This is a genomic window from Sorangium sp. So ce321 (assembly GCF_051530195.1).
In the GTDB taxonomy this organism is placed as follows: domain Bacteria; phylum Myxococcota_A; class Polyangia; order Polyangiales; family Polyangiaceae; genus Sorangium.
This window is the reverse complement of sequence record NZ_CP150329.1, coordinates 978,941-1,094,283: the sequence shown is the minus strand read 5'-3', so window position 1 is coordinate 1,094,283 and position 115,343 is coordinate 978,941. Positions and strand designations below refer to the sequence as shown.

Annotated in this window: 90 protein-coding genes and 1 tRNA gene (1 of these 91 cut by a window edge); 39 read left to right on the top strand and 52 right to left on the bottom strand. The window is 72.0% G+C overall.

The window, feature by feature from the left end; translation table 11 throughout:
• Window positions 1-111 precede the first annotated feature (111 nt).
• Both WME89_RS04230 and WME89_RS04225 read right to left on the bottom strand, forming a co-directional pair.
• Window positions 112-1,128 carry a hypothetical protein gene (locus WME89_RS04230; RefSeq protein ID WP_438007977.1) on the bottom strand — a complete coding sequence of 339 codons (1,017 nt, stop codon included), beginning with the start codon at window positions 1,126-1,128 and terminating at the stop codon, window positions 112-114.
• A gap of 87 nt (window positions 1,129-1,215) precedes the next feature.
• Window positions 1,216-1,815, bottom strand: coding sequence for a GNAT family N-acetyltransferase (locus WME89_RS04225; RefSeq protein ID WP_438007976.1), 600 nt, complete (start codon window positions 1,813-1,815; stop codon window positions 1,216-1,218).
• A 749-nt stretch (window positions 1,816-2,564) separates the two neighbouring features.
• Here WME89_RS04225 and WME89_RS04220 point away from each other — a divergent pair.
• From WME89_RS04220 to WME89_RS04195, 6 genes are all read left to right on the top strand, one after another.
• A complete protein-coding gene (locus tag WME89_RS04220; RefSeq protein WP_438007975.1) occupies window positions 2,565-3,395 on the top strand; it encodes an ABC transporter permease in 831 nt (276 codons plus the stop codon).
• Between the two features lie 28 nt (window positions 3,396-3,423).
• On the top strand, window positions 3,424-4,257 hold the full coding sequence (locus WME89_RS04215) for an ABC transporter ATP-binding protein (RefSeq protein WP_438007974.1): 834 nt from the start codon (window positions 3,424-3,426) through the stop codon (window positions 4,255-4,257).
• Between the two features lie 11 nt (window positions 4,258-4,268).
• Window positions 4,269-5,300, top strand: a complete 1,032-nt coding sequence (locus tag WME89_RS04210) for an ABC transporter substrate-binding protein (RefSeq protein ID WP_438007973.1) — start codon at window positions 4,269-4,271, stop codon at window positions 5,298-5,300.
• 64 nt (window positions 5,301-5,364) lie between these two features.
• Window positions 5,365-6,036, top strand: a complete 672-nt coding sequence (locus tag WME89_RS04205) for a glutathione S-transferase family protein (protein WP_438007972.1) — start codon at window positions 5,365-5,367, stop codon at window positions 6,034-6,036.
• Window positions 6,037-6,061: 25 nt separating this feature from the next.
• Window positions 6,062-6,682, top strand: a complete 621-nt coding sequence (locus tag WME89_RS04200; RefSeq protein WP_438007971.1) for a glutathione S-transferase family protein — start codon at window positions 6,062-6,064, stop codon at window positions 6,680-6,682.
• Window positions 6,683-6,988: 306 nt separating this feature from the next.
• On the top strand, window positions 6,989-7,525 hold the full coding sequence (locus tag WME89_RS04195) for a hypothetical protein (protein ID WP_438007970.1): 537 nt from the start codon (window positions 6,989-6,991) through the stop codon (window positions 7,523-7,525).
• Window positions 7,526-7,570: 45 nt separating this feature from the next.
• Here WME89_RS04195 and WME89_RS04190 read toward each other — a convergent pair whose 3' ends face one another.
• Complete coding sequence (locus tag WME89_RS04190) at window positions 7,571-8,746, bottom strand: acyl-CoA dehydrogenase family protein (protein WP_438007969.1); 1,176 nt, start codon at window positions 8,744-8,746, stop codon at window positions 7,571-7,573.
• 220 nt (window positions 8,747-8,966) lie between these two features.
• Window positions 8,967-9,839 carry an isocitrate lyase/PEP mutase family protein gene (locus WME89_RS04185; protein WP_438007968.1) on the bottom strand — a complete coding sequence of 291 codons (873 nt, stop codon included), beginning with the start codon at window positions 9,837-9,839 and terminating at the stop codon, window positions 8,967-8,969.
• A gap of 177 nt (window positions 9,840-10,016) precedes the next feature.
• Between WME89_RS04185 and WME89_RS04180 the strand changes: the two genes are divergently transcribed.
• A complete protein-coding gene (locus tag WME89_RS04180; protein WP_438007967.1) occupies window positions 10,017-10,859 on the top strand; it encodes an alpha/beta fold hydrolase in 843 nt (280 codons plus the stop codon).
• Window positions 10,860-10,960: 101 nt separating this feature from the next.
• Here WME89_RS04180 and WME89_RS04175 read toward each other — a convergent pair whose 3' ends face one another.
• From WME89_RS04175 to WME89_RS04165, 3 genes are all read right to left on the bottom strand, one after another.
• Window positions 10,961-12,319, bottom strand: a complete 1,359-nt coding sequence (locus WME89_RS04175; protein WP_438007966.1) for an erythromycin esterase family protein — start codon at window positions 12,317-12,319, stop codon at window positions 10,961-10,963.
• Window positions 12,320-12,615: 296 nt separating this feature from the next.
• Entirely contained in the window at window positions 12,616-12,855 is a 240-nt protein-coding gene (locus WME89_RS04170; protein ID WP_438007965.1) for a DUF378 domain-containing protein, read from the bottom strand.
• Window positions 12,856-13,043: 188 nt separating this feature from the next.
• The gene (locus WME89_RS04165; protein WP_438007964.1) at window positions 13,044-13,862 is read right to left on the bottom strand and encodes an SIR2 family NAD-dependent protein deacylase; all 819 of its coding nucleotides are present in this window, start codon (window positions 13,860-13,862) and stop codon (window positions 13,044-13,046) included.
• Window positions 13,863-14,273: 411 nt separating this feature from the next.
• Between WME89_RS04165 and WME89_RS04160 the strand changes: the two genes are divergently transcribed.
• From WME89_RS04160 to WME89_RS04150, 3 genes are all read left to right on the top strand, one after another.
• Window positions 14,274-16,136: a vWA domain-containing protein gene (locus tag WME89_RS04160; protein WP_438007963.1), complete on the top strand. Its 1,863-nt coding sequence runs from the start codon at window positions 14,274-14,276 to the stop codon at window positions 16,134-16,136.
• A 385-nt stretch (window positions 16,137-16,521) separates the two neighbouring features.
• Complete coding sequence (locus WME89_RS04155) at window positions 16,522-19,629, top strand: TonB-dependent receptor (protein WP_438007962.1); 3,108 nt, start codon at window positions 16,522-16,524, stop codon at window positions 19,627-19,629.
• Window positions 19,630-19,656: 27 nt separating this feature from the next.
• Window positions 19,657-20,412: a hypothetical protein gene (locus tag WME89_RS04150; protein ID WP_438007961.1), complete on the top strand. Its 756-nt coding sequence runs from the start codon at window positions 19,657-19,659 to the stop codon at window positions 20,410-20,412.
• A gap of 25 nt (window positions 20,413-20,437) precedes the next feature.
• Here the strand turns inward: WME89_RS04150 and WME89_RS04145 are convergent, their stop codons facing one another.
• Window positions 20,438-21,658 carry an acyl-CoA dehydrogenase family protein gene (locus tag WME89_RS04145; protein ID WP_438007960.1) on the bottom strand — a complete coding sequence of 407 codons (1,221 nt, stop codon included), beginning with the start codon at window positions 21,656-21,658 and terminating at the stop codon, window positions 20,438-20,440.
• Window positions 21,659-22,168: 510 nt separating this feature from the next.
• Between WME89_RS04145 and WME89_RS04140 the strand changes: the two genes are divergently transcribed.
• The 4 genes from WME89_RS04140 to WME89_RS04125 all read left to right on the top strand — a co-directional run bounded on the left by WME89_RS04140 (window position 22,169) and on the right by WME89_RS04125 (window position 26,286).
• Window positions 22,169-23,845: a hypothetical protein gene (locus WME89_RS04140; RefSeq protein ID WP_438007959.1), complete on the top strand. Its 1,677-nt coding sequence runs from the start codon at window positions 22,169-22,171 to the stop codon at window positions 23,843-23,845.
• Between the two features lie 73 nt (window positions 23,846-23,918).
• Window positions 23,919-24,764, top strand: a complete 846-nt coding sequence (locus tag WME89_RS04135; RefSeq protein ID WP_437623676.1) for a PfkB family carbohydrate kinase — start codon at window positions 23,919-23,921, stop codon at window positions 24,762-24,764.
• Window positions 24,765-24,904: 140 nt separating this feature from the next.
• The gene (locus WME89_RS04130) at window positions 24,905-25,237 is read left to right on the top strand and encodes a hypothetical protein (RefSeq protein ID WP_438007958.1); all 333 of its coding nucleotides are present in this window, start codon (window positions 24,905-24,907) and stop codon (window positions 25,235-25,237) included.
• Window positions 25,234-26,286, top strand: coding sequence for a hypothetical protein (locus WME89_RS04125; RefSeq protein WP_438007957.1), 1,053 nt, complete (start codon window positions 25,234-25,236; stop codon window positions 26,284-26,286). The genes WME89_RS04130 and WME89_RS04125 overlap by 4 nt, the downstream gene beginning before the upstream one ends.
• 172 nt (window positions 26,287-26,458) lie before the next feature.
• Here WME89_RS04125 and WME89_RS04120 read toward each other — a convergent pair whose 3' ends face one another.
• Window positions 26,459-26,980 (bottom strand): DUF2505 family protein, encoded by a 522-nt coding sequence (locus tag WME89_RS04120; protein ID WP_438007956.1) that lies wholly within the window; start codon window positions 26,978-26,980, stop codon window positions 26,459-26,461.
• Between the two features lie 606 nt (window positions 26,981-27,586).
• On the opposite strand from WME89_RS04120, the gene WME89_RS04115 reads away from it, so the two are divergent.
• The gene (locus WME89_RS04115; protein WP_438007955.1) at window positions 27,587-28,651 is read left to right on the top strand and encodes a retropepsin-like aspartic protease; all 1,065 of its coding nucleotides are present in this window, start codon (window positions 27,587-27,589) and stop codon (window positions 28,649-28,651) included.
• A 229-nt stretch (window positions 28,652-28,880) separates the two neighbouring features.
• Window positions 28,881-30,338, top strand: coding sequence for a cyclic nucleotide-binding domain-containing protein (locus WME89_RS04110; protein ID WP_438007954.1), 1,458 nt, complete (start codon window positions 28,881-28,883; stop codon window positions 30,336-30,338).
• A 33-nt stretch (window positions 30,339-30,371) separates the two neighbouring features.
• On the opposite strand, the gene WME89_RS04105 is transcribed toward WME89_RS04110, so the two are convergent.
• From WME89_RS04105 to WME89_RS04085, 5 genes are all read right to left on the bottom strand, one after another.
• The gene (locus WME89_RS04105; protein ID WP_438007953.1) at window positions 30,372-30,941 is read right to left on the bottom strand and encodes a hypothetical protein; all 570 of its coding nucleotides are present in this window, start codon (window positions 30,939-30,941) and stop codon (window positions 30,372-30,374) included.
• Window positions 30,942-31,107: 166 nt separating this feature from the next.
• On the bottom strand, window positions 31,108-33,231 hold the full coding sequence (locus WME89_RS04100; RefSeq protein ID WP_438007952.1) for an ATP-binding protein: 2,124 nt from the start codon (window positions 33,229-33,231) through the stop codon (window positions 31,108-31,110).
• Between the two features lie 136 nt (window positions 33,232-33,367).
• Window positions 33,368-34,456 carry a MaoC family dehydratase gene (locus WME89_RS04095; protein ID WP_438007951.1) on the bottom strand — a complete coding sequence of 363 codons (1,089 nt, stop codon included), beginning with the start codon at window positions 34,454-34,456 and terminating at the stop codon, window positions 33,368-33,370.
• Between the two features lie 74 nt (window positions 34,457-34,530).
• Window positions 34,531-36,303, bottom strand: coding sequence for an acyl-CoA dehydrogenase family protein (locus tag WME89_RS04090; RefSeq protein WP_438007950.1), 1,773 nt, complete (start codon window positions 36,301-36,303; stop codon window positions 34,531-34,533).
• A 474-nt stretch (window positions 36,304-36,777) separates the two neighbouring features.
• Window positions 36,778-37,686: a polyprenyl synthetase family protein gene (locus tag WME89_RS04085; protein ID WP_438007949.1), complete on the bottom strand. Its 909-nt coding sequence runs from the start codon at window positions 37,684-37,686 to the stop codon at window positions 36,778-36,780.
• 100 nt (window positions 37,687-37,786) lie between these two features.
• On the opposite strand from WME89_RS04085, the gene crtD reads away from it, so the two are divergent.
• Genes crtD through WME89_RS04070 form a run of 3 tightly spaced genes read left to right on the top strand, consistent with a single transcriptional unit; the run spans window position 37,787 to window position 41,528 of the window.
• Window positions 37,787-39,373, top strand: coding sequence for a 1-hydroxycarotenoid 3,4-desaturase CrtD (gene crtD / locus WME89_RS04080; protein ID WP_438007948.1), 1,587 nt, complete (start codon window positions 37,787-37,789; stop codon window positions 39,371-39,373).
• A complete protein-coding gene (locus WME89_RS04075; RefSeq protein ID WP_438007947.1) occupies window positions 39,370-40,263 on the top strand; it encodes a carotenoid 1,2-hydratase in 894 nt (297 codons plus the stop codon). The genes crtD and WME89_RS04075 overlap by 4 nt, the downstream gene beginning before the upstream one ends.
• On the top strand, window positions 40,260-41,528 hold the full coding sequence (locus WME89_RS04070) for a glycosyltransferase (protein WP_438007946.1): 1,269 nt from the start codon (window positions 40,260-40,262) through the stop codon (window positions 41,526-41,528). Before WME89_RS04075 ends, WME89_RS04070 begins: the two co-directional genes overlap by 4 nt.
• On the opposite strand, the gene WME89_RS04065 is transcribed toward WME89_RS04070, so the two are convergent.
• Window positions 41,485-42,351: a lysophospholipid acyltransferase family protein gene (locus WME89_RS04065; protein WP_438007945.1), complete on the bottom strand. Its 867-nt coding sequence runs from the start codon at window positions 42,349-42,351 to the stop codon at window positions 41,485-41,487. The genes WME89_RS04070 and WME89_RS04065 overlap by 44 nt on opposite strands.
• A 63-nt stretch (window positions 42,352-42,414) precedes the next feature.
• On the opposite strand from WME89_RS04065, the gene WME89_RS04060 reads away from it, so the two are divergent.
• Entirely contained in the window at window positions 42,415-42,981 is a 567-nt protein-coding gene (locus WME89_RS04060) for a sterol desaturase family protein (protein ID WP_438007944.1), read from the top strand.
• On the opposite strand, the gene WME89_RS04055 is transcribed toward WME89_RS04060, so the two are convergent.
• Genes WME89_RS04055 through WME89_RS04040 form a run of 4 tightly spaced genes read right to left on the bottom strand, consistent with a single transcriptional unit; the run spans window position 42,966 to window position 47,154 of the window.
• Window positions 42,966-44,453 (bottom strand): lycopene cyclase, encoded by a 1,488-nt coding sequence (locus tag WME89_RS04055; RefSeq protein WP_438007943.1) that lies wholly within the window; start codon window positions 44,451-44,453, stop codon window positions 42,966-42,968. The genes WME89_RS04060 and WME89_RS04055 overlap by 16 nt on opposite strands.
• The gene (locus WME89_RS04050) at window positions 44,450-45,403 is read right to left on the bottom strand and encodes a phytoene/squalene synthase family protein (protein WP_438007942.1); all 954 of its coding nucleotides are present in this window, start codon (window positions 45,401-45,403) and stop codon (window positions 44,450-44,452) included. The genes WME89_RS04055 and WME89_RS04050 overlap by 4 nt, the downstream gene beginning before the upstream one ends.
• Complete coding sequence (crtI, locus tag WME89_RS04045) at window positions 45,384-46,985, bottom strand: phytoene desaturase family protein (protein ID WP_438007941.1); 1,602 nt, start codon at window positions 46,983-46,985, stop codon at window positions 45,384-45,386. The genes WME89_RS04050 and crtI overlap by 20 nt, the downstream gene beginning before the upstream one ends.
• Window positions 46,954-47,154 carry a hypothetical protein gene (locus WME89_RS04040; protein WP_438012100.1) on the bottom strand — a complete coding sequence of 67 codons (201 nt, stop codon included), beginning with the start codon at window positions 47,152-47,154 and terminating at the stop codon, window positions 46,954-46,956. The genes crtI and WME89_RS04040 overlap by 32 nt, the downstream gene beginning before the upstream one ends.
• A 12-nt stretch (window positions 47,155-47,166) precedes the next feature.
• On the opposite strand from WME89_RS04040, the gene WME89_RS04035 reads away from it, so the two are divergent.
• Window positions 47,167-48,048, top strand: coding sequence for a MerR family transcriptional regulator (locus WME89_RS04035; RefSeq protein WP_438011885.1), 882 nt, complete (start codon window positions 47,167-47,169; stop codon window positions 48,046-48,048).
• 37 nt (window positions 48,049-48,085) lie between these two features.
• On the opposite strand, the gene WME89_RS04030 is transcribed toward WME89_RS04035, so the two are convergent.
• On the bottom strand, window positions 48,086-48,667 hold the full coding sequence (locus WME89_RS04030; protein ID WP_438007940.1) for a YtfJ family protein: 582 nt from the start codon (window positions 48,665-48,667) through the stop codon (window positions 48,086-48,088).
• Window positions 48,668-49,072: 405 nt separating this feature from the next.
• On the opposite strand from WME89_RS04030, the gene WME89_RS04025 reads away from it, so the two are divergent.
• Together WME89_RS04025 and WME89_RS04020 are read left to right on the top strand one after the other, a co-directional pair.
• Window positions 49,073-49,537: an Hsp20/alpha crystallin family protein gene (locus WME89_RS04025; protein ID WP_438007939.1), complete on the top strand. Its 465-nt coding sequence runs from the start codon at window positions 49,073-49,075 to the stop codon at window positions 49,535-49,537.
• Window positions 49,538-49,622: 85 nt separating this feature from the next.
• Window positions 49,623-50,009, top strand: coding sequence for an Hsp20/alpha crystallin family protein (locus tag WME89_RS04020; protein WP_438007938.1), 387 nt, complete (start codon window positions 49,623-49,625; stop codon window positions 50,007-50,009).
• A gap of 481 nt (window positions 50,010-50,490) precedes the next feature.
• Here WME89_RS04020 and WME89_RS04015 read toward each other — a convergent pair whose 3' ends face one another.
• A complete protein-coding gene (locus WME89_RS04015) occupies window positions 50,491-51,216 on the bottom strand; it encodes a hypothetical protein (protein ID WP_438007937.1) in 726 nt (241 codons plus the stop codon).
• Window positions 51,217-51,820: 604 nt separating this feature from the next.
• Here WME89_RS04015 and WME89_RS04010 point away from each other — a divergent pair.
• From WME89_RS04010 to WME89_RS03985, 6 genes are all read left to right on the top strand, one after another.
• Window positions 51,821-53,620 (top strand): adenylate/guanylate cyclase domain-containing protein, encoded by a 1,800-nt coding sequence (locus WME89_RS04010; protein WP_438007936.1) that lies wholly within the window; start codon window positions 51,821-51,823, stop codon window positions 53,618-53,620.
• A gap of 112 nt (window positions 53,621-53,732) precedes the next feature.
• A complete protein-coding gene (locus WME89_RS04005) occupies window positions 53,733-55,532 on the top strand; it encodes a glutamate--tRNA ligase (RefSeq protein ID WP_438007935.1) in 1,800 nt (599 codons plus the stop codon).
• 87 nt (window positions 55,533-55,619) lie between these two features.
• Window positions 55,620-56,543, top strand: a complete 924-nt coding sequence (locus WME89_RS04000) for a glutamate--tRNA ligase family protein (RefSeq protein WP_438007934.1) — start codon at window positions 55,620-55,622, stop codon at window positions 56,541-56,543.
• A 454-nt stretch (window positions 56,544-56,997) separates the two neighbouring features.
• Complete coding sequence (locus WME89_RS03995) at window positions 56,998-58,281, top strand: MFS transporter (RefSeq protein WP_438007933.1); 1,284 nt, start codon at window positions 56,998-57,000, stop codon at window positions 58,279-58,281.
• Between the two features lie 314 nt (window positions 58,282-58,595).
• Entirely contained in the window at window positions 58,596-59,231 is a 636-nt protein-coding gene (locus tag WME89_RS03990; protein WP_438007932.1) for a hypothetical protein, read from the top strand.
• 291 nt (window positions 59,232-59,522) lie between these two features.
• A complete protein-coding gene (locus WME89_RS03985) occupies window positions 59,523-60,200 on the top strand; it encodes a glutathione S-transferase family protein (protein ID WP_438007931.1) in 678 nt (225 codons plus the stop codon).
• A 110-nt stretch (window positions 60,201-60,310) separates the two neighbouring features.
• Here WME89_RS03985 and WME89_RS03980 read toward each other — a convergent pair whose 3' ends face one another.
• The 4 genes from WME89_RS03980 to WME89_RS03965 all read right to left on the bottom strand — a co-directional run bounded on the left by WME89_RS03980 (window position 60,311) and on the right by WME89_RS03965 (window position 68,075).
• Window positions 60,311-62,194 carry a protein kinase domain-containing protein gene (locus tag WME89_RS03980; RefSeq protein WP_438007930.1) on the bottom strand — a complete coding sequence of 628 codons (1,884 nt, stop codon included), beginning with the start codon at window positions 62,192-62,194 and terminating at the stop codon, window positions 60,311-60,313.
• Between the two features lie 88 nt (window positions 62,195-62,282).
• The gene (locus WME89_RS03975; protein ID WP_438007929.1) at window positions 62,283-64,256 is read right to left on the bottom strand and encodes a globin family protein; all 1,974 of its coding nucleotides are present in this window, start codon (window positions 64,254-64,256) and stop codon (window positions 62,283-62,285) included.
• Between the two features lie 1,227 nt (window positions 64,257-65,483).
• A tRNA-Met gene (locus WME89_RS03970) sits at window positions 65,484-65,560 on the bottom strand.
• Between the two features lie 154 nt (window positions 65,561-65,714).
• On the bottom strand, window positions 65,715-68,075 hold the full coding sequence (locus WME89_RS03965; RefSeq protein ID WP_438007928.1) for an ATP-binding domain-containing protein: 2,361 nt from the start codon (window positions 68,073-68,075) through the stop codon (window positions 65,715-65,717).
• A 281-nt stretch (window positions 68,076-68,356) separates the two neighbouring features.
• On the opposite strand from WME89_RS03965, the gene WME89_RS03960 reads away from it, so the two are divergent.
• Both WME89_RS03960 and WME89_RS03955 read left to right on the top strand, forming a co-directional pair.
• Entirely contained in the window at window positions 68,357-68,851 is a 495-nt protein-coding gene (locus tag WME89_RS03960) for a hypothetical protein (protein WP_438007927.1), read from the top strand.
• A gap of 270 nt (window positions 68,852-69,121) precedes the next feature.
• Window positions 69,122-70,246: a GHMP family kinase ATP-binding protein gene (locus tag WME89_RS03955; protein WP_438007926.1), complete on the top strand. Its 1,125-nt coding sequence runs from the start codon at window positions 69,122-69,124 to the stop codon at window positions 70,244-70,246.
• A 216-nt stretch (window positions 70,247-70,462) separates the two neighbouring features.
• Here WME89_RS03955 and WME89_RS03950 read toward each other — a convergent pair whose 3' ends face one another.
• Both WME89_RS03950 and WME89_RS03945 read right to left on the bottom strand, forming a co-directional pair.
• The gene (locus WME89_RS03950) at window positions 70,463-71,605 is read right to left on the bottom strand and encodes a D-alanine--D-alanine ligase family protein (protein ID WP_438007925.1); all 1,143 of its coding nucleotides are present in this window, start codon (window positions 71,603-71,605) and stop codon (window positions 70,463-70,465) included.
• Between the two features lie 130 nt (window positions 71,606-71,735).
• Entirely contained in the window at window positions 71,736-72,068 is a 333-nt protein-coding gene (locus WME89_RS03945) for a hypothetical protein (RefSeq protein ID WP_438007924.1), read from the bottom strand.
• Window positions 72,069-72,344: 276 nt separating this feature from the next.
• Here WME89_RS03945 and WME89_RS03940 point away from each other — a divergent pair, with 276 nt between their 5' ends.
• A complete protein-coding gene (locus WME89_RS03940) occupies window positions 72,345-72,605 on the top strand; it encodes a hypothetical protein (RefSeq protein WP_438007923.1) in 261 nt (86 codons plus the stop codon).
• 204 nt (window positions 72,606-72,809) lie between these two features.
• On the opposite strand, the gene WME89_RS03935 is transcribed toward WME89_RS03940, so the two are convergent.
• Entirely contained in the window at window positions 72,810-73,751 is a 942-nt protein-coding gene (locus tag WME89_RS03935) for a hypothetical protein (protein ID WP_438007922.1), read from the bottom strand.
• Window positions 73,752-74,012: 261 nt separating this feature from the next.
• Here WME89_RS03935 and WME89_RS03930 point away from each other — a divergent pair, with 261 nt between their 5' ends.
• The 5 genes from WME89_RS03930 (at window position 74,013) to WME89_RS03910 (ending at window position 79,287) form a co-directional block, all read left to right on the top strand.
• Window positions 74,013-74,558, top strand: coding sequence for an RNA polymerase sigma factor (locus WME89_RS03930; protein ID WP_437756762.1), 546 nt, complete (start codon window positions 74,013-74,015; stop codon window positions 74,556-74,558).
• The gene (locus tag WME89_RS03925; protein WP_438007921.1) at window positions 74,558-75,301 is read left to right on the top strand and encodes a tetratricopeptide repeat protein; all 744 of its coding nucleotides are present in this window, start codon (window positions 74,558-74,560) and stop codon (window positions 75,299-75,301) included. The genes WME89_RS03930 and WME89_RS03925 overlap by 1 nt, the downstream gene beginning before the upstream one ends.
• Window positions 75,298-76,005 (top strand): hypothetical protein, encoded by a 708-nt coding sequence (locus tag WME89_RS03920; RefSeq protein ID WP_438007920.1) that lies wholly within the window; start codon window positions 75,298-75,300, stop codon window positions 76,003-76,005. The genes WME89_RS03925 and WME89_RS03920 overlap by 4 nt, the downstream gene beginning before the upstream one ends.
• A gap of 202 nt (window positions 76,006-76,207) precedes the next feature.
• Window positions 76,208-77,899 (top strand): DUF1592 domain-containing protein, encoded by a 1,692-nt coding sequence (locus tag WME89_RS03915; RefSeq protein ID WP_438007919.1) that lies wholly within the window; start codon window positions 76,208-76,210, stop codon window positions 77,897-77,899.
• Window positions 77,896-79,287 carry a DUF1552 domain-containing protein gene (locus tag WME89_RS03910; protein ID WP_438007918.1) on the top strand — a complete coding sequence of 464 codons (1,392 nt, stop codon included), beginning with the start codon at window positions 77,896-77,898 and terminating at the stop codon, window positions 79,285-79,287. The genes WME89_RS03915 and WME89_RS03910 overlap by 4 nt, the downstream gene beginning before the upstream one ends.
• Window positions 79,288-79,372: 85 nt before the next feature.
• Here WME89_RS03910 and WME89_RS03905 read toward each other — a convergent pair whose 3' ends face one another.
• From WME89_RS03905 to WME89_RS03875, 7 genes are all read right to left on the bottom strand, one after another.
• Window positions 79,373-79,804, bottom strand: a complete 432-nt coding sequence (locus WME89_RS03905) for a DUF6968 family protein (RefSeq protein WP_437928396.1) — start codon at window positions 79,802-79,804, stop codon at window positions 79,373-79,375.
• A 1,419-nt stretch (window positions 79,805-81,223) separates the two neighbouring features.
• Entirely contained in the window at window positions 81,224-81,820 is a 597-nt protein-coding gene (locus tag WME89_RS03900) for a hypothetical protein (protein ID WP_438007917.1), read from the bottom strand.
• A 301-nt stretch (window positions 81,821-82,121) separates the two neighbouring features.
• Window positions 82,122-82,790, bottom strand: coding sequence for a hypothetical protein (locus WME89_RS03895; protein ID WP_438007916.1), 669 nt, complete (start codon window positions 82,788-82,790; stop codon window positions 82,122-82,124).
• Window positions 82,787-84,157, bottom strand: a complete 1,371-nt coding sequence (locus WME89_RS03890; RefSeq protein WP_438007915.1) for an AAA family ATPase — start codon at window positions 84,155-84,157, stop codon at window positions 82,787-82,789. The genes WME89_RS03895 and WME89_RS03890 overlap by 4 nt, the downstream gene beginning before the upstream one ends.
• Window positions 84,158-84,253: 96 nt before the next feature.
• Window positions 84,254-85,312 (bottom strand): hypothetical protein, encoded by a 1,059-nt coding sequence (locus WME89_RS03885; protein WP_438007914.1) that lies wholly within the window; start codon window positions 85,310-85,312, stop codon window positions 84,254-84,256.
• Window positions 85,309-86,409 (bottom strand): hypothetical protein, encoded by a 1,101-nt coding sequence (locus WME89_RS03880; protein ID WP_438007913.1) that lies wholly within the window; start codon window positions 86,407-86,409, stop codon window positions 85,309-85,311. The genes WME89_RS03885 and WME89_RS03880 overlap by 4 nt, the downstream gene beginning before the upstream one ends.
• A gap of 29 nt (window positions 86,410-86,438) precedes the next feature.
• The gene (locus WME89_RS03875; protein ID WP_438007912.1) at window positions 86,439-87,563 is read right to left on the bottom strand and encodes a hypothetical protein; all 1,125 of its coding nucleotides are present in this window, start codon (window positions 87,561-87,563) and stop codon (window positions 86,439-86,441) included.
• A 250-nt stretch (window positions 87,564-87,813) separates the two neighbouring features.
• On the opposite strand from WME89_RS03875, the gene WME89_RS03870 reads away from it, so the two are divergent.
• Window positions 87,814-88,992 carry a sigma-70 family RNA polymerase sigma factor gene (locus WME89_RS03870; RefSeq protein WP_438007911.1) on the top strand — a complete coding sequence of 393 codons (1,179 nt, stop codon included), beginning with the start codon at window positions 87,814-87,816 and terminating at the stop codon, window positions 88,990-88,992.
• Window positions 88,993-89,166: 174 nt separating this feature from the next.
• Window positions 89,167-89,766, top strand: coding sequence for an RNA polymerase sigma factor (locus tag WME89_RS03865; RefSeq protein WP_438007910.1), 600 nt, complete (start codon window positions 89,167-89,169; stop codon window positions 89,764-89,766).
• 77 nt (window positions 89,767-89,843) lie between these two features.
• Here the strand turns inward: WME89_RS03865 and WME89_RS03860 are convergent, their stop codons facing one another.
• From WME89_RS03860 to WME89_RS03780, 17 genes are all read right to left on the bottom strand, one after another.
• Window positions 89,844-90,155 (bottom strand): hypothetical protein, encoded by a 312-nt coding sequence (locus tag WME89_RS03860; RefSeq protein ID WP_438011884.1) that lies wholly within the window; start codon window positions 90,153-90,155, stop codon window positions 89,844-89,846.
• Between the two features lie 430 nt (window positions 90,156-90,585).
• Complete coding sequence (locus WME89_RS03855) at window positions 90,586-94,014, bottom strand: GAF domain-containing protein (RefSeq protein WP_438007909.1); 3,429 nt, start codon at window positions 94,012-94,014, stop codon at window positions 90,586-90,588.
• An 81-nt stretch (window positions 94,015-94,095) separates the two neighbouring features.
• Entirely contained in the window at window positions 94,096-94,932 is an 837-nt protein-coding gene (locus WME89_RS03850; protein ID WP_438007908.1) for a lysophospholipid acyltransferase family protein, read from the bottom strand.
• A 28-nt stretch (window positions 94,933-94,960) separates the two neighbouring features.
• Complete coding sequence (locus tag WME89_RS03845) at window positions 94,961-95,773, bottom strand: hypothetical protein (protein ID WP_438007907.1); 813 nt, start codon at window positions 95,771-95,773, stop codon at window positions 94,961-94,963.
• A 142-nt stretch (window positions 95,774-95,915) separates the two neighbouring features.
• Window positions 95,916-97,373: an Asp-tRNA(Asn)/Glu-tRNA(Gln) amidotransferase subunit GatB gene (gene gatB, locus WME89_RS03840; RefSeq protein WP_438007906.1), complete on the bottom strand. Its 1,458-nt coding sequence runs from the start codon at window positions 97,371-97,373 to the stop codon at window positions 95,916-95,918.
• A gap of 170 nt (window positions 97,374-97,543) precedes the next feature.
• Window positions 97,544-98,218, bottom strand: coding sequence for a NuoI/complex I 23 kDa subunit family protein (locus WME89_RS03835; RefSeq protein WP_438007905.1), 675 nt, complete (start codon window positions 98,216-98,218; stop codon window positions 97,544-97,546).
• Between the two features lie 11 nt (window positions 98,219-98,229).
• A complete protein-coding gene (locus WME89_RS03830) occupies window positions 98,230-99,996 on the bottom strand; it encodes a complex I subunit 1/NuoH family protein (protein WP_438007904.1) in 1,767 nt (588 codons plus the stop codon).
• Window positions 99,993-101,690 carry a 2Fe-2S iron-sulfur cluster-binding protein gene (locus WME89_RS03825; RefSeq protein WP_438007903.1) on the bottom strand — a complete coding sequence of 566 codons (1,698 nt, stop codon included), beginning with the start codon at window positions 101,688-101,690 and terminating at the stop codon, window positions 99,993-99,995. Before WME89_RS03825 ends, WME89_RS03830 begins: the two co-directional genes overlap by 4 nt.
• Before the next feature lie 87 nt (window positions 101,691-101,777).
• On the bottom strand, window positions 101,778-102,992 hold the full coding sequence (locus WME89_RS03820) for an NADH-quinone oxidoreductase subunit D (RefSeq protein WP_436625002.1): 1,215 nt from the start codon (window positions 102,990-102,992) through the stop codon (window positions 101,778-101,780).
• 3 nt (window positions 102,993-102,995) lie between these two features.
• Window positions 102,996-103,676, bottom strand: coding sequence for an NADH-quinone oxidoreductase subunit C (locus WME89_RS03815; RefSeq protein ID WP_438007902.1), 681 nt, complete (start codon window positions 103,674-103,676; stop codon window positions 102,996-102,998).
• Window positions 103,673-104,257: an NADH-quinone oxidoreductase subunit B gene (locus tag WME89_RS03810; RefSeq protein WP_436625000.1), complete on the bottom strand. Its 585-nt coding sequence runs from the start codon at window positions 104,255-104,257 to the stop codon at window positions 103,673-103,675. Before WME89_RS03810 ends, WME89_RS03815 begins: the two co-directional genes overlap by 4 nt.
• Window positions 104,245-104,601, bottom strand: a complete 357-nt coding sequence (locus tag WME89_RS03805; RefSeq protein WP_436624999.1) for an NADH-quinone oxidoreductase subunit A — start codon at window positions 104,599-104,601, stop codon at window positions 104,245-104,247. The genes WME89_RS03810 and WME89_RS03805 overlap by 13 nt, the downstream gene beginning before the upstream one ends.
• A 253-nt stretch (window positions 104,602-104,854) precedes the next feature.
• Window positions 104,855-105,961: a hypothetical protein gene (locus WME89_RS03800; protein ID WP_438007901.1), complete on the bottom strand. Its 1,107-nt coding sequence runs from the start codon at window positions 105,959-105,961 to the stop codon at window positions 104,855-104,857.
• Window positions 105,962-106,582: 621 nt separating this feature from the next.
• Entirely contained in the window at window positions 106,583-109,117 is a 2,535-nt protein-coding gene (locus tag WME89_RS03795; RefSeq protein WP_438007900.1) for an MXAN_6577-like cysteine-rich protein, read from the bottom strand.
• A 280-nt stretch (window positions 109,118-109,397) separates the two neighbouring features.
• On the bottom strand, window positions 109,398-112,322 hold the full coding sequence (locus WME89_RS03790; protein WP_438007899.1) for an MXAN_6577-like cysteine-rich protein: 2,925 nt from the start codon (window positions 112,320-112,322) through the stop codon (window positions 109,398-109,400).
• 253 nt (window positions 112,323-112,575) lie between these two features.
• Complete coding sequence (locus tag WME89_RS03785) at window positions 112,576-113,775, bottom strand: alpha/beta fold hydrolase (RefSeq protein WP_438007898.1); 1,200 nt, start codon at window positions 113,773-113,775, stop codon at window positions 112,576-112,578.
• An 820-nt stretch (window positions 113,776-114,595) separates the two neighbouring features.
• Window positions 114,596-115,343 carry the 3' portion of a TIGR02757 family protein gene (locus tag WME89_RS03780; RefSeq protein WP_438007897.1) on the bottom strand. Its footprint extends 242 nt past the window's final position, so 748 of the gene's 990 nt are visible here — the last part of the coding sequence; the start codon falls outside the window, past its right edge — the gene reads right to left on this strand; the stop codon is at window positions 114,596-114,598.

The following is a 115,343-nucleotide window of genomic DNA, read 5'->3' as shown; positions in this document are numbered from 1 at the left end:
TAACTGTCCGCCCCCGTCCGGATCCGTGACGAAAAAACGAGGGGGAGGGAAACATCGTTCGGGCTTCTCGTGCTGTCGCAAGAATGCAGCGAGCGTGAGAGGCTGTTCGGCTCAGAAGGAAAGTTCCAGTCCCACGCTCGCGCGCCCTGCGACCGCCGAGGGTTGGTGCACGAGGCCCACGTCATCGACGCCGAAGCGCTCTCGCCGCGTCGGGATCAGGAGCGCGGCGTGGGCGGCCGCGCCGAGCGGGCCGATGATCGAGAAGCGCGCGTCGAGCCCCGCGGAGAAGGACAGCCACGTCGCCGATGCGCTCGCGGGGAAGCGCACGCCGAGCCCGGTGCCGGTGAGGTGATCGAGCTCGAGGCCGCCGCAGAGCGCGACGGGGAGCGCTGCTGGCTCGCCGCAGCCTTCGACGCCGACGACGGCGAGCCCGAAGGAGCCCCCGATGGGCGTGCCCTCGGGGCCCGACGCGATCGTCGTCGAACGACCCGGCCAGAGCGCTCCATGGAGGCCGAGGCGCACGCGGCGATGACCGAGCGCGACGCGGGCGCCCACGCCGAGCGACGCGCCGGGCAACGTGCCCAGGTCGCCGGCGGCCGCGAGGCGCGCCGTGAGGGTGACGCGATCGCCCGGGTCCACCTCGCTCGGCTTCCTGGAAGGCGCCGGGACGGTAGCAGGCGAGGCGCTGGCCGCGGCTGCGTCGGGGGCTCGGGGCGGAGGAGGTGATGCGGGCGTCGCAGGGCCGGCGCCCGTCGCGCTCTCGCGAGCGGCCATGGCTTCGGGGTCGATCATCCACGCGAGGATCACCACGGTCGCCTCGGCCATCGCGCGGCACGATCGCTCCTCGATGACACGGACGCCCTGGGAGGAGCCCATCCAGGTGACGAGCTCGACACGCCAGCGCCCCTCCGCCTCGCGATGAACGTCGGCGCTCGCGCGGACAGGCGCTTGCTCACGCGTGGGGGCGGGCCCCACGAGGCGCTGCACCTGCTCGATCACCTCGTCCCTGGACGGGCAGTCGCTGCCCTCCGGCGTGCGCCAGACCAGCGACACGCGCGCGCCATCGTCGCCGGCGCTCGCCGCTGCGGGCGCGGCGAGCACGGCGAGGGCGATGCAGGGGTGCGCCACACGGCTCCACGAGCGGCTCATCGTGGCGGCCAGGCTCCGATCAGGGGCTCGGGCTCGTCCAGCGCATTCGTCAGCGAGCACCTCCGCTCATGGACGGGGCCGGCCTTCCCCGGCGCGCCCCGCAGTCTGCGCCCACACCATGGTGTCGCGCGGCTCGCCCGCGGGCGTGAGGGCATTGGCCTCGAGCGTCGTCACGTGTCGATATCCGAGCCGCCGGGGCACGGCGGCGCTCGCGCTGTTCCGCGGGTCGCAGCGGATCTCGACGCGGCTCAGCCCGAGCTCCTCGAGCGCGACCCGCGTCAAGCTCGACACGGCCTCGGTCGCGTAGCCGCGGCGCGTGGCCGCCTCGCGGAGCCAGTATCCGATCTCGATCGCATCCGGGCCGATCCGCGGGTGCAGGCCCGTACCCCCGAGCACCTCGCGCTCGTCGCGCGTGAAGATGCCGTAATGAAAGTCGAGCCCTGCCGCGAAGTCGTCCCGGAACCTCTCCAGGAGCGAGACCGTGGCCTCGAGAGGCAACGGCTCGCGCACGGCCCAAGGCATCCAGGGGCGCAGGTGCGCAAGGCTGGAGTCGATCGCCTCCCTGATCAACGGGGCGTCCCCGGGCTGCCACGCGCGCAGCGTCAGCCGCGCAGTCACGATCCGGGCCGGCGGGCGCTTCCCGGCGTCGAGGTGAGCCGTCGTCACGCCACGGAGCTTACAACGCAAGCCTCCCATGCACATCCATGCACATCCCGCGCGACGCCGATCCCCGGCAGCGGCCATCCCGTCCCGGGTCCGTCTGACCCGACCGGGACGTCATCGCTCCCTCGACGAGCGTCTTGACCTGTCCGCTATAACAGACTAACGTCCGCCATAGAAGAGTGAGGCAGAGAACAGCGGCGCTCCCATCCGGCGCGTCGGGGGGAGACCTGCGCCCACGCCCACTCTCGGATGACCCGCGCGAGCGGAGGCGCCACGCGATGGAGTGGCGCGGAGTGCGGCGCTCGCTGTCGCACCCGCGCGCAACAAGGCACGAGGAGGAAGGATGAAGATCTGAACATGCCCTCAGCCCGAGACGCTCGACGTCTCCCGGGCGCTTGACGTCATTCGCTCCCCGCTCCGCAACGGCGCCTCCCGGCGCCCCGCACGCCAGCGGAGCGCCGGTCGAGCAAGCCGGCCCCGCCAGGCCAGCGTGGCATGTGCGCCCAGCAGGCGGTCCAGGGAGCCGGCACGGCATCGCAGGACGCCGACACAACCGCCGACACACGCCGGCTCGACTGCTGCCCCAGCAACACATCACCAGCAAACCGTGCTCCTGTCGCAGCAAGTCCATGTCCGCCATGACGGATTGCGATCCGTTCCGGCGACAGCGCTCTGGCACGTTACCTGCTCCGACTTCCAACGTAGAACGACCAACGATTATCCACAACACGACGACAACGACGGTCCGTGAGATGACGCGTACTCGATCGACGATCGCTGCCGACGGCGCGCGCTCCGCGCCTGGGGCCGCGCGGCGCAGCTGGAAGGATGTCCGATGGCCCCGGGTCCTCGTCCTCCTGTTCCTGCTCTTCGCGTGGCAAGCCGTGACGTCGCTCGGGCTCGTGTCGCCGCGCGTGCTCGCGTCGCCGAGCACCGTCGCGCACACCGGGCTCACGCTCCTCGCCAGCGGGGAGCTGCCGCGCCACCTCTGGGTGTCGCTCGGCAGGGTCAGCCGCGGGCTCGCCCTCGGCGTGAGCGCCGGGGTCACGCTGGCGCTCGTCGCGGGGCTGTTCCGGCTCGGCGAGGACCTGCTCGACGCTCCCCTCCAGATGCTCAGGACCCTCCCCGTCCTCGCCCTCGTGCCGCTCTTCATCCTGTGGTTCGGCATCGGCGAGACGCCGAAGATCGCGCTCGTCTCGCTCGGCACGTTCTTCCCCGTCTACGTGAACACGTACGCCGGCATCCGCAGCGTCGATGACCGGCTCGTCGAGGCCGCGACGACGCTGGGGCTCGGCCGCCTCGACCTCGTCGCGCACGTGGTGCTCCCCGGCGCGCTCCCGTCCGCGCTCGTCGGGCTGCGCCACTCCATGGGCGTCGCCTGGCTCGTGCTCGTCATCAGCGAGCAGATCAACGCGACGGCAGGGATCGGCTACCTCATGACGAACGCGCGGGAGTTCCTGCGCACCGACATCATCGTCCTCGGTCTCGTGATCTACGCCCTGCTCGGGCTCAGCACCGATCTGTTCGTCCGATGGCTCGAGCGCAACGTGCTCAGCTGGCGCGCGGCGTTCGCCGGCCGGTGAGGCCGGTGAGCACCCTGTGGAGGCCCCTTTGATCGACTCGAAGCCTGGTCCCGCCGTGCGCCTCCGCGACGTCCGGCGGACGTTCGGAGCCCGCCCGGTGCTCGGCGGCGTCGACCTCACCCTCCGCTCCGGCGAGTTCGTCGCGCTGCTCGGCGCGAGCGGCTCCGGGAAGAGCACGCTGCTGCGGGTGCTCGCGGGGCTCGACGTCCACGCGACAGGCGACGTCGTCGTCCCGGCCAGGCGCGCCGTGGTCTTCCAGGAGCCGCGGCTCTTTCCGTGGAAGAGGGTATGGCGGAACGTCGCGCTGGGCCTCCCTTGCCCGCCGGGCGAGGCGAGGCGGCGCGCGCACGCCGCGCTCGCGGAGGTGGGGCTCTCGGACCACGCGGACGCCTGGCCGCTCACGCTCTCGGGCGGAGAGGCCCAGCGCGCGGCCCTGGCCCGCTCGCTCGTGCGCGAGCCGGAGCTCCTGCTCCTCGACGAGCCGTTCGGCGCGCTCGACGCGCTCACGCGGATCCGCATGCACGGCTTGCTGGCCGAGCTCTGCGCCCGCCACCGCCCCGCCGTGCTGCTCGTCACGCACGACGTCGACGAGGCGCTCCTGCTCGCCGACCGCGCGCTGGTCCTCGCCAGGCCGCCGTCGCCCGACGCCGGGAGCGCGATCACGGCGGAGCTCGCGATCGATCTCCCGGCGCCGCGTCGGCGCAGCGGCCACCGGTTCGCGGCGCTGCGCAGCGCCCTGCTGGCCCACCTCGGCGTCGACGGCGACGAGCCGGGCATCGAGCCGGCACCCCGCCCCTCCCGGGCGGCCTCGCCCGCCTTCGCCCCCGCCGAGGACCGCGCGCTGCCGGCTGTCGTCTCCTGAAAGGAAGGACCATGTCCACCGCCGCCCTCGTCGATCTCCGCGCCCTCCGCGCCTCGCTCCGTCGCGCCGCGGCGGCGCTGCTCGCCCTGTCCATCGCCGCCTGCTCCAGGTCGGGGGACCCGCCCGCGCCGCCCGGGAGCGGCGATCAGCCCGCGGTCGACCTCGGCGCCGTGACGCTCCGGATCGGCGAGCAGACTGGCATCGTGAAGAGCGGGCTCGAGGCCGCGGGCCAGCTCGAGGGCGTCCCCTACAAGATCGAGTGGGCGACGTTCACCGCCGGCCCGCCGCTGCTCGAGGCCATCAACGCCGACGCGGTGGACATCGGCGCCGTCGGGGACACGCCGCCGATCTTCGCGCAGGCCGCCGGGGCGCCGATCCGGATCGTCGCGGTCACCCGGAACCGCCCCGAATACAAGGCGATCCTGATCCCCCAGGGGTCGAGCATCAAGGCCTTCCGCGAGCTCAAGGGCAAGAAGGTGGCGGTGGCCAAGGGCTCCTCGGCCCATTACCTGCTGCTCGCGGCGCTCCGCCGGGACGGCCTCGGCATCGTGGACATCGTGCCCGTGTACATGAACCCGAACGACGCCCAGCCGGCCTTCGCCAACGGAGACGTCGACGCCTGGGCGGTCTGGGAGCCCTATGTGGCCAACAACGTGCGGCAAGGGGCGGTGAAGCTCCTCGACGGCAACGGGCTCACCGACGCGCTCGCGTTCCAGGTGAGCAGCGAGAAGGCGCTCGCCGACCCGGGCAAGGCCGCCGCGATCGCGGACTACCTGGTCCGCTCGCACAGGACCCAGGAGTGGTCGAACGACCACAAGGACGTGTGGGCGCGCAAGTTCGCCGAGGTCACCAAGCTGCCGCTCGAGGTGGCTCAGGACATGTTCGCGCACCACGAGCCGAGGTACGTCCCGCTCGACGGCGAGATCGCGGCGGCGCAGCAGAAGATGGCGGACGCCTTCGTCGAGGAGGGCTTGCTGCCGCAGAAGATCGAGGTCTCGAGGGTGTTCGACGAGCGCTTCAACCCCCGCGCCTCGGCCCGATGAGCGCGCCCATCGACTCCACGACAGGACAGCTTTTTGCGTGGCGGACGCCACGAAGGAGAACAGGATGACGAAGCTGCGACTCTACAGCGCGAAGGCGTGCCCCTTCGCCCACCGCACCCGGCTCGTGCTCCAGGAGAAGGCGATCGACTTCGAGCTCACGGAGGTCGATCTGCAGAACAAACCGCCGGCGTTCGTCGGCGCCTCGCTCTATGGCAAGGTCCCGGCGATCGAGCACGAGGGACACCGCATCTGGGAGTCGGCGATCGTCAACGAGTACCTCGAGGAGGTCTTCCCCGAGCCCGCGCTCCTGCCGAGGGAGCCCGGGCGGCGCGCCCTGGCGAGGATCTGGATCGATTACGCGAACACGCGCCTCGTGCCGGCGTTCGCCCAGCTGCTCAGGGCCGAGACGCCCGAGCAGGAGGCGGAGGGGCATAAGGCGCTCGGCGACGTGCTCGCGTTCATCGAGCGGGAGGCGCTGGCGAGGTCGTCGAACGGCGGGCCCTACTGGCTCGGCGCCGAGGTCAGCCTCGTCGATCTCTCCTTCTATCCATGGTTCGAGCGGCTGCCGGCGGTGGGCCGCCTCCGCGGGTTCTCCATCCCGGCGGAGCACACGAGGCTCCTCTCGTGGCTCGACGCCGTGCAGGCGCGCGACGCGGTCCGCGCCATCCAGAGCCCGGTCGAGTTCTACGTAGAGCGTTACGCGAAGTTCGTGAAGCCGGCGGCGACGGCTGCCTGAGCGGCGCCGAGGGACGAGGGACATCATGCTGAGACTCTGGGGTCACAAGAATTCTTCCAATGTGCAGAAGGTCCTCTGGGCGCTCGACGAGCTGAAGCTCGATTTCGAGCGCGTGGACGCCGGCGGTCCGTTCGGTCGCGTGAAGGAGGCCGACTACCTCACCCTCAACCCCAACGGGCTGGTCCCGACGCTCGAGGATGGGCCGCTGGTGGTCTGGGAGTCCCACGCGGTCGTGCGGTATCTGTTCGCGCGCTACGGCTCGCCGCCCCTCCAGCCGAGCGACCTCGCGGACAGGGCGCGCGCCGACGCGTGGACGGACTGGCAGTTCGGGACCCTGTGGCCCCCGGTCCGGACGCTCCTCGTGCAGCTGGTGCGCACGCCGGAGGAGCGCCGCGATCAGGGCGCGATCGACGCCGCGCGCAAGGCGGCGCTCTCCGCGCTGGGGATCCTGGACCGGGAGCTGTCGCGCCACCCGTGGGCCGCAGGAGAGTACTTCACGTTCGCCGATATCCCCCTCGGGGTGGCGGCGCAGCGGTGGTACAACCTCCCCATCGAGCGGCCCGCGCTCCAGCACGTCGACGCGTGGTACGGACGCATCAAGCGCCGGCCGGGCTTCGAGCGCTGGGTCGACCTGCCGCTCTCGTGACGCGCGCGGCTGCGACTGCGGCTGTGGCTGATAGCCTGACGCGGACTGACGCGGGCTGACGCGGGCTGACGCGGACTGATGCGGGCTGATGAGCGCCCTGACGCGCTCCTGCCAGCCCGCCTGCTCCTCGCTCATCCCTGCTTCCGCTTGCGCCCGCGGTGTCGTCGGGTATTCTAGCGGTCCGGGTGCGCAGGGGCGCCCGTCCCGCCGAAAAGAAGCCTTCACCCTGCGCGCTGTGATCGACGAATTTGCGGTTTTTCCTCGGGCCGGAGGGAGCGGGTGTCGGCCAGCGCTGAGGAGAACGCAATGGTCGATCCCATTCGAGAGCTCAAGGTCCGGGCGGAGATCCTTCACCGGCGCGTGCAGGCCCACGAGCCATCGGCGCTCCAGCGCCTGCGCGCGCTCCCCGAGCTCCGCGCGGCGAGCGACGAGGCGCTGCGGGACGCCGCGTCCACCGTGCAGCGCAAGCACTGCCTCGCGGTGGTCGGCCGCGAGGTCGGCTTCAGCGGCTGGCAGCACGCGTCGCGCGTCCTCCAGGGCGACGAGGGCGAGGTGGACTTCGGGACGGCGCTGTACGCCACGCGCTGCGCGGTCCACCTCAACCACTGGTGCGCGTCGTACGGCGAGGCCCGCGCCCTGCGCGCCGAGCGCGGCGGGTACCTCCTCGCCTACAAGCGCCATTTCCTCGTCGTGGACGGCGACTTCATCAGGACGCTGGGCCTCGACCCGGACGACCCGGACTGGGCCGCGCTCGGCTGGGACTGGGTCCGGCCCCGCGACGCGGGCGCGCGACAGCGGCTCTACGGCAAGCTGCTCGCGAGCCGCGCGGCCCTCACGGGCTGACGAGAGAGCTCCTTCCCCCGAGCTCCGCCGCGCGCGAACGGCCGTTCAGAACATGGACAGCTCGGTGTCGAGGCCGAGGAGCACGCGCCCCTGGACCTCGCGCGTGTGCGGGGCGACCATCGCGTGCTGCGTGACGGCGTGGACGTCGCGGAAGCAGCGCTGAAGAGGGCTCTTCGTGTAGAGCGCCGTGCCGCCGCCCGCCGAGAAGGCCAGATCGACCGCGCGGGCCGCGCCGAGGACGGCGTTCGTCGCTGCGAGCCGGACGCGAGCCCGCTCCTTTATCGTGATCGGCTCGCCGGCGTTCACGGCATTCCAGACGTCGCGCACCGACTCGAACAGATACGCCCTGGCCGCGCCCAGCGTGGCTTCGGCCTCGGCCGCGACGAGCGCTGTCGAGGGCCGCGTCGCGAGCGACGCCGTCATGCCGTAGGGGGTCTTGGTCGCCGCGAGGCGGACGAGCTCATCGAGGGCGGCGCGCGCGATGCCGAGCGAGGTCGCCGCGACAGCGCTCGCCAGCAAGCCGAAGAAGGGGAACGCGAAGAGAGGCGCCGGATAGCTCGGCGCCCTCATCGGGAGACGGATGCACCGGCTGCTCGGCACGAAGACGTCCACGACCTCGAAGTCGTGGCTCCCGGTGCCGACGAGGCCGGACACGCTCCACGTATCCAGGATCTTGCACTCGGAGGCGCGGAACAGCGGCACGACACACTCGGGTATTCCCACTGGCAACATGCGCGGCGCCGCCCCGTCGAAGACCACCGCGGTGCCGCCCAGCCAGTCGCAATGGTGACAGGCGCTCGCCATCGCCCACCTCCCGGTGATCCGATAGCCCCCCTCGACCTCGACGGCGCGCCCGGTCGGCGCGAAGACGCCAGCGGTGACGGCATCCGGGCTCGCGTACATCTCCTTGCCCCCCTCCACCGGGAGGTACGCGTCGAACGCGCCGGTGGCGCCGCAGATCATCGCGCACCACCCCGCCGCGCCGTCGGCGCGCGAGAGCTCCTCGATGACCTCCAGCGTCGTGATCGGGTCGGCCTCGACCCCGCCCAGCGCACGCGGGCGGCACAGGCGGAGGATCCCTGCCTCCCTGAACGCCTTCGCGACGGGATCGGGCAGGCGGCGCTCGCGCTCTCCCTGATCCGCGTGCTCCTTGACCAGCGGGACGAGGCTGCGCGCCGCGTCGAGGAGCGACGCGGATCCGGCGGAAGCGATAGAGGCCATGGTTCCCTTCGCGTCGCGCCCCGTGCGCGAACGCCGAAGACGATACAGGATTTCGCCCTTGTCGAGGGGGATACCTCTGCATCGACCCAGGCGGCGCTCGGCTCATGAACCGATGAACGCCGACGTCCTACACCGCGGCAAGACTCCCCTCTTCCCGCGCCGAGGAGCGCTCGAGGCCGCGCCGCGCGGCGGCCCTCCGCGCCGATGGCGGCTGCCCGACTCACCCCTTCCCGGGCGGCGGCTGCGCGTAACGCTCCTCTTCGGCGTAGTATGCAGGGAAGCCGACGATCTCCTGGAGCGCCCCGAAGCTCATCCTGGGGTCTGGGTGCTGGCCGGCGCGCAAGGCCGCGAGCGCCTCGCGCATGGCGGCGGCAGCGACGGAGAGCAGGGTGAGCGGATAGGCCGCGATCTTGTAGCCGAGCGCCTCGAGCTCGGCCGGCGGCAGCACCGGCGTCTTGCCGTGATCCACCATGTTCGCCATGGCCGGCGCCCGCACCTCCCGGCAGAACGTGCGCATCTCCTCGACGCTCTCGGGCGCCTCCAGGAACACGATGTCGGCGCCGAGGTCGGCGAACGCCCTCGCCCGCGCCAGGGCCTCGTCGAAGCCGTGGGTCTGCCGCGCGTCGGTGCGCGCCATGATGAGCACGCCCGCGCCCTCGTCGCGCGCGTCCACGGCGGCCCGCACCCGGGTGAGCGCCTCGTCGCGGGGCACGACCTGCTTGCCGCGCGTGTGGCCGCAGCGCTTGGGGGCGACCTGGTCCTCGATCATGACGCAGGCGAGCCCGGCCTGCGCATGGCCGCGCACCGTGCGCTTCACGTTCATCGCGTTGCCGTAGCCCGTATCGCCGTCGCCGATCACCGGGATCGACACAGCGCCGCAGATCGAGCGCGCCTGGTCGACCATCTCTCCATAGGAGATGAGCCCGGTGTCCGGGGCGCCGAGGCGCGCGGCGGAGACCGCGAAGCCGCTCATGAACGTCAGCGAGAAGCCGGCCTGCTCGATCAGGCGCGCTGAAAGCGCGTCGAAGCAGCAAGGCATGACGAGGAGGCCGGGCGTCGCGAGGAGCTCGCGGAGCTGCTGAGCTGAGGACACGGCGCGACGATACCAGGGCCGGCCGCCCTGCAGGCAAGCGCGAAGACGCGAGACGCGGCGCGCGCGACGGGCGCTCCGCGCGATCGCAGCGGGCGCGGCGCGCCTCGCGATCCTGTTGCCGACCCCCGCGCTCGAGAGGCAGGATGCGGCCGCGATGGATCCTCACAGGAGAGAGGCATGAGCACGGTTTCCTCGAGGGAGATCGCGATCGACGGCCGGCCCGCCAGCGTCCACGTGGGCGGCCAGGGCGAGCCGCTGCTGCTGGTGCACGGCGGCTGGGGCGGGGCGTCGATGTACTGGGCGCCCGTCTGGGACCAGCTCGCGGAGCGCTTCCAGGTGATCGCGCCCGATCTGCCGGGCATCGGCCGCACGGACACGCCGGGGCTCGGCCCGCTCGGCGCCTACGCGCGCTGGCTCGAGCGGCTCCTCGACGCCCTCGGCGTCTCCAGCGCGTGGTGCGTCGGCAACGCCTTCGGCGCAGCGGTCGTGTCGTGCTTCGCGACGCAGTGCGCGGCCTGCTGTCGAGGGCTCGTGCTCGTCAACGGGGCTCCCCTCCCCCCGCTGTCGCGGGCCGTCGGCTGGCTGGGAACGCAGCCGCTCCCCCGGAAGATGCTGCGCGCCCTGGCGGTCAAGCAGGCGTATAACCCGAGGATCCTGGGCCGCGCCTACGCCGATCCCGGCCGCGCCCCCGCCGCGCTGCGGGACGTCCTGAAGCAGGCCAGTCCGCCTCAGGTCGAGGCGGTGATCGACGCCTACATCCACGGAGGCCCCAGGGCTCCGCTCAGCCTGACCCCCCTCATCCTCTGGGGCGAGGCGGACCGGCTCGTGGGCAGCAGCGCGCGCGATGCGAAGAAGCTTCACGCCTCGCTGCCGGGCTCGCAGCTCACCTTCATCCCGGCGACAGGGCACATGCCGCAGGTGGAGAACCCCGAGGCGTTCGTCGACGCTGTGTCGCGGTTCATCGAGGCGCGCTCGGCCGCCGCCCGGCCGCGCGGCCTCGGCGGCCGGATGGACGCCTGAGCGCCGGCCGGGGCGCGCGGGCGGGCCGTTCCTTGTCTCTTCTCCGCCTCTTCTCCTTTCCTCGCTCCTGCTCTCCCCGCCAGAGCGCCTGATCCCGGCGCTCACACCCCGGTCGGGTACGTCTCCGCCTCTCGCTCGCGCGACTCGGCCCTCCACTCCAGCGGCCTCACCGCGCTCGTCTCGTCGATGTGGATCACCGCGTCGAACTGCTCGCTGAGCCTCGCGTGGAAGTAGTGGCTCGACCGCTCGGTCTCCGGCAGATAGAGCACGCCGATCGCCCGCTCGAGGGAGCGCTCGCGCAGCGCCTCCACGAGCTCGGGGCGCGCGCCCGCCTGCGGCCTCAGGTTGAGCCAGAAGCGCGGCAGGCCCGTGTCGTGGAAGAGCCGCTCGTAGCTGTTCGGCAGCGACGGCCGGACGCGCTTGATCTCCGCGGGCTCGCCCCACTCGGAGGCGGCCATCACGGTCCCTGTGTGCGTGGAGAAGCCGACGAGGAACGCCTCGTCGCCGAAGCGCTCGCGCATCAGCTGGCCGACGTTCCACTCGCCGCCCTCGCCCATCTGCGTCGCGCGCGCGTCGCCGAGGTGCGAGTTGTGCGCCCAGAGGACGGCCCTCGTCGGCGCGTGGAACCGGTCGAGGTGCGCGACGAGCGCCGCGACTGTATCGACCATGTACCTGTCGCGGAGGTTCCACGACGACACCGGGCCGCGGAACATGGTGCGGTAGTACTCCTCGGCGCTCTGCACGAGCCGCGCGTTCTGCTCGACCTGGAAGTACTCGTCCTCGGCGACGCGCCCGTCGAGCGTGGCGTACTCGGCCTGCTTCTTCATCAGCTCCGTCAGCTGCTCGACGACCTCGCGCTCGCACGAGCCGCTCAGCTCGAAGCCGGCCGCGTACCCGTACGCCTGCGGGTCGTCGCTGAACCGGTCGAAGCAGCCGTAGCGGCGCCGCGCCCGCCTGGCGGCCTCCGGGTCGACGCGATCGAGGTACTCGAGCACCGCCTCCATCGAGGCGTGCAGGCTGTACAGATCCATCCCGTAGAAGCCCGCCTTCGCGTGCCCGCGCGGGACGCCGGCGTTGTGCTCGCGGAGCCAGCTGACCAGGCCGAGGACATCCCGGTTGCGCCACATCCATTGCGGGAACCGCTTGAAGCCGCCGAGCGCTTCGTCGGCGCTGCCGTCGTCGTCCGTCCCGCGGACATAGCGGTTCACGCGGTACGCGTCTGGCCAGTCGGCCTCGACGATGACCGCGGTGAACCCCTTCTCGGCGATGAGCCGCCGCGTGATCTGCGCGCGGGCCTGGTAGAACTCGTGCGTGCCGTGGGTGGCCTCTCCGAGCAGGACGAACCGGCTGTCCCCGATCGCGTCGAGCAGGGCGTCCTGATCGCGATGGCGCGCGGCGCCGCGCAGCGGGTGGGCGGCGTCGCGGACGAGGGCGATCACGGGTTCTCGAGAGCTGGGCATGGTGTCACTCCTTCGTCGCTCGCGTCGCTCGCAGCTGCGGCCTCCTCACCGTGGCTGGAGCGTCGCGTCCGCCGGGCCGATGCGTCCGGCGAAGGGCGACTGCCAACCTCTGCTGCTGAGCTCGCTGTTCCATGGTTCCGGGACGTGTCTCTGGACAGGCGCAGAGTTGCAAGACCCGCGCCGGAACAGGCCACGATCTCGGGAGGGGCCCGAGGCTCGGTCGCCCTGGACCGCGCCCCGCATCGCGCCCCGGCGCGCCTGGTGTGCGCGCCGGATGTCGCGTCGAGCGGTGTCGATCACGGCATCGTGGAGACCCGCGTGCGCTTGTCGATCTGGACCGAGGCGTAGAGGAGGTAGAGCCCGGCGAGCCCGACGAGCACGTAGACGATACGGCTGATCGCGCTGTACGTGCCGAAGAGGGCGGCGACCACGTCGAACTCGAACAGCCCCACGAGCCCCCAGTTGATGGCGCCGATCACGACGAGCGCGATCGCGGCCCACGTTAGCCCTGAAATCCCACGGTTGACCTGTTCCATGCCCCGGCACAAGCACGCGCCGCGCCGCGCGATGCGTGCACCGCGCGCCCGCTGCGGCGCGCCGGCCGCCGCGCTGACGCCGCCGGCTCGCGCGGAGGAGGCCGCTCGCCGGCGCGGGCGCCGCGGGCCGGGTCAGGCTCGGAGCGGGTGGCCCTCGCGTCGCCGGCGCGCCGCTCGGGGCGCGGCGCTCAGCTCGGGTAATCCGGCGCGACGTCGAGCAGGAAGGGCAGGACCTCCCCCGCGCCGCCGGTGAACACGAAATCGCAGAGGCCGGTGACCGCGCTGGGCTCGACGTTGACCTCGGCGATGAGGGCGCCGTGGCGCTTGGCCAGGGGGACGAAGCCGGCGGCGGGGTACACGACGGCCGAGGTGCCGACCACGAGCAGCAGGTCGCAGCCGTCGACGCCGGCGGCCGCGGCGGTGAGGTCGCGCTGCTGGAGGGCCTCGCCGAACCAGACCACGTGCGGGCGCAGCACACCGCCGCAGCCGCAGTGGGGCAGCTCTGCAGCCGTGAAGCGGCGGGCGCGGGTGTCCGGGTCCGGGGAGCCGCTGCCCGCGAACGCGGGCGCGATGGGCACGTCGCGGTTCTCTGTCACGCTCCCGCACGAGAGGCAGCGCACCTGCCACAGCGAGCCGTGGAGCCGCACGACGTCCCGGGAGCCCGCCTGCTCGTGCAGGCCGTCGATGTTCTGGGTGATCAGGGTGAAGGCGCCGCCGGCGTCCCGCCACCGCGCCTCCAGCTGCGCCAGCGCGCGGTGGCCCGGGTTCGGGCTGCAGCCGAGCGCGCGCTCGCGGCGGTGGTTGTAGAACTCCCACACCAGGCCGGGATCGCGCTGCCACGCCTCGGGCGACGCGAGGCTCTTCGCGTCGTGGCGCCGCCACAGCCCGCCGGCGCCTCGGAACGTGGGGATCCCCGACTCGGCCGAGACGCCGGCGCCGGTCAGCACCGCGATCTTCCTGGAGCGGCGCAGGGTGGACTGGAAATGATCGCGGCTCGTTGCGCTCATCGCGGACCTCCCGAGGAGAGATGGAGCAGAAGGCGGGGAGCGGAGGACGGTCGTCGCGGCCCGTCCTCCCGGGTCGCTGCCCAGCGTAGCGCACCTCCCGGAGGCGCGGCGCCCGCGCATCGTCGATCGCGGGTGTAAGCCCGCCGAGGCGGCCGCGTTCTCCAGGCACTCGGACGCGCCGGGCCCCGCCACCGCGAGCCCGGCCGCGAGCGTCCCTTCGTCTGCGCGCCGGAGAGCCCGCGCCGCGCGGCTCTCGAGAGCGTCGAGGGGGCCTGTCTCGCCCTGGAACATGGAGCGGAGAGCCGCGCGTGCGGCGCTCCCGAGGACCTGCGTGGGGCCCGGCGATCACGGGCTCACGAGAACGTACTGCGGGGATCCGCGCTCGCGATCCCCTTCTAAGGAGGACACCTCATGCGCACCCTGCCGTTCGTCGTCGCCCCTGCTCTCCTGACCACGTTGCTCCTCGGCTGCGGCGGGTCCACGCCTGCCGCCATGGAGCCCTCCACGACGCTGCGCGCGCCGGAATCGCCGATGGGCGCCGCCGCGCCGCCCATGCAGCCGGAGTTCGACGCGAAAGAGGGCGAGGGCCGCGCGTCCACGGCAGCGCGCGAGAAGGCCGAGGAGGCCGCCCCGGGCGCCTCGCTGGCCGCGCCCGCGGACGCTGCCCCTGCCCCGCTCGCGCCGCCCCCGGCCGCCGCGCCGGCGCTCCCGTCGGCGCGCGCCGACGCGGCCAGCAAGCCGGAGGCGCGCGTCGCGACCGCGGGCGCGGCGCCGGCGCCCAAGAAGGCGCCCGCCCCGGCGCAGGTCGCGGCGGCGCGCCCCGCAGCGCCGCCCGCGCCGCCCGCGGCGGTCGCCGTCCCCGCGCCCGAGCCGCAGGGCAGCGAGTCGTACCGCGACTACGGCGTGAACCCCGTGGAGGACCCCGCGAAGGACCGGCTCTCGACGTTCGCCATCGACGTGGACACGGCCTCTTACGCGATCGCGCGCCGCAAGATCCTGGAGGGCTCGCTGCCGCCTTATCAGGCCGTCCGCGCCGAGGAGTTCCTCAACTACTTCGACTACGGCTATGCGTCCCCCGCGACAGGCCCGTTCGCCGTGCACCTCGCGGCCGCGCCCTCGCCGTTCACGGTGGGCCACCACCTCGTCCGCGTGGCGGTGCAGGGCAAGCGCGTGGCGGCCCGGGAGCGGACGCCGGTGCACCTCGTGTACCTCGTCGACACGAGCGGCTCGATGCAGGCGTCGGACCGCATCGAGCTCGCGAAGAAGAGCCTGCGGATGCTCACCGAGTCGCTGAAGCCGGGGGACACCGTCGCGCTCTGCACCTACGCGGGCAGCGTGCGGGAGGTGCTCGCGCCGACAGGCATCGAGAGCAAGGGGAAGATCCTCGCGGCGATCGCGGACCTCACCGCCGGCGGCTCCACGGCGATGGCGAGCGGCATCGACCTCGCTTATGGCCTGGCGGAGCGGACGCTGGTGAAGGGTCACGTCAACCGCGTCGTCGTGCTCTCCGACGGCGACGCGAACGTCGGCCCGACCTCTCACGACGAGATCCTGGAGACGATCAAGCGCGCGAAGGACAAGGGGATCACGCTGTCCACGGTCGGCTTCGGCCAGGGCAACTACAAGGATCTGATGATGGAGCAGCTCGCCAACCAGGGCGACGGCAACTACGCCTATATCGACAGCGAGGCGCAGGCGCGGCGGGTCTTCTCGGAGCAGGTCGGCGGGATGCTCCAGGTGATCGCCCGCGACGTGAAGATCCAGGTCGAGTTCGATCCGAGCTTCGTCAAGAGCTACCGTCTCATCGGCTACGAGAACCGCGACGTGGCCGACCGGGACTTCCGGAACGACAGGGTGGATGCGGGCGAGATCGGCGCCGGGCACAGCGTGACGGCCATCTACGACGTCGAGCTCAAGGCCTCCGCGCTGAAGGGCGATGGCGCGGCGCCGGTGGTCGTGCGCCTCCGCCACAAGGCGCCGCTCGGCGCGGACCGGGCCGAGGAGACGATGTTCCGGATGGCCGCGGGCGCCGTCGCCCCCACCTTCGACGCGGCGCCGGCCGACTTCCGCTTCGCGTCCGCGGTGGCTGGCTTCTCCGAGATCCTGCGCCGCAGCCCGCACGCGCGCTCCTGGAGGCTCTCCGACGTCGAGAAGATCGCGAGGGCCGCCGCGTCGAGCAAGGGCGATCAGCAGGAGTTCATCGGCATCGTCCGCCGCGCCGGCGCGCTCGCCGGCGGCAGGACCGACGCCGTGGCCGCGAAGGCCGCCGACTGACCCTCCCCTTCCAGCGCGGCTCGCGTGGAGCGCGGCCGGCGAGGCGGGACGTCACGGAAGCGGCGAGCGGTCAGGAGAGTAAGAGAGAGGAGAAGACCGCCAAGCCGCCAAGAGAGAGAGCAGGAGGGAACATAAAGTTCTTTCTCTCTCCCCTTGGCGGCCTGGCGGTTCAAATTCTCTTTCTTTGCATCGGTGCTCGGCCCCGTCTGGTGCATGGGACACAGAGCAGCGCCTGACCACACACACCGGCGCCCGGGGTGCTGGGCCAGAGGGTCGTGGCGCCGAGCCTCGCCACATGGATCTATGCTCGGCCAAAGACCGCGGGTATGCTCTGTCACGGCAGCTCGTCACCGAACGCCTTTCTTCGAGGAGCCCCGTCATTTCCATGCACATGATGCGCGGCCGCTGGGCCGCTTCGCTGCTCGCGCTCTCCAGCGCGCTCGTGTCCACCTCGGCGCTCGCGGCCGGCTCCGCCGTCCTCACGGGGACGGTCATCGACGCGGCGACGAACAGGCCGGCTCCGGACGTCGTGGTCACCGTCACGTCCCCCGCCCTCCAGGGGGAGCAGATCGTGGTGACCGATGGCGCCGGCCAATACCGTATCCCGAACCTCCCGCCAGGGACCTACACGCTGCGGCTCGACAAGGAGGCCTACAGGCCTTACAGTCGCGGCGGCGTCGAGCTGCGGCTCGACAGCACGATCCGGGTGAACAGCCAGCTCCTCCCGGAGGCGATCCAGGCCAAGGAGATCGTCGTCATCGGCGCCCCCCCGACGGTCGATGTCGGCTCGAGCGCGACAGGCGTCAACGTGAGCTCCGACTTCGTGAGCCGCATCCCGCTCAGCCCCCCGAGCACGAAGGGCGCGGCCACCCGGTCGTTCGAGTCCCTCGCCGAGGTCGCGCCGGGCGCCGTCGCCGACAGGTACGGCGTCTCGATCAGCGGGACGAGCTCGCCGGAGAACCAGTTCGTCATCGACGGCGTGTCGGTGAACAACCCGGGGTTCGGCATCCTCGGGACGCCGCTCTCGGTCGAGTTCGTCGACGAGGTGAACGTGATCACCGGCGGCTACATGCCGGAGTACGGCCGCTCGACCGGCGGCTACTACAACGTCGCCACCAAGTCCGGCTCCAACGAGTTCCACGGCTCGGTCTTCCTCAGCGTCACGCCCGGCATCTTCGAGGGGCCGCGGACCACCGTGGCCCAGCGCGAGAGCGCGGTCACCACCGACGTCCGGCTGTCCTCGCTGCGCGACTTCGGCGTCGAGATCGGCGGCCCGATCCTGAAGGACAGGCTGTGGTTCTACGCCGGCCTCTCGCCCTCGTTCGCGACCTACCGCCTGGAGCGCAACCTCAACATCTTCGCGCCCGCGGGCGACCAGGCCGCCGCGCCGAGCCGCCTGCCTGGCTCGACGGACGTCTACTACGCCACGCAGCAGAGCATCCAGTACCTCGGCAAGCTGACGCTGCTCCTCGATCCGGACAACACCGTCGCGCTCTCCGTCTACGGCACGCCGACCATGTCGGGCGGAGACGGCACCTTCGGGTTCAACCCGCGCGACGGCAGGATCGAGATCGACAATCCGTACAACGGCGGCATCATCAACGGCGGCTACGAGGCGATCGCGCACAGGTACGTCACCACCGCGACCGACGCCTCGCTCAAGTGGTCGTCTGCGTTCAAGAACAAGAGCCACCTGCTCGACGTGACGCTCGGCATCCACCACGAGCTCAACGCCGTCCGCGGCTCGGATGGCGAGAAGATCGGGAGCGGAAAGGGGCTGTCGGAGGTCGTCCAGGTGCTCTGGCAGCAGCCGCGCTCCATCGGCGAGTTCGAGCCGGGCGACGCGACGGGGCGGTGCGCGAAGGCGAGCCCCGACGACCCCGAGCCGTGCCCGGTGCCCGGCTATTACTACACGGGGGGCCCTGGCGTGCTGAGCGAGTCCGTCTTCGACCGCTACCAGGCCAAGGCCATGCTGACGAGCCTCTTCTCGGCCCTCGGCCACCACGTCGTCAAGGGCGGCGTCGACCTCGAGGTGATGCGCTATCACAGCGAGCGCGGGGAGTCGGGCGGCAAGATCCTGACCGAGTTCCCCGACGGCTCGGTGGTCTACGATTACCGCCGCCACGGGTTCCTGAACGGCCCCGACGACCCGGTCCTCCTCACGAACTACGAGGCGGACTCGACGTCGCTGACGGTCGGCGGCTTCGTGCAGGACAGCTGGAGCATCGTCGACCGCGTCACCCTGAACGTCGGCGTCCGCTACGACGCGCAGCTGCTCTATGGCTACGACGGCGCGCTCGGCATGAGCCTGCCGAACCAGTGGTCGCCGCGGGCCGGCGTCATCTACGACATCACGCAGTCCGGCAGGTCCAAGCTGTACGCGAACTACGGACGCTATTACGAGAGCGTGCCGCTCAACATCGCCGATCGCCTGCTCCCCGGCGAGCGCATGCTCTACTCGTTCCGCGACGCGGCCACGTGCGACCCCAGGCAGCCCGAGGAGATCCGGGGCTCGTGCGAGGACGACGAGACGCGGCTCCCGGTCGACGGCCCCCACGCGCCGAACCAGAAGTGGGCGCTCATCGGGAGCGACAAGACGCCTGTCGATCCGGACCTCGAGCCGCAGTCGTCCGACGAGATCGTCCTCGGCGGCGAGTACGAGATCGCGCCGAAGGTGCGGGTCGGCGCCGAGTACACGAAGCGCTGGCAGAACCGGATCATCGAGGACCTGAGCCGCGACGAGGCGAAGTCCTACTTCATCGCCAACCCCGGCTACGGCGCGGCGAGGGACTTCCCGAAGGCGACGCGCGACTACGACGCGTTCACCCTGTACGCAGAGAAGGTGTTCTCCAGCGGCTGGCTCGCGCAGGTGAGCTACCGGCTCTCGTACCTCCGCGGCAACTGGTCCGGGCTGTTCAAGCCGGAGACCACGCAGATCGATCCGAACATGAACACGGATTTCGACCTGCAATCGCTGCTCCCGAACCGGGAGGGCTCCTTGCCGGGGGATCACCGGCACCAGATCAAGCTGTATGGCGCGAAGGACTTCGTCCTCAAGAACGGGCTCATCGTGAACCTGGGCGGCGCCTACCGCGCCCGCTCCGGCGCGCCGACATCGTACCTCGGGGCCCACCTCCTCTACGGCCCTGACGAGGTCTTCATCCTGCCGCGCGGGAGCGGCGACGGCCTGCCCTGGGTCCACGACGTCGACCTCCACGTCGGCGTCGGCATGCAGATCGCGAAGGAAAGCGCGCTGCTCGTCGCGGTCGACTCGTTCAACGTGTTCAACTTCCAGGCCGTGACGGCGGTCGACGAGCGGTACACGGCGGCGCAGGTGATGCCCATCGACGGGGGGACGAGGGCCAGCCTCGCCGGGCTGCGGAACGCCGACGGCAGCGCGTTCAACTCGGCGGACAAGAACCCGAACTTCGGCAATCCGGTGGCGTACCAGGCGCCGCGCACGTTCCGGATCAGCGCCAAGGTGACCTTCTAGAGCTGCGCCGCGCGCGGCAGAGACTCCATGAAACGAACCCACGGAACACAAGCCGGTCTGATGGTCGTCCTCGCGTCGCTGGTCGCCTCCTGCGAGCAGCCGAGGATCAACTGCACGACCGGGCACGGCGGCTTCGCCGCGACCTACACGCTGAAGCCCGGCTCGAAGCAGGGCGAAGGCGACTGCGACACGCTGCGGGGGGACGTCATCGGGCTCGAGAAGTACAACCCCTCCCAGGCGGACGACCGGGAAGAGCAGGATCTCTCGAGGGCGCTGCTCGCCATCCGCACGACCGAGCTCGGCGCGCTCGCCGGCGAGGCCGAGGGCGCGGGCGTCCCGATCGACGGCGGCGCGGTCCTCTCGATGGGCGAGTTCGCCTCGGTGGAGCCGGACGACGACGACGTGTGCTCTGTCGCGTCGCTCAGCCCCGCGGAGCTGGATCTCCCGGCGTTCGGCGAGCGCCCCGCGACGCGGATCCGCTACGAGTGGAGCAACGTCCGCGTCTACGTCACGGCGGCCTTCCCCGGGACGCAGATGACGGCGGATCTGACCTACACGAGGGGCGACTGCACCGCGTCCTACAGCGTCGTGGGCCTGTGGCCGTCGGTCCCGTGCGCCGGCCAGGACGGGGCGACCGATCCGAGCCTCTGCGATCCGCAGGCGGACGTCGCGGCCGGCCGGCTCGTCGGGTCCGGGATCAACCCCGATCTGGAAGAGCGCGTCACCTGCGATCCCGAGCTGGCCCTCTGCGTGCTCAAGGAGCCACCGGAAGCGCTGCGGTGACCGCCGCTCCGCGCTGTCCCCGGCGCTACGCCAGAGGATCCCTGGGGTTCAGCGGCAACCCGAGCTCCATCCGCCCGAAGTTCTCGGCCGCCGCGTCGAAGTTGATCCCCGCGTGCGCCGCCATGGCGTGCACATCGCGCCAGTCGCGCTGGATCGGGTTCGACTCGTAGTTGGCGCCGCCGCCGCTCGCGTTGTAGATCCGCTCCACCGCGCGCACGCACAGCACCGCGCTGTAGGCGTAATCCCTGCGGATGCGAACGCGCTGCTCCATCGAGAGCGGCCCCCCGGGGCGGAGCGTGTCGAGCGACCGCCGCAGCATGAGCTCCGCCGCGTCGATCTCGGCCGAGATCTCGGCGAGCCGGATCTGCTGGTGCGACAGCGACGCCACCTGCTCGCGGCTGTACATGGTGCAGCGGTCCCGGGTCGCCGCGCGCCACCGCTGATAGGCACCCTGGGAGGCCCCCACGATCGTCGCGACCAGCGACGGCGCGAGCGCGGCGATGAACGGCAGCCGGTAGATGGGGTTTGCGTGGAAGGCGCCGCCCGGCGACTGACCGCCGCTCAGCTCCGCCATCGTCGCGGTCCGGTGCTGCGGGACGAGCCTGTCCTTGACGACGACGTTGTGGCTGCCCGTCCCGCGCTGCCCGGTGACGCGCCACGTGTCCCGGACCTCCCAGTCCTCCCTCGGGATCAGGAACAGGCGCACTTCCGGCGGGCCGCCCGCGGCGCCGGCCTCCGCCGGGACGAGCCCGGCCAGCATCGCCCAGTCGCAGTGCTGGATACCGCTCGCCCACGGCCAGTCGCCCGAGATCCGGTAGCCGCCGTCCACCCGCGCGGCCTGCCCCGCCGGGACATTCACGTTGGCGAGCCGGGCGTCGGGGTTCTTGCGCCAGACGTCCTCCTGCGCCTCCACAGGGAACGTCGCGAGCAGCCACGAGTGGACGTTGAGGAACGAGAAGCACCATCCAGACGAGCCGTCGGCTCGGGCGATCTCGATCGTCGCGTCCGCGAACGCGTCGAACGCGAGCTCGTGGCCGCCAAAGGCGCGTGGCGTCAAGAGGCGCACGAGCCCCGCGTCGACGAACCCCTGGATCGTCGCTTCCGGCATGCGCCGCAGCGCCTCCGCCTCCCCGGCCCGGGCCCGGACGTCATCCGCCATGGCGCGGGCCCGCTCGACGGCCTCCGCGTGGGTCATCGTCGCCGGATGCCGCCGGCTCGCCTGCGTCGTCTCACTCGCTGCGACCATCGTGCTCTCTCCCTCGTGAAACAGGACTTTCAAACCCCTGTCCGGCTGTCAAGCGCTCCTTCGAGGGCGTCCGGAGGCTCTGCGTCGCTTCCCCCTGTCGACCCACGACGGCGCTCATCGCAGCTCCTGAAGCCCTGGCGAAATACGACATTCTCATGACAGCGCCCGCGCGAGGCGCCAGTCCCGCTCGCCGCAGGCACCTCTGTGCGGAAGTATGCAGAAGAGCGCGCGCCGGGCGCCCCGGAGGCCGCCAGCGATGCAAACGCGTGCTCGATGAGGAGGAGGTGAGCCGTAGGGATGGATTCCGTCGCACGCAGCGCGGGTGGAATCCATTGCTGGTTTAACCGATTCAGATCATCGATCGTTATGACTTGACATCTCATCTCCGATGCCGCTTGTATCGTTCATCGTCCGTGAGATGGCCCACGTGACGAAGTCGGGGGAGCAAGGAACGCTGCCGTGGAAGCGCTGTGCGTAACGATGCGGGGGCGGTGCCAGCATTGTCAGGCGATGCTGCCGATCAACCGTGTGGACACGAAGGTCCTTTGCTCCGTGTGCGGTACATTCACCGAGATAACGGGCCGCGTGTGGCAACGCATGCTACGCGAGCCGCTCTACCGCGGTCCGCGCTTGCTGCCGGGCGAGGTGCAGCGCGTGCAGGACATGTCGCTATCGCTCGAGTTCTCTCGAGCGGAGCTCGCGTGTCGCGCGTGCCGGGCCCCCCTCGCCCCGAGCCCGCGCTCGAGCGGGCACGCGCCGCTCTCGTGCGCGAGCTGCGGCGCGCAGCACGCCTGTCGGCGCTGGCCTTCGGCCATCCCGATCGCCGGGCTCGATCTCGGCGCGCTCCTCCTCGGCGAGGACGCCGAGGCGGCGGCCGAGGGCGCCGAGGCGGCGGCCGAGGGCGCCGAGGCGACGGCCGAGGGCGCTGAGCTGGGCGCCGCGCCGCCCGCGTGCGCCCAGTGCAGCGCCGCGCTCGACGAGGGCGCCCTCGTGGCCGGCTGCGAGCGCTGCGGGGCTGCCCCGCACGTCGTCAAGCAGTCCTCGCGGGCGGCGCGCCCCCCTGCCCCGGTGACGTGGCTCATCGCGTCGGAGCGGCTCGCGCCGATCAGCGGGCACTCCGCCGTGGTGCAAGAGGGGCTCTTCGACTGGAGAGAGGCCCCGAGGGTCGCGCCGCTCGACGACGGAGGCTTCGTGTTGCTCGCGCTCGCGAGCGGGGAGCCGACCGCGGCGCGCCGGATCGTGGACGACGTGCACGAGCGGGTCGCGCTGGCGCTCGAGCCGGATCTCCGCGTGCGGTGGCTCCGTCGGGACCGCGTCTCCGGACCGGCGGGCAGGCAGGCGCTCGGGCTCTCGTGCGAGGGCGAGCGCATCGTCCTTTACGCGGGCGAGGGCCACGAGGTGCTCGACGCCGCGACGGGCGCCTCGCTCGAAAAGCACGCGACGAGCAGCGCGATGGTCCCGGCGCTCCACGGGCGTGAGGCCCGCGCGCTCGGCGTCCACGTGCGTATCGACAGGGGGCGAATCGCCGTGGTGCAAGGCGACTCCGCCGCTCTCCCCGGAGCGGTCCTGAGCCGCCGCGGCGTGAAGGCGGTGAGGCGCTTGCCCGGCGGCGGGCTCGGCGTCCTCTCCCGCCATCGCGGGGTGCGGCTCGACGTCGTCGACCCGCGCGGCGCGCTCAGGACCTTCCTTATCAACCCGCGCGACGGCTCGCTCGACGGGCTCGCGTTCTCGGTCAGCGCGCGCGGGCTCGTCGCGGTGCTCTACCACCGCCGCGTCAGGGTGGCCCGGCCCGGCGAGGAGGAGCTCCGCCCCTGCCTCGACGGCTCGGCCGATCGGGTGTGGCGCGACTCCGTGCTCCTGGCCGCCGACGATGGCGTCTGGCTCTTCGAGAGCGGCTCGGGAGCGCGGCGCTACGCGCCCGACGGCGCGCTGCTCTTCGACGCCGAGATCTACCCGCGGCCGAAGCGGCGCGGGCCGGCGCAGCTCGCCAGGGAGCCGGCGCAGAAGCGCGTGGACAGGGCGCGGCGACACCGGCTCGCGCGCCCGAGCAAGGGAGAGCACGAGCTGCCCGAGGCAGCGAGGGGCGAGGTGGCGCGCCAGGCGAAATGGCCGCTGCGCGCGCTCGCATGGCTGCTCGGCCGCAGCACGCTGCTCACCCTCGGGCTCGGGCTCGGGACGGGGGCCTGACCCCCTGATCGGGGCGCCCCCGGGGCCGCCCGGCGGCTCGGCGCTGCGGCGGCGTCCGTGGTATGCGGCGGGCATGGATCTGCTCGCGATCTGCGGCTCGATCACCGCCGATCTCCTCGGCTACGGCCCGCGCTTGCCGCGCCCGGGCGAGTCGGTGCTGGGCCGGCGGTTCCTCGTCGCGCCGGGCGGCAAGGGCGCGAACCAGGCGGTCGCGGCGGCCCGCGCCGGCGCGCGCGTGCGGCTCGCCGGCGCGCGCGGCGACGACGCTCACGGCGAGCTCTGCGCCGCCGCGCTCGCCGCCGACGGCGTCGAGCTCTCCGCCGTGGCGGTCCACCCCGGCGCGACGACGGGCGTGGCCCTGATCTGCGTCGACGGGGCCGGCGAAAACCAGATCCTCGCGATCCCCGGCGCCAACGCGCTCGTCGCGCCGCCCGCGCCGTGCGGGGCCGCGGTCTGGCTCTGCCAGGGCGAGATCCCGACCGAGGCGGTCGCCGGCGTCCTGTCGGCCGCGCGGGCCGACGGCGCGCTGTCGATCTGCAATCCGTCACCTGTCAACGCCATCGATCCTGCGCTCGTCGGGCGGTTCGATCTCGTGGTCGTCAACGAGCTCGAGCACGAGGCGCTGCGCGGTCACCTGCCGGAGCGCGTGGTGCTCACGCGCGGCGCGCGCGGCGCGGTGCTGCTGCCTTCGGGCGAGGAGCTCCCCGCCCTGCCGGCCCGCGCTGTCGACACGACGGGCGCCGGGGACGCCCTCACGGGCGTGCTCGCCGGCGGGCTCGCCTCCGGGATGGCGATCGAGGCCGCGCTCCGGCTCGCGATCGCGGCGGCGGGCATCTCGGTCGAGCGCGAGGGGTGCCAGCCCTCGTATCCGACGCGCGCCGAGGTGGAGCGCCGCCTCCAGCTCTCCACGGCTCCGTGACGGCCTCTCCACCCCGGCGGCGCAGGGGCGACTCGCCCCTTCACGCCCTGTCGCGGCGAGCCTGGATCGCGCGACGCTCTGCCGTCCGGCGCGGCGGTGCGCGGCTTGCGCGGCCGAGCGGCCTCGGAGAGAATCGCGCCATGGGCTATCTGGTCATCGCATGTTACCGCCCGAAGCCTGGCAAGGACGCCGAGCTGCTCGCCGCCGTGCGGGACCACCTCCCGGTCCTCCGGCGCGAGGAGCTGGCCACCGAGCGCGCTCCCATCGTGATGCGCGCGTCCGACGGCACCCTCGTCGAGGTGTTCGAGTGGGTATCGAAGGAGGCCGTGGATCAGGCGCACTCGAACGCGGCGGTCAACGCGCTCTGGGCCCGCTTCGACGCCGTGTCCGAGTATGTCAGGCTCCAGGACCTCCAGGAGGCCAGGGACCTCTTTGCCCATTTCGAGCCGGTCGCGGCTATCCTGGCAGGATGACGAACCTTCGTGGGCCTGCGATAGCAGCGCTCGTCAGCCTCTCGGCCTGCAGCGTCCAGGAGCGCAACTTCGCTGGCGCGGGCGGCGCGGGCGGGTCGGGCGGCGGTGACGGCGCCGGCACGACCGAACATTCCAGCGCGAGCGCCGGCACGAGCGCGACGACCGGCTGCACGCAGGTCGAGGATTGCTTCAACGGCGGTGACGACGACTGCGACGACGCCGTCGACTGCGCGGACCCGGACTGCGCGGAGGGCGCGGTCTGCCTGCCGGCCCCCACGAACTTCGAGCTCGGCGTCGTCGTGGACGCGACCGAGCCGTGCCCCGACGGGTTCACCGCGAAGGAGACGCTCCTCTTCCGCGGCCTCTCCGGCAGCGGCTGCGAGGGATGCGGCTGCACGCCGAACCCCACCGACTGCGCGGCGGATCTCTACCTCTACGCCGACGAGTCGCAGTGCCAGGCCGACGAGGGCGGGACGCGCGGCACGCTCGCGAAGCGGGTCGGGTTCACCTGCGACTCGAGGCCGATCAACAACGGGTTCGTCGACTGGGGCGGCGTGCGCGTGGACCTCTTCGACGTGATCCAGAGCTGCACCGCGACCGGCACGGCGATCCCCGCGCCGGCGACGTGGACCGAGTCCAGGAAGTTCTGCCACGCGAGCGCCGGCGTGGGCTGCGGCGCCGGCGAGGCCTGCGTCCCGAGGCAGGCGCCGGCGGCGCAGTGCGCGCTCGTCTCCGGCAGCGCCACCTGCAGCGGCTACGCGCGGCGCGAGAGCGACTGGTTCCGGGGGTACAACGACACCCGGACGTGCTCGTCGTGCTCGTGCACCGCGAGCGGCGGCGACTGCAACTACGTGCACGTCGAGCTCGGCAACGACTACAGCTGCATCGATCACGCCCGTATACAGCAGGGCGGTCGGTACTGCGAGTACGCCTACTCGCCCCCGGCTCACCTCGTCGGCATGCCGACCAGCTCCACCTGCACCGCGCGCACGAGCCTCAGCGGCTCGCTGGATCCCACGGGGCAGTCGACGCTCTGCTGCGTCGAGTAGCGGCAGGCGCTCGCCGGGCCGCGCGCGGGCTGGTCGCGCTGGTCCTCGCGCGGCGGCGGCGACGCAACCGGGGCGGCGGCCGGCGCTAGCTCTGCCCGCGCGCGGCCGCCGCGAAGCGGCGCAGAAGCCCCGCCATCCCTGGCCGGCCTCCTGGCGGGGGGCACTGGCGTGCTCAGCTCGCCGTCGCCTGGGCCGGGTGCTCCGCCACCCATCGATTGAGGAACGCCGCGCTGTCGTCCCACCCCGCGCGCATCTCCTTCTCCATGATGCCCTCGAGCACCTTGCCGAAGCCGAAGATCTTCGCCTCGATGGTCGCCCGCGCCACGCGCGTCACCTTTCCCGGGCCCGACGGCTCGACCAGCAGCGTGCCCGAGTTGCGCAGCCGGTCCGAGAGCAGGTTCGGCGCCATCGTCCAGCTCCAGGACCGCGCCGCCTTGTCGAAGACGCTGTCCTCGATGTAACGGAAGTTCGGGCCGAGCATCGACTGGATCGGGGCGGGGAGCCCGTGGATACGGGGCTGACCGGTCGCCTTGCGCACCATGGTGCGCTCGTCCTCTCGCTGCTCCAGCACCTCGAACGCGGGGAACTTGAGGACGTCGCGGTACATCCGCTCGTTGACCTCGGCGCTGAAGAAGAGCTCCCAGAAGGTGTCCTCGTCGCAGTGAATCAGGTGCCTGGCCTCGATCTGAATCATGCGTTCGCCTTCTCCTCCTGCGCGAACCTTGCAGCGAGACGCGCCGGCTGACAACCGCGGCTGCGGGCGCGGGGGTCGAATCCGCTCCGTCGCCGCTGGAGCTCGGCCGCCAGGCTCATCCGTGCTGAAGCAGCGCGCGCGGGCGCCGCGCAAGGCCCCCTCGCGCGGCGGCCCGACGCGAGCGCCGCGGGCTCTACCGAGCGACGACGTCCAGGTCGTCGACTCCCCAGCTCTCGTCTCCGAGGGTGATGCGGTTCGGCGGTCTCTTCCGGCGCCTGTGCGTCGGCGCCGCACCCGGCGAGCCCGCAGCGCGCCGTACCGGAGACCGCGAAGAGGACAATCGAGACGTTCTCGAGTCGAGATCTCAAGGAGAGTCCTTTTGCCTGGAGACCCACGCTGACTCGCAAGACTCGCAACGCGCGTGCCCCCCGGATCCCCGCCGCGACATCCGCTGTCCCTGCTTGACCGACGTCGATCGTCGGCCAATGATGGCCTGGTGAAACTTTTTGATGGGGCCACCTCTCCTCGGGGGAGCCGGCAGGGGGACGGCGCGCCGCGACGCGCGCGCCACCGCGCTCCGGGGGACGGCGCGCGCCGGTGAGGCTCGTGCCGCGCGCTCGCAGGCAGCTCCCCGCCGCGCTCTCTGCCGCTGCGGCGGCCGGCGCGCTCGCGGTGGCCGGCTGCGCCGAGCCCGCCGCGGTCCGCGCCGCGCCGGCCTCGCCGCGCAGCGCGGCGCCCGCCGGCGCTGGCGAGGCGTCCTCCAACCCTTCCTCGCCCGCGGGCTCCCCGGCGGCGGGCGCGGGCCCGGCGGCGCCGGCGGCGGGCCCCGAGCGCCGGGCCAGCCTCCAGTACCACCTCAACGACCGCGCGTTCCCCTCGCCGCTCATCGACGCCGTCGTGGCGGGCCAGCCGACCGTGCTGCTCGTCGATACGGGCGCCTCCCACCACGTCCTCGCCCGCTGGCTCGCCGACGAGCTCGCGCTGCCCCTCTCGACCGCCGGCGACGTCGCCGTCGACCACGCGGGCAGGCCCCTCGCGGTCTCCCGCCTCGAGAACGCGATGCTCGCGCTCTCCGGGTGGGGTCGGGTCGAGGTCCCCACGCTGCTCGTCGTCCCCATGCCCGACGTCCTGCAGCGCATCGGCATCGGCGGCGTCGTCGCGCCGCAGGAGCTGGCGAGGCCGGGCCGCGCCGTCGTGCTCGACCTGCGCGAGGGCCGGATGACCGAGGCCCCGCGCGACGAGGCCGCCCGCGCGCTCCGGGCGCGGTTCGGCGAGGCGGCTGTCGTCGAGCTCGGCCGCTGCGGCGGCCCGAACCAGGGCAGCGAGCTCACCGCCGGGGCGAGCGTCGAGGGGATCCCCGTCACGCTGAAGCTCGACTCGGGGGCGTCGCAGAGCTCGCTCTTCGCCGTCTCCCCCGCGGGCAAGCGGCTGTCGCGCCGGGCGACCGGCGACAGGAGCGCCTACGCCGCCTCAGGCAGGCACACCGTTCCCGTTCTTTCGGGCGCTCGCCTCCGGATGGCGGGGTTCGACGCCGCCGCGGATATCGATCTTCTGCCCGGCGAGCGGCGGGCGACCTGTCCGTCGGACGGATTTGCCGGCATGGATGTGCTCCGCACCTGTGTGCTGGTGCTCGCCGAGGACGGCGGCGTCGCGGCCTGCGCCCCGCGGTGACCTGGTGACCGAGCGCGCCGCGGCGAGCCCGGCGCGCGGTGACCGAGCGCGCCGCGGCGAGCCGGGCCCGCGATCGACGCCGAGCCGGCGGGCGGACCGCCATGCCCCAGCGGAGGCGTGATGCGTCGTGATAGAAGGGGCGCACGCGTGGACGTCCCTGTCGTCGCGCCGGGGGGGAGGAACCCGGCTCTCCGCGACGTCGAGGCGCCCACGGTGGTCGGGAGGCATCATGACGACAGGTTTCGAGTTCTTGACCCAGGATGACGAGCGGCTGCTGCTGGAGAAGTCGACCTGCGTCACCTACCGACCAGGCGAGCAGATCCTCGAGGAGGGCTCGCGCAGGCAGGGCATCTTCATCGTGCGCAGCGGGCTGGTCGGGGTCGAGGTCGCCCACCTCGGGCGCGGCGTCGCGCTCCGCCAGCTCGGCCCGGGCGCCATCTTCGGCGAGATGTCGTTCCTCGAGAGCGCCGCCGCGAGCGCCTCCGTCGTCGCCCGCGAGGAGTCCACGCTCGACGTGATCGAGGGCCCGTATGTGCACTCCCTCCTTGCCTCGGTCCCCGGCCTCGCGGCGCGCTTCTACCAGTCGCTCGCGATCATGCTCGCCCAGCGCCTCCGCGAGAACACCGCGATGCTCCCGCCGCTCCTCGTCGAGGACGTGCCGCAGGTCAACCGCTTCCACGCGGCGAGGACGGGCCAGGCCGGCACCAACAACATCCCTCCCAAGCTCATCGACACGGTCGAACAGTTCAAGTTCGAGATGATGATCGCCGACAGGATGGTGAAGGAGGCCAAGCACCCCGAGGCCGAGATCCAGGAGAAGGTGAGCGCCGCGTGCCAGACCATCGTGTCCGCGCTCCGCGATCACATCGAGCGCGAGCGCCACCTCGAGAAGGGCATCGGCGCCTACGTGTTCCGCGAGACCTTCTCGCTCTTCATGCTGAGCCGCACCGTCGACCGCTGCTACACGAAGCCGCGCGGCTACGCGGGCGATTTCTACACCATCGAGATGATGTACAACGACGAGCCCGCCGGCGACGGCCGACTCGGCCGCTTCATCGACCAGTGGGGGCTCTCGCTCGAGGCCTGCCGCGCCGTCAAGAACCGCAGAGGCGTGCTGAGCCGCGCGCTCCTGGAGGCGTGCCGCGCCCACGCGTCTGGCCCGGTCCTCGTGACGAGCCTCGCGAGCGGCCCCGCCCGGGAGCTGTTCGACCTCTTCGCCGACGGCAGCGAGCCGCCCGATATCAAGGCCACGTGCATCGATATCGACAACCAGGCGCTCGCCTACGCCGCCGGAATCGCCGACCAGCTCGGCGTCATGGATCGCTTCAGCTTCGCCCAGGACAACGTGGTGCGGCTCGCCCACGGCCGCGGCAGGACGGTGCTCAAGCCCCAGCACATGATCTACAGCATCGGGCTCACGGACTATCTCCGGGACGACCTCGTCGTGAGCCTGCTCAACTGCATGTATGACAAGCTCCTCCCCGGGGGCATCGCGCTGGTGGGCAATTTCGGGGTGAACAACCCGAGCAAGGCCTTCATGGACCACGTCCTCGAGTGGGAGTTGATCCACCGCAGCGCCGAGGATCTCAAGACGCTGTTCGCCCGGTCCAAGTTCGGGAACACCCCCGTGGAGGTGCGCGCCGAGGAGGCCCAGGTGAACCTGTTCGCCTTCTGCACCAGGTCGTGACGCGCGCCGCGAGCCGGCGCCCGCGGGAGCGGGTCAGCGGAGCCAGCGCACCTCGTACTCGCACGTGGGGTGTCCCTCGAAACGGCACCTCGTATGGAGGCTCTGCCCGCCGCGCGCGCCCGCCAGCCGGAGCGCGTTCTCCTGCCACGCCGGCACGGCGTCCCTGCAGGTCTGGCGCCCCGGGTCGGCCTGGGGGTCGACGCCAAGATACAGTATCAGGCGGAAGAACCGCTCTCCCTCCGCGAGGGGGGCGAGCCGACCGCCATTGAAATACATGCCCCACATCACGCCGGCCTGCCGCATGACGAGCGCGGGCGTGCCGAGCTTGAGGAGCACCTTGTGCGCGAGCGTCAGGTCCTGCTCGGCCACGTAGGCCGCGAGATCGCGGATGACACCCGACTTGTTGGGCCAACGCGAGATCTCGTCCGCGATGGAGTTCCAGACCGAGACGGGATACCAGCTGTGCGCGACGAGGTCGGGCGAGGAGAAGACCGCGCGGACGCTGGCGGGCAGCTTGGAATCGAGCACCGAGATGGCCTGGCTCCCCCACCGCGTCTGCAGGTAGGTCCTCGTGTGCATCAGCGCTGAGCCCCGGATCTTCATCGCGAAAGCCGCTCGTCCAGGATAGATGCACCCGCGCGGCGGTAGCCAGCGTGGAGCGCTGCGCGCGCGCGCGTGGCGCGCCTGGCCCACGGGGCACACGTGGACCGACCGCCCACCCCGGCGCCGCCGCTGCTGCGCGTGCGCCCCCGCTCCCACACGAGCGCGCTCACTGCAGGCGCTCGGCGGCCGCCGACGCGTCGGCGGAGCCCTGCGCCCGGCGCGCGAGCGCGGCCGCGTCCAGCACGTCGCGCACCGCCTGCGCGAGCTGCGTCGGCGTGTACGGCTTGGAGAGGAAGTGGACGGACCCGTCGAGCAGATCGCCCGGGACGAGGGAGTCCTCGGTGTGGCCCGACGCGTAGAGGACGGGCAGCGCGGCGCGCGCGCGGGCGAGCACGGCCGCGACCTCGGGGCCGCGCGCGTCCGGGAGGACCACGTCGCTGACGAGCAGGTGGATGGCGCCGGGGTAGGCGGCCGCGAGCGCGACCGCCTCCTTGCCGCTCCGCGCCGCGAGGACCGAGTAGCCGAACGACCGCAGCGAGGCCACGCAGAGCTCGCGCACCTGCGCCTCGTCCTCGACGACGAGCACGGTCTCCGTGCCCCCGACCACGGCCGCGTGCGCCCGCGCGGGCTGCTCGCACGGCGCGCCGTGCACGCGCGGGAAGCAGATCGTGAAGCGCGTCCCCTGCCCGGAGGCGCTGGAGAACCAGATGTGGCCGCCGTGCTGCTTGACGATGCCGTGGCACGTCGCGAGCCCGAGCCCCGACCCCTTGCCCGGCTCCTTGGTCGTGAAGAACGGCTCGAACACGTACTGCTGGATCGCGTCCTCCATCCCCTGCCCGGTGTCCGTGACCGTGAGCTCCACGTAGTCCCCGGGCTCGATCTCCGGCCTCCGCTCCGCGTCGTCCGGGCGGATCGTCGTGTTCGCTGTCTCGAACGTCAGGCGGCCCCCGGCGGGCATCGCGTCGCGCGCGTTCACGGCGAGGTTCATGAGCAGCTGCTCGAACTGGCCCCGATCGATGCGGATGGGCCAGATCTGGCTGCCCGGCAGCACGTCGAGCTCCACGTCCTCGCCGACGAGCGGGCGCAGGAGCGACTCCACCCCGAGGATGAGCGCGTTCGGGTCGACCACGGTGGGCTGGATGAGCTGCTTGCGCGCGAAGGCGAGCAGCTGCCGCGTGAGCGCGGCGGCGCGCTCCGCGGCGGTGCCGATCTGCGTGAGGTGCTCGAGGACGTTCGACGACGCCTGCACCTTGCGCGCCGCGAGCTCCCTGTGCCCGAAGATCGCGGTGAGCATGTTGTTGAAGTCGTGCGCGACCCCGCCGGCGAGGCGGCCGATCGCCTCGAGCTTCTGGCTGTGCAGGAGCTGCTCCTCGAGGCGCCGGCGCTCGGTGATGTCGAGGCTCGTGCCGACCAGCCCGACGATCGCCCCCGTCTCGTCGGTGAGCAGCTGCGCCGCCATCTGCACGTGGCGCAGCTCGCCGGTCGAGGGGCGCACGACGCGGCACTCGACCGGGCTCGCGATCCCGAGCGGCGAGGCGCTCTCCGCGCCGCCGAGGACGCGGTGGCGGTCCTCGGGGTGGATGAGGCTCGCGAACAGCTCGAACGTCGGGCGCTTCGACGGGTCGACGCCGAGGATGTGATAGAGCTGCTCGGACCAGCGGACGGTCCGCGAGGCGAGGTCGTACGACCAGCTGCCCACGTGGGCGATGCGCTGCGCCTCGTTCAGCATGCGCTCGCTGCGGCGGAGCTCCTGCTCGGCGCGGCGGCGCTCGGTGAGGTCGACGACCACGCCGAAGTAGCGGGACGGCGGGCCCGCCCCGTCGACGATGGGCAGGCTGCTCAGGAGGCACTCCCGCACCGCGCCGTCCCGGCGGAGCACGCGGAACGCGCTCGCGCCCGAGCCCTCTCCGGTCTCGATCGCCCGCTGCAGGAGCGTCGTCATCCGCTCCCGGTCGTCCGGGTGGACGGCCGCGAGGAAGGCCTCCGTGCTCGGCCTGTCCTTCGCTGGATCGCAGCCCATGATCCGGAAGAGCTGCCGCGACCAGGCGACGCGGTTCTGCTCGACCTCCCAGATCCAGTTGCCCATCTGCGCCGCCTGCTCGGCCTCGTCGAGCTGCGCCTCCCACCCGGCGGGCGCGGGGGCTGGCTCGCCGCCCGGGTCCGCGTCCGGAGCGCCTGCGCCCGGGCCGGCGGCGGGCTGACCCGACGCGCCGATGCGGGCCAGCTCCCGCTCCAGCTCGGCGACGCGCGCGCGGAGGGCGTCCAGCTCACGGCTCGCCGCCGCGCTCATGGCCCTCCAGCTCCTCGTCGCGGCGCGGCGGTCTTCATGGCGCCGCATTGTATGCCGCGGCGGGCCCCGCGGGGGGTTCCTCTTCTGCGGGCGCCGGCGCGGCGCGAGCAGGCGCCGCCGCGCCGAGCCGCGGCGCCTACTCGCGCCGTCGCACGAGCAGCGTTCGCGTGATCTCCACGACCTTTTCCTTGACCCTCCCGTCCGTCTTCCCGAGCTCGGGGGTGAACAGGTCGGCCCCCTGCGCGAGCAGCGCGCGCGGCGGGGTGTTCTTCACGCCGATGACCCGGAGCGTGAGGCTCCCCGCGCCAGCGCCGCCTTCTTCCCGGGCGACCACCTTCGACGCGGCGAAGAGCGTGTCGCCCGCGAGCACGCCGCTCGGGTGGGCCCCGTCGTCGAGGCCGAGGTCCCAGACGGCGCGCCCGGCCGTGTCCCTGCTCGAGAGCGCGAGCACCCAGGACAGCACGAGCCCCCCGTGGACGACGCGCGTCTTCGCGAAGGAGCTCGAGCGGCAGTACTGCTCGTCGAGGTGCAGCGGGTGGGAGTTGCGCAGCAGGGTCGCGAGCTGCATGTGCTCGCTGTCCCCGACGGTGCGGCCGACCTCGTGGGTGAGCACGTCGCCCACCTCGAAGTCGTCCCAGAAGCAGGCGAAGCCCCCGTGGCGCGGCGCCGGCGGCAGCGGGCCGTCGAGCTCCTTCGGCAGGCGCGCCGGCGGCCCGGCCGGCTGGTCGACGGCGTGCGGCGCGTCCGCGGGCCGCTCCGCGGCGGCGCCGCAGGGCACGAGCGCCTTGCGCTCGAAGGAGCAGACGAGCAGCCCGTCCTGGTTCACCACCTGCGTCCTGACGTGCACGACGCCCTTGTCGCCCGTCGAGACCGGCTTCTTGCCGATGACCATCGAGCTCGCGCGCAGCGTGTCCCCTGGATAGCAGGCGTCGGGGAACCGCACGTCGATGTACGCGAGGTGCGCGATCGCCTGCTCGCTCACGTCGTGGACGCTGAAGGAGATCCCGAGGTTGAGGAGCAGCAGCGGGTTCACCGGCCTGTCCCTGAGCCCGAGCGAGCGGGCGGCGACGCGGCTCGCGTAGGTCGGGATCGCGTCCTGGAACGAGGCTGCGAACAGCGCGAGCATCCCCTCGTCCACGGTGACGTCCCAGGGGTGCGCGTACACCGCGCCGACCGTGAAATCGTCGAGCTTGCGACCGTAGCGAGGGGAGCGGACGCGGGCCATCGGTCCGCGCGATCATGTCACAGGCGCGGTGCTTTCGACAGCGCTCCTGCCCGCGCGCGGGCAGGCCGGCGCGCTCAGGGCAGCGAGCCCTCGAGCAGGGCGCGCGCGATGCCCTGCGCCAGCACCTCGCGCGTGCCCAGGTGGAAGGCGAGGCTGCGGGCGTCGAGCAGGAGCCGCGCCGGGACCGAGCTCTCGGCGTAGCCGTTCGCCCCGTGGATCTGCATGCAGGCGTCGGCGGCGTCCCAGGCCGCGCGGCTCGCGAAGAGCGCCGCCATCGCCGACGTGACCTCGCACGGCTTGCCCGAGTCGGCCGCCTGCGCGGCGGCGCGCGTGAGCTGGCGCGCGGCCGCGACGCGGGCGATGAGCCCGCCGAGCCGGTGCCCCACGCGCGGGAAGGAGATGAGCTGCGCCCCGAACTGCACGCGCGTCTTCGCCCGCTCCAGCGCGAGCTCCAGGGCGGCCTGCGCCACCCCGACGCCGCACGCGGCCGCGTAGATGCGGCCGACCAGGAGCGCCCGGCGGATCTGGCTGATCCCCTCGCCCTCGCGCTCGCCGAGCAGGGCCTCGCGGCCGACGTGGAGCCCCTCGATCCGGAGCTCGTAGTGCCCCATGCCCCGCTGCCCGAGCGCCCGCACCTCGGCCCCGGTGATCCCCGCGTCCGGGAAGTCGGCGCCCGGCGCGCCGCGCCGCTTGGCGACCGCGAACAGGCTCGGCCCGAGCGGCTGCTGCCCCTGACCGCCTGGCGTCGTGGTCCTCGCGAGGGTGAGCACGAGGTCGGCGCGGGACGCCCCGGTGACCCACGCCTTCTTGCCGGTGAGCAGGTAGCTGCCGTCGTCCTGCCGCTCGGCGCGCGTGACGACGCGCGCCAGGTCCGACCCGTACGCGGGCTCCGAGAGCGCGAGGGCGCAGCGCGCCTCGCCGCCCGCGATGCGGGGCAGCCAGGTCCGGCGTTGCGGCTCGGTGCCCGAGCGGGCGAGGAGGTCCGCCGCGATCGACGCGGTCATGGAGAGCACGCCGAAGCCGAGCGACCCGCGCGCGAGCTCCTCGACGGCGGTGACCATGGCGGCGACGCCGAGCCCGTCGCCCCCGTGCTCTGGCGCGATGGCCAGCCGGAACACCCCGAACTCCCCCATGCGGCGGATGATCGACTCCGGGATGAGCCCGTTGCGCCGGTGGATCTCCGGCGCGAGCGGCTCGACGAGGCGCTCGACGAAGTCGCGCATGTTGTGCCGTATCCAGCCGACGCGCTCGTCCTCCGCGCCGCCGACGCCGGGGATGCCCTGCTCTGCCGCCGTGCGCGCGAGCGACGCCACGGCCGCGCCCGAGCCCGCGTCGCGCGCCCATGCGGCGACGGCGGGGTGTCCGATCGCCTTGGCGACCTCGTCCTCGCGCAGCTCGAGCTCCCCGAGCGGCGCGACCTCGCCGCCCCCCAGGTCGACGCCCCCGCGCAGCGCGAGCAGCAGCGCCCCTGCGTGCGCCTCGGCCACGGCCCTGGCCTCGCCGCCGCCCACCTCCCAGGCCCAGCTGGCGAGCGAGCGGCAGGCCTCGATCTCCGCGTAGAGGTGGGCGAGCGCGTGGGCTGCGAGCTGGTGCTGGTCGAGCAGCATCCGCGACACGTGCAGCGGCACGCCTCCGGCGCCGCTCGCCCTGGCGAGGCTCGCGCTCCTCGTCGCGCCCCGGAGCCCGGCGCTCGCCGCTCCGACGTCCACCACGCGGTCCCGGAGGCGCCCGCGCGCCATGCGCGCGAGCTGCTCGACGGACGTGATCGCCTCGCGCATGCCTCCGGGGCTGTCTGCCTCGAGCTTGCGAGAAACGATGGTGGCGTGCTGCTCCCGGATCGCCCTCATCCCCAATCCCCCCGATCGCGGACAACGATGAAAGCCAGTCAGGCGGACGCAGGGCATAGCACCTCCGCGCCGCTCAGGGCCTTACCCCCACCGCGACAGACGCGGAAAGGCTCCCGAGGATGTCACCCTGAAGAGCGTTCGTCGAGCCTGGGCGCAGCCCCTCTCGCGCAGATGGACAGCGCTTAAGGCCTCCCCCGATCCCGCGTTACAGTTCCGTCCGGCCGCGCGCCAACATCGGTATTCCCCCCGAAATCATAAGTCCAGAACAGCTCTCGAGTTGGCCTACCGCCCCTCCCGCAAACACGGTAGGCCCCCTGAGGGGGTGCTCGTCGCGCGGGGCGGGCACGGGCTGATGTCTGAGCCCAAGTGACGTCGTGTGTCCGGCGTGCGCAGCACGTCGGGCACACGACGTCCAAGGCGAGTTCGGCCCGTGCCCGCCCCGCGCGACGAGCACCCCCTCAGGGGGCCGGTCCGCTACATGGAGCTGAGGGTAGGCGCCGCCGCCCGGATCCGGCACGCCCGGAGCAGCCTGTCCCCGAGCTCGATCGCCCACGACCGCACGTCGTCCGCCCGCGGGCACTGCGGCACCGCGTCGATCGCGTCCTGGATGAGCCGCTGCAGGAGCCGGGTCGTCCCGGAGAGCCCGAGCTCGAGCGCCGTGTTCGGCCTCCCGAGCGCCCCGTCGCGCCCCGCCGGCTTGCCCATGTCCTCCGGCTGCCCGATCAGGTCGAGCACGTCGTCCGCGACCTGGTACGCCTCGCCGATGCGCTGCCCCAGGTCGCCCCAGGCGGCCCCGTCCTGCCCCGCGGAGAGCGCCCCGAGCGTCGCCGCCGCCTCGAAGAGCGCCCCCGTCTTCGCGCGCCGGTAGGTCGAGAGCGGGACCTTCCCCTCCGACTCCCACGCCTGCCCCGCGATGATCCCCTGCGGCATCCCGACGCCGCTCGCGAGCACCTCGAAGAACCGCACCGCCCTCCGCGCGTCGGTGACGCCGCTCGCCACCGCGTGGAGCGCGCCGCGCGCGAGCGCCTCGAACGCCAGCACGATCAGCTGGTCGCCGGCGAGCACCGCGGTCGGCTCGCCGAAGGCGCGGTGGACCGACGGCTGCCCGCGCCGGAGCGGCGCGTCGTCGAAGCACGGCAGGTCGTCGTGGACCAGCGACGCGCAGTGCATGAGCTCCACCGCCGCCGCGGCCGCGTCGGCGACCTCCGGGGCGGGATCTCCGTAGGCCGAGGCGACAGCCAGGCAGAGCCGCGGCCGGACGCGGGCCCCGCCGGGGAAGACGGCGTGGTGCGTCGCCGCCAGGAGCCCGGGGGGCGAGGCAGGCGAGGAGAGCGACTCAATCGCTACGAGAAGCACGCGCTCGATCCGGCGATCGGAATCCATGACGACCGAGTGTTGGCGACATTCCGAGGTTTGTCAATGGTTTGCGCAGTAGTTAAACAAAGCCTAGACAAACAAGGCGCAGCGGGTACACTCGGGAGCCATGGCGGACACGAGAGATCGCGTCGTGGTGATCGGCGGGGGCATCGGCGGGCTGACCGCGGCTGCGCTCCTTGCATCGAACGGGCTCGACGTCGTGTTACTCGAGCGGGCGGCGCGCGTCGGCGGAAAGATGCGCGAGGTGGTCCTCGACGGCCGCCGCCTCGACGTGGGTCCGACGGTGCTCACGATGCGGTGGGTCCTCGACGAGATCTTCTCGTCGCTCGGGCTCCGCTTCGAGGACCACGTGCCGCTCCGCCCGGCCGAGACGCTCGCGCGCCACGCGTGGCCGGACGGCGCGCGGCTCGACCTCTTCGCCGACGTCGAGCGCACCGCGGAGGCGATCGGCGCGTTCGCGGGGCCGACGGAGGCGGACGGCTACCGCCGGTTCTGCCGGTACGCGCGCGAGATCTTCGACGTCGTGGAGGGCCCGTTCCTGCGCGCCGAGCGGCCCACCCTGCGGACGATCCTGAGCACGGCGGGCAGCCTGGGCGTCGGCGGGATCATGAAGATCGACGGCCACCGCACCCTCCACCGCGCGCTCGGCGACTTCTTCGCGGACGAGCGCCTGCGGCAGCTGTTCGGGCGCTACGCCACCTACTGCGGCTCGTCCCCGTACCTCGCGCCGGCGACGCTGAGCGTGATCGCGCACGTCGAGCGCGAGGGCGTCTGGTTCCCCGAGGGCGGCATGTACCGGGTGGCCGAGGCGCTCGCCGCGGCCGCGACCCGCGCCGGGGCGACCCTGCGCTGCGGCGCGCACGTCGCCGCCATCGAGGACGGCCGCGGCCGCGCGCGCGGCGTCGTGCTCGAGGACGGCGAGCGCATCGAGGCCGACGCTGTCGTGATGAACGCCGATCCGGCGGCGCTGAGGAGCGGCCTGTTCGGCCAGCGCGCCGCCCGCAAGGCGCCCGCGGGCGCCCCGCGGTCGCTCTCGGCGGTCACCTGGGCGCTCGTGGCCGAGGCGAGCGGCTTCCCGCTCCTCCGGCACAACGTCTTCTTCTCCGGCGACTACGAGGCCGAGTTCCGCGACATCTTCGAGCGCGACGCCGTGCCGCGCGACGGCACGGTCTACGTCTGCGCCGAGGACCGCTGGAACGATCCGTCGCCGGAGCTCGGCGGCGCCGGTCCCGGCTCGCCCTCGGGCGGCGCCCCGGAGGCGCGCGCCGGGGAGCGCCTGTTCTTCATCCTCAACGCCCCTGCCACAGGTGATATCCACACCCCCTCATCCACGGAGATCCATGCATGCGAGCAGCGCGTCTTCCATCAACTGCAGCGGTTCGGCCTCTCGCTGAAGAGCGTCGGCCCCTCCCCGGTGGTGACGACGCCGGCGGACTTCGAGCGCTTGTTCCCGGCGACGGGGGGGGCGCTGTACGGGCCGGCGTCGCACGGATGGAACTCCCCCTTCTCGCGTCCGGCCTCGCGCTCGAAGCTCCGGGGCCTGTACTTCGCGGGCGGGAGCGTGCACCCGGGGGCGGGCGTGCCGATGGCGGCGCTGAGCGGCCGGCTCGCGGCGCAGAGCGTGATGGAGGACCTCGCTTCGACCTCGAGATCCCGCACGGCGGCTATGCCTGGTGGTACCTGGATGCGGTGAGCGACGACCGAACGTGCGCGATCACGATCATCGCGCTGCTCGGGAGCGTCTTCTCGCCGTACTACGCCAGGGCCCGCGCGCGCGGCGCCGCGGACCCGCTCATGCACTGCTCGATGAACGTCGCGCTGTACGGCCCGCGCGCCGATCGCTGGGCGCTGACCGAGCGGCCGCGGGCCGCTGTCTCCAGGTCGCCGCGCGCGCTCGCCATCGGCCCGAGCCGCATGGAGTGGTCCGGGGGCGAGCTCCGCGTCGCCTTCGACGAGACCACCGCGCCCATCCCCTCGCGCCTCGCCGGCACGGTGCGCCTCCGCCCGGCCGCGCCGGAGCCGGCGGCGTCCGGCGCGCGCGGCGGGCGCGCCGGGGTGACGCTCGACCGGCGGGGCCGGCACCGGTGGGCGCCCCTCGCGCCGATCGCGCGCGCCGAGGTCGAGCTCACGCACCCGTCGCTGCGCTTCAGCGGCAGCGCCTACCTCGACACGAACGCCGGCGACGAGCCGCTCGACCGCGCCTTCGAGAGCTGGACCTGGTCGCGCGCGGTCGGGGCGGACGGGATCGCCCTCACCTACGACGTCCGGCGCCGCGACGGCACGCGCATGCTCCTCGCGCGCGCGTTCGACGCGGCCGGCGGCGCGCGCGAGCTCCCGCCGCTCGTCCCGCGGCCGATCGGCGACACGCGCTGGGGCATGGAGCGGAGCATCGCGGCCGACCTCGGCTCGTCGCCGCGGCTGCTCCGCACCTACGAGGACACGCCGTTCTACGCGCGCTCCCTGGCGGCGGCGACGTTCGGCGGCAAGCCGGCGACGGTCGTCCACGAGGCGCTCTCGCTCGACCGCTTCGCCAGCCCCTGGGTGCAGTTCCTCCTGCCCTTCCGCATGCGGAGGGAGGCGTGAGCGCGCTGCTCGACGCGGCCGCATGCCTGCCCCTCGCCTGGGCGTTCGCCGTCGCGAGCGTCTCCGCCGAGGCGATCCGGCGCGCCTCCAGGCGGCTGTCGCCAGGCGCGCGGCCCTGCGGCGCGCCGCAGGGCCGCGCGCTGCCCGGCGCGCCGCTGGACGGCGCGTCGGCGGGCATGCCGGCCGGCGGTGAGACGCCCGCGCCGGGCGCCCTGCGCGTCCTCGTCGTGCGCCCCCTCGCCGGCCAGGAGCCCCACCTGGAGCGCACCCTCGGCTCGCTGGCCGGCGCGCGCCTCTCCGCGGCGGTGCGCTGCGTCCTCGCCGTGGCGGACGCGGGCGACGGCGCGCTCCCCGCCGCGTCGGCCGCGGCGGCGGCCCTCTGCGCCGCCGGGATCCCCGCCGAGGTGGCGCTCACCGCGCCCGCCGGCCCGAACCGGAAGGCAGGCCAGATCGCCGCGGTCATCGCCCGGGAGCCCGCGCCGTTCGATGTCGTCCTCGTCGCGGACAGCGACGTCGATCTCGACGGCGTGGACCTCGACGCCCTCGTCGGTCCGCTCCGCGACGGCGCGCGCCCCGCCCCGCTCGACGCCGTGTGGGCGCCGCCCGTCGAGGTAGCGCCGGCGCGCTCGCTCGGCGACCGCGCCTCGGCCGCGGTGCTCGGCGGCTCCCTCCACGCCTTCCCGCTGCTCGCGGGGCTCGATCCGCGCGGGCTCGTCGGCAAGCTCTTCGCCGTCCGCGCCGCGTCGCTCGCCGGCGCGGGCGGCTTCGCGGCGCTCACCGCGTACCTCGGCGAGGACATGGAGCTCTCGCGCCGCCTCCTCGCCCGGCGCGGGGCCGTCGGCGCGGCGCCGATCGTCGCCCCCTCGCTCGCCTCGGGCCGGCCGCTCCGGTACGTGATCGCCCGCTACGCGCGCTGGATCACCGTCATCCGCGCGCAGCGCCCCGCGCTCCTCGCGAGCTACCCGGCGCTCTTCTTCGCGACGCCGCTCATCGTCGCGCTCGCCGCGCTCGCCGCCCCGATCGCCCCGGCGCCGGCCGCGGCCGCGGCCGCGCTCGCCGTGGCGAGCCGCGTCGCGGTCGCCGCGCTCGCCTCGCGGATGGCCGGCCGGCGCGCGCGGCTCCTCGACGCGGCCGCCGACGCGTGCCTCGCCGACCTCGTCCTCGGCGCCGCCTTCGTCCGGGCGCTGTCGACCCGCACCATCCTCTGGCGGACCAGCCGGTTCACGATCGATCGCCGCGGCGTCCTCCGGGAAGCCGGGGCGTGAGCGGCTCGCGGGGTCTCGTCCAGTGAGCGAGCAGCCGCTCCGCCGCCCGCCCGACGATCGAGGGCCTGGCCCGGTGGATCCACCGGAAGCCGTCGACGTCGAGCGGCAGGCCCTCCGCCCCGGCCGCCTTGCCGATCGCCCGGTGGATGCGGTCGAGCTCCGCGGTGACGGCGAGCTCCTGGGCGGCGCGCACCGCCTCGGCGTCGCGCGGCGCGCCAGGCGCCGCGGCCTGCTCTGGCCCGCGCGGCGCGTCCGGCTCCCGCGGCCCGCGCGGCGCGGCGACCGGCTCGCCGATCGCCAGGTAGAGGCGCGGCCGCTCCTCCCCGGCGAACTCGTACCGCAGCGCGACGGGCAGCACCCTGGCCCGCCGCGCCACGCGCGCGATCTGCGCCGCGCCGGCGCGGAAGCCGAGCGGCCGCTCGTCCGAGGGCCGCTCCCGCCCCTGGGCGAAGATCCACACCGCGCGGCCGGGGCGATCGAGCAGCCGCGCGGCGTACCGGATCGCCGCCGTGCCGTCCGAGGGCAGGTCGAGGTCGACGCCGAACGCCCCGACGAGCGCGAAGAACGGCAGCCGTCGGAGGTTGTCCGCGTTCATCATGGCGTAGCCGTCGGCGCCGAGCAGGTGCTGCGACACGTGCAGGACGACCAGCGGATCCCACCACGACGAGTGGTTCGCGACGAGCAGGAGCGGCGCCTCCGCCGAGAGGGCGCGCGCCGCCTCGACCCCTCGCGCCAGCACCGCGCCGAACGCGCCGTGGATCCGCGAGCGCGCGTGCGCCGCGAACCAGGCGTTGAACCACCGATGCTTGCGCGCTGGAATCACCCGGGCTCCCGGCGCGGAGCCTACACCGCCGCAGCCTGCGCTTCTGCTTGAGGAGACCGCGCGATGACACTTTCGCACGCCATCTGGATCGTCACGGCGCTGGCCGCCTTCGCGGCCATGGAGGGGTGGGCCGCGCTCCTCCACGGCAAGGTCTGGCATGACGCCCTCTGGAGCATCCACCGCTCCCACCACGCCAGGCGGCGCGGCCTCTTCGAGCGGAACGACGCGCTCTCGTTCCTCCACGCCCCGGTCGCCGTCGCGCTCATCCTGTACGGCTGCATGGGCGCGCCCGGCTTCCTGCGCGAGGCCGCCTTCGGCTTCGGCCTCGGCATGACCGCCTTCGGCTTCGCCTACGTCCTGGTCCACGACGGCCTCGTCCACCGGCGGCTCCCGGTCTCGGGCCTCGCGCGCGTCCCCTACCTCGCGCGCGTCCGCGACGCGCACCGCGTCCACCACAGCACCGGGGGCGCGCCGTACGGCCTGTTCCTCGGTCCCCTCGTCCTCGCGCGGCGCGCGGCGGCCGCGGCGCCTGCCGCGCCCCTCGGAGCGGCCGCCGGCGCGCCCCCTCGGAGCGCCCGCCGCGGCGCCCCTCGAAGCGGCCGCCGCCGCGCCCCTCAGCGGGCCCGGTAGAGCTCCCTCGCGAGCCCCGCTCCCCAGCGGCCGATGGCCCGGATCGGCAGCGCGCTCACGACCTCGCGGTACACCTCGGGCCGCCGCGACGCCGTCTCCCGCAGGAACCTCACGAAATCGGCCGGCTGCATCTCGTCGCGCAGCAGCGCCGCGTAGGTGTCGTTGCCCATCGCGTGGAGCACGGCGAACGCCGTGTTGAGGAGCGCGTTCATCTCCCCTCCCCTCGCCCCGCCCGGGGGCCTCGCCATGAGCGCCGCGAGCGCGCCCGTCCCGGCGTGCACCGGCGCGTCGCGCGCCCCGCTCGGCGCGCCCGGCTCCCGGACCGCCCGCGCCAGGTCGGCGGCCGTCGCCGCGAGCTCGCGCACGTTCGCGCCGAAGCCGCAGAACGTCAGCGGCGAGTGCCGCGCCGCCGCGTCCCCCACGAGCCGCACCCGCCGCCCCGGCGCGCGCGGCGGCGCGGAGAGCCGCGACCAGCCCGGGATGAACCCGAACGTCGGCCGGACGAGCCGCGCGTCGCCCTCCTTGTACCGCGAGAGGAGCCGGAAGAACCGCGCGTAGAGCGACAGGAGCGCGCCTGGCCCGACGTCCCCGGAGCGCGCGTAATAGAAGAGGTACACCGTCGTCTCGCCCGGTCGCCCCGGGAACGCCTCCCAGAGGTGCTGCCTGCCCTCCTCGACGTCCTCCGTCGTCGCGAGGATCTCGCCGACGTCGGGCCGGATCTGCCGCTCGCCGTCGCCCTCCGCGAGCCCGGTGAGCACGCCGCCGACCGTGGGGCAGACGAGGTCCGCGGTCGCGTACGGGCTCGCCGCGCCCCGCGCGTCCACGAGGAGCCTCGCGGACAGCGCGCGCGGCGCGGCGTCCGACCCCGCCTCGGCCACGGCGAGCGCGACGGCGTCCGGCCCCTCCGCGTGCCCGACGAGCGCGTGCCCGTCGAGCAGCGCGACCCCGAGCGCCTCGGCCCGCGCCCGCGCCGCCGCGAGCAGCCCTCCCGCGTCGAGCGCGTGGTCGAGCACGCCGCGCACCGGGTACGTCCCGCCGCCGTGCCACCGGCACAGCCCCTCGGCGTAGCGGGCGACGATGAGCCGCTCGACCTCGTCCTCCGCGAGCAGCCCCGACGCCGACAGCGCGGCCACCTCGGCCGTCCCGGCGTTCCACTCGCGGTGCGCGGCGCCGATCCGCGCCCTGTCGAGCACCGCGACCCGCAGCCCGGCCGACGCGAGCAGCGGCGCGAGCAGCAGCGACAGCCCGCCGCCCGCGATCGCCACGTCGTAGTCCGCGGCAGCGCCCCGGTCCGGCGGCCGCACCGCGAGGCCTCGCCGCGGCTCGCCCGGCCCGGGCGGCGCGGCCCGCGCCGCGTCGAGGTGCTCGAGCCGCGCGAGCAGGGCCTCGCCGCCCGCCTCGCGCACGCGCCCCCGCGCCGCGTCGAGCTCCCGCGCCGACGCGGCCTGCGGGCTGACGGCCCCGGCCCTCATCGCGCCGCCTCCACGAGGAAGCGGACCTCGTCGAGCGGCGGCGCGGCGCCGTGCTCGCGCTCCTCGTCGGGCGCGGCCGGCCTGACGAGCGCCCGCAGCACGAGCCACGCCTTGCGGCCGGGCGACACCACCGCGCGCGTCGTCACGGAGTCGAAGCCGCGGCGCGCGATGACGCGCCCGATCTCGGCGTAGATGAGCCGCGCCGCCTGGATCGCGGCCCGGCAGTCGCGCGGCAGCATCGGGATGCCGGCGCCCGCGCGGCGGTAGAGCACCTCCGCCTCGTCGAGCAGCCGCGCCACGATCCGCCCCAGCCGTTCGTCGAAGACGGGCCGCGCGAGCCAGCCATCCGGATCGAGCCCGGCCTCCCGCATCCACGCGAGCGGCAGGTAGATCCGCCCGCGCCGGGCGTCCTCGCCTATATCGCGCGCGATGTTCGTGAGCTGCATCGCGACCCCCAGGTCGCACGCCCGCGCGAGCGCGTCGGGCCCTCGCGCCCCCATGAGCGCCGACATCGTCGCGCCCACCGCGCCCGCGACGCGCGCCGCGTAGGCGTTCAGCTCGGGCAGCGTCTCGTAGCGGCGCCCCTCCGCGTCCCACGCGAACCCCTCGAGCAGCGCCTCGATGAACGCGCGCGGCAGCGCGTGCTCCGCCATGACGTGGGCGAGCGCCCGGTCGACGGGGCTGTCGTCCGGCGCGCCCGCCGCCGCGCGCGCGAGCCGCTCCCGCAGCGCCGCGACCGCCGCCGCGGCCGCCGCCGGCGGGGCGTGCTCCCCGAGCTCGTCGACCGCGTCGTCGGCGACCCGGCAGAACGCGTAGAACGCCGCCGCCGGCTCCCTCACGCGCGCGGGCAAGAGGAGCGCCGCCGCGGCGAAGCTCTTCGACCCCTCGCGCAGGAGCGCCCTGCACGCGGCGAAGTCCGCCGCCGACGCCTCAACGGAACTTCGATGCATCCGGGACCACCTGATCCAGCACGCGCGCCGAAGAGAGCACCCCGGGCAGACCGGCCCCCGGGTGCGTCCCTGCCCCGACCAGGTAGAGGTGCTCGACGTCCTCGCTCGCGTTGTGCGGCCGGAAGAAGGCGCTCTGCGTGAGCACCGGCTCCGGGCCGAACGCCGCGCCGCGGAACGAGAGCAGCCGGTCCTGGAAGTCCTGCGGCGTGAGGAGCCGCGAGCTCGCGAGCTCGCCCTCGAGCCCGGGCAGGAGCGTCGCCTCGAGCAGCTTCGAGATCGAGCGCCGGTAGCGCTCCTGGGTCGCGGGCCAGTCCGTGCCGCTGAGCAGGTTCGGCACGGGCGACAGCACGTAGAAAGCGTCGCACCCCGGCGGCGCGAGCGCCGGGTCGGTCGCCGTCGGCCGATGGAGGTACAGGCTGAAGTCGTCTGCGAGCACGTGCCTCTGGAAGATGTCCTCGAGCAGCGCCTTGTACCGCGGGCCGAGGAGGATCGTGTGGTGTGCGACGTCCGGGTACTGCCGTCGCGTGCCGAAGTACCACACGAAGAGGCTCATCGAGTAGCGCTGCCGCTCGATCCGCCGGTCGGTCCAGCGCTTGCGCGCCTCGGGCGGCACGAGGTGCCTGTAGGTCCACGCCGAGTCCGCGTTCGAGACGACGACGTCGGCGGCGAGCCGCTCCCCGGACGCGAGCTCCACGCCGCGGGCGCGGCCGCCCTCCACCGCGATGCGCCGCACCTCGGCGCCGCACCGGACCGACCCGCCCAGCCCCTCGATGAGGGAGACGAGCCCGCGCACCAGGGCGCCCGTGCCGCCGATCGGGAAGTGCACGCCCCAGTTGCGCTCGAGGAACGCGATGAGGGTGTAGATCGAGGTGGTCGAGAACGGGTTCCCGCCCACGAGCAGCGGGTGGAAGCTCAGCACCTGGCGCAGGCGGTCGTCCTTCACGTACTTCGACACGAGCCCGTACACCGTGCGGTAGCTCTCGAGCTTCATCATGTCCGGCACGATGCGCGCCATGTCCTTCCACGACCCGAACGGCACGTGAGCGAGCTCCTCGAAGCCCACGCGGAAGATCGCCTCGCTCATCCGGACGAAGCGCTCGTACCCCTCGACGTCCCCGGGTGACAGGCGCGCGACCTCGGCGCGCATCGCGACGGCGTCGCCCGTGTAGTCGAACGTCGCGCCGTCGTGGAACCGGATCCGGTAGAACGGCGTCACCGGCCGCAGGTCGATGTCGTCGGCCATGCTGCGGCCGCAGAGCTGCCAGAGCTCCTCGAAGAGGAACGGCGCCGTGATCACGGTCGGCCCCGCGTCGAAGGTGAAGCCGTCCTGGCGGTGCACGTACGCGCGCCCGCCCGGCTCGTCGAGCTTCTCGACGACGGTGACCTCGTAGCCCCGCACCCCGAGCCGCACGGCCGCGGCGAGGCCCCCGAACCCGCTGCCGATCACGACGGCGCGCGGCCTGCGCCCGAGGGCGCCGCGGTCGGCGGACGCCCGCGGCCCCCCCTGGGGCGCGGCCCCCTCGTCGCCCGGCGGACGGCCGGACCGCTCTTCATGCGCCGAAGAAGCGCTGGTCTTTTGCATGCAGGTGAGTATAATGTTTGTCCCAGCCTTTGACAAAGGCGAAAACATCTTCAGCAGCTGGTCTTTCTGGGTCCCGTTGCTCGCCGGTTCGGCGCTTCGAGCTGGCGCGGGCGGCGGCGGCTCGGCGGGCCTGACCAAGGTTGTCCAGTTGAGCCGCTACAGAATTCATGCCGTCTCGAAGATGTCTGGCGTGTCCTCGGCGACGCTGCGGGCGTGGGAGCGCCGTTACGGCGTGCCGTCCCCGGCGCGCACGGCGTCGGCGTACCGCCTCTACAGCGAGGAGGACGTCGCGCTCATCAAGAAGATGCGCGACTACGTGAACGGCGGGATGGCCGCGGCCGAGGCGGCGCGCATGGTGATCGAGACGGCGGCGCCGCACCCGCTGGTGCACACGAACGGCGGCGACGCGTTCGCGGGCGCGAGCGAGCGCATCGTCGAGGCGGCGCTCCGGTTCGACCCTGACGGCCTCGAGGCCGAGGTGAACCGGGCGCTCTCGCTCGGCCCGGCGGTGACGATCTTCGAGCGCGCGCTCGGCCCGGCGCTGGAGCGCATCGGCGACCTCTGGCACGAGGGGAAGATCACGGTCGCGCAGGAGCACCTCGCGTCGCAGGTGCTCGGCGCCACGCTGCTGCACCTCCTGCGCCTCGCGCAGCCGGGCGAGAGCGGGCGGCGCGTCCTGCTCGCCGCCTTCGCCGAGGAGGACCACGTGCTCGGGCTCTTCGGCGTCGGCCTGCGCTTCTGCGCGTGGGGCTTCCGCTCGGTCGTGCTCGGCCCGCGCACCCCGCCCGCCGCGATCGCGCGCGCGGTCGAGTCGCTCTCGCCGGACATCGTCGCGCTGACGGTCGCGATCCCGCCGCCGCCGCCGACCGCGCGCGAGCTCATCGACGCCTACGCGGACGCCTGCCGGGACACGGCGTGGATCGTGGGGGGCGCGGGCGCCGAGGCGCTCAGGCCGTTCATCGAGGCGCGCGGCGGCCTGGTGGCGTCGGCCGACGTCTCGGAGGTCCGCGCGCAGATAGAGTCCGCGCTGCTCTCGCGCCGGCGCCGCAAGGACGCGAGCTGAGCGCGCGCCGGCGCCGGTCCGGGGGCGCGCGCCGGGCTCAGCCCTCGACTTCTTTGCGGAGCAGATCGAGGACCCTGCCCTGCGCCTCGGGCTTGAGCTTGCCTTCGGCCGCGAAGAGCACCTGGCCGTTCTTGCCGACGAGGATCACGTTGCTGATGCCGCGCCGGAGCCGGTAGGTCTCGCGGAAGGTGCCGTCCCAGTCGCAGTAGATGGTCGCGCCGACCTTCCTCGACTCCTCGCGGATGGCGTCCTTCACGAACCCTTTCACCGGCCAGAAGTCGTACGAGCTCACGTCGGCGATCGCCGCGAGGGCGATGGCTCGCCGGTAGCGGTCGCCCTTCGCGAGCTTGGCGAGCGCGTCCTTGAACGCCTGGTTCTGCGTCGCCGAGTCCTTGTCCTCGTAGACGATGAGGATCGGCTTGCCCCGCAGCGCCTTCATCTGGAGCTCGCGGCCGTCGGCGTCCTCGAGGCGCGCGTTCGGCGCCCGGTCGCCCTCCGATGGCAGCGCCAGCGCGGCGCCCGAGATCAGCGCCAGGGACAGCGCTGCGGCGGAGGCGACCGAGAGGAGGCGGGCGGGCCACGGGCGGCGGGGGACGGTCGGGCGGTTCTGCATGTCCATGGTTTGTACCATCCTTCGGCCAATCATTCTAGGGTTGTCCAACGTGGATCGTACCATCAGGCGGGCGCGGCTGTGGATGTCGTTGGGCGCTCTGGTGGCTGCGGGTGTCCCTGGGGGGCCTGGAGGTGTCCTCGGGGGTTCTCTGGATGAGGTCGTCCGGGCTGCGCTGGCGGCCCTTCCGGGATCTTTTCCGGCTGCTTTGCGGCGCGAGCGGCGCGCGGAGAGGACGGCTGGCCCGGCTCTTGACAGCCCGGGCGCCGTGCAAAGATTGGGCGGTGCGAAGAGACCGGCTCTCGGAGCCAAGGTCCCGTAACGCTACAACAAATCGGCCGTCGCGAGCAGGGTGACGGCGCCGCGGGCGAGGCCCCGGCGCGCGCCTGCGCGGGGGTCTACGGAGGAGTCGCCATGCTGAACCGTTACACGGATTTCGATCGCACGTTTGCCATGATGGATGAGCTGCGCCGGCGGATGGATCGGGCGTTCGAGGAGTACGACGCGCCGCGCTCGTCGCTGCGCGGCGATTTCGACCAGTCGCCCCGGTACACGCCTGGCCCGCGCATCCACCTGTTCGACACGGGCAGCGCCCTCGTCGTCAAGGCTGATCTCCCTGGCCTGACGGAGAAGGATGTCCAGATCTCGCTGAATCAGGACGTCCTGACCGTGAGCGGCGAGCGCAAATCGGACGCGCCGGAGGGTTACCTCGTTCACCGCAAGGAGCGGGGCGCGGTGCGCTTCAGCCGGAGCTTCACGCTGCCGAGCAAGGTCGACCCCGAGAAGACCTCTGCGGTCCTCAAGAACGGCGTGCTGACGCTGACGCTGAACAAGGCCGCCGAGGCGCAGCCGCGGCAGATCAGCGTGACGTCGCGCTGAGCGGCCGAGGGACGTGGGGAGAGTTGAAGAGAAACGGAGCGAGAGACCGCGAGACGCGGCTCTGGAAAGTATCGAGGAAGGAGCGATGAAGATGAGCACCGATCGCAACTTGACCAACCGTGCCGAGAGCAACCCTGAGAAGATCCAGCAGCGCCCTGCCGTGCCCCCGGCGGTCGACATCTACGAGAACGCCGAGGAGCTCCTGGTCGTGGCGGATCTCCCGGGCGTGACGCAGGATCGCCTGGCGATCCGGCTGGAGAAGGGCGAGCTCAGCTTCGAGGGCCGGCGCACCGACGCGGCCGAGCGCGAGCAGAGCGCGGACAACCTGCCGGACTTTCGCCGCAGCTTCGTGGTCCCGCAGGGCATCGACTCGGAGAAGATCTCCGCGGAGCTCCAGGCTGGTGTCCTCCGGATTCACCTGCCGAAGAGCGCCTCGCTCAAGCCCCGTCAGATCCCGATCAGCGCGGGCTGACGTGGCGGGCGAACGGCCGAGGCACCGCGTCGCCGGCCACCGACGTCCCCCTGGACGGGCCCGGTGCCGCGCGCGGTGCCTGACGCGCGCTGGCGACACCCCGGGCTTCCAAGCGTGTAAGGGTGTCGGGGTCGATGCGATGGGCCGTGCCGTGGTCGCCGGTACGTTCAAGAACTCGGTCGACTTTGGCGCTGGCCACACCCATGGATCCGCCGGGATGGGACAGTCCGGTTGGGTGGCCAAGTTCGACGCAGATGGAACATTGCGGTGGGATACAGTTTCCATCAACGTCGACAGCTGCAAGGTCTATATCTCCGGCGTCGACGTTGACGCAGCGGGGAGCGCCGGCATTGTCGAGAGCTTCTCCGGTGCGGTCACCTTCCAGGGCACGGGCATTGGGGTAAACGTACCACGCCGGACGACCGGCGCGGATGACGACAGAGCGGCGCGAGATCTCGTCGCTCTCGCGGTGCGTACCGGCTCAAGGATCCGGTGGCGGGACGCCTTCGACGGTCAGTGTCCAGGTGGCCTCGCTACCGCACGCGGTGCCCGCCACGTGACGCACCTCGAGGCTGAACCAGCGATCGTCGTCCACGATAGGAAAGTCGTCCCACGTGGTCGTGAACGACTCGTCGATCGTGCCCAGCGCCCTCTCGCCGGACGCGAAACAGTCCGTCCCGTCGATATCTCCTTCGTAAACGATCAGATCGAAGTTCATCCCCGGCGGAGACGTGAGCGTGGCGGTGAAGTGCTCGTAGCTGGGGGAGTTCGTCTTATCGACGACAAAGACCTTGAACCACTTCGACGTGGTCCCTGTCTCGTTCAGCGTCACCGAGGCTCCGCCGTCGTCGCCCGAGATCTCACCGAGGTTCTCTGCACCAGCGCACGTGTTCGGCGCGCCATGGTCGCATTCGGCCGCCCCTCCTGCATCGCCGCCCTCGCCGCTGCCTGCACCGCTCCCGCCTTCGCCCTCGCCGCCCTCGCCCCCGGCGCCGCCGGCCCCGACGGAGCTCACGCTCGAGCTCGAGCTGGCTCTCGAGCTCGAGGACGCGCTCACCCCTGGGTCGCCCCCCTCTCCCCCGCCGCCGCTTCCGCCTCCGCCGGCCTGCTCCTCGTAACCGGGCTGCAGGTTGTCGGTGCCGTTGGCGCACGCGGCGAGCGTGAGCAGGAGCGCGGGAACGAGGAGTGACCGTCCGGGCGTGTGCATTGACAGGATTCTATCCGGTCTCGCGAGAGCGGTCCAAGGAACCCATGGGCACGAAGTGAGATGCCGTGGCGCTCCGCATCACGTGCACGTAATGCATCAGCGCGTCGAGTTTTGCTGATTACCATAGGCCTGGATTTCCGAGGTAACGACCGGACACAGCAATGTCCGGAGCGACCGACGGCAACGTCATCGACACACGTCTGGAACTCGGTGCCTCCCCCGCTCCCCGGGTCGACATGCCGTCTCGCCACCAGCGGCCCACCTCGGCCCGTCCAGCGAGCAGCGGGCGCCAGTCCTCCGGGGACCATCCTGCACCGCGTCGCCCCCCAACCCCGCCCCGCGTCGCCCCCCCACCCCGCCCCTCGTCGCCGCCCCCTGCCCCCACCCCGCCCCGCTCCGGCGCCTCCTCGCCGCCGCCCCACCCCGCTCCGGCGCTTCCGCGCCGCCCCGCCTTTCGATAGGCTCGGCGTCGCTGACGCTGAAGCCCGCCCTCGACGCCCTGCTCTCGCTGCGCGCGAAGACGCTGCTGGCGATCACCGCCACGCTGCTCGGGCTCAGCTTTGCCCTGTACGGCGTTTCATCCAGGGCGCTCCTCGCCAACTCGATGGCCGCCGAGGCGCAGGACACGCGCCGCACCGCGCAGGTCGCGCTCAACCTCTTCCACCAGGCCAGCCGCGACTTCAACGCGCGCTGGACCGACTGGAGCCAGTGGGACGACGCGTACACGTTCGTGCAGGACGGCAATCAAGAGTTCGTCCGCTCGAACCTCGTCCCCGAGCTCTTCGACATCGCCCGGATCGACCTCGCGGTGTTCGCGGACGCGGACGGAGAGCCCGTGTACAGCGCCGGGTACGACCACGGCACGAAGCGCTGGGCGCCGCTCCCGCGCGGCATCACGGAGCGGCTCCGCATCGGCGACCTCCTCTTCGGGCGGGACGCTCCGAACAACGCCGTCCGGGGCGGCATCATCCTGCTGCCGGACGGGCCGATGCTCCTCTGCTCCCAGCCCAGCGTCGGCAGCGCCGGGCGCGGGCCGGCGGCCGGCACCGTCACGTTCGGCCGCTTCCTGACCGGCGCCGAGATCGCGCGCCTCGCCGAGCCAGCCGGCCTCTCGCTCGCCGTGCGGCGCCTCGACGACCCCGAGCTGCCCGCCGACTTCCGCGAGGCGCGCGCCGCCATGTCGGACCGCGACACGACCTTCGTCCACCCGCTCGGCGAGGACAGGATCGCCGGGTACGCCGTCCTCCGCGACATCGACGGCCGGCCGGCGCTGCTCGTGCGCGTCGACAACGACAGGGCCATCCTCAGGATGGGCCATGACACCTTGCGCTACCTCGTCTTCGTGACGGTGCTCGTGGGCCTCGTCTTCGGCGGCGTCACGCTCCTGCTGCTCGAGAAGCTGGTCCTGTACCGGCTCGCCCGCCTCAGCCGGGAGGTCACCGAGATCGGCGGCGTCGGCGACCTCTCGGCGCGCGTCGCCATGCCGGGCAACGACGAGCTGTCGCGCCTCACCGGCTCGGTCAACGGCATGCTCTCGGCCCTCGAGGCGAACGCCCGGCGGCAGAGCCAGCAGAAGGCGGCGCTCGAGCAGGCCAAGGCGGCGGCGGAGCGGGCCCACGAGCGCTCTGACCGGCTCCTCCTCAACATCCTGCCGAGGTCCATCGCCGAGCAGCTCAAGGAGAGCGAGCGGCTCATCGCCGAGCACTTCGACGAGGTGACCATCCTCTTCGCCGACATCGCCAGCTTCACCCCCCTCGCCGCGCGGCTGAACCCGACCGAGCTCGTCGGCCTGCTCAACCGGATGTTCTCCTCGTTCGATCAGCTCGCGGAGCAGCTCGGCCTGGAGAAGATCAAGACCATCGGAGACGCGTACATGGTCGTGGGCGGGCTGCCGGTGCAGCGCCCCGACCACGCCCGGGCGATCGCGCAGATGGCCCTCGCGATGGCCGACACCGTGAGCCAGTTCCTGGCCGACGACGGCCAGCCTTTCCGGCTCAGGATCGGCATCAACACCGGCCCTGTCATCGCCGGGGTGATCGGCAGGCGCAAGTTCAGCTACGACCTCTGGGGCGACGCGGTGAACGTGGCGAGCCGCATGGAGTCGAGCGGAGAGCCCGGCCGCATCCAGGTGAGCGAGGCGAGCCATGCGCTGCTCCAGGGGGACTTCGCCATGGAGGAGCGAGGCCTCGTGGCGATCAAGGGCAAGGGCGCGATGAAGACCTATTGGCTCCTCGGCGAGAGCTCACCGCAGCAACGCCCCATCGGCGAGAGCTCACCGCAGCAGCGCCCCATCGGCGAGAGCTCACCGCAGCAACGCCCCATCGGCGAGAGCTCACCGCAGCAACGCCCCATCGGCGAGAGCTCACCGCAGCAGCGCCTCATCGGCGAGGACACACCGCAGTAGCGCCGCGCGCGACCGCGCGGCGCGCGACGACCGAGCCCGCGATTGACAAGGCCTGGCGGGCGTGCAATGGCTGCGCCCCCGCCCGATGTCAGACCAGGAGCGACGCGCCCTCATGGACAAGCAGGCCCCGACCGAGACGACGCTTCCCGTCACCGTCCGTGAACCGGGCCCCGGAGAGGACCGCGACGAGCTCGTGCGCCTCCTGTTCGGCGACGCCGCCGCGTCGGCCAGGCGGCCAGAGGAGTACGAGGCGCGCTATCCCCGGCGCGCGCTGCCCAAAGGCGCGATGGTCACCCGATTCGCGCCGAGCCCCACCGGGTTCATGCACATCGGCGGCATCTTCGTGTCGCTCATCAACAAGCGGCTCTCCGTCCAGAGCGAGGGCGTCTTCTTCCTCCGCCTCGAGGACACCGACGTGAAGCGCGCCATCCCCGGCGCGATAGACACCATCGTCGACTCGCTCGCTCGCTACGATCTCTCCCCGCAGGAGGGCGTGCTCCGCGCCCCGGCGAAGGAGGGAGACGGGCCCTCGCCGCGGGGCGAGTTCGTGCAGCAGGGCGACTACGGCCCTTATATCCAGACAGAGCGCGTCGCGATCTACCGCGATTACGCGATCGACCTCATCCGCCGCGGCTTCGCCTACCCCTGCTTCTGCACGGTCGAGGAGCTCGACGCCATCCGGCAGGAGCAGATGGCGCTCACGGTGAAGCCCGGGTACCACGGCCGGTGGGCGAAGTGGCGCGACGCGCCGCTCGCCCGGGTGAAGGAGGCGCTCGCGAGCGGCACCCCGTTCGTGCTCCGGCTGCGCGCCCCGGACGACGTCTCCGGCCGGGTCGAGTGGAAGGACGGCGTGAAGGGCGTCATCTCGATGCCCGTCAACGACCTCGACACCATCCTCCTCAAGTCGGACGGCATCCCGACCTACCACTTCGCCCACGCCGTGGACGATCACCTGATGCGGACGACGCACGTCATCCGCGGCGACGAGTGGATCTCGTCGATGCCGCTCCACCTGCAGCTGTTCCGCGTGCTCGGGTTCAGGCCGGTCGAGTACGCCCACGTCCCGCCGATCCAGAAGCTCGATCGCGTGGAGGAGGCGGATCCGGAGACGGGCGAGACGAGGGTGTCGGACGCCCGGCGCAAGCTGAGCAAGCGCAAGGACCCGGAGGCCAACATCGAGTACTACCGGGAGATCGGCGTCCCGGAGACGGCCACGATCGAGTACCTGCTCAACATCGCCAACTCCGCGTTCGAGGACTGGCGCAAGGCGAACCCGGACAAGCCCTATACCGCCTTCCCCCTCAAGCTGAACAAGCTCGCCCCCGGCGGCGCCCTGAGCGATCTCGTCAAGCTGAAGAGCGTCAGCCAGGCGGTCGTGAGCCGGATGAGCGCCGAGGAGGTCTACGCGCAGGGCCTCGACTGGGCGCGGACGTACGACACGGAGCTCGCCGCGCTGATGGAGCGAGATCCGGAGTTCACGAAGCGCGCCCTCGGCATCGAGCGAGGCGGCAAGAAGTCGAACAAGCGCATCGTCACCTGGCCCGATCTGCGGCCCCAGCTCTTCTTCTTCTACGACGAGCTCTACAGCGGCCTCGATTCATTCGATTTCCCCGAGAACGTCCCGGAGGCGGACCGCAAGCCGCTGCTCCGGCAGATGCTCGACGTCTTCGATCCGGCCGACTCGAAGGAGGCCTGGTTCGAGAAGATCCGGCAGATCGCCGTGGCCTCCGGCTACGCCGGCGAGGTGAAGCAGTACAAGGCCGCTCCCGAGTCGTGGAAGGGCCATGTCGGCGACGTCTCCATGTTGCTCCGCGTCGCGGTCTGCGGGACCCGGAACAGCCCTGATCTCACCGAGGTCATGGCGGTGCTGGGGGAGCCGCGCGTGCGGGCGCGCATCGCGCGCTTCCTCTGAGCCGGGGCGCCGCGTGACGAGCCCGGAGGCTGCGCGCCGAGGGCGCGGGCCGCGGCAGCTCCCCGGCCCGCGACGGCAGGAGGAGCGATGAGCGAGGTGTGCCGGTTCGCGCCGTCGACCACCGGGCCTGCCCACCTCGGCACGCTCGCCGCGGCGCTGCTCTGCTGGCTCGACGCGCGATCGCGGGGCGCGCGGCTCGTCCTGCGGCTGGAGGACCTGGACCCCGACCGCTGCCGGCCCGAGTTCGCGCGCTCCATCGAGGAGGATCTCGCGTGGCTCGGGCTCGATTTCGACGAGCGCGTCGAGCAGCACACCCGGAGGGCGCACCACGAGGCGGCGATGGACCGGCTGGAGGCGCTCGGCGCGCTCTACCCCTGCGCCGCGACGCGCGAGGAGGTGCGCGCGATCGGCCGGCGCGCGCCCGACGGCGGCTGGGCGTACGACAACCGCGCGCGCGGCCGCGCGCTGCCGCCCGGCGGGTGGCGCGCGAGCGTCGAGCCGATCCGCGCGCGGCTGCCGGACGGGGTGTTCCGGCCCGTCGACGAGGGCGGGCTCGACCTGTCGCAGGAGCCGGCGCTCGCGATGGGCGACCCCGTGGTGCGCCGGCGCGACGGGGCCTTCTCGTACCAGCTCGCGGTGGTGGTCGACGACGGCGCGGCCGGCGTCACGCGCGTCGTCAGGGGGCGCGATATAGCGGCGAGCACGGCGACGCAGGCGGCGCTCCAGGCGCTGCTCGGGCTGCCGGCGCCGGTCTACCGGCACCACCTGCTCCTCCTCGAGGAGCGCGGCGGCAAGCTCGCGAAGACGCACGGCGCGGCGCGCGGGGCGGCGCTCGCCCGGAGCGCGCCCGCGCTCTGCGGGGCGCTCGCCTGCTGCGTCGGGCTGCGGGAGCGGCCGGAGCCGTGTACGCCGGCGGAGCTGCTCGAGGCGTTCAGCTGGGCGCCGGTCGCGACGGGGGACCGGGTGGTGAGCTGGAGCGACGCGGGGCTCGAGGTGCGGACGGCGTCCTGAGGACGGGAGGCGCGAGCTCGGGGTTGTGGGGGAGATCAGGCGGGGAGCGGCAGCACGGCGAGGCCCAGCAGCGGAAACAGGGTGACTATCGCGCTCGGCCGCGGCAGGTCGTCGTCGTCGTCGTCGTCGCGCCGACCGTCACGCCCGCGGCGAGAACGGCCCCCGAGCAGAACCCAGGCGCGCCGTGCCTGCTCGGCGAGGCCAAGCGCTCGTCTTGGAGAGATGTCGTTTCCTAGGGGCATCATGTCGGGCCGCCGCTTACCATGGGTGCAGGCCGGCGCGCCAGCATTCTGTGCCGAGCCACGCAAACGTCGCCGTCCCGAACCACCGTCGCAGGCGTGAAGCGGGGTTCTTGCGGAACGGAACAGTCACACTGATCTTGGACGTACGGGGTGTAACCGCGGTCCTGGCAGCCCACGCTGGAATGCGCCATGAACGCTGCCCGGATTCGTTCATGGCCACCGTCCCCGCCGCCCTGGAACCGTCGTCGCCCATCGCCGCCTTCAAGTCGCGCGATTTCCGCGTGTACGCTGCGGCCCGCCTGCTCGCCACGATGGCGTACCAGATGCAATCGGTCGCCGTGGGGTTCCAGGTTTACGCCCTCACGCGCGACCCGCTCGCGCTCGGCTACGTGGGGCTCGCCCAGTTCCTCCCCGTCGCGGGGCTGTCCCTCGCGGCCGGGCACACGGCCGATCGCTTCGACCGGCGCGGGATCCTCGTCCTCTGCTACCTCACGTCGTCGCTCGCGGCGCTCGCGCTCTTCCTCATCGCGCGCGCGCCGAGCCCGAACCTGTCGGCCATCTATGGCGTCCTCGTGCTCCTCGGCACGGTGCGCGCCTTCCAGGGGCCCGCAGGCTCGTCGCTCCTGCCCGCGCTCGTGCCGGCCGCGCACTTCCAGAACGCGGCGACGTGGCAGTCGACGCTCTGGCAGGTCGGGGCGATCGGCGGGCCGAGCGTGGGAGGGCTGCTCTATGGCCTCTGGAAGGCGGCCGCGCCGGTCTACCTGACCGCGAGCCTCGCGCTCGCCGCGGCGTGCGCCGGCCTCCTGGCCGTGCAGGTGCGCACCGGCCGCATGGAGAAGAAGCCGCCGTCGCTCGCCACGGCGCTCGCAGGGCTGCGGTACGTCTACCGGAAGAAGGTCCTCCTCGCGTCCATCTCGCTCGACTTCGTGGCCGTGTTCCTGGGCGGCGCTGTCGCGCTCCTGCCCATCTACGCGACCGACGTGCTCCACGTCGGCCCGCAAGGGTTCGGCCTGCTGCGCGCGGCGCCCGCCGCGGGGGCAGGCGTCATGGCCGTGCTCCTCGCATTCCGGCCGATCAGGCGCCACGCCGGGCGGAAGATGCTCCTCTGCGTCGGGCTGTTCGGGCTCGCCACGGTGGTGTTCGGCCTCTCGCAGAGCTTCCTCCTCTCGCTCGCCGCGCTCACCGTGATCGGCGCCACCGACATGGTGAGCGTCGTCGTGCGCATGACCCTGGAGCAGCTCGCCACACCGCCCGAGATGCGCGGCCGCGTGAGCGCCGTCAACATGGTCTTCGTCGGCGCCTCGAACGAGCTCGGAGAGCTCGAGTCAGGCACCCTCGCGAGGCTCATCGGGACCGTCCCGACCGTGGTGATCGGCGGCCTCGGGACGATGGCCGTCGTGCTGCTCTGGGGCTGGCTGTTCCCCCAGCTGCGCGCCGTCGACCGGCTCGAGGACACGCACGCGAGCTCCGAAGAGGGCGCCCCCGAAGAGGCGTGATGAGCGCGGCGCCGCGGCGGCTCACCCGCACAGGGGCGCGCAGCACATCGCCGCTCCGAGCCGGGTGACCGCGAGCCATCCCCGCAGATCGGAAGCGAGGACTCCATGGTTCAGCCCTCGCGAAGAGCCCACGAGACGACTCGTGGTGCGAAAATGATTGCGCACCGCGTACCAGCGTCCGCACGATTGGCAATTTGACAAGGACGGTATAAATGCACGCTGGGCGGCGTGCAGTCGTACAACGCACCACGATAATCCCAGCCAGGCTGTCTGAATTGCTTGACGCAGCCAGAGACCAGGACCTTACATATGTCATGGATTCAGTCATCGCATGGGCTGTCGGCATCATGGTTACATGGGCCCCACCCGGAACGAGCCTGATCAAGGACGCTATCGAGACACCCGAGGCTGGCCGCGCGCGCTATCATGAGATCGCGAGCGCGGCGGCGAAGGTGGCGTATGATCCCGAATTGAAGCCGCTCTTCGGCGGCCCGCGCGGGCGAGCTGAGACGATGGCGCTGCTCCTGTCGATCGCCTATTACGAGAGCGGCTACCGTCGCGACGTCGATCTCGGCATCGGGAAGCTCGCGCGCGGCTCCGGGATGGACTCCTGTCTGCTCCAGGTGCGGGTCGGCGCCGGCAGGACCCGGGAGGGCTGGTCTCACGAGGATCTCGTCGCGGATCGCGAGAAGTGCTTTCGCGCGGGGCTCGCGCTCATCAGGAGGTCCTTCGGGGCCTGCCGCAAGCAGGACGCGCGCGACCGGCTCAGCGCATACACGCGCGGCAGGTGCATCGACAACGACAAGCACTCGAGAGCACGTATCGGGCGGGCGCTGAACGTGCCGCGCGCCCCCATGACGGACGAGGCGGTGCTCGCCTCGACCCCGAGGCGCGACCCGATCCCCGCCGCCCCGCAGAGCGGGCCCCGCCCCGCAGGCAACGATAGCTAGGACACCGAGCAGGTTGAGACCCCGAGTAAATGAACCACAGAGGCACAGAGGGCACAGAGTTTTTGAGTTGTTCCTCTGTGTCCTCTGTGCCTCTGTGGTTCAAATCTCTTCGTTCCCGGACGTTTCAAGCTGATCGGTGCTCTAGAGCGGAGCTCGCCCGCTTCGGATACGGGCGACCTCCGCTCTTCTTCCTTGTGGGGGGGAGTAGGCCGAGATCGAGGCTGAATCGGCGTCCGTTGGAAGGGGGAGGCGAGTTACTGTAGAGTGGCCGCCATCAACGGAGGACGAGAGATGAAGATCATCTATTTTGCGACGCGCGGGCGAGTCGAGGTCGCCAGGCTCATGATGCAGCTCCGCGGCGCGCCGTACGAGGAAGAGTTCGTTCCCCTGGAGAGCTGGGTCCAGCCGCAGACCAAGGAGCGCTTCCTGGGGTGTACGCCGTTCGGGCAGCTGCCCGTGCTGCAAGATGGAGAGTTCACCCTCTGCCAGTCGCAGGCGATCAACCGCTATCTGGCGCGCAAGCTGGAGCTCTATGGCGACACGCTCGAGCAGAGCGCGCGAATCGACGAGGTGGCCGACACCGCCTTCGAGGTGCTCATGGATGTCGGCACGCTCTTCTGGAACCCGCGCTTCCACGAGGTTCGCGCCGACCACCGCGCCGCCACCGCCAGGAAGCTGGAGCGCCTGGAAGACTACTTCATCCGCACCCGCGCCGACGGCGACCACTGGGTCGTCCCGGGCCGCTACACCCTGGCCGACGCCGCCATGGCGTACACCCTCGAGTCCTTCATGCCCTTGCACACAGGCCTCGTCAAAGAGTTCCCGGAGCTCTACCGCGCGATGACCGCGTTCTTCACGGCCGACGGCGTCCGCGAGTACGTGCGCAGCCCCCGGCGGCTCCGCACGTGGACCGTCCCCCTCGCCTCGTTCGGCGGAAAGCCCGAAGAGACGCACCAGTGGACCGACTGAGAGGCCGGCGGACGCCGCGGCGCAGAGAGGGAGCCGCGGCGCTCCCGCCAGCCCGATGGCCCGCCGTCAGGCGGAGCCCGATCGCCCGCCGCCAGGCGGGGGCGCGCAGCTCAGCCGCGGATCAGGTCGACGGCCGCCTCGGCCGTGAGGTAGCTCTTGCTCTTCATCCCGAGGCGGATCGACGACAGGCTCACCTCGCTCTCGCCCTGCAACGCGGCGATCGTCAGCGCGTTGTGGCAGAAGATGTTGATGAGCTTCGGGCTCCCGCCGCTCCTCGCGTGCAGCAGCTGCTGTGACGCGATGTCGAGGTTGATCCCCCGCCCGCTCCCGCCGACAGACCGCATCCTGAAATCGATGTACTCGATCATCTCCTGCTGGGTCATGCCGGGGAGCAGGAGCGATTGCGCGCCGGAGTAGAGCTCGCGCGGCACGCCGTTCGACGCGAGGGTCGCAGGCAGATCGGGGGCGCCCACCAGGATCATCGAGAGCGGGCCCGTCGGGGCGCAGCGGAGGATGTCGTGGAGCTCCATCAGGAGCTCGTGATCGTCCGGATCGACCCCGTCGATGACGAGCACCGCGATGGCGTCCGACCCGGCGCGCTGGAGCGCGTGCCCGAGGAACGTGTCGACGAGGGACTGCTGGCTCATGGTGGGCGAGACGCCCGACGCCCCGATCTGCCGGCACAGCGCCACGAGCGGCCGCGTCCCGAAGAGCAGCTGCGGCTCCATCGAGAAGACCTGGATCCGGGGCACCTTGTTCTTGATCATCTCGCAGACGAACGTCCGGCCGCACCCCGGCTCGCCCACGAGGATCGCCGGGCGCTGCCCGGCCACGATCTGCGACGCCAGGGTCCTCAGCACCCAGGCATACGGGCCCGCGTCCCAGAAGAAGCTCGGCTGCCGGATGTCGCTGAACGGATACCCCGTCAGCCCGAAGTGGTTGCGGTAGCTGTACTGGCCGGTGAAGTGCCCGACGGCGCCGGCGCTGTTCACCATGATCGTGCCGGTCGGCGTGGCGAGCGCGCTCCGCGGCGCCACCGGGAGCTGGCTGATCCGCGTGTCGGCGAGATCGATCGAGGAGCCGCGCAGCGGGCCCGCCGCCTCCGGCAGCTCCCGCGGCCTGACGCTGCTGCGCCGGAGCATGAGCATGTCCTCGAGGAACGCCACGATGTGCCCGGCGGACGGCCGCTCCTGAGCCCTCTTCGACATGCAGCGGCGGAGGAGCTCCGCGAGGAGCGGATCGATGTCCGGCATCGCCAGCTTCGGATCCGGGACGGCCGCGTGGCAGTGCGCCTGGAAGCAGCCGGCGAGATCCCTCGCCGAGTACGGCGTCCTGCCCACGAGCAGGTGGTAGAAGGTGCAGCCGAGGCTGTAGATGTCCGACGGGGGCGCGATCTCCTGCCCGGTCCATTGCTCCGGGCTCATGTAGAAGGGCGTGCCCTCCAGCGTGCGGGAGGCGCTGGTGGTCCCGAGCGGGCCGCTCTCCGGGTGGGACGCCAGGCCGAAGTCCGCGATCTTGAGCGTGCCCGACGCGTTGAGCAGGAGGTTCGCGGGCTTGATGTCGCGGTGAGAGATGCCGAACGAGGCCGCGAGCTCCAGCGCCGCCGCGGCCTCGCGCATCTTCTCGATCCCGAACTGCTCCGGCACGCGACCGCCGTGCTGCTTGGCCGCCTGCGCCATGGTCAGGCCATGGACGTACTCCATGGCGATGTAGCGGACCTCCGCGTCCTCGCCGACCTGGAAGATCTGCACCACGTTCGGGTGGAGCAGGCGCGCCGCCGCGCGCGCCTCGCGCAGGAAGCGGTCGCGCCGCTCGGGATCCGTGTCCGCGCTCCCCTTCGCGATGAGCTTCACGGCGACGTCGCGCTGGAGGACGCTGTCCCTGGCGAGGTACACGGCGCCCATGGCGCCGATGCCGAGCAGCTGGATCAGCTGGAATGGCCCCAGCCACTGTCCTGCCAGGTGGGTCAGCGTCGCCGCAGGATCCGCCATCATCGGACTCTCATTCCCATGTTGCCACTAAACCCCTGCGCACGCCGGGCGAATGCGTCCGCCCGAGGTCACGAGCCGCGCGTCCACCTCGCTACTGCCCCCCACCAGCGTCGCCCCGCGCCCGCCCCCGCCCGAGGATGTGCCCCATCGTGAACGCGGAGAGGACGAGCACCGTGACGATGATCGGCACGGCGTAGGTGGCGAGGGACGCGACGCTCGACGAGGCCCGGTCCGCCGCGGCGCCTGCCCCGGCGGCGGCCCGGTCCGGCCCGCCCACGGCGAGCAGGATGGCCGTGGCCATCGAGGCGGCGATGGAGAGCAGGCCGATCGCGAGCCCCGCGACGAGGCCGCTCGGCCCCGTGGGCTCCAGCGCGACGGGCGCCGCGGGGGCCACGACGGGCGCCGCCGCCGGGACCGTCACGAGCGGGCTGTCCAGCTTGACGTGAACGTTCACGACCATGTCCTGCCCCGCCCAGGGGATGACGATCCCCTGCGGGCTCGCCGCCGGGGCGGGCGCGGCCCGGTGCTCGTCGGGGCCCAGGCCGCTGCTCGACAGGGCCTCGTGGGCCGGGTTCGTCTGGTAGTGGAGCGTGTCGGCATCCTCGTCGAGCGGGCTCTTCTGGCGCTTCTTCGGCGGCATCACCTCCGTGACGCTCTGCGGAGCGGGCGCCCGCGGCTCGGACATGGGCGGCCGCTGCGGGCGCTCGCGCTCGCGCTCGCGCTCACGCGCAGGTGCAGGCGCAGGCGCAGCGCCCGCGCGGCCGACGTGCTCCGCGGCGGCCTTCTTCATGACGTCGGCGATGACGCCGTAGACCTCTTTCCACGCCGTCTCCACGTCGCGCGTGAAGCCGTCGCCGAGCCCCTCGCGCAGCGTCCAGAGCAGCGCGTCGCCCACCACGTCGTAATGGTGGTCCGTCACCATGTAGCCGTGGTGGCGCACGCCGAGCGACTGGAGCACGGGCACGAGCTTGCCCAGGTTGCTCAGCCCATCGACCGCCACGGCGAGCGTCTGCATGAGCTTCTTCTTCTGCTCGGCCATGTCGTTCTTGAACAGCGACCGCGTCGACGGATCGAGCTCGAACAGGCGCCCGTAGAAGAGCGCCGCCGCGGCGTCCGAGATCGGCATCACCTTCGCCCACGAGCGCTGCACGAGCTCGATGGTACGCGGGCTGACCGGCCCGCCCGACGCTGCGGGCGCGGGCGCGGGCGCAGCCGCCGGCGGCGGCTCGCTCTGCTGCCAGGGCGGAACGACGCCGACGAGCGTCCGCGCGGCCACCTTGGCCGACGACGGCGGCGGCACCGACTTGGGCCGCTGCCCCAGGTCCGCGCCGCCCGGCCGGGCGCCGGGGCCCGGCGGGGCGTTCTGCCGGGAGGCGCCGCCGAGCGCTGGCGCCGGCGACGTCGCGGCCGGGGGGAGCGCCTGCGTGGTGCCCACGGCCGCGTGCGCGGCGGCGGCCTTCTTCATGACGTCGGCGATGAGGCCGTAGACCTCTTTCCACGCCGCCTCGACGTCGCTCGAGAAGGCATCGCCGAGCCCCTCGCGGAGCGTCCAGAGCAGCGCCTCGCCCACCACATCGTAATGGTGCTCGGCCACCATATAGCCCTGGTGCCGCACGCCGAGCGACTGGAGCACCGGCACGAGCTTCGGCAGGTTGTTGAGCCCGTCGACGGCCACGGCGAGCGTCTGCATGAGCTTCTTCTTCTGCTCGGCGATATCGTTCTTGAACAGCGGCCGCACCGCCGGGTCGAGCGTGAACAGCCGCTCATAGAACAGCGCCGCGGCGGCGTCCGAGATGGGCATCACCTTCGCCCAGGACCACTGCACGAGCTCGATCGTGCGCTGGCTCGGGAGCTCGGACGGCGCCGCGGGGCGCGCGGCCTTGCTCAGGAAATCGGGCGCGCCGTACGCCCCGGGCCCTCGCTGGGTGGCGGGCCCTGCCGTGGCCGGCACCGCGCGCGCGGGCGAGGGCGCGCTGATGCCGCGCTGCGGCTTGGCGGCATCCCCCGGCGTCGCGGAGCCGCGCGTATTGGTGGGGGGCGCAAAGGGATCGTTCGGTTTGGCCATCGTGAGTTGTCCGCTGGAGGTTACCGGGGTTGCTTCGGTGAGGTGCGCGCCGCGACGCGCGTGTTCAGAGCACAGGAGCCGCCGCTATCGCCATCCTACATCACGGAGCCGGCGCCTGCCTACGCCACGACGAGAGGCCGCGCGTGCCGGCGGAACGGGCGGCGCGGGCGGCAGCGCGCAGCGCGCGGCGACGCCCGGCGACGCGGCGCGCGCTCCCCGGCGGCGCCGCCCTGGCAGGGCTTACTTATACAACCCGTCGCTCGCGCGGCGGGTGCGACCGTGGAGCGCCACATGGGGGGTAGCGTATCTGCCAGGGGTTCGATGAAACTGCACTCCCCGGCGGCGTGGCCGCCGCCTTCTCGCTCGCGATCGACACCGCGGCGGCGGACGCGGGCCTTGCGCCGCGGCAGCGGCCTCCCCGTTGTCAGGAGGATCGCCTTCCGGGCGGCGGGCGGCCGCTCCGTGGGCGGCGCTGTCGCCCGTCCACGCCGGCTCCGCCGCGCCGCACGTCGTCGCCACTCCACCTGACCTACGTGCGATGTCCCGGGAAACGGGGGCGCACGAGCCGCTCGCGACAGAGGGAGCCGGCCACTTTGCCGACAAGATCGAGGCGCGTCACGAGACGCTCAATGCGCTTGTCGCACGCCAAAGGACGTCGTGGAGCGGCATCGACACAGGCCTCGGCGGCGAGCGAGACCGCGCATATCAAGGAGGCTCGCGGTGATCTCATGACCTGACGCGGTGCTCGGCCGCATCGGGTGCAGCGACCCGCATAGAGCAAGCCGCCAAGGACGCGAGGAGAAACCAGGAGATTCTTCTCCTCGGCGTCCCTGGCGGCTCGCTACCGCTCGTCCTGGCACCGCACCAGGAGACGAATGGTGGCGCAGCGATGACCGCTGCCAGGGACACGCGATGAGGTCGGGCGCGGTCTCGCGCATCATCGCCGACGCCCAGGTGCTTCCCGCCCCCGGACCACCCGGGGCCAGCACAGCAACGACCGACGCGCGGCGGGTCCGCCGGGAGCAAGCCGAGGAGGACCGCCCCGGGCGAGGAACCGCGAACGTGATGATCGACGCTCGCCGGGAGGCGAGGCAGACGACCAACCTCGAGGGTGGCTCAGACCGCCCTCCTGGCCCCGCGCTCGTATGGATCGGTGGGCCCCAGAAACGAAAAACGCGAGGTGGCCAGTTTCGGCCAATCCTCGCGTCCTCATTGCTGCTTGGGTCGTGGTTGCGCGGGCGGGATTTGAACCCACGACCTTCGGGTTATGAGCCCGACGAGCTACCAGGCTGCTCCACCGCGCGAGAGGGAATCTACTCACGGCCCCCTGAAGGTCAAGGATTCTCTCAGGGCCCCCTGTCGATTGTGTCCATCTCCTCGTCCCTACCGGTGGCGGCCTGCCAGGGACCGCGGACCTCGGCTGAGCCCGCGTGGTCCCTTCGCCCCGGCCCTCAATCCTCAGCCCAGCCAGTCCGGCACGAGCGGCGACGGCGCCGCCGTCGAGATCACCCAGAGCTGGTGCGCCGCGCGCGTCGCCCCGATGTGGAGCAGGTGCCGCGACTCGTCGTCCGCCGAGTAGGTCGACGCGTTCACGTCGACCAGCACCACGTAGTCGTACTCCAGGCCCTTCACCTGCCGGATCTCCGTCACCTCGACGCCGGGGCGGAACGCGAACTCGTAGGCGCGCACGCGCCGTAGGTTCGGGATCTCCGCCATCTTCAGGGCGTCGTAGTACACGTCCGCCTGCTCGGGGTGGCGCGCCAGGATCGCCAGCGTGGCGCGGGGCTCGCGGGCGAACAGCGGGCGGAGCGCGTCGGCCAGGAACGCGACGGCGGCGCCGGCGCTCGGGAAGTGGTGGTGCTCGACCGGCGCGCCGCTGCGCGGCGCGAGCGGCGGCGTCGGATCGGCCAGCGGGCCGAGCACCGCGCGGGCGAACGCGAGCACCTCGCGCGTCGACCGGTACGCGATGCGCAGCGGCTCGACGTCGACCCGCGACAGGCCCAGGTCGTCGAGCGTGGCGCGCCAGTCGCGGAAGCCGGAGTCCATGAACAGCCGCTGCGCCGTGTCGCCCGCCAGCGTCACGCTGCGCGGCTCGGTCACCACGCCGAGCAGCACCGCGAGGTCGATCGGCGCGAGATCCTGCGCCTCATCGACGAAGAGGTGCTCGTAGACGAGCACGTTCTTCCCCTTCCGGAGCTCGCCGCGGAGGAGCTGGTACGCCCGCAGGAGCAGCGCGTCGTCCTCGGGGTCGAGCACCGCGCGGTCGTCGCTCGACACCTCGCCCCTGTCCGCGCCGCGCTCGTCGTCGTCGTCCGCCGGCTCGTCCGCGATCGCCGCCTTGCGCTCGGCGCGATCGCCAGGGTCGAGATCGAGCACGGCGGGGCAGCGGTCCGCGCACCAGCGCCACGCCCGCTTCACCTGCTCGGGGCCGAACTCGGGATCGGCCGCCGCCGCGAACGCGGCCGTCACCCGATCGAGGTCGGTGAGCACGTCCGCCCAGAAGGCGAGCGTGCCGCGCGAGTCGCGCCGCGCCCGCGCGTCGTCCTTGAGCTCCGCCGCGCGCTGCTCGAGGAGGTGCAGCATCGCCGGGTGGGTCTTGTAGCGGGTGACCACCGAGGGCGTGTTCTCCTCGACCGGCGCCTCGAGCCACGGGAACGCGCGCTTCCGGGCCGCGCGCGCCCACTCGGAGAACGTCTCGACCGCGATGCCGGCCAGGCCGAGCGCGGGGAGCGCCTCGCTGATGTACGCGCGGAGCGCGGGGCTGCCGACGATGACGAGCATCTTGTCGGCCGTGAAGCGGCGGCCGCCGTTGTAGGCGAGGAACGCGAGCCGGTGGACGCCGATCGTCGTCTTGCCGCTGCCGGCGCCGCCCTGGATGACCACGATGCCGGAGTCCGGCTTCGAGATGAGCTCGAACTGCCGCGGATCGAGGAGCGCGGCGATCTCGGGCAGGTGCCGGTCCTCGCGGGCGTGGAACGTCGCCCCGGTCCCGAGCCCGCCGCGCGCGGCGGCCGCGCCCGCGAGCGCCATGTCGCGCATGTCCTCGGGGCGCACCGCGCTGCCCTGACCGCCGGAGAGCTCGGTCGCCCGCGTCGCGATCTCGCGGAAGCCGCCCGAGGGCCCGCGCACGAACGTCCCCTGCGGCGCCGAGATCCGGTAGAGCTCGCCCTCGTCGATGGTCACGGTGCGCCGCACGAGCACGGTGCCCTCGACCTCGCGCTCGCCGAACGTCTCCTCGTAGTCCGCGCCCTCCTCGTAGCGGTAGTAGATCTGGCTGACGGGCGCGTGGCGCCAGTCGACGATCCGCACGCCCGCGCTCGCGTCGACGAGCGTCGTGCGCCCGATGAGCACGTCGCGCTCTGGACGGCCCTTCTCCCGCAGGCGCAGGTGGCCGAAGTAGGGCGACTTCGGATCGACGGGCTCGACGACGTTCTCGCTCCGCCGCGCGGCGATCCCTTGCAGGCGCTCCATCTGCTGCACCAGCGCCGGCACGTCCTCCAGCCGGGCCGCCGCGATCTGATCGCGCAGCGAGAGGAGCTGCTCCTCGTGGTTCTCGAGGGGCGGCGGCCGCGACGGCTTGGTCGCGGCGGTGGCGAGGTGCGCGGTCACGCGGGCGAGCAGGGCCTCCTCCTCGCGCACGATGGCCTCGCCATGCTCGCTCAGCCTCGCGCCGGGCGCGCCGTCCGCGGGGCCAGGTTGACTGACGTGGTTGACCTGGCTGACCTGGCTGATCGCGGCCGTGCTCGCGATGGTGGCCGAGGTCGGCTCGGTGAACTGCTCTTCGGTGTTCGTTGAGGTCGTGGAGCGATTCGCGGTCACGGGAATGCCGATACGATGATCAGGTGACAGGCTGAGCAGGAGCGTCAGCGCGCCAGACATCCGTCGCGGCCCGCTGACGCAGGAGGGTCGGACCTATTGACCGATCCGGCACAGCTCCGCAACCGTCGCGTAGGGTCCCCCACGTCCGTGGCGCCTCGGCGAGGCGAGGCGCCACGCGGGCGCCCTCGATGCGTAACGCACCCCGCGGCCGCCGGTCGATCCGCCGCGGGCGGTGGAGTTCTGGATTGAGGTCGCGAGGGTGAACGCCTTAAAAGGCGGCGATGCAAAATAGCGCGACCCGGTCCGACCGGCTCCTCGAGCTGATTCTCTTCTCGCTGCGGGATCGCGGGGCGCTCTGCGCGTTGGTCCTCGCGACCTACCGCGTCGAGCTCACTTGCCTGCTCGACCGCGTCTCTTCCGGTTCGGTCGGCGAGGATGACGATGATTGCGAGGTCGAGACGTACGTCCGGAAGGAGCGCGCTGCCGGCTCCCCGGCGCGCGGGCGCCGGGCGGCGCCCCGGATCAGCGAGGAGGATGCGTTCCTCGTCTACGATCTCGCCGGGTGCATCGCCGAGGCGGCGGCCGCTGCCCGCCTGCCGGTCATCCGCCGCGACGCGCTCACCCTCCGCGAGAGGGCGGCCGAGGTGCACGCCGGAGGCGAGCGCGCTGAGCGGGACATGCTCGCGGCCGGGCTCAGGGTGATCGATCGCATCCTCGACGCCGCGCGCGCGCAGCCCGCGCCCCGGAGCGAGCCCGCCAGCAAGGACCTGAACTGATCGCGGCCCGCGGGAGGCGCGCCTCTCGCCTCGCTCCGAGCCCGCGATCTCCGTCCGCGACTCAATCGCGAGGAAGGATCGCGGCGCATGCACCTCCCGGAGGACGGCGCCGTGGCGCTGCGGCGCGAGCTCTGGTCGTGAGCGGCAGTGCGTGCACGCCGGGCGCTCCATCGCTGGCTCGCTCCCTGCACGAGGTGCCGCCGCGGGGCGCGCCGCCTCGGTCCCTGGGATCACCTCGCCGCCCGGCTGGTCGCGCCCGCTGAGGACGACATGAGCACCCCCTGCGCCGCCTCTCTCTCTGCGCCGCGATCGCTGCGGAGCCCGCTCTGGCGCGCGGCCGCGAGCGCCCCGATGCGCGTCTCCTTCGCCGGAGGAGGCAGCGATCTGCCGGGCGTCGCCCGGCAGGACGGCGGGCGCGTCGTGGGCGCGGCGGTCGATCTGCGCGTCCGCGTGATCGTGGAGCCGTTCGATCGAGGCTGGGTGCGGATGGAGCTCGCCGCGCGCGGCCAGGCAACGTCGGCCGACGGCGCCGAAGCGGGCGACGCGACGGCCAGCGACGCGGCGGCCAGCGACGCGAAGGCGGGCGCGCTGCGCGTCATCACGAGGCGCCGCTCGGATCCACCGCGCGACGATCTCGCCTTCCGCCTGCTCGAAGCGACGCTCGCCGCGACGGGCGTGGGCGATGGGGTCGCGCTCCGGGTCGAGACCGAGATGTCGCCGGGCGCTGGCCTCGGCGGCAGCGCGTCCGCGGCGGTGGCCGCGCTGTTCGCGCTGCGCGCCGCGGTCGGCGAGGCGGCCGCGCCGGAGGAGCTGGCGCGCGAGGCGGTCGCGATCGAGCGCGAGCGCCTGTTCAACGCGTGCGGCGCGCAGGACCAGGTGTTCGCTGCCTTCGGCGGGCTGCTCGATCTCGCCTTCGACGCGCGCGGCTGCTCGGGCGTGCGGCCGCTCGCGATCGGGTGTCCGGATCTCGTGCCCGCGCTCTCGGCCGGGCTGCTGCTCGTGGACACGGCGGTCCGGCGCGTGTCGGGCGAGGTGCTGGATCGGGTGGACGCCGGCGCGGCGTGCGACGCGAAGGCCGAGCTCGTCGCTGCGGCCGGGGAGGTCGCCCGCGGCTTCGAGCTCGGCTCGCTCGCGCTGGTGCTCTCGGGCATGCGCCGCGGCGCCGCCGCGAAGGTGCGCCTCTCGGCGACGGCGAGCGCGATCGCGGTGTCCCTGCAGCGGCGGCTCGACGGGCTCGGGGTCGAGGTCCTCCGGATGTGCGGCGCCGGCGGCGGCGGGCACATCGTGCTGTGGGCGCCTCCCGAGCGTCACGCGCGCATCCTGGACGCGCTCGGTCCGTGCCTCGTCCGGCGGCCTGCGCTCGGGGCGCCGGGCGTGCGGCTCGATCCCGGGTGAGCGCGGCCGGGCAGCCGCACGCGCCCCCTCTCCCGCGGCTCATTCTGGACTGATCATTCTAGAACGATCAGTCCAGAATGAGCCGCATGCGCGAGGACATCTGGCTCGAGCATGGGGCCAGCCCGCGCCGCGACCGACAGCGGCTCCTCGGGCCGGGCAGCTCGGTCGACCTGCCGCGCGACAAGGGAGCCAGGGACGAGCTCGGACGACGAGGTGCTAGGCGCTCGTCCTGAGGCGGGACTTGCGCGCGCCGCGCTCGAGCGCGAGCGCGATGAGGCGCTCGATCAGCGTGCGCGGGGGGATGCCGCTCGCCTCCCAGAGCTTCGGGTACATCGAGATCGCCGTGAAGCCGGGGATGGTGTTGATCTCGTTCACGTAGAGCGAGCGGTCCGGGGCGAGGAAGAGGTCGACGCGGGCCATCCCCGACGCCTCCAGCGCGCGGAAGGTGCGGAGGGCGAGGAGCTGCACGGCGTTGGCCTCGGCCGGGGAGAGGTCGGCGGGGATGCGGATCGTGGCGCCGTCGGCGTCGATGTACTTCGCGGCGTACGAGTAGAAGCCGTCGGCGTGGCCGACGACGATCTCGCCGGGGACGGAGGCGATGGGGTCGTCGTCGCCGAGGACGGAGCACTCGATCTCGCGCACGCCTTCGATTCCCTGCTCACAGACGATCTTCAGGTCGAACTCGAAGGCGTGCTCGACCGCCGCTTCGAGCTCGGAGCGCGCGGTCACGCGCCGGACCCCGACGGACGAGCCGAGGTTGGCGGGCTTGACGAAGATCGGCCCGAAGCCGCCCTGCCCGGCGGGGGACAGTCCGGCGATCTGCTCGAGGCACGCGCCGCGATCGCGCTCCCACGCGGCGCGGCGGAGCGCGACGTGGGGCACGATCGGGATCTCCGCCTCGCGGAGCAGGCGCTTCATCACGTCCTTGTCCATCCCCACGGCAGAGCCGAGCACGCCGGAGCCGACGTACGGGACGCCGGCGAGCTCGAGCAGGCCCTGGACGCACCCGTCCTCGCCCGTGGGCCCGTGCAGGACGGGGAAGACCACGTCGATCGGGGAGCGCGCGCCGCCGGGCACGGCGAGCGTGGCCTCGCCGGCGGGGCCCGGGTGAGCGTCGAGCGCGATCTCCGGCATCGCCTCGTTCAGCCTGGCGAGGCGGGGGTCGCGCGCCCCGCTGAGGAGCAGCGCCTCCTCCTGGAGGAGCCAGCGGCCGGACTTGTCGATGCCGACGAGCACCGGCTCGAAGCGATCGCGGTCGAGCGCCTCGACGACGAAGCGCGCGGACAGGAGGGAGATCTCGTGCTCGGCCGAGCGCCCGCCGAACAGCACGGCGACGCGCACCTTCGCGGGGTTCCGCATGGCCGCACCCTAGCCGCGATCGGGCGCGGGGGCGAAGAAGCGGCGAGCGTCGTGGGCGCAGTGCACGGGCGCCGCGGCCAGGGGATGGACGCGCCAGCTGCCGCGCGCGGGTGCGCTCCCCGGACGCGCGCTACTCGGAGAGGACGCGGAACGACGCGCGGACGGTCGCCATGGCCACACGCGCGATGTGGCCGTCGGCGAGCTCGACGTCGACGGCGGTGAGCAGGCCTTGCCGCTCGATGAGCCTGGCGACGCTCACCCTGCTGCCCCTGGCGACCTCGGCGCGCGCGACCTTGACGTCGGCGACCGCCTCCAGCTGAACGCCGACGGCGATGCCGCTCGACACCTTCGCCGGCGCCTCCTCGGCCGCTTCCGCCGCTCCGCCGGGGACGACGACGGCGAGCGCCGCGACGACCGCGACGATGAGGCCGCCGGCCGTGCTCCTTCGAGTGCGGATGAGCATCGGGAGCTGAGTCTACGCGGAATGTGCGCGATGTCACCTGCGTTGTCGCTCGATCCGGAGCTCCGTCCAGGAGGCCCCTCGCTGACGACATCGAGCGCGCCTGTCGGCGCAGGAGCGCATCGCCAGCCGGATGGTGGGCTCCGGAGCAGCGGAGCTGGAGCGAGGAGCTCGGGTCGACCCGGCCGGGCGGGCGTGGTCTGCGCTCGGTCGTCGAGGTCAGCAAAAGACTCCCAATACGCGTTCCTCGCTCGTGTCCGATGGGAGCGAGGAGGCATGATGAAGTCACGATCACTCTTTTCGGTCCAAGCCGCGCTGCTGGTCCTTTGCGTCTCGATCCCCGAGGCCGCCGCGCAGGACAGGACCTCGACGAAGCAAGAGAATTACAGTTACACCTTCAAGGACGACCTTCTCGATGCCTCGAATCGCGCCGGGTCCGGCGCCGTGCTTCAGGTCCTCCAGCTCGGTCGTCGCGACAGGCTGCTCCGGCCGAGGCTCCACTTCATCCCGGAGATGCTCAAGTCGGTCGAGTCGATGTGACGCGTGAAGGCGTCGCAGCAGCGCCGAGCTTCGACGAGTAGCTCGCCGCTGGCAGGATTGAACGGCCTACATGAGACACAGAGCGGCGGTCACCCGCACAGGAGACGGGTCCAGATCGGCGTTTTCGGCGCGCAAGCGCACTCCTGTGCGCTGAGCACCGAAAACGCCGAGATGGGCCCGTATCCGAAGCGGGTGACCGCCGCTCTAAAGCAACCAGACGCCGATGCCGCGGAGCGACACCAGCGCGCCGACCGGCGGCGAGCGGTACGCGACGCCCACGCCATCCACCGAGAAGTCGTTGCGCCGGAGCGGCACCAGCGCGGCGGCGCCGACGTCGAATCCGAGCGGACCCGCCAGGCTGGCCAGCGACAGCTCGAGCGGCACCGCGAGCCACGCCGTCTCCGCGACGTCGTTCCGCGTGTAGCCGCTCGCCACCACCTTCAGCCGGCCGGCGTGAAGGCCAGAGCACACCTCGAAGCGCAGCGCCTCCGAGCCAGCCGCTGCGAAGCAGGTGCGCACGGCGCCGCCGAGCAGCGCTTCGCGGAGCTCGCCCGGTCCGTGCTCCAGCGTCTGCGGGACGAGCCATAGCGCGCCGAGCGTCGCTCGAAATCGCGCGCCGCCGACGCCGAGCTCCGCGGAGAGCGCGGGCGCGAAGGGGCGCACCACCCCGAACAGGCCGGCGGCGCCGGCAGCCAGCGTGAGCCGCGTGGCGCCGCGCTCCGGGCTCGGCGCCTCGCTCTCGTCCTCCTGCGCGCCGCCGGCGCCTCCCGTGGGCCCGGGCGGCGCGGGCGGCACCTGCGCCGGAGCTCCGGGCGAAAGCGCCGGCGCTCCGGGGGCACGCGAAGGCTCGTCACGCGCGCCCGCGTCGGGCTCCGGCGGGGACGATACCCGCGCATCGGAGTCGAGCAGCAGGACGAGCGTCACGGCCGTCGCCTGCTCGAGCGCGGCGCAGCTGGGACCGCGATCGCGCAGCACGCGCGCGCCGCCTCCGCTGCGGATGGACGCACGGAAGCCGTCGGCGCCACGGGTGAAGCCGACGTGGTAGGCGCCGCTCGCACCCGTTTCCGGCCGACCGCGCAGCTGCTCGACGCGCTCGATGAGGCGCGCCGCGTCCGGACAGCCCTCGGCGCCGTCACCGCGCGTCACGCTCAGGTACGGCTCGGTTTGCGCGCTGGCGATCCCCGACGTGGCCAGAACCGCGCAGCAACCGACGAGAAGAGCGCGACTGCTCCGCATGGGGACGACGCGAGCGTAACCGCGGCCCCGTGCATGCGCATTTTTTTGTGATCGCCCCGGGCCGGCGCCCCCACTGGGTGTCCGAGTGGTACCGTTCCCGAACAATCCCGCGCCCGCGCTCGCGGCTTTCGTTCCTCTCGCTCGCTAGCAGGTCACCCGGATGTCACGGGCATGAGCACACCGGACCCGAAGTTTCGAGCCCTCTATGACGCGCATTTCAACTTCGTCTGGTGCTCGCTCAGGCGTCTTGGCGTGCGCGAGGCTGACGTGCTCGACCTGGCGCAGAAGGTGTTCTTGACCGCGCACATCAAGCTTGCCGAGTTCGAAGGTCGGTCGCTGATCACGACCTGGCTCTTCGGCATCTGCCAGCGGGTGGCGAGCGACTACCGGCGCTCCGCGCGCTTTCGGCGCGAGGTCACGACCGACGCCGCGGAGATGGACCTCTACGGCGCCACGTCCGAGGATCTCGCGCGGAGCGCGGAGTCGCGGCAGCGCGCGCAGGCAGCGGAAGCCATCTTGAACAAGCTGCCGGAGCCGCAGCGCCTCGTGTTCGTCCTGTTCGAGCTCGAGGAGATGTCCGGTCAGGACATCGCGGACCTGCTGGGTATTTCCGTCGGTACCGTGCGCTCGCGTCTTCGTCTGGCGCGCGAGACGTTCTCGCGCGAGGTCAAGCGTCTCGCCTTGGCACAAGGCACGGGCCGAAAGGAGGCCGTGTGATGGGCGATCCGGAACGACTGCTGAGCGCCAGGAGCGGAGCGGACCCGCTCGAGCGGGAGCTCCTGGGGAGCGTGCGCCACGTGGGTCCGCCCGAGGGCGCGAGGGAGCGCGCGTGGCGCGGCATCGCAAGCCAGCTGCCGGCGGCGGCGGCGGCCGCCGGCGCAACGGCGGGCGTCAGCGCTGCTGCTGCCAAGAAAGCGGGCGTCGGTCCGCTGTTGTCGGCGGCGTTCGCGGTCAAGGCAGCGGCGGTGCTCGTGGGAGGCGGCCTGGTGCTCGGCGGAGGTTACTGGGCGCTCTCCTCTCCGGCCGAGGCGCCCGCGCCGCCCCGCGCGGCGAGCGAGGAGCCAGCGCCGGCCGTGGTGCCGCAGGCCGCGGTGGCGTCGGCGCCGGAGCCGAGGGCGCTCCCCGAGCCGCCGGCGGACGTACCGACCGAAGCGGAGCCGAGCCGGAGGCCGAGCGGACCGAGGCCGACCGACCTGCTGCGCGCGGAGAGCGCGCTGCTCATGGAGGCGCGCGCCGCGCTGCGCTCCGGAGATGCGGCGGCGGCTGCGGCGATCCTCGAGCGCTTGCGCGCGCAGTTCCCGAAGGGCGTGCTCCGGCAGGAGCGCGAGGTGCTGGCGATCGACGTGCTGGCCGCGCGCGGCAACGCGCAGGAGGCGAAGCGGCGCGCGCAGGCCTTCATCAAGCAGCACCCCGAGAGCCCTCACAGCGCGAAGCTGAAGCGGCTCCTGGACCAGCCGTGAAGCGCTGGTCGGCCGCGAGCCTCGCGGCGTTCGGCGGCCTCGCGGCGATCGGGTGTGATGCGGAGATCACCTCGGTCGGCGCCTGGGCGCCGGTCGTGTCCGGCTCGTCGTATATCGAGGCGGAGCTCGGAGAGCTGACCGGAGGCTTCACCGTGGGCGAGGAGAGCCGCGCTTCCGGCGGCCGTTTCATCATGCCCCCCGGCGGGGTGAGCTCGGCCGACGCGCCGGGGCTCGCGCGCGCTCGCTACCGCTTCGAGGCGCCGAGCGGGGCAGAGTACGTGATCTGGGGGCGGCTCCACGCTCCGAACGCCATCAACAACCGCTTCTGGCTCCAGGTGGACGGCGGACCATGGTACCTCTGGCGCATCAGCGTCGGGGAGATCTGGTTCTGGGACGATCTCCACGACGATGTTCGCTATGGCGAGCCGCTCCGTTTCTCCCTCGCGGCGGGGACTCACGAGCTCATCCTCGCGAACGCCGTCGACGGCGTATGGCTCGATCGGCTGTACTTCACGCCGGATGGCGACGAGCCTCCGGGCAACGACACGCCCTGCGATCCGCCGCATTCGATCGAGGTCGGCGGCGAATGCCTCCCGAGCTGCGGCGCCTTGAGCGGAACCGAGTGCGGCCCGGTCCCGTGCGCCGGGCGCGAAGCGCTCGATGCCTACGATTGCTCGGTGTGCTGTCACATCGAAGGTCCGTGAGCCGAGCCGATCCCGTTATCGAGTCGGAGCTCGTCGCCTGAAAGCGCACCCCTTCGTACCCAATTGATATTCTCCGCGCTTCGCCGACGACAAACTTTGATCGCGTCCGCGCGGGTCCGCCACCTACCCGGAGTAGCCGGTAGCCCGAGCGGAGCCCTGAATGACTACACTATTGATCGATAAGTCCACCGCTCACGGAAGCGTGGGTTTGCTGGCCCTGGCGTTCGCGCTGTCGGCGTGTATCGGCAACCTGGGCGGCGTCGACGGCTCGCCGCCCGCGGACGGCACGGGCGGCGGCAGCTCGAGCAGCGGTGGCCCGGGGCCGACGGGCCCCGGCGAGACGCTGGCGTGCGACGCGAACGTCGTCGATCCGGGGCCTTCGCCGATGCGCCTGCTCTCGCGCGAGCAGTACCTGAACACCGTGCGCGACCTCGCCGGTGACGTGCCGGGCCTGGAGGAGGCGCTCGGTCCCGCGAACGAGGCGTCGGCGTTCGGCCTCTTGCAGCCGGACGTGACGCAGGTCGAGCTCGAGCATTTCCAGGCCGCGGCGGACGCGATCGCCGCGGCGATCGCCGGCGATCCGACGGCGCTCGGCGAGGTGGCGCCGTGCGAGGGCGGGGCCGAGCCGCTCGAGTGCGCGCGCCGGATGGTCGTGGCCTTCGGCGCCCGCGCCTACCGCGCGCCGCTCACGGACGCGGCGGACATCGAGCGACACCTGCAGCTCTTCAGCTTCGGCGCGGAGACGAGCTACGAGCACGGGATCGAGCTCCTGCTCCGCGGCATGCTGCAGTCGCCGCGCTTCCTGTACCGCGTCGAGATCGGCACCTCGGAGAAGGTGGGCGATCGTGCCGTGAAGCTCTCTCCGCACGAGGTGGCCGCCCGCCTCTCTTACATGCTGTGGGGCACCCTGCCGGACGCCAGGCTGAACGAGGCCATCGCCGATGGCAGCCTGACCAGCAAGGAGGGCGTCGCGGCGCAGCTCGGCTGGATGCTCGAGGACGAGCGCGGCAAGCAGCTGGTCCATCGCTTCCTCGGCAGCTGGACGCACCTGAACGGCCTGTACAGCGTGGTGAAGGACGCGGACGCCTTCCCCGAGTGGCAATCGCGGTCGTTCCGCGAGTCGCTGCGGGGGCAGGCCGACGCCTTCTTCGAGCACGTGCTCCACGACGAGGGCGGCAAGCTGAGCGCGCTCTTCACCTCGACGACGGTCTTCTACAACAAGGACCTGGGCGGCTATTACGGCGTCACCGGCGGCGACGCCTTCCAGGCGCTCGAGCGCACGGACGGCACCGCCTCGGGCCTCCTGACGCTCCCGGCGCTGCTCGCCATTCAGGCGAAGCCCGCCGAGAGCTCGCCGATCTACCGCGGGAAGTTCGTGCGCGAGGCCCTGCTCTGCCAGCAGCTGCCGGCCCCGCCGGCCAACATCCCGAAGCCGCCCGAGGTCGACCAGAGCAGCTCGACCCGCGAGCGGCTGGCGCAGCACGAGGTGGACCCGGCCTGCGTCGGCTGTCACCAGCTGATCGACCCGATCGGCTTCGGCTTCGAGCACTACGACGCGCTCGGCCGCTACCGTGAGCTCGACGGGGGCGAGCCTGTCGACGCGAGCGGCAAGGTCATCGCCACCCGCGACATGGATGGCGAGTTCGTGGGCGTGAAGGAGCTCGGCGCCATGCTCGCGCGCAGCGCCGAGGTGGAAGAGTGCGTGGCTCGCCAGTGGTTCCGCTTCGCGATCGCCCGCTTCGAGCAGGAAATGGATGGCTGCTCGATGGAGAGCTTGCTCGAGACCTTCAGGGCCGCCGGCCAGGATCTGAACGCGCTCCCCCGCGCCGTCGTGGAGACGGACGCTTTCCTTTACCGTCGCGTGATCGACACGCACACGCAGGAGATGCCATGAATCGAAGAGGCCCTATCGACCTCCGCACCCAGATCAGCCGCCGCAAGCTCCTCGGCGGGTTGAGCGCTTTGACGGTCGCGCTCACGAGCCCCATCTGGCGGACCTCCACGGTGTTCGGACAGGACGCCAATCAGCCGAGCAGAAAGCGCTTCATCGGTATCTTCTCGGCGAACGGCACGGTGCAGTCGTCGTTCTTCCAGCCGGGGGACGCGCACGAAGCGCCGCTCTCGCTCGGCCCGATCCTGGCGCCGCTCGAGGAGCACAAGCAGAGGATGCTGGTGCTCAAGGGCGTGCACATGAGCTCGACGGTCGAGGACGAGCTCGGCGTCCCGAGCGCGAACAAGCCAGGCGGCCCGCACATGAAGGGCCCTGGCGCGATGCTGACGGGCGGCTCATTGCTCGCCGGCAGCTTCACCGGCGCGGGCGGCCCTGCCGGCTGGGCGGATCGCATCTCGGTCGATCAGGCCATCGCCAGCCGCATCGGCGGCGACAGCCAGTTCCCGTCGCTGGAGTTCGGCGTGCGCATCGAGGGACAGGAGCCGCTGCGCGTCATCTCGTACCGCGGCCCGAACCAGCCGAACATCGCGGTCGACGACCCGTTCCAGATGTACTCGCGCATCTTCGCGAACGCCGACCTGTCCGACACGGAGCTGCAGCGGCTGATCGCCGAGCGCCAGAGCGTGCTGGACTTCCTGAAGGACGACATAGGTCGCTTGCAGAAGCGCGTCAGCTCCGAGGACAAGAGTCGGCTGGAGGCGCACCTCGGCGGGCTCCGCAACATCGAGCAGCGGCTGCAGAGCTCGGCGGTCTCGTGCACGCCGCTCGAGATGCCGGAGAAGTTCGACCCGCGAGCGATGGAGAACTATCCGAAGGTCGGACGGCTGCAGACCGATCTGATGCTGCTCGCGCACATCTGCGGCATGACCCGCGTCTCCACGTTCATGTGGGCCAACGCCGATAGCTGGCAGTACTATCCCTGGATCGGCGTGAACGAGGAGCACCACGAGCTCTCGCACGCGGGCGATGAAGACGCGTCCGCCAACGAGAAGCTCGTGAAGATCAACGCCTGGCACAGCGAGCAGGTGAAGTACGTGCTGGATCAGCTGGCGCTCGCCAAGGAGGTCGACGGCAGCTCGGTGCTGGACAATACCCTGCTGCTCTGGGGCAACGAGCTCGGCGCCGGCAATACGCACACGTACAAGGACATCCCCTGGGTGCTCGCGGGCGGCGCGGGCGGCTACTTCAAGATGGGCCGTTACATGAAGTACGCCGATCTGCCGCACAACAACCTGCTCGTGTCGGTGTGCAATGCGATGGGGCTCGACGACGTGACCACCTTCGGCATCCCCGGCGTGTGCACCGGGGCGCTGCCGGGGCTGGTGGCCTGAGGCGGGGGCGGCGGGCGACGTGCAGGCCGCCGCGCTCGTGCCGCGTCGTCCCTGCGGACGGGAGAGAACTCGTATACCTCGACGGCTAGGCTCCGGTTGATCCCCGGCGCCTCTCGCGCACCTTGCCGAGCTCGATCACGATCTCGTTCATCCTGCGCTGCTCGTTCTCTACCAGCTGCTCCAGCTCGCGCTGAAACCACAATCCGACGTTGCTATCGATCGTGCGCGGAAGGCCCAGATCGCCAGGCTCCTCGTTCATCCACAGGAGCTGCAGCCCAGAAGCCTCCAGCTGGTTACGTGCGTACTGCATCGCAAGCTGTATCGCCTGTACCCCATCGATCCCGTACACGCACTTGACTTGCCCATCGCCGAGGCCTTCGAGGGCGACTGGACATGCCCAATCCACCCCTGGAGGACTTACCGGGAATGGCTGTCCGATCTTCAATGTTATTTCGAGTTCGGGTTGACCTTCCACGCTATAGCGCCGCACCGCGATCGGCGTAGGATTTTCGCCCATACGATGAGGCTAGTACGAGAACTCGGTCGTGCAATACACGAGCCAGCCAAGGGAGCTGGCGTGCACATTTTCCCAACACCGGCGGCGCCTGTCCCGTGGCTGCGCTCGGCAGAACGCCTCCCTGGCTTCGTGTGACGCAAGCGCGAGCGCCTTGCAGCTCTCCAGGACGCCGCGCTCACCGTCAGGCGATTCCACGGAGCTGGTCAACACGGCCTCGGTCGCTCCTTCGCCCTGGTCGGCTGCGTCCGTTTCCTCGCTCGAGGCAGCCACGCACGCAGAGAGGCACATCACCAGAGCAGCAACCATGCACGTGCTACGCATGCCCGTTGTGCTTTGCGACATTCGCGCCAGCTCCGTGTGCCGTCTTGCAAGGAAGACCCAATACTCCATGAGGAGCCATGCCGACTGCCTCGCTGCTGCCCCGAACCGTCTCGCTGCTGCCCCGAACCGCCTCGCCGCTGCCCCGAACCGCCTCGCCGCTGCCCCGAACCGCCTCGAACCCCCGGTGCCCCCCCACCTTGCAGCCGTAAACGCATCACGAGAGACGTGAAGCATCCACGCCCGACGGGACACCTCCGGGATGGCGTACCCGACCGTGACGCGCCGGAGATGCACGCCTCGCCCGCCCAGAGGGTCGTCCCCGCACACGCGGGGGTGAACCGGACAACAAAAGCGAAACGCCGACGGTGGCTTACGTCGTCCCCGCACACGCGGGGGTGAACCGCCGCACGAGGCGAAGTCGACGCCGACGGGCGCGTCGTCCCCGCGCACGCGGGGGTGAACCGGCGATGGTCGCCCCCAAGGTCTCCGCCGGGCGGTCGTCCCCGCGCACGCGGGGGTGAACCGTAGACGTTGTGGTGGAATGCGCTAACCGCTCCTCGTCGTCCCCGCGCACGCGGGGGTGAACCCAGGTACCGGGGGTGCATGAACCGACCGCTCCTCGTCGTCCCCGCGCGCGCGGGGGTGAACCGGGATGGGGACACCGCCGGCGGTGGTCTCGAACGTCGTCCCCGCGCACACGGGGATGAACCTTGTCCCGCTTCGCATTGCCGTCCTTCGCGCCCGTCGTCCTCGCGCACGCGAGAGTGAACCGCTACATGGCGTGGCGCCGGAGTAGACAGCGCCGCCGCGGCGTCGAGGTGGACGTCCGCGAGTTTGGGGCGGTCGCCGTCCACTTGTCGAGCTCGGAGCGGCCGCGATGGTCAGGCTCACGTCGGGCGCTGGTCACTGGACCCCGGTGCTCAGCGCCCCGAACTCGTGGCCGTGTTCGGTCTTGGTTACATCGCCGGCGTCGTCCCCACACACGCGGGGCGAACCGCCATCAGTCGTGTCGATGTGACGAGCCGCCTCGCCTCCTCGACCGCCGACGGGCCGAGGCGGCGAGGAACGCGCGGCAGGCTCCCCCGCCCCTCTTCGAGGCTACGCTTCGTCTGCGACGGGGAGCGGGCTCGGGGCCGGCGCCGTCTTGCGGCTCTTCTTCGCCGCGGTCGCGGCGGCGACGTTCTTCCGCATGAAGTCGATGACCGGCGCCAGGACGTCCATCACCTTCCGGTCGGTCTGGGCGTGCGTCTTGGCGATCCGGTAGGCTGCATAGAGCGTCTCGCGGAACTTGGCGGCGGTGTAGAGCGTCGAGTCGCCGAGCTCCCCGCCGATCGGCGAGAGGCTCTCCGCGACCTTGCTGAAGAGCAGGTGCTTCTCGATGCGGTCCCGGAGCAGCGCGCTCTCGAAGCGGTTCGGGTCCATCCCTTCGTCCTGATCTGCCAGCGACTCGAACAGGGCGGGCTTCATGTCCACCACGTCGAGCACCTTGTGCAGCATCGCGTGCTCGCCGTCGCGCAGCCGCGGCGCGGTCTGGCGCTGCTCCTTCGTCAGTGTCACGAGCCCCGGGAACAGGCCGTCGAGCTTCTCCCCGAACTCGGCGGCCAGGGCCCTGGCCTTCTCGGCGCGCGCCCGGAACTCGTCGATCGGCATGTCCTCCCACGTGGTCCAGTTCGAATCCTTCTTCTTCGAGGGCATTGATTTCTCCTCCCGTACTGCGGTTGCAAGCGCGTACCGTAAGATGGCGTATTTGGGCTCGCAAGCATGGCTGGTCGCCGGAGCAAGAACTCCGCGCCAGGAGGAGAGCGGATGCGACGTGCGCCGGACGCAGTTGCAGCACAATCGTAGAAGAGCAGAGCGAGCGGCGGCTCTTGGCGTTCGATGGGCTGCCGGCATCTCCGGCGCGGGCCTCGGTGGGCGAGGCGTGCGCCCCGCTCGATCGACACCGGGACTCACCACGAGAAGCGCCTCCGCCCGTGGCCGCCACCTCCAGCCCAGGCTATTTCGCGACGGGCTCGAAGATCCAGTTCGTCTCGTGCTCGCTCGGGAGCGAGCGCGAACGGCATGCGACCCAGGCGCGTCCGGCTTCGTTAGCCGGGATCCGCCGATGCTCCACGTCCCTGCCGACGACCTCCATCCGGAGCTTCCCGCGCTCCCACGAAAGCCGCGCTTCCGCCCAGCGCCTGGCGCTCGCGTCGCTTGCGCTGGTATCGGGCGGGCCGACGGGGATCTTCATGTTGACGAGGTTCGGGGACCTTTCGCGCGCGAGCTTGTCATTGCAGAACGCGGTGTAGACGGTGACTCTATCGATCTGGATGCCGAGGACGCCAGCGATGGCCATCAGGCGCACGATCGCCCACTCGAGCTGTTTCTGAACGTGAGCCCAGTCCTTGTCCCCGATCGTCTTCTTGAGCTCGACGATATGCGCCTCGAACACGTCGTCGCCGCGGGAGAGCAGCAGCGCGAAGTCCGCACAGACGCCCTCGCGGAGGAACTGCACGTCCTGCGGCTCCAGGCGAAGCTGAATGCACGATGTGGCTCCGTCGAGCGAGCACTCCACGTGAACGCCCGCGTCCTCGAGCGCGGCGACGTCCTGCCCGTGAAGCAGGCGGCGGCGCTCCACACGGATCAGATCGAGCCGCTCCTCGATGGTCCCGGGCAGCCTCATTCCTCGCCTTCGGTCGGCTCGAGGTCCATGGCCTCGTCGGTCAGCGCGGCGAGCTCGCGATTGAACGTCGGCATGACCAGGCCCGAGTCGGTCTTCTTCATCTCGGTCACGCTGGTGCGCCCGCTCGACGGGTCCGCCTCGAACTGATAGCCCGCCACGTCGTCCACCTCGAGGTAGTCTATCGTATCGTAGCCGTGCTTGTGCTGCATCTCGGCCCGCCGTGGGTGCGCGCCGAGCTTCATGAAGTTGTTGATCTGCTGGCAGAAGTTCTCGCTGTGCGTCGTGATCCAGACGCGCAGCCCCTTGCGGACGAGGCGCACGATGACCTGTGCGAGCTTCCGCTGGAGCTTCGGATGGAGGTGCGCCTCGGGCTCCTCGATGACCAGCACGTTGTAATTACTGACGTGCCGGAGCGTGAGGACCACGGGGGCGAGCTCGGTGACGAGCGAGGACGAGAGCTCCATCGGCAGCGCCGCCTCGCCTCCGGCAGGCTCGTAGAGGACCTCGTTGAGCCCGACCCCGGAACGAAGCGCGAGCCGCCCCCCCATCGCTTGTTCGAGCATCGCCGCCTCCTCGGGATAGGCCCCCTTGTCGTCCCGGAGTCCCACGAGCAACTTCAGAAAGTCGATGGTGGGGGCGGTCAGGTCGGGAATCGGCGGACGCGGAGGTCCGGCCTTGATGAGCACATCACCAACGAGCTGCGGCGCAAGACTGCGGTAAAGGAGCATGAACCCGGTCCGCGATGCAGGGAGAAAGACGGGGCCCATGTGGGCACTACCGGGGAGCGTACCGGACAACACCGCGCTGAAGCCTCCAAGGTCACCCAGGACCTGGCGCTTCGCCAGGAACTCGATGATGGCGGCTCGTTGACTCGGGTCCTGGGCTGGCCCGTGCCGGCCTATGCGACCGCCCGAGATCGATAGCTGGGCCAAAGACCGCCCTTGCTCTTCAACGGCCTCCCAGCGCATCGGAACCTGGGTGGGCCGAGCAACCTCCTGCAGTTCGATCTTGCCGATCTTGAAGCTCGGCCGGTTGAACGTCCAGGCGGCGAGCGCGGCCCCTTGATCTCGTAACGTGTCATTGACGATCTGCACGAGCGTCGCGTGCACCTCCGGCGTGATCTCGAACGCCGGCTCCTGCTCGCGCCGCGCGAAGCGCTCCTCGATCCACGCGACGCAGCGCTGGTAGGCCTCGCCGCGGGCCACGGTCAGCTCGCCGCTCAGGGACGTCAGGCCCCAGAGCAGCGAGGCGAGGTAGGTCTTGCCGGTGTTGTTCCCGCCCACGAAGAGAAGCAGCGGGCGCGCCTCGATCTCCGCGCGGGCGATGCGGCCGAGGTCCTCGACGACGAGCTTCCAGGGTGCCTGCATGGGGATGACGGCCCTTGTGCCACGTCCGGATCTCCGACGCTACAGCCGGGGACCGCGGCCGTCGGGCACGCCGCGCGACCCCCGCCGGCGTGAGGCTCAACCGCCGGGCGCGCGCTCGCAGCAGTAGACACGGGCGCCCGTCCCTTGCAGCGGATCGACGGACCGCGCCCCGCCGCCTGGCTGGCACGTGGCGCGCTGCTCGCTCACCACCGCCACGCTCACGCTCTTCGTGCCGGCCTCGCCGGGCGTGTCCACGCACTCCCCGCGGTCCTCCGTGAGCGGCCGCGTGCTGATGGGCTGCGTGCAGTGCATGTCCGCATACGTCGACACGGTCATCTCGCACTCTCTGGGTTCCACCTCGTCGCAGAAGCAGGGGATGCAGCCATCGAGCTCCCGATAGAGCTCGATCCGCTCGGGTAACTCCGGTGGGCACGACACCGGCGGGTCATCGGGCACACTACCGACGCGGATGCAGGTGCGGAACCCCTCCGGCTTCGGCGGAAGGCACAGTTCGTCCGAGGCCTCGCACCCGTGCAGAGCGCGATGATCTACCGAGCACATGACCGCGAAGATGCCCCAGATCTCCGCCACGTCGTCCGGCGCGGGGTACGCGCGGCAAGGTTCGTGATCGTCGAAGGGCTCGTGGGAGTAGAGCTTGACCACGCGCTCGGCCTTCTCGGCGAACCTCTCGCGAGGCGCGAAGCAGCGACCATCCCATCCCGCCGGCATGAACGTATACGAGTTGTCCGCCTCGTCGCAGCCTTTGGCCTCGGGCCGCAGCATCGAGTACACCTCGAGCGTCGTCGGAGGCAAGCACGGCCGGGACTCGCACAGGCACCGAGGGCAGCCGGCCGTGTCCTTCAGATCGCCATAAGCGCCTTCCCACAGCGCATCGAACAAGCCGACCGACGCGCACGAGGGTGCTTCGCTCGGCTTGCCGAACCATGCGTAAACAGGATTCGGCGCCCTCTCTGGGTCGCCCTCGGGGTAGTGAGCGCACGCGTACGGGCAGCCATGATAGTACGGGTCAAGGTCAAGGGGAGGAACCTCGTAGGAGCACGACGCCCCGACCAGCGCCACGCCGGCGCCGAGCACCAGCAGCGCCGCCACCTTCAACCCCACCCGCGCCGAACACGCCGTCCTCGTCGCCATCATGTTCCCTCCGGCAGGCAGCAGAGCGTCCTTCGTCCTTCCACGCGCCGGTCGCCGTCGAGCTCCCCGCCGCTCGGCGCGCAGCTGCCCGGCGCGTTGACCCGCCACGCCGCGCTCATGCTCCCGAGCGTCGAGCCGGGCTCGGTGTTGTGACAAGAGCCGTTCTCGGCGACCGCGACGGAGGCGACCAGGTCGCCGCATGCGGCGTCCTCGAAGGTCGACACGACCGCCTCGCACTGGCTCGGCGCGGTCTCGGTGCACGCGCACGGCGTACACGTGCGACGGTCGTAGGCCACCTTCCAGAAGATGAACTTCTCCGAGAACCTGGGGCCCGTGATGTCCTCGAAAGAAGGGCACTCGATGTAGTCCCCATCGATCTCCGACAGGATGCAGCGGCGCCAGCCCGCGGCGAGCTCCGCCTCGGCGACCACGCACTGCTCGTTGCCGTTCGGGCAAGGCGTCGTGCCGACTGCGTCCTCGCACACCACCGCGACCTTGGCGTCCCCTGGCAGCTCGCCGTCGCGCGGCACCGGGGCCGCCACGACCTCGCAGGGACGCTCCGTCACCGGCGCGAGCGCGAAGGAGCCGAACGCCGCGGGGGGCACCGCGCCGGGCGCGACGCACGATCCATCCCAGCCGGCCGGCGCCTCGAAGGGGGTCACCGTCTCGCCGGATCCCTCGTCGCACATGTAGCCCGAGGTGACCGCGAGGCCGGCCGGCAAGGCGCACGCGGGCGCCGTACATGCGCAGGGGTCGCAGCCGGGGTGGGGCTCCGGCTCGGCGTAGAGGAGGTCGAACGTGACCAGCTGCGCCGCGTCGGCGGGCCTCGCCTTGCGCAGCGCCGCGTCGCAGGGTGGTGATGTCGGTTTGGGCCCCATCCACACGAGGAGCGGCTTCTGCACGAAGCTGCCGAACGTGGCATCGACACAGGTTCCCTCGCAGCCCCCGTTGCTGGTGCCGTCCTCGTTCATCACGTCGCACTCGAGGAGCTCGTCGCAGTCGTAGCCGTCGATGGCCCCGCAGCCGCTCGCCACCGCGACCGCCGCGCCGCTCGCGCTCGCCAGCGCCGCCAGGACCCGCACGGCCTCCCATCGCCTCATCGCGCTCCTCCTTCCTTCACGCCGGGTGGTCACCACGCGCCTTCGATCCGGACCCCACCGCCGTGCGCCGTCACCCGCGGGGCCACACGGACGCCGCCCTGTTCCGGCGCGGGCGCCCACCAGAACGACGAGAGCGCCGTCGCGCCGATGACACCGCTCGCCACGAAGCTCGCGATCGAGACCAGGCCCAGGGCGTCACGGGCCTCGACCGCGTCCCGGAGCTGGGGGCACCGCGCATCGGTGACCGCTTTGTGCGGGTTGCACGCGAGTGACCCGCTCGCGCCGATCACCTCCTCGCGCAGCGCCTCGACCTCGCCGTCCTTGACCGCCCACGCGATTGCGAACCCCAGGCCGACCACGACGCCCGCGGACGCGAGCGCGAGCCCCCCGACCCGGATCGCCGGGCCGATCGCCGTCCCCTTGGTCCCAGGCCGCAACGCCGCCGGCCCCGGCGCAGCCGCCGCGATGCGCGGCACCACCACCGCCGCCGGCCGAGGCGCCGGCGGCCTCTCTTTCAAGGCCAGCCCGATCGCCGGCGTGTCCCCGCGCAGCGCCTGGAACCGCCCCACGCCGTCCTCGTGACCGTGCAGCGTCGCCCGCGCCTCGTGGCTGCCGGGCTCGACATAGACCACGTAGGTGGCGAGCCCCTGGCCGACGCGCCGGCCGTCCATGAACACCTCGGCCTCGGGCTTGCCCACCACGATCGCGACCGCGGCGACCTCCTGCGCGGCGCGCTGGAGCCCCTGCTGGAACCCAGCCCTCACGCCGGGCGCGAGCGTGTCCCCCGCGTCGAGCGCCCGGCGCAGGTGCTCCGCGGCATCGCGGTAGCGGCGCAGCGAGAGCTCCGTCAGCCCGAGCTCCCCGGCCCAGCGAGGGTCGCCGGTCGACTCCCACGCCGTTCGATACGCCGCCGCCGCGTCCTCCCAACGCCCCGCGCGCCGCGCCGGCTCCGCGCGGCGCAGCGTCTCCGCGGTCGTCGCGGACGAGAAGCCCGCGGGTGCAGCGGCGGAGCGCGAGGCTCCTGAGGGTGCGACCGTCGCGGGCGAGCCCCCCGCCTCCGCACCGGGCGACTGCGGCGCCTCGGCCAGCGCGCCGCGGCTCCAGCCTGAAGCGCACAACAGGAGCGCGAGCCCCGAGCACCTCGTCCAGCGCATGAGCCGCGAGCCTATGCAGCTCACCGATGGCCCGCAAGCATGCATCCCGAGCCCGAGCGCGCGAGATTTTTGATGGCGAAACAGAAGACGTCCACGTAATGCAGCGAGAAACCGCCCTCCGCTCACGCCTCGCCAGTCGGCTCAGCGCCTCCTGGGGACCCGGAATCCACCAGGAACACAACATCGTCAGCCCGGCGGCGCGGGAACGATTTCGGGCCCCGTCGGGTAACCGGCGGATAATGGATCGGGCATGGATGCAAAGGATCCTCGCGGCGCGTCCGCCGGAGCGCCGCTGCCCACCTGGGAGACCCTCGTCCGCGAGCACCTCCGTTACCTGCGCGGCTGCGTCGTGTCGGAGAGGATCCCGGAGGCCGACAGGGAGGATGTGCTTCAGGAGGTGCTCCACAGCATCTCGCGGGCACTGGCCACCTTCGATCCGGCGCGGGGCGAGCTGCGCGCGTGGCTGAAGGCGATCGTTCGCAACCATGCGTCCATGTACCGGCGCCGCGCCAGTCGGCGGCGCGAGCAGCCGTGGCCGGACGAACCGCTGGAGGTCGCCGACGAGGCGCCGAGCTCCGAGGAGCGCCGGATGGAGCACGAGCGGAGGCAGCTCCTGTCGACGCTGCTCCTCGAGCTGCCGCCGGAGCGGCGCCAGGCAGTGATTGCCCACGAGCTCGATGAGGCAGGGATCCCGCGTGTGGCGGAGCTGCTCTCGATACCTGCCACGACCGTGAAGAGCCGAGTCCGCCACGGCCGCGAGGAGCTCAAGGCGGCGGCGCGCCGCTGGCAGGCGCGCCATCACCGCCGCCTCGCCGCCCTGCTGCCGGTGCGCGCGGCCGGTGGCTCGGGGGAGCGTTCCCGCCGCACCGCATGGCGGGAGCGCCTGCTGCATCGCGCCGGGCGCGCGGTCCGTGACGTGGTGCGCGGCGCGAGGGCACCGCGGATACGGCCCCTCGCTCACGCCTGCGCCTCGCTCGCGGTGAGCGCCTGGAGCGTCGTCCTGATAGCAGGGCTCCTGCTGGCCGGGCACGGAGGTCTTCGCTCCGGCGGCGCGGCGCTGTCGGGCACCTCGCTCGCGGCGCGTGCTCACGCTGCGTCGACCTCGGCGCCTGTGGTGGAAGCGAGCGAGCTCTCGTATCTATCCGCGAGCAGCAAGCTGCCTTCGCCAGGACCGCAGGTGGCCTCGAGCAGCAACAACAATGCGTCTCTTCGTCCTCGAGACATGTCCCGCCCGTCGAATCGCTGGATGGTCGCGCACGGTGACGAGCAGGAGCGCCTGAGGATGGCCGCCGCCGCGCGCGCGATCGGGGATGACGCGCTGGCGCGCGCACTGCTGGGGCAGCGCCGCCACGGTCTGTCGGGCGTCGTTCCCGCGCCCGACCGCCACGTGCCGCTGGCTCTCTCGACGCCTCTCGCGCGCGATCACTGAAGTACAGCGCCTCCGCGGCGAGGCATCACGCGCCTCGGCGCCCGGTGGCCTCGACGTGGGCTGTCTTGACGGGCGAGCTGCGATGTCGGCCTGCGCGCACGCTCGCGCGTGGCCGCGACGGGGGCGCGATGGTGTTGAGGGCTTCTCGACAGACACCTCTTGCCGAGGTCCGGTATGCAGACTCGACGCCGCAAGACGACCGCTGTCCGCGAGCGCAGCGCGCCCCGGGGCAGCCTCCCATCTTTTGCCAAGCACCCCGCGATCCGCATTCCTGTGGAGCGCATCATCGCCGAGCGCTGCTGGATAGACGCGCTCGTCATTGCTGGCGGCGTAGCGCCCCGCGACCGTGAGGATGTGGTGCAGTCCGTGCTCCTGGCTGCGTGGATGGCAGTCGAAGAGGACAGGTATCGCCCGGACGCATCCGTCGACCCGCGCCGAGCGCTTCTCGGCTGGCTTTACGGAATCGTCTGGCGCAACGTGGGGCACCACTGCAAACGCGCCTGGGTCCGCCGGGAGATCCCGGTGGCGGAGCCGTGGAGCGTGCAGCCGGAGCCGCCGCGGGACGACGAGCACCTCGTCGAGGCGCGCGAGCGTCTGCTCGCCGTGCGCCTCGCCTTGTCCAGGCTGCCGCAACCCGACCGGGACATGCTCGCCCTCTGCGCAGCCGGCCACGGTATCCGCGACATCGCACACACGCTCGGCATGCCCAGCTCGACTGCGATGAGGCAGGTCGGCCGAGCGCGAGCGAAACTTCGGACTTTACTCCGTCGCTAAGATCCAGCGAATGGCGATCACCAAACCGCTCCACGGTTGCCCTGAACCGCTCCAATGCTGCACTGACCGCTCCACGGCTACCTGAACCGCTCCACGGTCGCGCTAACCGCCTCACGGTTGCCCCAAACCGCTTCACGGTTGCCCCAAACCGCCTCGCGGTTGCCCCAAACCGCCTCGCGGTTGCCCCAAACCGCCTCGCGGTTGCCCCAAACCGCCTCGCGGTTGCCCCAAACCGCCTCGCGGTTGCCCCAAACCGCCTCGCGGTTGCCCCAAACCGCCTCGCGGTTGCCCCAAACCGCTTCACGGTTGCCCTTTTCGCCTCGTACCCCCGGTCCCCCCCGGGTCTGGCGCCCTTTTCGCCTCCGCCCCCGGGGTGGTCCCCCTTCCAGCCGGCGTCACTCCGCAATGCGAGCGCGTTCTTCGCGCGCCGCCCCCGTCCATGGCCGCGGCGGCCCGGAGCGCCCCCCTTTTTTCTCTCCAACGGGCGTCAAGGCGTGAGCGCCGGGGTGGGGCTGTGCGCGGCAGCGCGCGGGGGGCGCGCTGGAGCACCGAACGAGGTGCCATGAGGTCTCAGCTGGCGCCACGTCTCAGGCGCGCCTTGTGTGGCGCGCGACGAAACGTCTCAGAGGGCGTGGCCCGAAGTGAGACATGCCGGGCGGTGTTCCATGCGTAAGCTCTCCCGCCGCCCGTCTTGGCGGATGGCCAGCGCCCCCCGCGCGCTGCCGCGCACAGCCCCACCCCGGCGCGTGCCCCCTTGGACCCCCGTCACTCCGCTGCCGCGCACAGCCCCACCCCGGCGCGTGCCCCCTGGATCCCCCGTCACTCGTCCCGCCCCCACGCCCCCAGCCCGGTAGCCAGGCTCTTCACCGCCGCCGCCAGCTCGATCGGCTCGATCGGCTTGGGCACGTGCATCTGGTACCCCGCCGCCAGCGCCCGCACCCGGTCTTCGGTCCGCGCGTACGGCGTGAGCGCCAGCGCCGGCGTCCGCCCCACCTTGCGCGGCAAGAGGTCCCGCACCTTCCGGATCAGCGAGTACCCGTCTTCCCCTGGCATCCCTATATCGACCACGAGCAGCGCCGGCTCCGACGTCTCCAGCAGCTTGAGCGCCTCGGTGCTCGACGTCGCCGTGCTGACCTCGGCCCCGCAGCGCCGGAGCACCGACGACAGCATCGCCAGCGTGTCCGGATCGTCGTCCGCGATCAACACCCGCACCCCGGTGAGCCTCGGGAACGGATTGCGGGGATCGGGCGCGATCCCCGCGCTCGTCAGCGCCGTCGCCGTGGCCCCCGTCGACAGCGGCAGCTGCACCGTGCACGTCGTCCCCCGCCCGGGCCCGGCGCTCGTCATGCGCACCGTGCCGCCGTGCAGCCCGACGATGTGCCGCACGATCGACAGCCCCAGCCCGAGCCCCCCGTGCCGGCGCCCGCTGCTGCTGTCCTCGTGCCGGAAGCGCTCGAAGACGTGCGGCAGCTGATCCGCCGTGATGCCCTCCCCGTCGTCGCTCACCCGGATCTCGGCGAAGCGCTCGTCCTGCGACAGCTGCACCTGGACCAGCCCGCCCGGCCGCGCGAACTTCACCGCGTTCGAGAGCAGGTGCCACACGACCTGCTGGAGCCGCGCCGGATCGCCCTCCACGAACACGCCCTCCGGGTCGAGCCGCGTCTCGATCGCCACGCCCTTGCCCGCCGCGGAGGGCAGGATCGACTCGACCGCCGTCTGCACCGGCAGCGTCAGCTCCACCGCGAGCCGCTCGATCTTCAGCGTGCCCGTCACCACCTGCGAGGCGTCGAGCAGCTCGTCGATCAGCGTCACCTGGTGCTCGGCGTTGCGCTCGATCGCCGACAGCGCCCGCGTCTCCGCGACCCGGTCGAGCGAGCCCGCCTGCATCATCCTCGCCCAGCCGAGGATCGCGTTGAGCGGCGTGCGCAGCTCGTGCGACACGGTCCCGAGGAACTCGTCCTTCAAGCGGTTCGCGTCCTGCACCTCCCGGTAGAGGCGCGCGTTGTCGAGCGCGAGCGCGGCGCGGTGCGCGACCTCCTCCGCGAACGCGACGTCCGCCCGCTCGAAGAACCGGCCCGACTCCGACGACACGAGCGAGATCGCCCCGAGGATGCGCCCGCGCGCCCGGAGCGCCACGACGAGGTACGAGAGCGGCGCGAGCGCGCGGTTCGCCGCGGCCTCCTCGCTCGTCATCGCCTCGTGCAGCAGCACGTCGCCGCGCACGTCCGCGTAGAGCTCCGACCGGCCCGTGCGCAGCACGCGCGCCACCGGGCCCGGCTCGCCCTCGACGCGGCTCGGGTGGAAATACCGGAGCAGCGGCTCCTTCAGCGGGCTCACGTGCGCGACCGCGACGTGGCGCAGGCCGAGGCCGTCGTCGATGTCGATCAGGCAGAAATCGGCCAGCACCGGGAGGACCAGCCGCGCGAGCGACTGGAGCGTCGCCGTGAAGTCCAGCGACGCGGCGAGCGCGGTGCTGAGCTCGGCGAGGAACGCGAACCGCCGCGCCGCCTCCTCGGCCTCGGCGCGCGCCGCCTGCACCCGGATGAGCCGCGCGCGCTCCTCCTCGGCCCGCTTGCGATCGGTGATGTCGCGGTGGATGCCGACGAGGAACAGCGGCCGGCCCTCCTGATCGTGGACCGCGTAGGCCGTGATCTCGATCGGCACCTCGGAGCCGTCCCGCCGCACGCACGGGACCTCGCCCACGAACGTGCGCGCGTCCTCGATCTGCTGGAGGATCCGGCCCGTGCTCTCCTCCCGCAGGTCCTCGCGGTGGAGCAGCGACATGCTCTTGCCGACGATCTCCTCCGAGAGGTAGCCGAAGATCGACTCGGCCTCGCCCATCCAGTAGCGGATGTTGCCCTCGACGTCCGTGACGAGGATCGCCTCCGGCATCTGCTTCAGCACCTCGTGCGAGAGGTGCATCGCCTCCTCCGTCTGCAGCGCGGAGAGGCGCGCCCGCTCGAGCGCCTGCGCGCTCTGCTGGACCAGCGCGAGCATGAACGCCCGGTCGTCCTCGGTGAACGACTGCGGCGTCGAGAAGCCGAAGCCCACGGCGCCGAGCACGCGCCCCTCCAGGAAGAGCGGGATCGCGGCGTACGCGTGCTCGCCCGTCGTGGCGCAGCAGGCCGCGAAGCTCGGATCGAACTCGCGGAAGCGCGCCTCCGACTCGAGGAAGATCGGCTGCCGCTCGCGGACCGCGCGCGCCAGCGGCAGCTCCGCGCCGAGGTCGAAGGTCTTGAAGCGCGCGATCTGCGCCTCGAGGTAGCCCGTCGAGCGCACCGTCTCGAGCTCGCCGCCGAGCCCGGCGCGCAGCGCCACCATGGCCGTGATCCCGCCGGCGGCCGCGACGACGTCGCTCGCGAGCACGCGGAGCACCGCGGGCGGCGTGATCGCGTCGGACAGCGCGGCCGTGACCGCGAAGAGCCACGCGGCCCGGTCCGCGCTCCGCTCCGCGGACTGCCGCGCCTCCTCCGCCTTGCGGTAGAGGTAGGCGTTGTCGAGCGCCAGCGCCACGCGGTGCGCGAGCTCGGCCGCGAGCACGAGGTCGTCGGCGGAGTAGACGCGGTTCGACTCGGAGACGCCGAACGACAGCACGCCGAGCTTGCGGCCGCGCGCGATGAGCGGCACCGCCATCGCCGAGCGCGTGCCGAGCTGCTCCAGCGCGGCGGCGCGCTCGGCGGCCTCGTCGCTCTGGCTGCCGTCGAGCTCGTGGAGCAGCTCGGACTCGCCGCTGTGCAGCACCTTGGCGATGCCGAGGCGCTCCTCGGCGTCGGGCGAGATCGCGCGCAGCAGCCCCTCGCGCTCGGGGTTCACGTGCCTCGCCGCGACCCGGCAGAACTTGTGCTTCGCGCCGCCCGCGTGGCCCGCGCGATCGGAGCCCGCCGCCTCGGCCGCGGCGCGCTGGCGCCGCGCCGCGTGGATCCCCGGCGCGGGCGTCAGGTCGAGCGCGCTCACCCCGGGCGCGAACGACGGCGCGTCGCTCTGGGGCGCCGGCGGCGGGACGGAGCCGACCAGGCCCATGGTGTCCGCGGCGCCGCGCTCGATCAGATCGACCGTGCACCAGTCCGCGAGGAAGGGCACCGACAGACGCGCGAGCCGCTCGAGGATGGTGTGCGGATCCAGCGATCCGGTGAGCTGCTCGCTCGCATCCGCCAGGAACATCAGCTCATTATGGATCGCTCCACCGCGGGGCTGCTTCAGGACCTGCCACGCCATGGCGGTCTCGCTCGGGTTGCCTTCACGCTCCATGATGGTCGACAGCCGGCCGCATGGTAGCGAGGGGCGATCGCAGAAGCCAGCGGCGCCGGCGCGCGATCGGAGCCCGGCGCTCTATATGTCGGAGGCGAGCCGAGCGCGGGCGCGGCGGACCAGCGTCTGGACGGCCTGGTGCGACTCATCACGGACGGCGTCGACGTTCTGGCCGGCGGTGGCGATGGGCGCGCCGACCTCGAGCGCCACGGGGATACGTCGCGCACGGCTCACCCGGGCCATGTGCGCCGCGAACGACTCGTCCACGTACGAGGAATCGGCGCCGCCGTACGCGAGGCCGACGGGGACGATCTGCGCGCCGACGCGGCACGCCGCGGTGAAGGCGCCGGCGCGGAACGGCCGGACCTCGTCCCCGGAGAACGTGGTCCCCTCGGGGTAGACCATCACACCACGGCCGCGCTTGAGCGCCGTGCACATCGCCTGCACGACGGCGGAGCCGCTGCGCTTGCTCGATCGGTCGACGAAGAGCGTGCCGACGCGGCGCGCCGCCACGCCGACGACCGGCCATCCGGCGAGATCGGCGCGGCTCACGACCGTCGCCTCGAAGAAGGCGAGCGTGACCATGATGTCGAGCGCGGAGCGGTGGTTCATCACGAACACCCGCCCGACGCCGGCAGGATCGCGGCCGGGGTAGTACTGCGCGCCGGCGGCGGGGCCGCGGGCGGGCTCCTGCTGGAAAAGGCCGCTCAGACCGCTGACGCGCACGTCGAGGCCGTACAGCTTGAGGAGCGCGCGACCGTAACGGCGCATCCATGTATGTAGGACCACCTCGCGGTCGGCCGCGCTGGAGAGCGCCGTGTCGACCTCGAGCAGGCCGTACATGCCGAAGGTGAGGCCGACGAAGCCGGCGGCGCGGAGGGGGAAGCGGAGGGCGTCGAGGGGATGTTCGCTGGCCATGCTTCAGGTGTCCGGGTCGCCGGGCTGATCAGGAGGCGAGGCGATCCTTGAAGAGGAGCTGCAAGGAGAGGAAGCCGCCGAGCGCGCCCATGGCACTGTAGGCGATCGCGTAGAACGGGATGTAGATCGCGGCGGTGATGCTGCCGACCGCCAGGTTCTTGACGAGGTCCGGGGGGAGGCTGGCGTAGAGGCCCCCGAGGAGGGTGCCGAAGAGGACCTTGATGACCAGGTCGAAGACGCCGGCGATCAGGCCGGCGGCCGCGCCTGCGATGGCGCCGCAGAGCGCCGCGTCGTTGCCGGAGAGGCGCTCGTGCGGGTGCTCGTTGAGGTAGAGCGAGACAGCGACGGCGGCGCCGGCGACGTTGAGCAGGCAGAAGCAGCAGTTGAGCAGGTTGACCAGCGGCAGGCCGGACAGCACGCCGCCCACGACGCCCCCGATCAGGCCGGGCTTGAGGAACCGCTCGAGGTTATTGCCGGTCCCGCCGCCAGGCGGCGCGCGGTAGGGCGACTGCATGCCTGGAGGCGGACCGTAGCCGCCCCCGGGCGGGCCGTAGCCGCCCCCGGGCGGGCCGTAGCCGCCGCCGGGCGGGCCGTAGCCGCCCCCGGGCGGACCGTAGCCGCCGCCGGTCGGACCGTAGCCGCCGCCGGTCGGACCGTGACCACCTCCGCCGGGCGGGCCGTAGCCGCCTCCGCCGGTCGGACCATGACCACCTCCGCCGGGCGGGCCGTCACCGCCTCCGCCGGGCGGGCCGTCACCACCTCCGCCGGGCGGGCCGTAGCCGCCTCCGCCGGGGGGCTGTCCCCATCCGCCACCGCCGCTCCCAGAGCCGCCCTGGTTCATCCCTCGCTCCCCCTCCTCCGTCGCGCGACGCCGCCCGGACTCGCCTCGCCGACGCGACCCCGTGCAGCGCTTCGGCCGGGCTCGGCGGCGAGATCGCCTGAGCGGCTACCCTATTTCACGCCCGGGCGCGGAGAAAGCTCCTTCACGCGCCCGCGACAGGAGCGCCCTCGAGCAGCCGCTTCAGCACCTCGTTCACGACCGCGGGGTTCGCGCTGCCCCCCGTCTGCTTCATGATCTGCCCGACGAAGAAGCCGAGCAGCGCGGTCTTGCCGGCGCGGTACGCCGCCGCCTGCTTCGCGTTCGCGGCGATGACCGACGCGGCGATCGCCTCGATCGCGGACGCGTCGCTCATGACGGCCATCCCCTTGTCGCGGACGATGTCGCCGGGCGCCCGGTCGGTGCCGGCCATCTCCGTGTACACCTCCTTGGCCTGCTTGCCGCTGATCGCGCCCTCGTCCACGAGGCGCAGCAGCCCGGCCACCTGCGCCGGGGTGACAGGGAACGTCGCCGACAACCCCGTCGTGCGGGCGTCGCGCAGCACCTCGCCCTGGACGAAGTTCGCCACCTTCACCGCGTCGCCGTGGAGGCGCGCCGCCTCCTCGAAGAACACCGCGATCTGCGGGTGGCCCGTCAGCACCGACGCCGCGTACGGCGTGAGCCCGAGCGACTCGGTGAAGCGGCGCCGCTTGTCCACCGGCGGCTCGGGGAGCGCGGCGCGCACGTCGGCGAGGAACGCCTCGTCCACGACGAGCGGCGGCAGATCCGGCTCGGGGAAGTACCGGTAGCCGGACTCGTTCTCCTTGTCGCGAAGGAGGTACGTCTCCTTCTTCTCGGCGTTGTACCCGCGGGTCTGCTGCCGCACCCGGCCGCCCTGCTCGATGAGCGCGATCTGCCGCCGGATCTCGAGATCGATCGCCTCGGCGACGAAGCGGAACGAGTTGATGTTCTTGAGCTCCGTCCGCGTGCCGAGCTTCGTCTCCCCTGCCCTGCGGACCGAGACGTTGGCGTCGCAGCGGAAGCTGCCCTGCTCGAGGTTGCCGTCGTTCACGCCGATGAACATCAGGATCTCGCGCAGCCGCTTCAGGTACTCGGCCGCCTCGACGCCCGAGCTCAGGTCGGGCTCGCCGACGATCTCGATGAGCGGCGTGCCGGCGCGGTTGAGATCGACGACCGACAGGCCGCCGATGCCGTGGAGGTTCTTGCCGGCGTCCTCCTCCATGTGCACGCGCGTGATCCCCGCCCGCTTCTTCCCCGCCTCGGTCTCGATCTCGAGCACGCCGCGGAGCGCGAGCGGCCGGTCGTACTGGCTGAGCTGAAAGCCCTTCGGCAGGTCCGGGTAGAAGTAGTTCTTCCGCGCGAAGATGCTGCTCTCCTGGACGGCGCAGCCGAGCGCGAGCGCGGCGCTCACCGCCATCCGCACCGCCTCGCGGTTCAGGACCGGGAGCGCCCCGGGGAGCCCGAGGCAGACCGGGCACGTGTGCGTGTTCGGCGGGTCTCCGAAGCTCGTCGCACAGCCGCAGAACGCCTTGGTGCGGGTGAGGAGCTGCGCGTGGACCTCGAGCCCGATGACCGCCTCGAAGGAGCCGTACGTCGTCGCCATGGCCCGCTCTTCTAGCAGAACCTCACCCGGGCGAGAGGCCCCCGGGCTCAGCCGCCCGGCGGGATCCGGGCGCTCAGCCGCCCGGCGGGATCCGGGCGAGAGGCCCCGCGCCCGCCTGGCGCCGCCGCCCGGCGGGCGTCGCCGCGTCGCCGCCGGACGCGCGAGCCAGGTCAGTGATCCGCGTGCTCGCGCGTCAGGCCGGGGTGCGTCGGGTCGCCCGGCTCGTGGCGCCGGTTCGCGGTCAGCCGCGAGCCCGAGCGGTCCGCGAGGGTCATGAGGAGCTCGCGCTTGTAGATGAACTGCTCGCGCGAGTCGTAGGGCACCGCGTGCAGGCCGGTGTCCATGCGGATGGCGTCGACGGGGCACGCCTCGACGCAGTAGCCGCAGAACACGCAGCGGAGCTCGTCGATGACGAAGCTGCTCGGGTACCGCTCGTAGCCGTGGCGACGATCGCCCTCGGGGTACTCGGCCGGATCGATCGAGATGCACTGCGCCGGGCACGCCGTCGAGCAGCAGAGGCACGCGACGCAGCGGGGCGAGTTGTCCTCGCGCAGCGTGAGCCGGTGGATGCCCCGGAAGCGCTCCGGGTAGGGGCGCTTCTCCTCGGGGTAGCTGATCGTCGTGACCCCCGGCTGGAGCGACTCGAGGACCGGGTCCGGCTTCTGGCCGAGCACCATCTCCTTCGTGTTCTTGAAGAAGTGCTTCATCGTGAGCCCCAGCCCCTTGACCATCTCGGGGATGTAGGCCTGCACGTCGGCGCTCCGGACAGGGCGCGGCACCGGCTTGCCGGTGATCGGCCTGCCGGCCGGCTTCGTCCAGGGGTTGCTCGGAGTAGCTCTCGCCATGGGACTCTCCTCTACGCCTGCTGCGGCGTTGCCTTGGTGCCCCCGGCCGCAGCGGCGAAGCGGGCCGAGGTGGAATTGACGGTGTGGTGACGCTCGACCGGCTCGAGGAGCCCGGCGATCAGCGCCACGACGGCCGCGAAGCCGCCGAGGGCGACGAGCCCGTGGGAGACGTCGGCGGCGACCTGCAGGCTGCTGCGGAGCCCCGCGGGCGCCGAGTCGACCGCCAGCACCACGATGCCCGTCACCATCATGTTGACGATCGTGAGCGGCAGGAGCTTCGTCCACCCGAGCCGCATCACCTGGTCGTAGCGGAAGCGCGGCAGCGTCCAGCGGAAGAAGACCTGCACCCACGTCATGAAGATCGTCTTGCCGAAGAACGCGAGGAAGTACGTCAAGCTCACGGCGAAGTGCGTCATCTTGTACTGGAACAGCGTCGTGTCGCCGAAGGCGATGTTGATGCCGTCGCGGTCCAGGAAGGGCAGGTGGTAGCCGCCGAAGAAGAGCGTGACGAGGAGCGCGCTCGACGTGATGAGCTCCACGTACTCGCCCGTCATGAACATGCCGAACTTCATCCCGGAGTACTCGACGAAGTAGCCGGCGACGATCTCGCTCTCGCCCTCGGGCTGGTCGAACGGGATGCGCTTCGTCTCGGCCGCGAGCGCCGCGAGGAACAGGAAGAACGCGACCGGCTGGACGAAGATCCCCCACGCGTGCTCGGCCTGCCACTGCACCATGTCGCCGAGCCGCACGCTGCTGTAGATGATGAAGAGCCCGACGACGCTGAGGCCCATCGCGACCTCGTAGCTGACCATCTGGCTGGCGGCGCGCAGCCCGCCGAGCAGCGAGAACTTGTTGTCGCTCGCCCAGCCGGCGAGCGCGGCGCCGATGATGCCCGTGCCCGCCATCGCGAAGATGTAGAGGATGCCGACGTTGAGGTCGGCGACCTGCAGGTTCACGACGTGGCCGTTGCACGTGAAGGCCTGGTCGACCGTGTTCTTGAGGAGCGGGAGGTCGCCGAAGCCGAAGACCCGGTCGCCGTTGTCCTCGAAGCAGAGCTTGTCGCCGAAGGGGATGACCGCGAACGTCACCAGCGCCGGGAACATCGCGAGCAGCGGCGCGAGCGAGTGGAGGAGCCGGTCGGCGTTCTTCGGGATGAAGTCCTCCTTCCAGATCATCTTGATCGCGTCGGCGGCGGCGTGGAGCGTGCCGAGGAGGCGCAGCGGCACCTTGCCCTCGGGCACGCTCAGGGCCGTGAGCGCGCCCGCCCCGAGGAGCAGCGCGCCGAGCAGCACGCACACGACGCGCGCCGCGGTCGGCGCCGCCGAGAGCGGGATCGCCTGCGCGACGAAGAAGGCCAGCACGTGGGCCAGGACGCCGGCGTAGAAGATGCTGCGCGGGTCGAACCGGGCGAGCGCCTCCTCGGCCGCGTTGCTCGGGCCGTTCCTGCGGGCCGAGGCGCAGATCACGAGCAGGCTGAGCCAGGCCACGAACACGGCGAACTGCGCGCTGATCACCAGCGCCTCGACCGCGGACGGCCCGGACATCGGGCGCGTCGCGGTGAACACGGCGAGCGCCGCGAGCGCCGCCGGCGGGAGGAACACGATGCCGCGCACGAGCAGCGACGGCAGGTAGACGACCGCCCGGTTCGGGCCGACGCGGTCCTGCACCATCGCGCCCTGGCGCCTGTCGGCCCAGGTCGCGATCGCCGCCATGTTCAGCAGGAACATGACGACGATCAGGATCTTCACGATCGCGAGAACGAGCTCGACAATGGTCATGCCGTGGCCTCCGTCTTCTTCGGCTCGACCCGCGACCCGTCGGCGAGCGCTGTCGCCGCCGAGGTGTGCGCGGGGGGCGCGGCGCCGAGCACCGCCTCGGGCGCGGCCGCCGCGCCGGCGACGGCGCCGGGCGGCATCGCGCGGCGCAGCTCGGCGAGGGTCTTCCACCCGGTCGCGTACCCGAGCGTGCGCCCGAGCCGGCCGATGAGCTCCCAGGCCGGGCGCGCGTCGCCGTGCGGGAGCAGCGCCCGCTCGCTCCGCTGCGCCAGGCCCTTCCGGTTCACGTACGTCCCCTCGGCCTCGGCCCACGAGCACGCCGGCAGGGCCACGCGCGCCGCCGTCGCCAGCGGCCCCTCGTGGGCGGCGATCGTCACCACCCCCTTGAGCCGCGACAGCGCCCGCTGCGCCTCGCCCGCGTCGACCTCGAGGTCCGACCCGAGCGCGACGACGTACGCGTACTGCCCCGACGCGATGCCCTGGAGCAGCTCCGCGACGGGGCGCGGCGGGGTCGCCGCCGCGATCTGCACGGCGCCGCGGGTGTTCGGGTTCTTGTCCTCGCTGATCAGGATGTCGTCACCCTGGCCGAGCGGCTTGCCCGACACGAAGAAGTCGGTGGCGCCGAGGTACGTCGTCGCGAGGTGGTAGAGCGCGAAGTTGTCCTCGTTCGAGTGCTGGGCCGACAGGACGACAGCGACCTTCGACGGGTCGTCGGCGTGGCCGCTGAGCTGCTCCTTGGCCGCGGCGAGCGCGTCCTCGAGGCTCGCGTCGTCGTTGCCGACGAGCGCCGTGAGCAGCCGCCCCTCGACCGCGCGCCGGTACGAGAGCATCCCCTCGTCGCACATCCAGTACGTGTTGACCGCCATGTTCTCGCGCGGGCGGTGCCGGTACGGCGTGTTGTTGCGCGGGTCGTAGTCGAGGTACGCGTTGCAGCCCGTCGCGCAGCCCTGGCACACGGTCCGGGCGCTGCGGAGGAACCAGACGCGCGCCTTGAACCGGAAGTCGCGCGACGTGAGCGCGCCGACCGGGCAGACGTGCTCGGTCATCAGCGTGTAGTTGTGGTCGAGCTCGCGCCCCGGCGAGACCGTGATCTCCCCGAGGTTGCCGCGCTCGCGGACGGAGAGCACCGGGTCGCGGGCGAGCTCGTTGCAGACGCGGATGCACCGCGTGCAGACGATGCAGCGCTCGGCGTCGTAGACGATGGTCGGCCCGAAGGTGACCGCCTTCGGCTTGTGCACCGGCTCCTGCTGCATCCGCTTGCCCTTGCGCTGGTGCTCGAGCCAGTAGTCCTGGAGGCGGCACTCGCCGGCCTGGTCGCAGATCGGGCAGTCGACCGGGTGGTTCAGGAGCAGGAGCTCCTGCACCGCCGAGCGCGCCTCGGCCACGTGGTCGCTGCCCTCGGACAGCACCTCCATGCCGTTCGAGCACGCCATCTGGCAGGACGGCTGGAGCTTCGGCTTCGCCGCCGGCACGTAGTCCTGCTTGGCCTCGTCCCAGCGGAGGATGTCGAGGCTCATCGCCGGCCGCCCCGGCGGCGGCAGCACCTCGACGAGGCACATCCTGCAGTTGGCGGCGACGCTGAGGCCGGGGTGCCAGCAGTAGTGGGGGATGTCGATCCCGGCGCGGTGCGCCGCCCGGATGATCGTGTCACCGCTCTCGAAGGGGATCTCCCTTCCGTCGATCTTGATCGTAGGCATCGTGATCTCGATTCCCGGCGGGGCCGCGCAGGGCCCCCGCTCCTTAACTCGATGACGGGAGCGCTCCGCTCGCCGTCGCCGCCGTCGCTAGTGGTCGCACTCTCCGCCGATCATGTTGAGGGAGCCGAACGTCGGCACGACGTCGGGGATCATCAGCCCGGTGATGAGCTGGGAGAGCCCCTGCGTCGTGGCGAAGCACGGCGGGCGGATGCGGACGCGGTAGGGCGTGCCGCTGCCGTCGGAGACCAGGTAGAAGCCGAGCTCGCCGTTGCCGGCCTCGGTGTACGAGTAGCACTCGCCGGCGGGCACCTTGATGCCCTCCATGACGATCTTGAAGTGCTGGATGGTCGCCTCGATGGTCGTGTAGACCTCCTCCTTCGGCGGCAGCACGATGCGCGGATCGTCGATGTTGATCGGCCCCTCGTCGGGCATCTGGTCGAGCGCCTGCTCGATGATCCTCGCCGACTGGCGGATCTCCTCCTGGCGGCACATGAACCGGTCGTAGTTGTCGCCCCGCGTGCCGACCGGCACGTCGAACTCGAAGCGGTCGTAGACCATGTACGGGTTCGCCCGGCGCACGTCGTACGGAACGCCGCTCGCCCGGAGCACGATGCCGGTCCAGCCGAGCTCGAGCGCGTCCTCCTTCGACATTCGGCCGACGCCGTCGAGGCGATCGAGGAAGATGCGGTTCTTGAGGATGAGCTTCTCGGCGTCGTGGATGAGCGCGATCACGCGCTCGAGGCCCACCCGCACCATCGACTTGAAGTCGGGCGTGGGCGGCCGCGCCATGCCGCCGACGCGGCCGAAGCTGTGCGTCAGGCGCGCCCCGGTCTCCTCCTCGAAGATCTCCCAGAAGATCTCGCGGGCGCGGCACAGGTACAGGAACGGCGTGAACGCGCCGAGCTCCATGGCCATGGCGCCGCTGCAGATCATGTGATCGCAGATGCGCGCCATCTCGCCGAGGATCACGCGGTAGTACTGGCAGCGCTCGGGCACCGTGACGCCGAGCATCTTCTCGACCGCCAGCGAGAAGCCGACGTTGTTGAGCATCGGCGAGACGTAGTTGAGCCGGTCGACGTACGGGAAGACCTGCGTCCACGTGCCGCGCTCGCACATCTTCTCGAAGCCGCGGTGCAGGTAGCCGATCTGCACGTCGGCCTTGTTGATCGTCTCGCCGGACAGCTCGAGCACGATCCTCACCGTGCCGTGCATCGCCGGGTGGGACGGCCCCATGTTGAGGAGCATCGGCTCGCTCGGCAGATCGAGCGCGGCCTCGTCCAGATCGCGATCCAGGGGTTCCATCGGTCAGCTTCGCTCCTGCAGCGCACCCACGCCGATGCCCTGCGGTTTGCCCTTGTCGGAGGCCTCATCACCGCCGGTCGACTCGAGCGACGCCCCCGTCCCGGGGTTGTACAGCGCGAAGTCGTGCGACTGGCGGCCGAAGCTCATGCCCTCGTCGGGGCCGAACGGCGGCAGCTTGCCGGTGTTCGGCACGTCCCGGAACGGGATGAGCGGCTGGATGCGGTTGGCCGGGTAGTCCTTGCGCAGGGGGTGCCCCTCGAACTCCGGGTACATCAGGATGCGCCGGAGGTCCGGGTGCCCCCGGAACACGATGCCGAGCAGGTCGTAGCACTCGCGCTCGAACCAGTTCGCGCCCTTCCACACCGGGACGATCGAGTCGATCTCGGCGCCGTTGCCCTCCTCGTCGCCGACGCGCGCCTTGATGCGGATGCGGTGGTTCCGCTCGAACGAGCGCAGGTGGCAGACCACCTCGAAGCGGGGCACGTCGCCGCGCCAGAGGTAGTCGACCGCCGTGAGGTCGACGAACATGTTCATCAGCGTCCGCGGGTCGTTGCGGAGGAACAGGGCGACGTCGCGCCACGCGGCCGGGTCGAGCACCGCGGTGTCGTCGCCGAACTGCGAGTGCGTCTCCAGGACGGCGCCCGGGAACTGCGCCGTGAGGAGCTCGAGGACCTTCTTGCTCATGGCTGGCTCCTCTCCTTGCGCTGGAGGGTGACGAGGCGCTCCGCGGTCAGCGCGGGATCCTCGCGCGGCTTGACGATCGCGGGCGTGCGGTCGCCGCGCGCGATCTTGTCCTGGAGCAGCATGAGGCCGTCGAGCACCGCCTCGGGGCGCGGCGGACAGCCCGGCACGTAGACGTCGCAGGGGATGATCTTGTCGATGCCGGCGAGCGTCGTGTAGTTGTCGTAGAAGCCGCCGCACGAGGCGCACGTGCCGAAGGCGAGCACCCACTTCGGGTCCGCCATCTGCTCGTAGATGCGCTTGAGCGCGGGCGCCTGGCGCTGGCTGATGGTCCCCACCACCCAGAGCAGGTCGGCCTGGCGCGGCGAGAAGCGCGGCACCTCGGCGCCGAACCGCGCCATGTCGTAGCGCGGGCTGGCCATGGCCATGTACTCCATGCCGCAGCAGGCCGTCACGAACGGGTACTGGAACAGGGAGTACTTCTTGGCCCAGTTGAGCAACGCGTCCACGCGCGTGGTCGCGAAGCCGTGCTCGGAGCCCTCCATCACCCGCGTGGAGGGGCCTCCGCCCATTATTTCTCCCATTCCAGAGCTCCCTTCTTCCACACGTATACGAGCGCGACGACGAGCAGCGCGATGAACGAGCTCATCGTCGCGAGGCCGGTCCACCCGAGCGTTCGGAACTGGATCGTCCACGGGTAGATGAGCACCGCCTCGATGTCGAACACGACAAAGAGGATCGCCGTCAGGTAGAACTTCACGCTCGGCTTGACGAACCGCCCGCCCGTCGAGTCGCTGCCGCACTCGTACGGCATCATCTTCTCGACCGTCGGGTTCTTCGGGCCGAGCAGCGACGTCAGCGTGAACATGGCGAGCGCGATGACCGCGGCCACGAGAAACAGCAGGAACAAGGGGATGTAGGTGGCCATCGAGAGAGCACTCCTACGGGTCGGGCCCGGAGGGCCGACCGCCTCGCCGCAGCGCGCGGCTTCTCGGGCGAGACCTCGGGGCCCGCGGCCCCGAACCATGCAGTCCAACAAGGTGAGAGCGACGCGGCGATGCTGCGTTGAGACAGCAAAAATCCGAGCGATCTCGGCTTAATCCGCGCCGGATCTAGTCGGCCGCCGCGGGGGTGTCAATGGAGGCGGTCAGCCAACCGGCGGCAACCGGCGGGCCGCGATTCTAGGAGCGGTTCGCCACGAGGACCAGCCCTCTCCAGGCGGTGAGCGCCGTCCCCAGGGTGGCCTCGATCTCCCGGATCTCCTCCACCATGTCGGCGTCCGGCACGCCGGCGCTCCGCGCCTCGCGGACGCAGGCGAGGGCGGCGACGAACTTCTTGCGGTGCACGAAGGCCCGCGCGAGCAGCGGCCAGATCTGCTTCGGCGGGGCGCCGAGGTTCGCGGCGCGCCGGAGGGGGCCGATGGCCTCGCCTGCCCGGCCGTCCTCGAGCATGGCCTCGCCCAGCCGGCGGAAGATGTCGCCGGCCGCGGCCCCGTCGTGCGCGTACTGGACCGCGAGGCGCATGACCTCCTCGCCCTGGTGCTCCTCGCCGAGCTTGACGCACGCGGTGCCGAGCAGGCCGAGCCCCTTGGCGATGAGGCTGCGGGCGTCCGGGGTGAGCATCTGCCCCTCGGGCGTGCGCAGGAAGATGGCGAGCGGCGCCGGCCAGGTGCCGAGCAGCTGGATCACCTTCGGGAAGTCGCCGCGCTGCGAGGCGACCTCGGCCTCGGCGACCTTCGTGAGGTCGATGGCGGAGCGCGCGCCGGCGGAGGCGCGCTCCAGCTCGTCGCGGACGTGCGAGCGGATGCGGGCGCGGAACTCGTTGAGCTCGTGCGTCTCCTCGATGCCGTCGCGCAGGAGGAGGAGGCGCGAGGTCTTCCCTTCGACGGAGAGCTTGCGGAGGCTGTAGCCGTAGAGCGGGGCGAGCAGCAGGTAGCGGACGCCGATGTGGAGCTGGAGGCCCTCGAGGTCGGTGTCCCGCTCGGGGGCCTGCGGCGTCATGTCCTCGGTGAGCAGCGCGCCGACGAGGCGGTGGCGGAAGTCCGCGAGCGTGAGCCGCTGGACGTCGCCGTCGACCTCCTCCTCGCCTGGCGGCGCGATAACGAAGTCGACCAGCGTGTTGTCCGGGTTGCGGCGGTCGACGGTGAGCGCCGTGATGCGGGCGCCCGTGATCATCGAGAAGGCAAAGAACGCCTCGCCCACGATCTCGCAGAGCGCCTGGAAGCTGCCGATGCCGTCGCCTATGCGCTCGAACCAGCCGTCGGTCCGGACGGCATCGAGGGAGAACACGCGTTCCTTTGGCATGGTTCGACCTGGATCACAGGGGCGCGTCCCGGATGGCGGACGCATGTCCCAGGGGGGCCGAGACTCGCACGGGCGCGCGCCGCCCTCAAGAAAACTCCTAGTAGGAGCGCGCGTCGCTCCTCGGATCGAAGCGCCGTCCGCCATCCATCGCGCCACGCCGGGCCACCTGCCCCCACGCCCCCGCCCCCGGCCGAAGCTACAGCGGCCGACCCGACCCGGCCCTGCCACCGCTCCTCGGTCGCCCAGCCCCAGCCGACCAGCGCCTGCCCGCCGGCCACTGTCGCCCTGCACCTGAGGAATTCCCTCATTTTGCAGCCCTTTTCAGCGGAAAAATTGAACAGAGAGGCGGGCGACAGGGAGTATTTCGAAGTTTTCCCTCCCCGCCTCCCCGCCTCCCTGTGAATTTTTCCGAAGAATTTGAGAGGATGCGTCGGGCCCTGCACCACGGTTCTCCGCTACACGCGCAGCAGAGCGGCACTTCTCCACGCGCAGCGGAGCGCCCCCTCTGCACGCGCAGCGGAGCGCCCCTCTGCACGCGCAGCGGAGCGCCCCCTCTGCACGCGCAGCGGAGCCGCCCCTCTCCAAGAGCAGCGGAGCCGCCGCGCTCTACGGAGCCTGGGTGATGTGCAGCGTGAGGTTGCCGGAGGAGGAGGGGCGGCTGTCGGCGACGATCGTGATCACCTGCCCCGCGGTGAGGGGCACGTTCACCCGCGAGGCGACCCCGACCGCGTTGTCGTTGCACGCGAGCTCCGCGCCGGCGCAGCTGTCGCCGTCGTGCACGTGGAGGACCGTGTCGAAGGTCGAGGAGAGCGTGTCGATGACGTAAGTCCCGTCGGCCGGCGCGGTGAAGCGGTAGACCCTGTCGTTGCCGCTCGCGCCCGACGCCGTGCAGCTCGGCGTGCCCGAGTTCGGCTGGAGCAAGGTCGAGCCCGTCGCCGTCTGCGGGACCGTCGAGCCGAGGTCGACCGGGCTCACGCACGTGGCGTTGCCCTCGAACAGGCTGATGTTGAGCTTGAACGCGCCCGAGGCCGCGGCCCCGGAGCCATCCACCACGACGGTGGCCGCCTGCCCCGCGACGAGCGGCACGGCGACCCGCGACTGGACGCCGGTCGTGTTGTCGTTGCAACCGAGCGACGCGCCGCCGCACGTGCCGTCGTGCACGTGAACGACCGTGTCGAAGGCGGAGCCGAACGTGTCGAAGATGTACACGCCGTCGGAAGGCGCCGTGAAGCTGTAGGTCGCCTCGGCGCCGCCGGCCAGGCCGCACGGCGCGCTCACGAAGTCGCCGAGCCCCGCGGTCGTACCCGTCACCGTCTGCGGGACGACGGGCTCGAGGGTGTTCGCCGGGCACGGGGGCGCGGGGATGCCGGTGACGTTGAGCGTGTAGGCGCCGGAGGCCCCGTACGCGCCGTCCACCACCACGTACGCCGTCTGCCCCGCCACGAGCGGCGTGACGACCTGCGACACGGACCCGGACCCGTCGTTGCAGCCCAGCGAGGTCCCCGTGCAGCTGCCGTCGTGGACGTGGAGCACGGTGTCGAACATCGAGCCGGTCGTGTTGAACGTGTACCTGCCGTCAGCCGGCGCCGTGAAGCTGTAACTGACCTCGGGGGAATCGCCCGACGCGCAGGACGCCTGGAGGTAGTTGTCGAGGCCTGACGTGTTGCCCATGACCGTCTGCGGGTAGGTCGTGCCGAGATCGATCATGGGGCACGGGGGCGGCTCCCACTCGGAGATGTTCAGCGTGTAGGCCCCGCTCGCGCCCTCGAAGCCGTCGACCACGACGACGACCGTCTGACCGGCGCTGAGCTCCGCCGTGATGCGCGACTGCATTCCGCCTCGCGAGTCGTTGTTGCACTCGATCACATCGCCGTTGCACGCGCCGTCTTGCAGCTCCAGCACGGTGTTGTACTCGGAGCCGAACGTGTCGAAGACGTACTTCCCGTCCGCCGGGGCCGTGAATGTATAGCTCACGTCGGGGCCGCCCGCGTGGCCGCAGCTCGGCGTGATCGCGTCGCCGAGCAGCTCGGTATTGCCGGTGAAGGTCTGCGGGAGCGCTTCGTCGACTGCCCCCGAAGGGCAGATGGGCGGCCCGGCCTTCGCCAGGTTGAGCGTGAAATCGCCCTCCGCGCCGTCGAAGCCGGTCACCACGATGAGGACCGACTCGCCCGCTTCGATGACCGCGCGGACCTTCGATTGGCCGCCCTCGTCGTCATCGTTGCAGGCGAGCTGAGCGCAGCTGGTCGCGCCCACGACGCCAAGGGCCGTGTCGAAGTCGGACCCGACCGTATCCATCGTATATGTCCCCGCCTCGGAGGGCGTGAACAGATACACCCGCTCCGACGAGCCGGCGGCCACGCACGCCAGCCCGTAGTTCGTCTCTCCTCCGACGGTGGTCCCCGTCACCGTCTGCGGGAACGTGTCTCTCAGCTCCTCGTGGGTGCCGATGACGCACGTGCAGGCGCCTGCCTGGCAGAAGGCGCCTCGCTCGCACGCTGTCTCGCAGCTGCCGCAGTGCAGCTCGCTCGTCTGCAGGTTGGCGCACGAGCCGCCGCAGTCCGTGAGCTCGGCGGAGCAAGTGCAGGCGCCCTCGGCGCACTGCTGGGTGGGCGAGCAGCTCGCCTCGCAGCTGCCGCAGTGCGCGCTGTCGTTCTGCACGTCCACGCAGACGCCGTCGCAGTCCAGGAGGCCGTCGGCGCAGGCGCAGGCGCCGTCCGTGCAGACCTGCCCCTCCGCGCACGGGTCGCCGCATTTGCCGCAGTGGCGCGGGTCTGTCTCGAGGTCCACGCAGCTCCCGCCGCAGGCGGTCTCGCCCTCGTCGCACTCGTCGACGCCCCCCTCCATGTCGCCGCCGCCGCCCTCGCCCCCGCGGCCGCCCTCGCCCCCGCGGCCGCCATCGCCCCCGCCGCCCCCGCCCTCGCCGCAGCGGCCCTCCTCGCAGCGCTGCCCCTCCGCGCAGGCGTTGCCGCACGCGCCGCAATGCTCGGCGTTCGCCTGGGTGTCGACGCACTCTCCATCGCACTGCGACTGTCCGTCCGCGCACGCGCTCGGCTCGTCGTCGCCCTCGGCGCAGGAAGCCGCGACGACGACGCCTGCGACGAGGAGCAGCGCGGCGGACGAGAGGGTGGGTCTGAGGCGCAATCCGGAATTGTTCATAGCCATCCTTGGGGGTATCTGGCCGTTTGAGGCGGAGCGGATAACGAGTCGCGCGCCAGGATACGCCCACGTCCGAGGGCTCCGCAACCGGCGGGGCGCTGGATGTGTGCCAGGTTCGCCCTGGCGGCGCGTGGGCTGAGCCGCGGTCGCGCGGCGGCCTTCCGGGCGCTCGCGGCGCCTCGAAGGCGCCGCGTCGACCTCGGCGGCCTCGGTAGATCGAGTGGCAGCATCGCCAGCCGGGCTTCGGGGAACACGCGGCGTGGGCTCAAGGAGCGGCGATGTTCAGCGTGAAGTTGCCCGATACCCCGTTATAGCCATCGACGACGACGGTGATGACCTGACCGGCGGTGAGCGTCACCGTGAGCCGCGATGATGTCCCGATGCCGACCCCATCGTCGTTGCACGAGAGCGTGGTGCCGCCGCAGCCGCCCGTGTGGACGTGAAGGACGGTATCGAACGTCGAGCCGATCGTGCTGATGACATACGAGCCGTCGGCCGGGGCGGTGTACGTGAACACCGTCTCCGGAGCGGTCGACGAGGTGGCGCAATTCGGCGTCACCGAGTTGGGCTGGCCCGCGGTGCTGCCGGTCGTGGTGAGCGGCAGCTCCGAGCCGAGCTCGATCGCCGTCGAGCAGGTCCCCAAGCCGGCGAACCGGTCCACCTGGAGCACGTACTCGCCGGAGCTCGTGCCGCGGCCGTCGACGGCGATGAGGACCGTCTGCCCGGCGACCATGTCGACGGTGAGACGCGACTGCCGTCCGCCGCCCGCGTCATCGTTGCACCGGAGCGGCGTCGAGCAGCTCCCGTCGAAGACCTGGAGGACCGTGTCGAAGCTCGACCCGAACGTGTCGAAGATGTAGGTCCCGTTCTCCGCCGCGGTGTAGCTGTAGAGCATGTCCGGCGCGGTGGACGAGCCGCAGGTCGGGGTGACCGACTCGGGCTGCTCCGCGGTGGTCCCGGTGACGACCTGCGGGAAGACGGAGCCGAGGTCGATCGCGCTCGAGCAAGTCCCGCCGCCGTCGAACTTCTGGGCGGTGAGCGTGAACTCGCCCGACGCGCTCGCGGAGCTGCCGTCCACGATCAGGATGATCGTCTGGCCCTCGTCGAGCTCCAGCGTCAGCCGCGACTGCGTGGTTCCGCCCGCGTCGGTGTTGCACCCGAGCGCCGCTCCGGCGCACTGGCCGTCGCGCGCGGAGAGGGTCGTGTTGAAGGTCGATCCGAACGTATCGAAGACGTACGTGCCGGCGGCGGGCGCGGTGAAGCTGTACGTCGCCTCGGCCCCGCCGGAGCTGCCGCAAGACGGCGTCATGAGGTCGACCGCGCCCTCGGTCGTCCCGGTCACCGTCTGAGGCACCGTCGACCCGAGCTCGATGGCGGGGCACGGGGGGACGAAGGTCTGGCGCACGTTGAGCGTGTAGGCGCCGGAGGCCGATGAGCTGTAACCGTCGAGGACGACGATGACGGTCTGTCCCTCGTCGAGCAGCAGCTTCACCTGCGATTGCAGGCCAGACGTGTCGTCGTTGCACCCGAGGCTCGGCCCGCTGCACGTGCCGTCGTGCACATGCAGCACCGTGTCGAAGGAGGTGCCGAAGGAGTCGAAGGTGTAGAGCGCGTACGCTGGCGCGGTGAACGCATAGGTGGCCTCGGGGCCGCCGCCGCCCGCGCAGGGCGCCGATATCACGCTCACGCGATCCATGACGGCGGTGTTGCCCGTCACCGTCTGCGGGAAGGTCGAGCCGAGCGTGAACTCCGGGCACGGCGGCGGCACGTACTCGGTGACGTTCAGCGTGAACGGCCCGGCGGCGCCGTCGACGCCGTCGACGATCGCGACCACCGTCTGGCCCGCGGTGAGGTTGGCGATGACGCGCGACTGCTCGCCCGCCGCGACGTCGTCGCTGCAGGAGATCACCGAGCCCGAGCACGTCCCGCTGCGCAGCTCCAGGATCGTGTCGTACGAGGAGCCGTACGTATCGAAGATGTACCTGCCCGCGCGCGGCGCGGTGAACGTGTAGCTCGAGTCGGGGGTGTCGATCGAGCCGCAGCTCGGCGCGACGGCGTCGCTGCGCAGATGCGTGTCGCCGGTGATCGTCTGGGGGAGGGTCGGCTCGATGGTGCCCACGGGGCACTCGGGCGGCGCGAGCGGGTCGATGCTCAAGACGAAGTCGCCTTGCGCGCCGTTGTAGCCCGACACGACGACGAACACCGCCTGTCCCTCGTCGAGGCGCAGCGAGGCGCTGGCCTCGGCCCCCCCGCGATCATCGTTGCACGCGAGCTCATCGCAGATGTCGGTGGTCAGGAGGCCGAGGGCCGTGTCGTAGCTCGATCCTGCGGTGTCGAACCTGTAGCTGCCGGCCTTCTCCGCCGTGAACCGGTAGACCATCTCGGTCGAGCCGGCGGCCACGCAGGCGAGCCCGAAATAGGTGTCCGCGCCGAGCGTGGTGCCCGTCACGACCTGCGGCGCCGTCGCGCCGATGTCCTCGTAGTCGCCGACGACGCAGAGGCACGCGCCCTCCTGGCAGACGAGCCCCGGGCCGCACGCGGCGTCACACGCGCCGCAGTGCGCCGGGCTTCGCGTCAGATCGACGCACCTGCCGCCGCAGTCCGTGAGTCCCTCGTTGCAGAGGCACGCCCCGTCCGTGCACGTCTGGTTGTCGGCGCACCGGACCTCGCAGCTCCCGCAGTGCAGCGGATCGCTCGCCAGGTCCACGCAGCCGCCGTCGCAGGCCGCGAGGTCGGGGGCGCAGGCGCACTCGCCGTCCTCGCACAGCTGCTCTTCCGGACATTCGTTGCTGCAGCTCCCGCAATGGTGCGCGTCGATGTCGAGGTCGACGCAGTCGCCGCCGCACTCCTCGAGCCCGGGGGCGCAGAGCTCGCCGCCGGTCCCGCTCGCGGGGCTTTCCATGCCGCCGCCGTCCGGCGCGCCCCCGCCTCCGCCTCCGCCGTCGCCGACGCACTCGCCCGCCTCGCACCGCTGCCCGCTCGCGCAGACGATGTCGCAGTCGCCGCAGTGGTCGGGATCGGTCTGCGCGTCGACGCACGCGCTCGCGCACAGCAGCTGGTCCTCATCGCACGACGTTCCCGACACCTCTCCCTGCGCGCAGGACACAAGGGAGACCAGGAGGGCCGCTGCCGTCAGCCAGAGCGCTGTGGGCGACAGCTCGAATCTGGAGCGCAATCCGGGTTGACTCATGAACATCCTTTGGCGGACACGCCGGCCACCGTGTGGCGCGAGAGACCCGTCCACGAGAATACGCCTCTTCGCTTTCGCTCCGCAATCACGGATCGGCGCGCGGCGCCGCGGGATCGTTCGATTTCATCCGGTTCCAGCTCCATGAACGCGACGAGACTGGATGAAATGGAGCGCGCGGGAGCCGCGTGCGCGCGGCCCGTCGCTGCCGGGACGGTCTCGTCGGAAGGTCGCTGAGGCGACCGCGCGCGGCGGCTCATGCGGCCGGGAGATCCGGCAGCGGATCGGCCTCCTCGGACGTCGGCTGGCGCGCCTTGATCGCCTCCAGCGCCGGGGCGCCCGCCTCGGGCCCGGGCGCGTCTTCGGGCTGCTCCTCCGGGCCGAGGAAGCGCGCGACCGGCTCGAAGAGCTCGGCGCCCGTATAGGCGCCGACCGCCAGGTCTCCGTGGCCGTAATCCTCCCGCGCGCCGAAGTCGCGCCCGAGCACGAGAAAGCGCTTCGGGGTCTCGGGGTGATCGCGTCCCCACGCGTCGAACGCCGCGCGCACCGATGAGACCGGCGCTATCCTGTCCGCGCTGCCGGCGATGAAGAGGGCCGGCGCCGCGACGGACGCGAGGCCGTCCAGGACTCTCTCGCCGTCCACGCGGATCTCTCCGTCGCCCATCATCCAACCGGCGAAGTCTGCGTTCAGCGCAGCGGGGATGTCCTCGATGCAGTTGACCAGCGCGAGCCGGGTGACGCCGGGAGGCACGTTGCGCGGATTGGCCACGGCGCGGTGGATCGGCGTCCGTAGCCACTCCGAGGCGAACGCGACGCTGCGTGCCATGAGGCGCAGCGGCACGCCCGGGAGCAGCCAGCCCGGCAGGAAGCGCATGAGGCGCGCCGGGCCGGAGACGCGGCCTGGAGAGCCGACAATGACGACGCGGCGGACCCGATCTTCCGGCACGCTCCGTCCCAGCGCGGCATAGAGGAGCATGCCGCCCATCGAGAAGCCGACGTAATCGAGCGAGCGGGCGCCGGTGCGCTTCAGGATCGCGTCGAAGGCGCAGGGGAGATCGTACCGGACCATGGCCGAGAAGCGGACGCTGCGACGCTCGATGCGGGTGAGGAGGCGGCCGCTCCGCAAGGTCAGCAGCCACACGTCGCGTCCGAGCGCGGCGAGGTGGCGGGCCAGCGAGTAATCGGGGTGGATGTCCTGGTTCCTGTGGTTCGCGGCGATCCCGTGCACCAGCACGATGGGCGGGAGATCCGGCTGCGCAGCCGCTCCGGGCGGGCACGGGACGCGGCGGATCTCGATCTGGGCGCCGTCCTCGGTCCGCAGCACCTCTTCCACGCTGTAGTCCAGCGGGAGGGTCAGCCGTTTGACCCAGTAGTAGAGGTGCGCCCACAGCCCGACCGCCGCCAGCACCGCGAGCGCCAGCGCGACCAGGAGGTAAGCCCCGAATGTCCAGACCATACGCCCAATCTACCCGCTGGCGCCGCTTCCGCATGCGAGCAGCCTCGACAGCTTGGCGCCTGGACGGAGCGCGGGCCAGCTGGTTGTTGAGGCCGCCGTCGCCCGCTCGCCCCGGGATCATCCGTGGATGGCGGAGACGCGAACTGCATGTTTCGAGATCATTTCTTCCTGCGGGCGAGAAAGGCACACTGCGCTCAGGAAGTCACTCCGTCCTCAGGAATCGGACTGCTGGCCTCGCGGAATGCCCTTGGCAGATACGCATGCTGACGGCCCCCTTTTCACCCGCGTCGCGTCCGGCGGCGGCACGGCCGTTGTGGCCATGCCCACGGCGGTGCGGCGGCGGAGACCTTCAGCCGGGGCGTGCACAAAGGTTCCACACGCGCCCGCCCGCGCCCTGGCATGCAGATCGCATCAGGTCGGGACGAGAGAAGCGGTGAGGATCCGGTAAGCGCCCCGCCACGAGGGGGATGCAAGCGAAGGCGCCGCAGCGGAGCTCGGGGGGGCTCCGCTGCGGCGCTCCTTTGCGACACCGGACGGACGCTCACGAGCGTCCCGGAAACAAAATGAAAAAAGCGCCTCGCGGACCTGGGGGGGGAAGGTCTCCGCGACGGCGCTCGTCATCCACTAGAGCAGGCTCTGTGCCGAGCTGCTTGAGATGACGTTTCGAGCAGTTATCATCGAGAGATCCTGCCGTCCTTGCACCCTTGAAAATCAAAACTGAAATCGGGTGCAAATTCGAAGGCTTTTGCGTCCTGAACGCACGCCCCGGACGGGCAGGGATGACGATTGTCCTGGTCGAAAGCGACCGTGCACCGAGTGCTCACGGCTCCCAGTGCCGGCAGACTGCCTTCACGCCGCACCCCTCGCAGCGCACCGGATCGCGCCGCGACGGGCACTGCTGGAGCATGCCGAGGTGGCAGAGGGCGAAGTCGTACTTGACCGGGTCGGCCGGATCGAAGCCGCGGAGGGCGGCGGTGATCTCCTCTGCCGTCTTCCAGGTGGCTCCCCTGCGATCGGTGAGGCCGATGTTGTAGCCGAGCTTCTGGATGTGGACGTCGACCGGGATCAGGAGGGCGGAGGGGGGCACCGGCCACAGGCCGAGATCCACGCCGTCGGCGGGGCGGATCATCCAGCGCAGCAGGAGCATGAGCCGCTTGGTGGCGCTGCCCTTCTCGGGGTCGGGGAGGATGTGCGCGGCCCCTCGGTCGCCGGGGCGCCGGTCGAGGCCGCCCGCGCGCCGGATCGCCCGCACCCACGCGCCCAGGGCCTGGCGCAGGTCGCGGCGCTGCGAGAGCTCGGCCGCGAAGGCGGCCCCGAGCGAGCCGGAGGCGCGCTGCACGCGCCGCGCGCCGATGACGAGCGCCGCGAGGTCGCGGTCGCGGTAGACCCGGTGCCGGAAGCCGCGCAGCCGCGCCGAGACGGCCCGGGGATCGTCCGCGGTGAGGGCGATCTCCGGCCCGAGCCGGTCGAGCGCCTCGGCGATCTTCGCGCGCAGCGCCTTCACGTTGCCGAACGCGAGCGACGCGGCGATGAGCGCGACGAGCTCCTGGTCGGCCGGGTTCGTGTAG

Excerpts from the sequence above, each read along its gene's own strand:
- WME89_RS04220 (WP_438007975.1), top strand. The coding sequence starts at position 2,565 with ATGACGCGTACTCGATCGACGATCGCTGCCGACGGCGCGCGCTCCGCG.
- WME89_RS04210 (WP_438007973.1), top strand. The coding sequence starts at position 4,269 with ATGTCCACCGCCGCCCTCGTCGATCTCCGCGCCCTCCGCGCCTCGCTC.
- WME89_RS04205 (WP_438007972.1), top strand. The coding sequence starts at position 5,365 with ATGACGAAGCTGCGACTCTACAGCGCGAAGGCGTGCCCCTTCGCCCAC.
- WME89_RS04200 (WP_438007971.1), top strand. The coding sequence starts at position 6,062 with ATGCTGAGACTCTGGGGTCACAAGAATTCTTCCAATGTGCAGAAGGTC.
- WME89_RS04195 (WP_438007970.1), top strand. The coding sequence starts at position 6,989 with ATGGTCGATCCCATTCGAGAGCTCAAGGTCCGGGCGGAGATCCTTCAC.
- WME89_RS04190 (WP_438007969.1), bottom strand. The coding sequence starts at position 8,746 with ATGGCCTCTATCGCTTCCGCCGGATCCGCGTCGCTCCTCGACGCGGCG.
- WME89_RS04180 (WP_438007967.1), top strand. The coding sequence starts at position 10,017 with ATGAGCACGGTTTCCTCGAGGGAGATCGCGATCGACGGCCGGCCCGCC.
- WME89_RS04175 (WP_438007966.1), bottom strand. The coding sequence starts at position 12,319 with ATGCCCAGCTCTCGAGAACCCGTGATCGCCCTCGTCCGCGACGCCGCC.
- WME89_RS04170 (WP_438007965.1), bottom strand. The coding sequence starts at position 12,855 with ATGGAACAGGTCAACCGTGGGATTTCAGGGCTAACGTGGGCCGCGATC.
- WME89_RS04165 (WP_438007964.1), bottom strand. The coding sequence starts at position 13,862 with ATGAGCGCAACGAGCCGCGATCATTTCCAGTCCACCCTGCGCCGCTCC.
- WME89_RS04160 (WP_438007963.1), top strand. The coding sequence starts at position 14,274 with ATGCGCACCCTGCCGTTCGTCGTCGCCCCTGCTCTCCTGACCACGTTG.
- WME89_RS04155 (WP_438007962.1), top strand. The coding sequence starts at position 16,522 with ATGCACATGATGCGCGGCCGCTGGGCCGCTTCGCTGCTCGCGCTCTCC.
- WME89_RS04150 (WP_438007961.1), top strand. The coding sequence starts at position 19,657 with ATGAAACGAACCCACGGAACACAAGCCGGTCTGATGGTCGTCCTCGCG.
- WME89_RS04145 (WP_438007960.1), bottom strand. The coding sequence starts at position 21,658 with ATGGTCGCAGCGAGTGAGACGACGCAGGCGAGCCGGCGGCATCCGGCG.
- WME89_RS04140 (WP_438007959.1), top strand. The coding sequence starts at position 22,169 with ATGCTGCCGATCAACCGTGTGGACACGAAGGTCCTTTGCTCCGTGTGC.
- WME89_RS04135 (WP_437623676.1), top strand. The coding sequence starts at position 23,919 with ATGGATCTGCTCGCGATCTGCGGCTCGATCACCGCCGATCTCCTCGGC.
- WME89_RS04130 (WP_438007958.1), top strand. The coding sequence starts at position 24,905 with ATGGGCTATCTGGTCATCGCATGTTACCGCCCGAAGCCTGGCAAGGAC.
- WME89_RS04125 (WP_438007957.1), top strand. The coding sequence starts at position 25,234 with ATGACGAACCTTCGTGGGCCTGCGATAGCAGCGCTCGTCAGCCTCTCG.
- WME89_RS04120 (WP_438007956.1), bottom strand. The coding sequence starts at position 26,980 with ATGATTCAGATCGAGGCCAGGCACCTGATTCACTGCGACGAGGACACC.
- WME89_RS04110 (WP_438007954.1), top strand. The coding sequence starts at position 28,881 with ATGACGACAGGTTTCGAGTTCTTGACCCAGGATGACGAGCGGCTGCTG.
- WME89_RS04105 (WP_438007953.1), bottom strand. The coding sequence starts at position 30,941 with ATGAAGATCCGGGGCTCAGCGCTGATGCACACGAGGACCTACCTGCAG.
- WME89_RS04100 (WP_438007952.1), bottom strand. The coding sequence starts at position 33,231 with ATGAGCGCGGCGGCGAGCCGTGAGCTGGACGCCCTCCGCGCGCGCGTC.
- WME89_RS04095 (WP_438007951.1), bottom strand. The coding sequence starts at position 34,456 with ATGGCCCGCGTCCGCTCCCCTCGCTACGGTCGCAAGCTCGACGATTTC.
- WME89_RS04090 (WP_438007950.1), bottom strand. The coding sequence starts at position 36,303 with ATGAGGGCGATCCGGGAGCAGCACGCCACCATCGTTTCTCGCAAGCTC.
- WME89_RS04085 (WP_438007949.1), bottom strand. The coding sequence starts at position 37,686 with ATGGATTCCGATCGCCGGATCGAGCGCGTGCTTCTCGTAGCGATTGAG.
- crtD (WP_438007948.1), top strand. The coding sequence starts at position 37,787 with ATGGCGGACACGAGAGATCGCGTCGTGGTGATCGGCGGGGGCATCGGC.
- WME89_RS04060 (WP_438007944.1), top strand. The coding sequence starts at position 42,415 with ATGACACTTTCGCACGCCATCTGGATCGTCACGGCGCTGGCCGCCTTC.
- WME89_RS04055 (WP_438007943.1), bottom strand. The coding sequence starts at position 44,453 with ATGAGGGCCGGGGCCGTCAGCCCGCAGGCCGCGTCGGCGCGGGAGCTC.
- WME89_RS04050 (WP_438007942.1), bottom strand. The coding sequence starts at position 45,403 with ATGCATCGAAGTTCCGTTGAGGCGTCGGCGGCGGACTTCGCCGCGTGC.
- crtI (WP_438007941.1), bottom strand. The coding sequence starts at position 46,985 with ATGCAAAAGACCAGCGCTTCTTCGGCGCATGAAGAGCGGTCCGGCCGT.
- WME89_RS04040 (WP_438012100.1), bottom strand. The coding sequence starts at position 47,154 with ATGAATTCTGTAGCGGCTCAACTGGACAACCTTGGTCAGGCCCGCCGA.
- WME89_RS04035 (WP_438011885.1), top strand. The coding sequence starts at position 47,167 with ATGTCTGGCGTGTCCTCGGCGACGCTGCGGGCGTGGGAGCGCCGTTAC.
- WME89_RS04030 (WP_438007940.1), bottom strand. The coding sequence starts at position 48,667 with ATGGACATGCAGAACCGCCCGACCGTCCCCCGCCGCCCGTGGCCCGCC.
- WME89_RS04025 (WP_438007939.1), top strand. The coding sequence starts at position 49,073 with ATGCTGAACCGTTACACGGATTTCGATCGCACGTTTGCCATGATGGAT.
- WME89_RS04020 (WP_438007938.1), top strand. The coding sequence starts at position 49,623 with ATGAAGATGAGCACCGATCGCAACTTGACCAACCGTGCCGAGAGCAAC.
- WME89_RS04015 (WP_438007937.1), bottom strand. The coding sequence starts at position 51,216 with ATGCACACGCCCGGACGGTCACTCCTCGTTCCCGCGCTCCTGCTCACG.
- WME89_RS04010 (WP_438007936.1), top strand. The coding sequence starts at position 51,821 with ATGGCCGCCGAGGCGCAGGACACGCGCCGCACCGCGCAGGTCGCGCTC.
- WME89_RS04005 (WP_438007935.1), top strand. The coding sequence starts at position 53,733 with ATGGACAAGCAGGCCCCGACCGAGACGACGCTTCCCGTCACCGTCCGT.
- WME89_RS04000 (WP_438007934.1), top strand. The coding sequence starts at position 55,620 with ATGAGCGAGGTGTGCCGGTTCGCGCCGTCGACCACCGGGCCTGCCCAC.
- WME89_RS03995 (WP_438007933.1), top strand. The coding sequence starts at position 56,998 with ATGGCCACCGTCCCCGCCGCCCTGGAACCGTCGTCGCCCATCGCCGCC.
- WME89_RS03990 (WP_438007932.1), top strand. The coding sequence starts at position 58,596 with ATGGATTCAGTCATCGCATGGGCTGTCGGCATCATGGTTACATGGGCC.
- WME89_RS03985 (WP_438007931.1), top strand. The coding sequence starts at position 59,523 with ATGAAGATCATCTATTTTGCGACGCGCGGGCGAGTCGAGGTCGCCAGG.
- WME89_RS03980 (WP_438007930.1), bottom strand. The coding sequence starts at position 62,194 with ATGATGGCGGATCCTGCGGCGACGCTGACCCACCTGGCAGGACAGTGG.
- WME89_RS03975 (WP_438007929.1), bottom strand. The coding sequence starts at position 64,256 with ATGGCCAAACCGAACGATCCCTTTGCGCCCCCCACCAATACGCGCGGC.
- WME89_RS03960 (WP_438007927.1), top strand. The coding sequence starts at position 68,357 with ATGCAAAATAGCGCGACCCGGTCCGACCGGCTCCTCGAGCTGATTCTC.
- WME89_RS03955 (WP_438007926.1), top strand. The coding sequence starts at position 69,122 with ATGAGCACCCCCTGCGCCGCCTCTCTCTCTGCGCCGCGATCGCTGCGG.
- WME89_RS03950 (WP_438007925.1), bottom strand. The coding sequence starts at position 71,605 with ATGCGGAACCCCGCGAAGGTGCGCGTCGCCGTGCTGTTCGGCGGGCGC.
- WME89_RS03945 (WP_438007924.1), bottom strand. The coding sequence starts at position 72,068 with ATGCTCATCCGCACTCGAAGGAGCACGGCCGGCGGCCTCATCGTCGCG.
- WME89_RS03940 (WP_438007923.1), top strand. The coding sequence starts at position 72,345 with ATGAAGTCACGATCACTCTTTTCGGTCCAAGCCGCGCTGCTGGTCCTT.
- WME89_RS03930 (WP_437756762.1), top strand. The coding sequence starts at position 74,013 with ATGAGCACACCGGACCCGAAGTTTCGAGCCCTCTATGACGCGCATTTC.
- WME89_RS03925 (WP_438007921.1), top strand. The coding sequence starts at position 74,558 with ATGGGCGATCCGGAACGACTGCTGAGCGCCAGGAGCGGAGCGGACCCG.
- WME89_RS03910 (WP_438007918.1), top strand. The coding sequence starts at position 77,896 with ATGAATCGAAGAGGCCCTATCGACCTCCGCACCCAGATCAGCCGCCGC.
- WME89_RS03905 (WP_437928396.1), bottom strand. The coding sequence starts at position 79,804 with ATGGGCGAAAATCCTACGCCGATCGCGGTGCGGCGCTATAGCGTGGAA.
- WME89_RS03900 (WP_438007917.1), bottom strand. The coding sequence starts at position 81,820 with ATGCCCTCGAAGAAGAAGGATTCGAACTGGACCACGTGGGAGGACATG.
- WME89_RS03895 (WP_438007916.1), bottom strand. The coding sequence starts at position 82,790 with ATGAGGCTGCCCGGGACCATCGAGGAGCGGCTCGATCTGATCCGTGTG.
- WME89_RS03890 (WP_438007915.1), bottom strand. The coding sequence starts at position 84,157 with ATGCAGGCACCCTGGAAGCTCGTCGTCGAGGACCTCGGCCGCATCGCC.
- WME89_RS03885 (WP_438007914.1), bottom strand. The coding sequence starts at position 85,312 with ATGATGGCGACGAGGACGGCGTGTTCGGCGCGGGTGGGGTTGAAGGTG.
- WME89_RS03880 (WP_438007913.1), bottom strand. The coding sequence starts at position 86,409 with ATGAGGCGATGGGAGGCCGTGCGGGTCCTGGCGGCGCTGGCGAGCGCG.
- WME89_RS03875 (WP_438007912.1), bottom strand. The coding sequence starts at position 87,563 with ATGCGCTGGACGAGGTGCTCGGGGCTCGCGCTCCTGTTGTGCGCTTCA.
- WME89_RS03870 (WP_438007911.1), top strand. The coding sequence starts at position 87,814 with ATGGATGCAAAGGATCCTCGCGGCGCGTCCGCCGGAGCGCCGCTGCCC.
- WME89_RS03865 (WP_438007910.1), top strand. The coding sequence starts at position 89,167 with ATGCAGACTCGACGCCGCAAGACGACCGCTGTCCGCGAGCGCAGCGCG.
- WME89_RS03855 (WP_438007909.1), bottom strand. The coding sequence starts at position 94,014 with ATGGAGCGTGAAGGCAACCCGAGCGAGACCGCCATGGCGTGGCAGGTC.
- WME89_RS03850 (WP_438007908.1), bottom strand. The coding sequence starts at position 94,932 with ATGGCCAGCGAACATCCCCTCGACGCCCTCCGCTTCCCCCTCCGCGCC.
- WME89_RS03845 (WP_438007907.1), bottom strand. The coding sequence starts at position 95,773 with ATGAACCAGGGCGGCTCTGGGAGCGGCGGTGGCGGATGGGGACAGCCC.
- gatB (WP_438007906.1), bottom strand. The coding sequence starts at position 97,373 with ATGGCGACGACGTACGGCTCCTTCGAGGCGGTCATCGGGCTCGAGGTC.
- WME89_RS03835 (WP_438007905.1), bottom strand. The coding sequence starts at position 98,218 with ATGGCGAGAGCTACTCCGAGCAACCCCTGGACGAAGCCGGCCGGCAGG.
- WME89_RS03830 (WP_438007904.1), bottom strand. The coding sequence starts at position 99,996 with ATGACCATTGTCGAGCTCGTTCTCGCGATCGTGAAGATCCTGATCGTC.
- WME89_RS03825 (WP_438007903.1), bottom strand. The coding sequence starts at position 101,690 with ATGCCTACGATCAAGATCGACGGAAGGGAGATCCCCTTCGAGAGCGGT.
- WME89_RS03820 (WP_436625002.1), bottom strand. The coding sequence starts at position 102,992 with ATGGAACCCCTGGATCGCGATCTGGACGAGGCCGCGCTCGATCTGCCG.
- WME89_RS03815 (WP_438007902.1), bottom strand. The coding sequence starts at position 103,676 with ATGAGCAAGAAGGTCCTCGAGCTCCTCACGGCGCAGTTCCCGGGCGCC.
- WME89_RS03810 (WP_436625000.1), bottom strand. The coding sequence starts at position 104,257 with ATGGGAGAAATAATGGGCGGAGGCCCCTCCACGCGGGTGATGGAGGGC.
- WME89_RS03805 (WP_436624999.1), bottom strand. The coding sequence starts at position 104,601 with ATGGCCACCTACATCCCCTTGTTCCTGCTGTTTCTCGTGGCCGCGGTC.
- WME89_RS03790 (WP_438007899.1), bottom strand. The coding sequence starts at position 112,322 with ATGAGTCAACCCGGATTGCGCTCCAGATTCGAGCTGTCGCCCACAGCG.
- WME89_RS03785 (WP_438007898.1), bottom strand. The coding sequence starts at position 113,775 with ATGGTCTGGACATTCGGGGCTTACCTCCTGGTCGCGCTGGCGCTCGCG.